Annotated in this window: 106 protein-coding genes, 1 tRNA gene and 1 riboswitch (2 of these 108 cut by a window edge); of the genes, 44 read left to right on the top strand and 63 right to left on the bottom strand. The window is 63.3% G+C overall.

The genetic code is table 11. The features are described from left to right. From LB571_RS13660 to LB571_RS13650, 3 genes are all read right to left on the bottom strand, one after another. Positions 1–378, bottom strand: partial view of an MFS transporter gene (locus tag LB571_RS13660; protein WP_224595064.1) — the start only. 798 nt of this gene lie to the left of the window's left edge; 378 of the gene's 1,176 nt are visible here — the first part of the coding sequence; it begins with the start codon at positions 376–378; its stop codon lies off the left edge, out of view. Between the two features lie 164 nt (positions 379–542). Further along, the gene (locus LB571_RS13655; RefSeq protein WP_224595060.1) at positions 543–1,319 is read right to left on the bottom strand and encodes a phospholipase D-like domain-containing protein; all 777 of its coding nucleotides are present in this window, start codon (positions 1,317–1,319) and stop codon (positions 543–545) included. Next, positions 1,274–2,449 (bottom strand): phospholipase D-like domain-containing protein, encoded by a 1,176-nt coding sequence (locus LB571_RS13650; RefSeq protein WP_224595053.1) that lies wholly within the window; start codon positions 2,447–2,449, stop codon positions 1,274–1,276. Before LB571_RS13650 ends, LB571_RS13655 begins: the two co-directional genes overlap by 46 nt. 258 nt (positions 2,450–2,707) lie before the next feature. Here LB571_RS13650 and LB571_RS13645 point away from each other — a divergent pair, with 258 nt between their 5' ends. From LB571_RS13645 to LB571_RS13630, 4 genes are all read left to right on the top strand, one after another. After that, positions 2,708–4,285, top strand: a complete 1,578-nt coding sequence (locus tag LB571_RS13645) for a trimethylamine methyltransferase family protein (RefSeq protein WP_140661062.1) — start codon at positions 2,708–2,710, stop codon at positions 4,283–4,285. A 167-nt stretch (positions 4,286–4,452) separates the two neighbouring features. Continuing rightward, a complete protein-coding gene (locus LB571_RS13640; protein WP_224595051.1) occupies positions 4,453–4,938 on the top strand; it encodes an endonuclease domain-containing protein in 486 nt (161 codons plus the stop codon). Further along, on the top strand, positions 4,935–7,505 hold the full coding sequence (locus LB571_RS13635) for an FAD-dependent oxidoreductase (protein ID WP_224595049.1): 2,571 nt from the start codon (positions 4,935–4,937) through the stop codon (positions 7,503–7,505). The genes LB571_RS13640 and LB571_RS13635 overlap by 4 nt, the downstream gene beginning before the upstream one ends. Positions 7,506–7,512: 7 nt before the next feature. Continuing rightward, positions 7,513–8,868, top strand: a complete 1,356-nt coding sequence (locus tag LB571_RS13630) for a M24 family metallopeptidase (RefSeq protein WP_224595047.1) — start codon at positions 7,513–7,515, stop codon at positions 8,866–8,868. On the opposite strand, the gene LB571_RS13625 is transcribed toward LB571_RS13630, so the two are convergent. After that, positions 8,833–9,660, bottom strand: a complete 828-nt coding sequence (locus LB571_RS13625) for a phosphate/phosphite/phosphonate ABC transporter substrate-binding protein (protein ID WP_224595046.1) — start codon at positions 9,658–9,660, stop codon at positions 8,833–8,835. The two genes, LB571_RS13630 and LB571_RS13625, sit on opposite strands and share 36 nt — an antisense overlap. Positions 9,661–9,754: 94 nt before the next feature. Then, complete coding sequence (locus tag LB571_RS13620; RefSeq protein WP_224595044.1) at positions 9,755–10,765, bottom strand: fatty acid desaturase; 1,011 nt, start codon at positions 10,763–10,765, stop codon at positions 9,755–9,757. A 228-nt stretch (positions 10,766–10,993) separates the two neighbouring features. Between LB571_RS13620 and LB571_RS13615 the strand changes: the two genes are divergently transcribed. Then, complete coding sequence (locus LB571_RS13615) at positions 10,994–11,851, top strand: helix-turn-helix domain-containing protein (protein ID WP_140661059.1); 858 nt, start codon at positions 10,994–10,996, stop codon at positions 11,849–11,851. 121 nt (positions 11,852–11,972) lie between these two features. After that, positions 11,973–12,995, top strand: coding sequence for a betaine--homocysteine S-methyltransferase (gene bmt, locus LB571_RS13610; protein WP_015317437.1), 1,023 nt, complete (start codon positions 11,973–11,975; stop codon positions 12,993–12,995). A gap of 18 nt (positions 12,996–13,013) precedes the next feature. On the opposite strand, the gene LB571_RS13605 is transcribed toward bmt, so the two are convergent. The 7 genes from LB571_RS13605 to LB571_RS13575 all read right to left on the bottom strand — a co-directional run bounded on the left by LB571_RS13605 (position 13,014) and on the right by LB571_RS13575 (position 20,968). Beyond that, positions 13,014–13,283: a hypothetical protein gene (locus tag LB571_RS13605; RefSeq protein WP_224595042.1), complete on the bottom strand. Its 270-nt coding sequence runs from the start codon at positions 13,281–13,283 to the stop codon at positions 13,014–13,016. 339 nt (positions 13,284–13,622) lie between these two features. After that, a complete protein-coding gene (locus LB571_RS13600; RefSeq protein ID WP_224595041.1) occupies positions 13,623–15,809 on the bottom strand; it encodes a vWA domain-containing protein in 2,187 nt (728 codons plus the stop codon). A gap of 2 nt (positions 15,810–15,811) precedes the next feature. Continuing rightward, positions 15,812–16,372 carry an RNA polymerase sigma factor gene (locus LB571_RS13595; protein WP_224585008.1) on the bottom strand — a complete coding sequence of 187 codons (561 nt, stop codon included), beginning with the start codon at positions 16,370–16,372 and terminating at the stop codon, positions 15,812–15,814. Positions 16,373–16,492: 120 nt separating this feature from the next. Continuing rightward, positions 16,493–17,671, bottom strand: coding sequence for an NAD(P)/FAD-dependent oxidoreductase (locus tag LB571_RS13590; protein ID WP_224595212.1), 1,179 nt, complete (start codon positions 17,669–17,671; stop codon positions 16,493–16,495). 99 nt (positions 17,672–17,770) lie between these two features. Beyond that, entirely contained in the window at positions 17,771–18,508 is a 738-nt protein-coding gene (locus LB571_RS13585) for a dienelactone hydrolase family protein (protein WP_224595040.1), read from the bottom strand. Between the two features lie 107 nt (positions 18,509–18,615). Next, on the bottom strand, positions 18,616–19,296 hold the full coding sequence (locus LB571_RS13580; protein WP_181166284.1) for a 4Fe-4S dicluster domain-containing protein: 681 nt from the start codon (positions 19,294–19,296) through the stop codon (positions 18,616–18,618). 97 nt (positions 19,297–19,393) lie between these two features. Beyond that, a complete protein-coding gene (locus LB571_RS13575) occupies positions 19,394–20,968 on the bottom strand; it encodes a trimethylamine methyltransferase family protein (protein ID WP_140615930.1) in 1,575 nt (524 codons plus the stop codon). A 288-nt stretch (positions 20,969–21,256) separates the two neighbouring features. On the opposite strand from LB571_RS13575, the gene LB571_RS13570 reads away from it, so the two are divergent. Next, positions 21,257–21,955 (top strand): corrinoid protein, encoded by a 699-nt coding sequence (locus tag LB571_RS13570; RefSeq protein WP_015317429.1) that lies wholly within the window; start codon positions 21,257–21,259, stop codon positions 21,953–21,955. A gap of 80 nt (positions 21,956–22,035) precedes the next feature. On the opposite strand, the gene LB571_RS13565 is transcribed toward LB571_RS13570, so the two are convergent. Further along, a complete protein-coding gene (locus tag LB571_RS13565; protein ID WP_015317428.1) occupies positions 22,036–22,173 on the bottom strand; it encodes an entericidin A/B family lipoprotein in 138 nt (45 codons plus the stop codon). Between the two features lie 55 nt (positions 22,174–22,228). Here LB571_RS13565 and LB571_RS13560 point away from each other — a divergent pair, with 55 nt between their 5' ends. Further along, a complete protein-coding gene (locus LB571_RS13560; RefSeq protein ID WP_224523149.1) occupies positions 22,229–22,858 on the top strand; it encodes a DUF1638 domain-containing protein in 630 nt (209 codons plus the stop codon). 5 nt (positions 22,859–22,863) lie between these two features. Here the strand turns inward: LB571_RS13560 and LB571_RS13555 are convergent, their stop codons facing one another. Next, a complete protein-coding gene (locus LB571_RS13555; RefSeq protein ID WP_224595039.1) occupies positions 22,864–23,784 on the bottom strand; it encodes an NAD-dependent epimerase/dehydratase family protein in 921 nt (306 codons plus the stop codon). A 120-nt stretch (positions 23,785–23,904) separates the two neighbouring features. Here LB571_RS13555 and LB571_RS13550 point away from each other — a divergent pair, with 120 nt between their 5' ends. The 9 genes from LB571_RS13550 (at position 23,905) to LB571_RS13510 (ending at position 32,323) form a co-directional block, all read left to right on the top strand. Then, on the top strand, positions 23,905–24,480 hold the full coding sequence (locus LB571_RS13550) for a DUF4893 domain-containing protein (RefSeq protein WP_224595038.1): 576 nt from the start codon (positions 23,905–23,907) through the stop codon (positions 24,478–24,480). Positions 24,481–24,601: 121 nt separating this feature from the next. After that, positions 24,602–25,384, top strand: coding sequence for a formyl transferase (locus LB571_RS13545; RefSeq protein ID WP_224595036.1), 783 nt, complete (start codon positions 24,602–24,604; stop codon positions 25,382–25,384). 202 nt (positions 25,385–25,586) lie between these two features. Further along, entirely contained in the window at positions 25,587–25,889 is a 303-nt protein-coding gene (locus tag LB571_RS13540) for a virulence factor (protein WP_015317423.1), read from the top strand. Further along, a complete protein-coding gene (locus tag LB571_RS13535) occupies positions 25,882–26,496 on the top strand; it encodes a methylenetetrahydrofolate reductase C-terminal domain-containing protein (protein WP_015317422.1) in 615 nt (204 codons plus the stop codon). The genes LB571_RS13540 and LB571_RS13535 overlap by 8 nt, the downstream gene beginning before the upstream one ends. Beyond that, the gene (locus tag LB571_RS13530; RefSeq protein ID WP_224595034.1) at positions 26,493–27,584 is read left to right on the top strand and encodes a methylenetetrahydrofolate reductase; all 1,092 of its coding nucleotides are present in this window, start codon (positions 26,493–26,495) and stop codon (positions 27,582–27,584) included. The genes LB571_RS13535 and LB571_RS13530 overlap by 4 nt, the downstream gene beginning before the upstream one ends. Positions 27,585–27,665: 81 nt before the next feature. After that, positions 27,666–28,640 carry a methyltetrahydrofolate cobalamin methyltransferase gene (locus LB571_RS13525; RefSeq protein ID WP_140723911.1) on the top strand — a complete coding sequence of 325 codons (975 nt, stop codon included), beginning with the start codon at positions 27,666–27,668 and terminating at the stop codon, positions 28,638–28,640. Further along, positions 28,591–30,720 (top strand): ASKHA domain-containing protein, encoded by a 2,130-nt coding sequence (locus LB571_RS13520; protein ID WP_140661049.1) that lies wholly within the window; start codon positions 28,591–28,593, stop codon positions 30,718–30,720. The genes LB571_RS13525 and LB571_RS13520 overlap by 50 nt, the downstream gene beginning before the upstream one ends. 177 nt (positions 30,721–30,897) lie before the next feature. Beyond that, the gene (locus LB571_RS13515) at positions 30,898–31,083 is read left to right on the top strand and encodes a hypothetical protein (RefSeq protein ID WP_015317418.1); all 186 of its coding nucleotides are present in this window, start codon (positions 30,898–30,900) and stop codon (positions 31,081–31,083) included. A 229-nt stretch (positions 31,084–31,312) separates the two neighbouring features. Continuing rightward, positions 31,313–32,323 carry an alpha/beta hydrolase gene (locus tag LB571_RS13510; RefSeq protein WP_224595211.1) on the top strand — a complete coding sequence of 337 codons (1,011 nt, stop codon included), beginning with the start codon at positions 31,313–31,315 and terminating at the stop codon, positions 32,321–32,323. Between the two features lie 21 nt (positions 32,324–32,344). Here the strand turns inward: LB571_RS13510 and LB571_RS13505 are convergent, their stop codons facing one another. After that, a complete protein-coding gene (locus tag LB571_RS13505) occupies positions 32,345–33,244 on the bottom strand; it encodes a LysR substrate-binding domain-containing protein (RefSeq protein ID WP_015317416.1) in 900 nt (299 codons plus the stop codon). A 219-nt stretch (positions 33,245–33,463) separates the two neighbouring features. Here LB571_RS13505 and LB571_RS13500 point away from each other — a divergent pair, with 219 nt between their 5' ends. The 3 genes from LB571_RS13500 (at position 33,464) to LB571_RS13495 (ending at position 35,576) form a co-directional block, all read left to right on the top strand. Further along, on the top strand, positions 33,464–33,649 hold the full coding sequence (locus LB571_RS13500) for a hypothetical protein (RefSeq protein WP_140723913.1): 186 nt from the start codon (positions 33,464–33,466) through the stop codon (positions 33,647–33,649). A gap of 451 nt (positions 33,650–34,100) precedes the next feature. After that, positions 34,101–34,235: a hypothetical protein gene (locus tag LB571_RS28785; protein WP_013894968.1), complete on the top strand. Its 135-nt coding sequence runs from the start codon at positions 34,101–34,103 to the stop codon at positions 34,233–34,235. Positions 34,236–34,637: 402 nt separating this feature from the next. Beyond that, positions 34,638–35,576 carry a GlxA family transcriptional regulator gene (locus LB571_RS13495; RefSeq protein WP_263485819.1) on the top strand — a complete coding sequence of 313 codons (939 nt, stop codon included), beginning with the start codon at positions 34,638–34,640 and terminating at the stop codon, positions 35,574–35,576. 6 nt (positions 35,577–35,582) lie between these two features. Here the strand turns inward: LB571_RS13495 and LB571_RS13490 are convergent, their stop codons facing one another. The 14 genes from LB571_RS13490 to LB571_RS13425 all read right to left on the bottom strand — a co-directional run bounded on the left by LB571_RS13490 (position 35,583) and on the right by LB571_RS13425 (position 53,017). Next, positions 35,583–36,380, bottom strand: coding sequence for an ABC transporter ATP-binding protein (locus tag LB571_RS13490; RefSeq protein WP_140615914.1), 798 nt, complete (start codon positions 36,378–36,380; stop codon positions 35,583–35,585). Continuing rightward, positions 36,377–37,150 (bottom strand): ABC transporter permease, encoded by a 774-nt coding sequence (locus LB571_RS13485; protein WP_015317412.1) that lies wholly within the window; start codon positions 37,148–37,150, stop codon positions 36,377–36,379. Before LB571_RS13485 ends, LB571_RS13490 begins: the two co-directional genes overlap by 4 nt. A 68-nt stretch (positions 37,151–37,218) precedes the next feature. Further along, positions 37,219–38,169 (bottom strand): ABC transporter substrate-binding protein, encoded by a 951-nt coding sequence (locus tag LB571_RS13480; protein ID WP_015317411.1) that lies wholly within the window; start codon positions 38,167–38,169, stop codon positions 37,219–37,221. Positions 38,170–38,283: 114 nt separating this feature from the next. Further along, positions 38,284–39,132: a DUF1194 domain-containing protein gene (locus LB571_RS13475; RefSeq protein WP_140615911.1), complete on the bottom strand. Its 849-nt coding sequence runs from the start codon at positions 39,130–39,132 to the stop codon at positions 38,284–38,286. Between the two features lie 94 nt (positions 39,133–39,226). Then, positions 39,227–41,788, bottom strand: a complete 2,562-nt coding sequence (locus LB571_RS13470) for an FAD-dependent oxidoreductase (RefSeq protein ID WP_224595032.1) — start codon at positions 41,786–41,788, stop codon at positions 39,227–39,229. Between the two features lie 152 nt (positions 41,789–41,940). Beyond that, entirely contained in the window at positions 41,941–42,699 is a 759-nt protein-coding gene (locus LB571_RS13465; protein WP_224595030.1) for an FkbM family methyltransferase, read from the bottom strand. Continuing rightward, the gene (locus tag LB571_RS13460; RefSeq protein WP_224595028.1) at positions 42,696–43,928 is read right to left on the bottom strand and encodes a hypothetical protein; all 1,233 of its coding nucleotides are present in this window, start codon (positions 43,926–43,928) and stop codon (positions 42,696–42,698) included. Before LB571_RS13460 ends, LB571_RS13465 begins: the two co-directional genes overlap by 4 nt. A 22-nt stretch (positions 43,929–43,950) precedes the next feature. Beyond that, a complete protein-coding gene (locus LB571_RS13455; RefSeq protein WP_224595025.1) occupies positions 43,951–45,423 on the bottom strand; it encodes an aspartate aminotransferase family protein in 1,473 nt (490 codons plus the stop codon). 60 nt (positions 45,424–45,483) lie between these two features. Continuing rightward, the gene (locus LB571_RS13450) at positions 45,484–46,491 is read right to left on the bottom strand and encodes an NAD-dependent epimerase/dehydratase family protein (protein WP_224595021.1); all 1,008 of its coding nucleotides are present in this window, start codon (positions 46,489–46,491) and stop codon (positions 45,484–45,486) included. Continuing rightward, positions 46,488–46,922: an EamA family transporter gene (locus LB571_RS13445; protein WP_015317404.1), complete on the bottom strand. Its 435-nt coding sequence runs from the start codon at positions 46,920–46,922 to the stop codon at positions 46,488–46,490. Before LB571_RS13445 ends, LB571_RS13450 begins: the two co-directional genes overlap by 4 nt. A 122-nt stretch (positions 46,923–47,044) precedes the next feature. After that, complete coding sequence (locus LB571_RS13440) at positions 47,045–48,394, bottom strand: FAD-dependent oxidoreductase (protein WP_224595018.1); 1,350 nt, start codon at positions 48,392–48,394, stop codon at positions 47,045–47,047. Positions 48,395–48,396: 2 nt separating this feature from the next. Further along, positions 48,397–49,830, bottom strand: coding sequence for a UbiA family prenyltransferase (locus tag LB571_RS13435; protein ID WP_224595015.1), 1,434 nt, complete (start codon positions 49,828–49,830; stop codon positions 48,397–48,399). A gap of 222 nt (positions 49,831–50,052) precedes the next feature. Continuing rightward, positions 50,053–50,316, bottom strand: a complete 264-nt coding sequence (locus LB571_RS13430; protein ID WP_015317401.1) for a hypothetical protein — start codon at positions 50,314–50,316, stop codon at positions 50,053–50,055. Between the two features lie 214 nt (positions 50,317–50,530). Continuing rightward, entirely contained in the window at positions 50,531–53,017 is a 2,487-nt protein-coding gene (locus LB571_RS13425; RefSeq protein WP_224595012.1) for a mechanosensitive ion channel family protein, read from the bottom strand. Positions 53,018–53,215: 198 nt separating this feature from the next. Here LB571_RS13425 and LB571_RS13420 point away from each other — a divergent pair, with 198 nt between their 5' ends. The 5 genes from LB571_RS13420 to LB571_RS13400 all read left to right on the top strand — a co-directional run bounded on the left by LB571_RS13420 (position 53,216) and on the right by LB571_RS13400 (position 59,969). Beyond that, entirely contained in the window at positions 53,216–54,475 is a 1,260-nt protein-coding gene (locus LB571_RS13420; protein ID WP_224595009.1) for a sarcosine oxidase subunit beta, read from the top strand. Positions 54,476–54,499: 24 nt separating this feature from the next. After that, positions 54,500–54,796 (top strand): sarcosine oxidase subunit delta, encoded by a 297-nt coding sequence (locus LB571_RS13415; RefSeq protein ID WP_140615891.1) that lies wholly within the window; start codon positions 54,500–54,502, stop codon positions 54,794–54,796. After that, positions 54,793–57,786 carry a sarcosine oxidase subunit alpha gene (locus tag LB571_RS13410; protein WP_224595007.1) on the top strand — a complete coding sequence of 998 codons (2,994 nt, stop codon included), beginning with the start codon at positions 54,793–54,795 and terminating at the stop codon, positions 57,784–57,786. Before LB571_RS13415 ends, LB571_RS13410 begins: the two co-directional genes overlap by 4 nt. Beyond that, entirely contained in the window at positions 57,779–58,366 is a 588-nt protein-coding gene (soxG, locus tag LB571_RS13405; RefSeq protein WP_140714808.1) for a sarcosine oxidase subunit gamma family protein, read from the top strand. Before LB571_RS13410 ends, soxG begins: the two co-directional genes overlap by 8 nt. Before the next feature lie 160 nt (positions 58,367–58,526). Continuing rightward, positions 58,527–59,969: an MFS transporter gene (locus LB571_RS13400; RefSeq protein WP_224595004.1), complete on the top strand. Its 1,443-nt coding sequence runs from the start codon at positions 58,527–58,529 to the stop codon at positions 59,967–59,969. A 22-nt stretch (positions 59,970–59,991) separates the two neighbouring features. Here the strand turns inward: LB571_RS13400 and LB571_RS13395 are convergent, their stop codons facing one another. Continuing rightward, entirely contained in the window at positions 59,992–60,696 is a 705-nt protein-coding gene (locus LB571_RS13395; protein WP_224595003.1) for a nitroreductase, read from the bottom strand. A 225-nt stretch (positions 60,697–60,921) separates the two neighbouring features. Between LB571_RS13395 and LB571_RS13390 the strand changes: the two genes are divergently transcribed. From LB571_RS13390 to LB571_RS13370, 5 genes are all read left to right on the top strand, one after another. Continuing rightward, positions 60,922–61,464 carry a helix-turn-helix domain-containing protein gene (locus LB571_RS13390; RefSeq protein ID WP_023769828.1) on the top strand — a complete coding sequence of 181 codons (543 nt, stop codon included), beginning with the start codon at positions 60,922–60,924 and terminating at the stop codon, positions 61,462–61,464. 70 nt (positions 61,465–61,534) lie between these two features. Further along, positions 61,535–63,988, top strand: coding sequence for an FAD-dependent oxidoreductase (locus tag LB571_RS13385; protein ID WP_224595002.1), 2,454 nt, complete (start codon positions 61,535–61,537; stop codon positions 63,986–63,988). Then, positions 63,985–64,890, top strand: coding sequence for a homocysteine S-methyltransferase family protein (locus LB571_RS13380; protein WP_015317391.1), 906 nt, complete (start codon positions 63,985–63,987; stop codon positions 64,888–64,890). The genes LB571_RS13385 and LB571_RS13380 overlap by 4 nt, the downstream gene beginning before the upstream one ends. Then, complete coding sequence (locus tag LB571_RS13375; protein WP_224595001.1) at positions 64,883–66,064, top strand: pyridoxal phosphate-dependent aminotransferase; 1,182 nt, start codon at positions 64,883–64,885, stop codon at positions 66,062–66,064. Before LB571_RS13380 ends, LB571_RS13375 begins: the two co-directional genes overlap by 8 nt. Next, on the top strand, positions 66,061–68,526 hold the full coding sequence (locus LB571_RS13370) for an FAD-dependent oxidoreductase (protein WP_224595000.1): 2,466 nt from the start codon (positions 66,061–66,063) through the stop codon (positions 68,524–68,526). The genes LB571_RS13375 and LB571_RS13370 overlap by 4 nt, the downstream gene beginning before the upstream one ends. A gap of 48 nt (positions 68,527–68,574) precedes the next feature. Here the strand turns inward: LB571_RS13370 and LB571_RS13365 are convergent, their stop codons facing one another. The 7 genes from LB571_RS13365 to LB571_RS13335 form a co-directional block, all read right to left on the bottom strand. Beyond that, entirely contained in the window at positions 68,575–69,162 is a 588-nt protein-coding gene (locus LB571_RS13365; RefSeq protein WP_224594999.1) for an NAD(P)H-dependent oxidoreductase, read from the bottom strand. Next, the gene (locus LB571_RS13360; protein WP_224594997.1) at positions 69,162–69,743 is read right to left on the bottom strand and encodes an NAD(P)H-dependent oxidoreductase; all 582 of its coding nucleotides are present in this window, start codon (positions 69,741–69,743) and stop codon (positions 69,162–69,164) included. The genes LB571_RS13365 and LB571_RS13360 overlap by 1 nt, the downstream gene beginning before the upstream one ends. 205 nt (positions 69,744–69,948) lie before the next feature. Next, positions 69,949–71,352, bottom strand: a complete 1,404-nt coding sequence (locus tag LB571_RS13355; protein ID WP_224595210.1) for an FAD-binding oxidoreductase — start codon at positions 71,350–71,352, stop codon at positions 69,949–69,951. After that, a complete protein-coding gene (locus LB571_RS13350; protein WP_224594995.1) occupies positions 71,352–72,653 on the bottom strand; it encodes a cytosine deaminase in 1,302 nt (433 codons plus the stop codon). The genes LB571_RS13355 and LB571_RS13350 overlap by 1 nt, the downstream gene beginning before the upstream one ends. Before the next feature lie 3 nt (positions 72,654–72,656). Further along, complete coding sequence (locus LB571_RS13345) at positions 72,657–73,505, bottom strand: ABC transporter permease (RefSeq protein ID WP_015317384.1); 849 nt, start codon at positions 73,503–73,505, stop codon at positions 72,657–72,659. Next, positions 73,492–74,316: an ABC transporter ATP-binding protein gene (locus LB571_RS13340; protein ID WP_224594993.1), complete on the bottom strand. Its 825-nt coding sequence runs from the start codon at positions 74,314–74,316 to the stop codon at positions 73,492–73,494. Before LB571_RS13340 ends, LB571_RS13345 begins: the two co-directional genes overlap by 14 nt. A gap of 11 nt (positions 74,317–74,327) precedes the next feature. After that, positions 74,328–75,332, bottom strand: a complete 1,005-nt coding sequence (locus LB571_RS13335; RefSeq protein WP_224594989.1) for an ABC transporter substrate-binding protein — start codon at positions 75,330–75,332, stop codon at positions 74,328–74,330. 267 nt (positions 75,333–75,599) lie between these two features. Here LB571_RS13335 and LB571_RS13330 point away from each other — a divergent pair, with 267 nt between their 5' ends. After that, positions 75,600–75,983 carry a RidA family protein gene (locus LB571_RS13330; RefSeq protein WP_140615865.1) on the top strand — a complete coding sequence of 128 codons (384 nt, stop codon included), beginning with the start codon at positions 75,600–75,602 and terminating at the stop codon, positions 75,981–75,983. A 56-nt stretch (positions 75,984–76,039) separates the two neighbouring features. Then, positions 76,040–76,843 (top strand): creatininase family protein, encoded by an 804-nt coding sequence (locus LB571_RS13325; protein WP_140661022.1) that lies wholly within the window; start codon positions 76,040–76,042, stop codon positions 76,841–76,843. Here the strand turns inward: LB571_RS13325 and LB571_RS13320 are convergent, their stop codons facing one another. Next, a complete protein-coding gene (locus LB571_RS13320) occupies positions 76,844–77,353 on the bottom strand; it encodes a tyrosine phosphatase family protein (protein ID WP_224594986.1) in 510 nt (169 codons plus the stop codon). Beyond that, on the bottom strand, positions 77,350–78,396 hold the full coding sequence (gene cobD, locus LB571_RS13315; RefSeq protein WP_224594983.1) for a threonine-phosphate decarboxylase CobD: 1,047 nt from the start codon (positions 78,394–78,396) through the stop codon (positions 77,350–77,352). Before cobD ends, LB571_RS13320 begins: the two co-directional genes overlap by 4 nt. On the opposite strand from cobD, the gene cbiB reads away from it, so the two are divergent. Beyond that, positions 78,395–79,369 (top strand): adenosylcobinamide-phosphate synthase CbiB, encoded by a 975-nt coding sequence (gene cbiB, locus LB571_RS13310; protein WP_224594980.1) that lies wholly within the window; start codon positions 78,395–78,397, stop codon positions 79,367–79,369. The two genes, cobD and cbiB, sit on opposite strands and share 2 nt — an antisense overlap. Here cbiB and cobO read toward each other — a convergent pair. From cobO to LB571_RS13290, 4 genes are read right to left on the bottom strand one after another with little or no spacing between them, the layout of a single operon-like run. After that, positions 79,366–79,980, bottom strand: coding sequence for a cob(I)yrinic acid a,c-diamide adenosyltransferase (cobO, locus tag LB571_RS13305; RefSeq protein WP_224594977.1), 615 nt, complete (start codon positions 79,978–79,980; stop codon positions 79,366–79,368). The two genes, cbiB and cobO, sit on opposite strands and share 4 nt — an antisense overlap. Before the next feature lies 1 nt (position 79,981). Continuing rightward, a complete protein-coding gene (gene cobU, locus LB571_RS13300) occupies positions 79,982–80,497 on the bottom strand; it encodes a bifunctional adenosylcobinamide kinase/adenosylcobinamide-phosphate guanylyltransferase (protein WP_224594974.1) in 516 nt (171 codons plus the stop codon). Continuing rightward, positions 80,490–81,293 carry a CbtA family protein gene (locus LB571_RS13295; RefSeq protein ID WP_015317374.1) on the bottom strand — a complete coding sequence of 268 codons (804 nt, stop codon included), beginning with the start codon at positions 81,291–81,293 and terminating at the stop codon, positions 80,490–80,492. The genes cobU and LB571_RS13295 overlap by 8 nt, the downstream gene beginning before the upstream one ends. A gap of 15 nt (positions 81,294–81,308) precedes the next feature. After that, the gene (locus LB571_RS13290; protein ID WP_015317373.1) at positions 81,309–81,488 is read right to left on the bottom strand and encodes a CbtB domain-containing protein; all 180 of its coding nucleotides are present in this window, start codon (positions 81,486–81,488) and stop codon (positions 81,309–81,311) included. A 35-nt stretch (positions 81,489–81,523) separates the two neighbouring features. Next, a riboswitch (cobalamin riboswitch) is annotated at positions 81,524–81,723 on the bottom strand. A gap of 143 nt (positions 81,724–81,866) precedes the next feature. On the opposite strand from LB571_RS13290, the gene LB571_RS13285 reads away from it, so the two are divergent. Continuing rightward, a complete protein-coding gene (locus LB571_RS13285) occupies positions 81,867–83,042 on the top strand; it encodes an aromatic ring-hydroxylating oxygenase subunit alpha (protein ID WP_224594972.1) in 1,176 nt (391 codons plus the stop codon). Positions 83,043–83,045: 3 nt separating this feature from the next. On the opposite strand, the gene LB571_RS13280 is transcribed toward LB571_RS13285, so the two are convergent. Then, positions 83,046–84,245, bottom strand: a complete 1,200-nt coding sequence (locus tag LB571_RS13280) for an MFS transporter (protein ID WP_140714770.1) — start codon at positions 84,243–84,245, stop codon at positions 83,046–83,048. Between the two features lie 236 nt (positions 84,246–84,481). Between LB571_RS13280 and LB571_RS13275 the strand changes: the two genes are divergently transcribed. After that, positions 84,482–85,480, top strand: a complete 999-nt coding sequence (locus LB571_RS13275) for a heparan-alpha-glucosaminide N-acetyltransferase (RefSeq protein ID WP_224594971.1) — start codon at positions 84,482–84,484, stop codon at positions 85,478–85,480. Beyond that, positions 85,477–85,983, top strand: a complete 507-nt coding sequence (locus LB571_RS13270; RefSeq protein WP_140723996.1) for a methyltransferase family protein — start codon at positions 85,477–85,479, stop codon at positions 85,981–85,983. Before LB571_RS13275 ends, LB571_RS13270 begins: the two co-directional genes overlap by 4 nt. 6 nt (positions 85,984–85,989) lie before the next feature. On the opposite strand, the gene LB571_RS13265 is transcribed toward LB571_RS13270, so the two are convergent. Both LB571_RS13265 and mgtE read right to left on the bottom strand, forming a co-directional pair. Next, positions 85,990–86,376 (bottom strand): MerR family transcriptional regulator, encoded by a 387-nt coding sequence (locus tag LB571_RS13265; protein WP_006203215.1) that lies wholly within the window; start codon positions 86,374–86,376, stop codon positions 85,990–85,992. A gap of 139 nt (positions 86,377–86,515) precedes the next feature. Further along, positions 86,516–87,934 (bottom strand): magnesium transporter, encoded by a 1,419-nt coding sequence (gene mgtE, locus LB571_RS13260; protein ID WP_015317368.1) that lies wholly within the window; start codon positions 87,932–87,934, stop codon positions 86,516–86,518. A gap of 386 nt (positions 87,935–88,320) precedes the next feature. Between mgtE and LB571_RS13255 the strand changes: the two genes are divergently transcribed. The 7 genes from LB571_RS13255 (at position 88,321) to lipB (ending at position 94,557) form a co-directional block, all read left to right on the top strand. After that, the gene (locus LB571_RS13255) at positions 88,321–88,989 is read left to right on the top strand and encodes a LuxR C-terminal-related transcriptional regulator (protein ID WP_015317367.1); all 669 of its coding nucleotides are present in this window, start codon (positions 88,321–88,323) and stop codon (positions 88,987–88,989) included. Between the two features lie 123 nt (positions 88,990–89,112). Then, the gene (locus LB571_RS13250; RefSeq protein WP_224594968.1) at positions 89,113–90,303 is read left to right on the top strand and encodes an aminotransferase class V-fold PLP-dependent enzyme; all 1,191 of its coding nucleotides are present in this window, start codon (positions 89,113–89,115) and stop codon (positions 90,301–90,303) included. Between the two features lie 11 nt (positions 90,304–90,314). After that, on the top strand, positions 90,315–91,277 hold the full coding sequence (locus LB571_RS13245; protein WP_015317365.1) for an HpcH/HpaI aldolase/citrate lyase family protein: 963 nt from the start codon (positions 90,315–90,317) through the stop codon (positions 91,275–91,277). A gap of 21 nt (positions 91,278–91,298) precedes the next feature. Further along, positions 91,299–92,483 (top strand): malate--CoA ligase subunit beta, encoded by a 1,185-nt coding sequence (locus LB571_RS13240; RefSeq protein ID WP_015317364.1) that lies wholly within the window; start codon positions 91,299–91,301, stop codon positions 92,481–92,483. Between the two features lie 14 nt (positions 92,484–92,497). Beyond that, entirely contained in the window at positions 92,498–93,397 is a 900-nt protein-coding gene (gene sucD / locus LB571_RS13235) for a succinate--CoA ligase subunit alpha (protein WP_015317363.1), read from the top strand. A 189-nt stretch (positions 93,398–93,586) separates the two neighbouring features. Continuing rightward, positions 93,587–93,671, top strand: a tRNA-Leu gene (locus LB571_RS13230). Between the two features lie 142 nt (positions 93,672–93,813). Then, complete coding sequence (lipB, locus tag LB571_RS13225; RefSeq protein WP_224594966.1) at positions 93,814–94,557, top strand: lipoyl(octanoyl) transferase LipB; 744 nt, start codon at positions 93,814–93,816, stop codon at positions 94,555–94,557. Between the two features lie 20 nt (positions 94,558–94,577). Here lipB and LB571_RS13220 read toward each other — a convergent pair whose 3' ends face one another. From LB571_RS13220 to mce, 6 genes are all read right to left on the bottom strand, one after another. After that, positions 94,578–95,828 carry a Zn-dependent protease gene (locus tag LB571_RS13220; RefSeq protein WP_015317361.1) on the bottom strand — a complete coding sequence of 417 codons (1,251 nt, stop codon included), beginning with the start codon at positions 95,826–95,828 and terminating at the stop codon, positions 94,578–94,580. A gap of 648 nt (positions 95,829–96,476) precedes the next feature. Then, positions 96,477–97,157 (bottom strand): ABC transporter ATP-binding protein, encoded by a 681-nt coding sequence (locus LB571_RS13215; RefSeq protein ID WP_140615836.1) that lies wholly within the window; start codon positions 97,155–97,157, stop codon positions 96,477–96,479. Next, the gene (locus LB571_RS13210; RefSeq protein WP_140788682.1) at positions 97,157–98,443 is read right to left on the bottom strand and encodes a lipoprotein-releasing ABC transporter permease subunit; all 1,287 of its coding nucleotides are present in this window, start codon (positions 98,441–98,443) and stop codon (positions 97,157–97,159) included. The genes LB571_RS13215 and LB571_RS13210 overlap by 1 nt, the downstream gene beginning before the upstream one ends. Then, positions 98,440–99,768 (bottom strand): proline--tRNA ligase, encoded by a 1,329-nt coding sequence (proS, locus tag LB571_RS13205; protein WP_224594963.1) that lies wholly within the window; start codon positions 99,766–99,768, stop codon positions 98,440–98,442. The genes LB571_RS13210 and proS overlap by 4 nt, the downstream gene beginning before the upstream one ends. 652 nt (positions 99,769–100,420) lie before the next feature. Further along, positions 100,421–100,705 (bottom strand): DUF1467 family protein, encoded by a 285-nt coding sequence (locus LB571_RS13200; protein ID WP_015317356.1) that lies wholly within the window; start codon positions 100,703–100,705, stop codon positions 100,421–100,423. Continuing rightward, positions 100,702–101,106, bottom strand: coding sequence for a methylmalonyl-CoA epimerase (gene mce / locus LB571_RS13195; protein ID WP_015317355.1), 405 nt, complete (start codon positions 101,104–101,106; stop codon positions 100,702–100,704). The genes LB571_RS13200 and mce overlap by 4 nt, the downstream gene beginning before the upstream one ends. A 125-nt stretch (positions 101,107–101,231) precedes the next feature. On the opposite strand from mce, the gene LB571_RS13190 reads away from it, so the two are divergent. Then, positions 101,232–102,122, top strand: a complete 891-nt coding sequence (locus LB571_RS13190; RefSeq protein WP_140822100.1) for an MBL fold metallo-hydrolase — start codon at positions 101,232–101,234, stop codon at positions 102,120–102,122. Here the strand turns inward: LB571_RS13190 and LB571_RS13185 are convergent. From LB571_RS13185 to LB571_RS13135, 11 genes are all read right to left on the bottom strand, one after another. After that, positions 102,112–103,782, bottom strand: a complete 1,671-nt coding sequence (locus tag LB571_RS13185) for a ribonuclease J (RefSeq protein ID WP_224594961.1) — start codon at positions 103,780–103,782, stop codon at positions 102,112–102,114. The genes LB571_RS13190 and LB571_RS13185 overlap by 11 nt on opposite strands. A 91-nt stretch (positions 103,783–103,873) precedes the next feature. Continuing rightward, on the bottom strand, positions 103,874–104,695 hold the full coding sequence (locus LB571_RS13180) for a biotin--[acetyl-CoA-carboxylase] ligase (protein ID WP_140615830.1): 822 nt from the start codon (positions 104,693–104,695) through the stop codon (positions 103,874–103,876). 4 nt (positions 104,696–104,699) lie between these two features. After that, a complete protein-coding gene (gene nuoN, locus LB571_RS13175; protein WP_015317351.1) occupies positions 104,700–106,136 on the bottom strand; it encodes an NADH-quinone oxidoreductase subunit NuoN in 1,437 nt (478 codons plus the stop codon). Positions 106,137–106,155: 19 nt separating this feature from the next. Next, positions 106,156–107,661, bottom strand: a complete 1,506-nt coding sequence (locus LB571_RS13170) for an NADH-quinone oxidoreductase subunit M (protein WP_224594956.1) — start codon at positions 107,659–107,661, stop codon at positions 106,156–106,158. Further along, on the bottom strand, positions 107,661–109,634 hold the full coding sequence (gene nuoL, locus LB571_RS13165; RefSeq protein ID WP_224594953.1) for an NADH-quinone oxidoreductase subunit L: 1,974 nt from the start codon (positions 109,632–109,634) through the stop codon (positions 107,661–107,663). Before nuoL ends, LB571_RS13170 begins: the two co-directional genes overlap by 1 nt. Positions 109,635–109,644: 10 nt before the next feature. After that, on the bottom strand, positions 109,645–109,953 hold the full coding sequence (gene nuoK, locus LB571_RS13160; protein ID WP_023798863.1) for an NADH-quinone oxidoreductase subunit NuoK: 309 nt from the start codon (positions 109,951–109,953) through the stop codon (positions 109,645–109,647). 1 nt (position 109,954) lies between these two features. Beyond that, on the bottom strand, positions 109,955–110,575 hold the full coding sequence (locus LB571_RS13155) for an NADH-quinone oxidoreductase subunit J (protein ID WP_015317347.1): 621 nt from the start codon (positions 110,573–110,575) through the stop codon (positions 109,955–109,957). Between the two features lie 236 nt (positions 110,576–110,811). Next, positions 110,812–111,303, bottom strand: coding sequence for an NADH-quinone oxidoreductase subunit NuoI (gene nuoI, locus LB571_RS13150; protein ID WP_015317346.1), 492 nt, complete (start codon positions 111,301–111,303; stop codon positions 110,812–110,814). Next, entirely contained in the window at positions 111,303–112,346 is a 1,044-nt protein-coding gene (nuoH, locus tag LB571_RS13145) for an NADH-quinone oxidoreductase subunit NuoH (protein WP_015317345.1), read from the bottom strand. The genes nuoI and nuoH overlap by 1 nt, the downstream gene beginning before the upstream one ends. Before the next feature lie 2 nt (positions 112,347–112,348). After that, positions 112,349–114,430 carry an NADH-quinone oxidoreductase subunit NuoG gene (nuoG, locus tag LB571_RS13140; protein WP_015317344.1) on the bottom strand — a complete coding sequence of 694 codons (2,082 nt, stop codon included), beginning with the start codon at positions 114,428–114,430 and terminating at the stop codon, positions 112,349–112,351. Between the two features lie 72 nt (positions 114,431–114,502). Beyond that, a protein-coding gene (locus tag LB571_RS13135) for an NADH-ubiquinone dehydrogenase (protein WP_224594950.1) crosses the window boundary here: on the bottom strand, positions 114,503–114,767 show its end. Its footprint extends 431 nt past the window's final position; only the last 265 of its 696 coding nucleotides appear in the window; its start codon lies beyond the right edge, outside the window; the stop codon is at positions 114,503–114,505.

Here is a 114,767-nt window from a genome sequence, read left to right as displayed (position 1 = left end):
TTCGCCCAGCACATAGAGCGGGTTAATGACGATGCCGATCGTGAAGCGGATGACGTACCAGGCCACCCAGTTCTGGAGGTAACCGATGCCCAGGAAGCACAGCGCCCCGATCAGCGAGCAGCCAACCGCCAGGTTTCGCGCCCCGACCAGCCGCACGGCAGCCGGCACGAAAGAGGCCGACAGAATCAGGCCAACCGGCATCATCGCCGCCGACAAGCCGATCAGGGCGGGCGACATGCCTTGCTTCTGCATCAGGAGCGTAAACAGCGGCGAGCTCAACCCTTGCGCCGCTCCGAACATGGCTAATGCGGCGGTGACGCCCGCGAGCGCCGCCCATTGCGTTCCCGCTTCGCCTTCGCTCGAGCCGGTCGCGACCATGCCGTCATCCATGTCAATGCGGCCATCGGCCAGCAAGCACGACTAGCTACTGGTTCGACCAGAGGAAAGGAAGAGCCGGACCGGAGATCCGCTTGCACCAAGGAAATCGACCGACCGGCCGACGCCAATCGGCCCCGAATGAACTTGGATGCAGAACGCGACGGCTACGGGAAGTAGCGCGCGATTGCGCCTTTCTTGCCGTCCGCATAGGGCTTCAGCCACTTGTCGTCGATGGCAATCCCGTCAGCATCGGAAGGGCCCTTGCCGATCGTCCTGCGCCAGGCCCGGAACTTATAGTGGTCGAAGACGTCGAGCATGTGCACGGCATAGGCCGCGGCAAAGGTCTTGTCGCCTTCCACGATGACCAGATTCTCGTCGTTTTCGTAGGACGCCTTGTAACCGAGGTTATGGCTGCCGGTAATGACGGTGGCGTTGTCCTCCATCGGATCGATGATAACAATCTTGTCGTGCACGATCGCGTGGCCGACGGTGAGCACTTCGGCCTGGAAATCCGTCGCGATGGTGGCCCCGGTCAGGTTCGCCGCCCGTACAATGGAGACATTCGGGGCTTCCCAGACCTTCTCCGGATAAACAAAGGGCGACTTGCCGTCCTTGTTCGACTTGTGGGTGACCGGATCCTTGGTCGGAGCGACATAGTTGGGCATGGCCGTTTCGTCGCTGATCGCGCCCTGCACGATGAGGTTCGGATCGGCTTTCGCCGCCGCAACCGCCTGGTCCACGATCGAATTTTCGCCGAGCAGCGAAGGGTTGAACACCAGGAACAGCACGGCCCGCTTCGCCGCTTTGATGCGGGCAAAGACGTCCTGGAGGTCGACCGGACGCACCGAAATGTCCTTCTTGTTGCGGTTCGGGTCGTTGGGCGAAAACCACACCGTCATGCCGTCCAACACCGCCGAGGCGCCGTTGAGCGGGTTTGGCATGTGGTTCTCTTGCGGAACGGCACGCCCTGCGTCTGCGCGACGTGGCCGGCAGTACTTTCCGAAGCCGGTGGCGGAAACACATCGGCTTTCATGCGTTCCCAATAGCCGTCGAACACCTCCGCCATCGCCGGATCGTCGCGGACAAAAGCGTTGTTGGACTGGCCGCATATGCCGGTCGACGTCCAGTTGGTACTGCCGGTCATAACCGCTTGCGGATTGCCCTGGGTGTCGCGGTAGACGGCGAACTTGTTGTGGCCAATATGGTTGTTGTTGAACAGGCGGTCCGTCACCACGACGCCGGCATCGTGCAAACGTTTCCTGTAGGGTGCGTTGCCGGCATCCCAGGCCTTGGTCTGGTCATCCCTGCCCGAATTGGAGAGGATGACTTCGACTACATCCCTGGCCGCGATGATGGCGTCGCACAATTCGTCGTCGCCGAGCTCATAGAGCGCAAGCCTGACCGTACCGCCTTCGGCCTTGGCCCGTTTCAACAGGCTGGTCAGCACGTCAGGCACGTCGCCATGCAGATAGGCGCGGATCTTGCTGGTCGGGTCTTGCAGCACCGCCCTGATCTTGTCGCGCTGGCCGACCTTGATGCCGGCTTCCGCCAGCGCATGCGACATCCATTGCGTCGAAAGCACGCCGTTGGTGAAGGCAACGCGTGCCTTGCCGAACATTTGGCCCAGGAAGATTGGCGGACTGACCGCGCCCTGCCCGAGATAGCCAAGGGGCCGCGCCGGTCCGGTATAGGCGGGTTTGCCGTCGACGACCTGATCGGGGCGCACCGGCACGGGATCGAGACCCGGCTTCATGTCGCCAACGGGACGCACGCGGTAGGCGATCATCTCGCCGTCCGGCCTGACGTCTATGCTGTCGCGGCGGCGCCTGACGGTCAGATCGCGCCAGAATGTCTTCTGCACCGGCCAGACACCGGTATCCTGCGGAATCCATCGGGGATTGCGCTGACCCTTGAAGGGCACCCAGGACGCAAGGCAACGCTCCTCGTCTGTAGCGGGATAGAGGCGCACGATCTCGAAACCGAGGCAGCCTGGGATCATCCCGTCAAGGTCCCAGGAAAGGAACGCGACTTCGTTGTTTGTCGCGGCACGCACTTTGACGACGTCAGGCATGGCGTCCCTCCAAAAGCAGTTCAACGCGCAAGTATGTCAGAAGTAAAAGACGGTACTGTAACGCCTCTTTAAATCTGCACCATCCGACAGCCTCACGCAGACCCTGCCGGCGCGCCGGTGTGGCCAGGGCGGAGTCGCGGCCACCTGGCTGCCGTTCCGGCATGTCGCTTCCCTCGCTCTAGTGGTCGCCGCCTCCGCAATGGCCGGAGGGGCGCCGGTCCATTATGCCGCCCGTTATCGCATCCTACGAGGACCATCATGACCGCCGTCCTACAACCCTCAGAACCGGCATTGGCGCCCGACCGTGCCCGCCGCGGCGGTCGCGCCGGCAAGCGCGCCGGTGGCTCGGCCGCGTTCGAGCAGCCGGCTTTCCGCCAACTGAAAAATCCGCTGACGCCGACCAAGCTGGTGTCCGAGGACGAGCTGGAATCGATCCACCTCGCCTCCTTGCGGGTGTTGCGCGAGATTGGCGTAGACGTCCTGCACGACGAAGCCCGCAGCATCATGAAGGCTCATGGCGCCGACGTACGCGAGGGCTCGGAGCGCGTGCGCTTCGACAGCGACATGATCCTGGAGCTGGTGTCGAACTGCCCGTCCGAATTCACCATCCATGCCCGCAACCCCGAGCACAATGTGCGCTTTGGCGGTGACAATCTGATCATCTCGATGATGGCCTCGGCGCCCAATTGCTCCGACATCGATCGTGGCCGCCGGCCCGGCAACCAGCAGGATTATCGCAATTTCCTGCGGCTGGCGCAGATGCACAACATCCTGAATTGCACGGGCGGCTATCCGGTCGAGCCGACTGACATCCACCCGTCGGTGCGCCATCTCGAATGCATCCGCGACCTCGCCACGCTGACCGACAAGGTGTTCCACATCTATTCGCTCGGCAAGGAGCGCAATGTCGACGGCATCGAGATCACCCGCATCGCGCGCGGCATCAGCCATGAGCAATTGCTCGCGGAACCGTCCGTCTTCACCATCATCAACACCAATTCGCCGCTCAAGCTCGACGTGCCGATGATGGAAGGCATCATCCAGATGTCGAGCAAGGGCCAGGTCGTCATCGTCACGCCCTTCACCCTCTCGGGCGCCATGGCGCCCGTCACCATCGCCGGCGCGCTGGTGCAGCAGAATGCCGAGGCGCTGTCCGGCATTGCCTTCGCCCAGATGGTCAGGAAGGGCGCGCCGGTCGGCTATGGCGGCTTCACCTCTAACGTCGACATGAAGTCCGGTTCGCCGGCCTTCGGCACGCCCGAATACATGAAGGCACAGCTCGTCGGGGGCCAGCTGGCCCGCCGCTACAACATCCCCTACCGCACCTCCAACACCTGCGCCGCCAACACCGTCGATGCGCAGGCAGCCTATGAAAGCGTGTTCTCGCTGTGGGGCGCCGTCCAGGGCGGCGGCAACCTGATGATGCATGCGGCCGGCTGGCTGGAAGGCGGCCTGCGCTGCTCCTACGAAAAGACCATTCTGGATATCGACCTGTTGCAGATGGTGGCCGAATTCCTGACCCCGCTTGACCTTTCCGATGAAGCGCTCGGCTTCGATGCCATCCAGTCGGTCGGCCCCGGCGGCCACTTCTTCGGCACCCAGCACACGCAGGACCGCTACAAGACCGCGTTTTATTCGCCCATCCTTTCGGACTGGCGCAATTTCGAGACCTGGGCGGAAGCCGGCTCGCCAACGGCAATGGAAAAGGCCAACAAGGTGTGGAAGGAGCGGCTGGCGTCCTATGACGAACCTTACATGGATCCCGCCATCCGTGAGGAGCTCAACGCCTTTGTTGCGAAGCGCACAGCCGAAGGCGGCGCGCCGACCGATTTTTGAGCGGCAGTGTTCGTTTTGATGAGCCGATCATTCGTATGGATTCGATGAATAGTCGACCCCCACTCCGTCGAGCTTCGCTCGACACCTCTCCCCCGATCGACGGGGGAGAGGAAAAGCGCGAGCCTAGCCCAGTTGGCTCCCTTCCTCTCCCTCCGGAGGGGGGAGAGGTGGCGCTGCGAAGCAGCGACGGAGTGGGGGAAGGCGCTCCTCAAACGCGCAGTCGCCGAAAAACAGGCACAACCCAAAGAGCCAGAAAACTCAGGCAAGGCGACAATCAAGCGGAAGCACTGCTTTGGCTCGAACTAAAAGCCCGCAAGCTTGGCGGCTACAAGTTCACGCGACAGTTCTCTATCGAACCCTACTACGCTCACTTCGCCTGCCGCGAAAAATGGCTTGTTGTCGAAGTCGACGGACACCAGCATGCGGACAGTCCCTATGACCGCCGCCGCGACGACTTCATGCGCGCTCAGGGCTATTCGATCCTGCGCCTTTGGAGCCATGACGTCGTGAAACATCGCACTTCCGTCTGTGAAACCATCCTTGCCGCGCTTGACGGCAAGCTGATCGAAAACATCGCTGTATCCGACCTCCGCTTTGTCTTCGTGTCCCATTCCTCCGATTCAATCTCTTCAAAAACGGAACTATCCTCATGAAATCCCATGCAAAAGCGGTTGTCATTGGCGGCGGTGTCGTCGGCTGCTCGGTGCTCTACCACCTGGCCAAGGCCGGCTGGACCGACATCATGCTGATCGAGCGCTCGGAGCTCACCTCCGGCTCGTCCTGGCATGCGGCCGGCGGCTTCCACACGCTGAACGGCGATCCGAACGTCGCCAAGCTGCAGGCCTATACGGTCCAGCTTTACAAGGAGATCGAGGAGATTTCGGGCCAGTCCTGCTCGCTGCACCTGACCGGCGGCGTGATGTTGGCCGATACGCCCGAGCGTATGGACTTCCTGCGCCTTGCCCACGCCAAAGGCCGCTATCTCGGCATGGACACCGAACTGATCACGCCGTCCGAGGCCAAGGCGATGTTCCCGCTGATGGACGAGACCAATTTCGTCGGCGCCATGTGGGATCCGGTCGAAGGCCATCTCGACCCCTCCGGCACCACCATTGCCTATTCCAAGGCGGCCAAAAAACTCGGCGCCGAAATCGTGCTGCGCAACCGCGTCGTCGACCTGACACAGCAGCCGGACGGCACCTGGAACGTCGTCACCGAACAAGGCACGGTTCACGCCGAACATGTCGTCAACTGCGGCGGCCTGTGGGCGCGCGAGATCGGCCGCATGGTCGGCGTCGAGCTGCCGGTGCTGGCCATGGAGCACATGTATCTCTTGACCGAGCCGATGCCGGAGGTCGAGGAGTTCAACAAGTCGACCGGCCGCGAAATGATCGGTGTGCTCGACTTCAAGGGCGAGATCTACACCCGCCAGGAGCGCAACGGCATCCTGCTCGGCACCTATGAAAAGGCCTGCAAGCCGTGGTCGCCGGTCAACACGCCGTGGGACTTCGGCCATGAACTGCTGCCGCCCGATCTCGACCGCATCGCGCCGTCGCTGGAAATCGGCTTCAAGCATTTCCCCGGCATCGAAAAGGCCGGCATCAAGCAGATCATCAACGGCCCCTTCACCTTCGCGCTCGACGGCAATCCGCTGGTCGGCCCGGTCCAGGGCCTGACCAATTTCTGGTGCGCCTGCGCCGTCATGGCCGGCTTCAGCCAGGGCGGCGGCGTCGGCCTGGCGTTGTCCAACTGGATGGTGCATGGCGATCCGGGCTTCGACGTCTGGGGCATGGATGTCGCCCGCTTCGGCGAATGGGCTGGGCTGCGCTACACCAACGCCAAGGTGCGCGAAAACTATTCGCGCCGCTTCTCGATCCGCTTCCCCAACGAGGAATTGCCGGCTGCCCGCCCGGCGCAGACGACGCCGCTCTACGACACCATGCTCGCCAACAATGCCGTGATGGGCGACTCTTGGGGTCTCGAAACCCCGCTCTGGTTCGCGCCTAAGGGCAGCGAGCCGAAAGACGTCGTCTCCTTCCACCGCTCCAACGACTTTGGACCGATCGGTGAGGAAGTGCGCGCCACGCGCGAGCGCGTCGGCGTCACCGAGATCGCCAACTTCGCCAAATACGAAGTGTCGGGGCCGGGCGCGGAAGAGTTCCTCAACCGGCTGATGACCAACCGCATGCCGAAGACCGGCCGCATCGTGCTGACACCGATGATCAACGAGTTCGGCAAGCTGATCGGCGACTTTACCATCGCCAAGGCCGGTGAAGACCGCTTCATGATCTGGGGCTCGTCGGCAGCGCAGAAATACCACATGCGCTGGTTCGAAAAGCACCTGCCCAAGGATGGTTCGGTGCGCATCCACCGTTTCGACCAGACACTTGTCGGCCTGTCGATCGCCGGACCGAGTTCGCGTGATTTGCTGCAGAAGCTGGTCGATGTCGACATCTCGACCAAGGCTTTCCGCTTCATGGATTTCCGCGAGATGGCGGTCGGCGGCGCGCCCTGCCTGGTCAACCGCATCACCTATACCGGTGACCTCGGCTACGAGATCTGGATGGCGCCAGCCTATGAGCGCCTAGTCTACAAGGCGATCAAGGACGCTGGCGAGGAATTCGGGATCGTCGATTTCGGCATGCGCGCCTTGCTGTCGATGCGCCTGGAAAAAAATTTCCCGACCTGGTTCCGCGAGTTGCGGCCGATCTACGGGCCGTTCGAAGGCTCCATGGACCGCTTCATCAAGCTCGAGAAGAACGACTTCATCGGCCGTGAAGCGGCCGCCAAGGAACAGGCGCAAGGGCCGAAACTGCGCCGCGTCTCCTTCATCGTCGACGCCGCCGATGCCGACGTAATGGGCGACGAGCCGATCTGGGCCAAGGTCGACAAGGATTATGGCACGGTTGAAAAGCCGCATGGCTACGGCGCGCCGCGCTTCGACACGTCAGGCAAGGAAATACGTGGCTCGAAGGCCGCCGAAGGTGCGTCAGCCGTGCGCGGCATCGTCGACGGCGACTGGCGCGTGGTCGGCTGGGTGACGTCGGGCGGCTATGCGCACTACGTGCAAAAGTCGATGGCGCAAGGCTATGTGCCGGCCGCCCTTGCCGAGGATGAAGGCGCGGGGCTGTTCGAGATCGAGATTCTTGGGTCTCGGCGTCCGGCCCGCATCAATGTCGAGGCACCCTTCGACCCAAGCGGCGAGAAGATGCGGACCTGAGGACGGGATGGACAGCGGGGCGCCAAAGGGAAGCTTCGGCCGACACCGCAAGATCATGCCGTTTGTATCAGGCTCGATCGAGGCGCTGCGCGACGCCTCCCGCGAGAAGGCGGCTTCGCTCAACCAGCATGTGCTGGGCTATGGCGCGCAAGCCGAAGCGGAATGGGCGGCGGCGGGTGTTAGCGCGCCCGACCTGCCGACAATGCGAAAATACCGGCTCGAGCGCATCCGCGCCGAGCTGAAGCGCCGCGGCTACGCCGGCGCCTTGCTCTATGATCCTGTCAACATCCGCTATGCGACCGACTCGACCAACATGCAGCTCTGGGTCGCGCACAATCCGACGCGGCATTGCTTCGTCGCCACCGAGGGTCCGGTGGTGCTGTTCGACTACTTTTCCTGCGAGCACCTGTCCGATCATTCCGGCATCGTCGACGAAGTTCGGCCGGCCGTGTCGTGGATGTATCTTTATGGCGGCGAGCTGACCAAGCAGAAAGTCCGCCGTTGGGCCGCCGGTATCGCCGATTTGATCAGGGAGCATGGCGGCGGCAACAACCGCATCGCCGTCGATCACATCAACCCGGAAGGCGTTGAAGAACTCCACCGCCTCGGCATTTCCATCGGCAATGGCGAGGCGGTTATGGAAAACGCGCGGCTGATCAAATCGCCGGATGAAATCCTTGCCATGCGCCGCGCCATCGTCGCTTGCGAGGCGGCGATGGGCGAGATGGAACAGGCGCTCAAGCCTGGTATCTCCGAAAACGAATTGTGGGCGCAACTCCATCGCGGCAACATCGCGCGCGGCGGCGAATGGATCGAGACGCGGCTGCTGACGTCGGGACCGCGCACCAATCCGTGGTTCCAGGAATGCTCGTCGCGGATCATGGAGGCGGGCGATCTCGTCGCCTTCGATACCGATTTGATCGGCCCCTACGGCTTCTGCGCCGATCTCTCGCGCACCTGGCTCTGTGGCGATACAAAGCCGACCAACGAACAGCGCGACCTGTTCCGCATCGCCGCCGACCAGATCGAGTACAACACCGCTTTGATGCAGCCCGGCGTCTCGTTTCACGAACTGGTCGAACGCTCGGCTGTACCGCCTGGAGACTGCTTCCCAACCCGCTACGGCGTACTCTACCACGGCGTCGGACTGGCCGACGAATATCCGACCTTGCCGCATGCCAGCGACTGGACATCCCACACACCCGACGGCGTGCTGGAACCGGGCATGGTGCTGTGTGTGGAGAGCTATATCGGCCGGCTTGGCGGGCGTGAGGGTGTCAAGATCGAGGAACAGATCCTGATCACCGACACCGGCAACGAAAAGCTTTCAACCTACCCGTTGGATTCGAGGCTGCTCGGCTAATCCGGCAAGCGCTTCGCGCATCGCGCGCACGGTCTTTTCCGGCGTTGTCCTGGCGGTGATGAACGGCAAGCCTCTGCGTCGCGCCGTCCAGCCGACGATCACGACCTTGCGCGCCGCCGGCTCGAAACGCCGTGCCAGCGCCCAGCTTTCGCAATCGATCGCGGCGACATCCGCTTTGCCTTCGGCGACCGCCACGATCGAGTCGCGATGGCCGCCGCTTTCGCTGTGCGATGAAAATATGTCCAGGTTTTCGCCGGCCGCTTTCAGGTCGCGCGTCAGCGCGATGATGCCCGACATGGAATCGAGGCTGTTGAAGGTGAAGCGCCTGCCCCGGATGAGATCGAGCGGCAGCAAGGCCTTGCCATCGGTGGGCGACCGAACCTCCGGCCCCTCGCCCGACCGCATCACCAGCGCGCTCGAATAAAGTTCGCCCTGCCCGCCTTCATAGGCGTCATAGCTTGGCTGACCGACCACCTGCACATGCCGGGACAGACCGAGTTCCATCGGCCCCCAGCAGGTCTGCGCGAACAGCAGCGCCGGATGCATCCAGAGCTTGTGGAAATCGAGGTCGTCCGGCGGCAGCGCCGCCGGATCGGGCGCGACGAGTTTACCTTCGCCATCCCGAATGCCGCCCGGCACCGGCGGCAGGTCGCCATTGCGGCGCACGATGGATTGCGGCGCATCGATACCCCTTCGCCGGAATGAATCGCGCAACGACGCCCATTGCGCGTCGACCTCGTCGCGCGCCTCCGACCAGTCATACATCGGCAACGCCGCAATCAATTCGCTCATGCCGATATCAAACCACCATGCCGGGACAAAGGATCGCAAAAACGCGGCGCCCAATCAGAATTGGCCGACACGTTATCCACTCTACACGCGGATACTATTCCTTGGGCGGTTCGGCGGGAACCGGCGCGCTGCCAAGCCCACTGATGCTGCGCGCCCTGACGCGCGGCTTGAACGCCCTGCCCGGCTCGGGCGCGCGCCGCAGAACCGGATGCACGATCGGCTCCTTGGCCTTGAAAGCATAGGATCTGAGCAGCGCGAAATAGTTCGGATAGGCATAGCCATTGTTCATCCGCAGCCATTCCTCACGCCGGTCACGAAACAGCTTCGGCAGCCGGTACCAGGCGATGGTCGGGCTCTTGTGATGGACGAAGTGCAGATTGTTGTTGAGGAACAGGAACGACAGCGGTGAGCGCTCGACAATCACCGTGCGACCTTCCGGATGCTCCGACCACTGGTGCTCGGCATAGGTGCGGATCGAGATCAGCGACTGGCCGAGCCAGACCGGCACCAGCACATAGAGCCAAACCGGCATGCCGAAGCCGAACTGCACGACCGGCAGCACCACGGCAAGGCCTATCGCATGCAGCAGCCAGGCCTTGCGGATCGCCTTGTCTCCGGCAATCACGTGCTTGGCGTCATCGATGAAGAAGCCGATGCAGGACAGCCATGGCCCCAGGACGAGGCGACCGGCCATGGTATTGTTGACCTTCAGCACGAATTTCATCAGCGGCGGCATTTCTTCGTGCATCCAGAGCGCCTGGTAATAGCTCTCGGGATCGTCGAGCGGATCGGTCAGCCGCTCGTCCGCGTGGTGGCGCAGGTGAATGGTCTTGAAACGGCGGAACGGCCAGGCAAGGCCGATCGGCAGGAAGACGAAAGCTTCATTGACGAGGCCGTTGCGGGTCGGGTGACCATGCAGCACCTCGTGCATGATAGAGGATTGCAAAGCCAGCGTGACGGCCATGACGATCAGTGCAGCTATGGGATATGACGGCCAGAGGAAGAAGCCGGCGGCCAACCATGTGCCGTAGCAGAGGAAAGCGAGAACCACGGTCGGCCATTCGATGGCCGATCTGCTGCTTCGACGGATGCTCTTGCCAGTCATGCTATCGACCACTGTCCTCAGTCGCCGGAACCCCAACCGATTCCTGACAGCATTGTGTCAGGAGATATGATTCCACTCAACGCGACAAAGTGCACAAAATGTTGCGTCTGCGCATTGTTGGCTGCATATGTTATACATTGTAAACAGTCTTAGGGATTCGTTTACGCCTGAAGCGCTTCTTCGGCCGCTTCGGCGAAAAATTTTCCTCCCGATCCAAGGAGTGAGATGATGGACAAGCGCGACCTGTCGGCAATCTTCCGGGAGCGTCTGAAGCTCCTCCTGACACGCTCCGACCTCAACCAATCGGCTTTCGCGTCAGCAGTCGGCATCGACAGGTCGGCGCTGTCGCAACTGATGTCAGGTGCCTCGACCCGCCTGCCGCGCGCCGAAACCTTGCTCAACATCGCCGCCGAATTCAAAGTGTCGCTAGACTGGCTGCTTGGTCTTAGCCAGGACGAGGGCGTGACCGGCGAAATCCGCGAGAGCCTAGAGATCGAGGAAGCGCCCGACGGTTTCGACCGCACGCTGCTCGCCAAATGGTTCGCGGAAGCGGCGGGCACCAAGATCCGCTATGTGCCGGCTGGCATTCCCGATCTCCTGCGCACCCACGCGCTCGTCGACTACGAAGCCAACATCACCAACAGGAGCCGACTGGCGCAGGCCAGCGAAACGCAATACCGCATCGAGTACAACCGGCGGCCGGAAACCGACATGGAAGTCTGCATGCCGCGCCACACGCTGGAGATCTTCGCCCGCGGCCTCGGTGTGTGGGACCGTTTCCCGGCGGCCGACCGCCAGCAGCAGCTTGCCCATATGGCGACGCTGCTCGACGATCTCTATCCGACCTTCCGCCTGTTCCTTTATGATGGCCGCATGCGCTATTCGATCCCGCTGACCATATTCGGCCCCTATCGCGCGGCGATCTATGTCGGCGACATGTATGTGGTGCTGAACGCCACCCAGCCGGTCCAGGCCCTGACCCAACATTTCGACAATCTGATCCGCGCCGCCGACATCAATCCGCACGAAGCGGCCGCCTTCGCGCGCAACCTGGCCGGCATGTCGTTCGCATCAGGCTCTGCCTGAGCGCTCAGCACCGCATTCTCATTGACTGGACATAAAGACTTCTTTATATCCTTATTCGAATTCCCAGACATGTTCGAATTCCAAGACACGGTTCGAATTCCAGGACACGAAAGCCAATCCGATGACGACGAGCAATCCGATCGATGCGCTGCTGGCTGAAAAGGGTGTGCTGCTGGCCGATGGCGCCACGGGCACCAATTTGTTCGCCATGGGTCTGGAGGCCGGCGAGGCGCCGGAACTGCTGAACGAAACCGCGCCCGACACCATCACCAGCCTGCACCAGAATTTCGTCGACGCCGGCGCCGACATCATCCTGACCAACTCGTTCGGCGGCACCCGCCACCGGCTGAAACTACACCATGCGCAGGACCGCGTGCATGCGCTGAACAAGCGCGCGGCCGAGATCGCCCGTGCTGTCGCCGACAAGGCCGGCCGCAAGGTGATCGTCGCCGGCTCGGTCGGTCCGACAGGGGAACTGCTGGTGCCGCTTGGTGCCATGACCTATGACGAAGCGGTCGACGCCTTTGCCGAGCAGATCGAAGGTCTCAAGGAAGGTGGCGCCGAAGTCGCCTGGATCGAGACGATGTCGGCGCCCGACGAGATCCGCGCGGCGGCCGAAGCCGCCATCCGCGTCGGCCTGCCCTACACCTATACCGGCTCGTTCGACACCGCCGGCCGCACCATGATGGGCCTGCTGCCGAAAGACATCCACGGCGTCGCCGACGGCCTGTCGCAAGCGCCGCTCGGGGTTGGCGCCAATTGTGGCGTCGGCGCTTCCGACATCCTGGCCTCGCTGCTCGACATGACCGAGGCCAAGCCGGAGGCGACTGTCATCGTCAAGGGCAATTGCGGCATTCCCGAATTCCGTGGCACCGAGATCCACTATTCCGGCACGCCGGAACTGATGGCCGATTATGTCCGGCTCGCCGTGGATGGCGGAGCCAAGATCATCGGTGGCTGCTGCGGCACCTCGTTCCAGCATCTGGCCGCGATGCGCAAGGCGCTCGACGCCCACACCAGGGCGGATCGCCCGACCGTCGAAAAGATCGTCGAGCGCATTGGCCCGATGCGCAACAAGGTGGCGACGGCAAACACCGCCGAGACCAGCGAAGCCCGCCGCGAGCGGCGGCGCAGCCGCGCCTGAGGCGATTTCTTTTTGCGGTTATTCGCTGTTGTCGGCGTAGCTTGACTGCGCCGACTGGAAATCGACCACGTTGTCGCCGCGCATTGTTGCCAGCGCACCGGAAGCGATCGGATCAGAAATCTGCTCCAGCATGGCGCGGAAGCGGTCATTGGTCAGCGCCGACATGGCGGTGTGGCGCGCCTGCGCGACATCGTCGCTGATGCGTCTGGATTCGGCTGACGGGGCTGATAAACTCGCCGAAGCGTCACGTGCCGGCGGAGTCGGGTTGGCGATGGTTGTGATTTTCAATTCCGGCTCCCTCAAGCCTTAGACATGACCGGTGTAGCGAGAGGAAATTGCGATCCGGTACCGGAAATGCCGAGCAATTTAACGATCCCGTGCGCTGCTCCTGGATCGGTTGAGCTTCAGGTCAGGCCGAGCCGAAAACAGTGACTTCCGAGAACCGGAGCGGAGCGTACTTAAGTACGTGAGCGCCGGAAGCCACTGTTTGCAGGCCGGTCTCACCTGAATATCGTTAGATCCGAAAAGGGCCGGCAAGGAAAAGTATCCCTCGCCGGCCTGCCTCACCCGCCCGGGCCGGTTATCAGAACGATCCCATCATCTGAAAGAAACCGGCCGTCATCGCCACTACCGGTTGCCGCCCAGCGCCGAGGCAAGGCGCACAAGCGAAAGGAACTCGGACCTGTACCCAAACGGGTCGGCTCCTCGGGCGGCAGTGGCAATCTCCATGATCTTGTCGTAGCCGAACTTCGCGGTCGCATCCTCGTCGCGCAGCTTCTGGCCGAAGGCCGCGACGGCGACGGAGAAACGCTGGTCGGTACTGGCCTGATCGAAGGACGCGACCTCGTTGGCCGAGGTCACCGGCGTGGTGATCAGCTTTGAGACGTCCTCGTTGGGCAGCTTGTAGCGGATCTTGACGAAGGCATATTCGTCCGCATTGGCGACGCCGCCATTGTTGACCGTCGCCTGGCCGTAGCGCAGCGGATCGATCTGCTCGCCGCCACCGCCTTTGGACGTGATCTCGTAGATCGCGGTGACCGAATGGCCCGAGCCGATATCGCCGGCATCGACGCGGTCATTGTTGAAATCCTCGCGGTTGAGCGCCCGGGTCTCGTAGCCGATCAGCCGGTATTCCGACACCTTGTCCGGGTTGAACTCGACCTGGATCTTGACGTCCTTGGCGATGGTGAACAGCGTCGAGGAGGCATCTTCGACCAGCACCTTCTCGGCCTCGGCCAGCGTGTCGATATAGGCGGCGGTGCCGTTGCCGTTCTGGGCAATGGTCTGCATCATTTCATCGTTCAGATTGCCGCGGCCGAAGCCGAACACCGACAGGAACACGCCGGTCTTGCGTTCGCTCTCGATCAGCCGCTTCAGGTCGTCATCATCGGTCTGGCCGACATTGAAGTCGCCGTCAGTGGCAAGCATCACTCGGTTGACGCCATCCTTGATGAAGGACTGCTGGGCAAGCTTGTAGGCTTCCTTGATGCCGGCCTCGCCTGCCGTCGAGCCACCGGGCTGCAGATTGTCGATGGCATTGAGGATCTTGTCCTTCTCGGCAACCTTTGTCGGCATCAGCACGGTGCCGGCATCGCCCGCATAGGTGACGATCGAGATGGTGTCGTCGGCCTTCAGCTTGCTGACCAGCAGCCGGAACGCCGACTTGAGCAGCGGCAGCTTGTCCGGTTCGTCCATCGAGCCCGACACGTCGATCAGGAAGACCAGATTGGCCTTCGGCTGCTCGGTCGGCTTGATGTCGAAACCCTTGATGGCGACGTGCATCAGCTTGGTGTGCGCGTTCCACGGCGTCGGCATGACGCTGACGGTCGAGTTGAACGGCGTTGAGGCCGATTCCGGCCCCTTCCAGTCATAAGGGAAGTAATTGATCATCTCCTCGACGCGGACCGCGTCGGCTTGCGGCAGGTAGCCCTGCTTCAGCGAGCCGCGCACGAAGGAATAGGACGCGGTGTCGACATCGATCGAGAAGGTCGAGACCGGGTCTTGCAGTGCCGCATGCACGGGATTGGTCTTGAAATCCTGGACGCGATCGCGGTTTTCCTCCTGCGGCGCGATCTGGTCGGCCGGGATGGCCGCCGGCTGCTGCGGGGCCATAAGCTTGGGCTCGGCAGCCTGGACGCGACTGGCCCGCGCGGCATTAGGCGCGTTTGGCATGAGGCCGGCACTCTCCCGTGACACCTCACCACTGGGTGCGGGGGCCGGCCTGGAGGTTGGCAAAGTCCCATACTCCACCTTCTTGCCGCTGTAGGTCTTTAGGTCAAACCTCGACGATACAGTGGGGCTCACCGGCGCGCTCGGTTGTGCTGCGCCACCGGCGGCACCCGATTCGGAGTTCGGTGGTGCGGCCGGCGCAAGAGCATTGCTGGCGTCGCGGCTTTCCACATCCAAGTCTGCCTTCTTGTCCTTCTCCAGCGCCGTGGGAGCCTGTTTCGGCTCGGCGACGGTTGGCTTCTGCGTCGCCGGCTTGTCGGCCAGCGTCTCGGTGATCTTCTCGTCGCCGCCGAACGGCGACGGCTGTTCCCTCAGCAAATGGAAGGTGGCGTATCCAGCGATCGGCAGGGCGACGAGCCCGGCAAGGGCCGGCGTGGCAATGAGTTTCTTTTGCATGATCTCGCTCCAGAGCTTTTGTGCTCGCTCCGTGAGACGAAGGCCGCCAACCGATCCTTGGGTGACGGCGGAAATATTTTGCTGATCATAGGTGCGCAGGGCGGCTTCGAAGGCGCGTGCCTTCGCACTCTCGCCCGGCGCCGGTACCGCTGCGTTGCGCAGCTTTCTGAGTTCGTTGTCGTCGACCATGGTCACACTTCCCCGGCTGAACGCATCAACGTCTTCAGCCGTTTCTTCGCTTCGTGGATGTGCCAGGAAACCGTCGTCTCCGAGATCGCCATCGCTTCGGCGGCGGCCGCGTGGCTCAAGCCTTCGCCATAGACAAGCATCACGGCATCGCGCTGCTTGTCGGGCAATTGCCGCACCGCCGCCCACAACGCCCCGGTCGGGTCTTCACCCTCGGCCGGGCCCTCGCTCGAAATCAGCGCATGGACGCCATAGGCCGCGGTCTTGACCGTCTCGCGCTGGGTCTTGCGCATCGTGTCGCGCGCGGCGTTCATCGTCATGGTGTAGAGCCATGTCGTGAACGCGCCGCCGCCGCGATAATCGCGGATCGCCTTGCCCAGCCTGACACAGACTTCCTGGGCGATGTCTTCGGCATCCGCCTTCCTGCCGCACCAGCGATAGGCGGCGCGATAGACGAAGTCGTAGTGACGCTCCAGCAATTTGCCAAAGGCCCCCCTGTCTCCGCCCTTCGCCCGCCCGATCAGTTCGGCGTCGGAGGCTTCGCTCTCATCCAGCATCATCGCCATCATTTGCCTGTTGGACGAAGGCTAATGGCTAATCCTTGGGGTGATGGAAAGATTTTTCTCGAATTTGGGCGTTTGCGTCCAGGGCGTACCGAGTGAGGTCAGGCCGGCCTCACCTGAATGTCAACACGCCTGGCCCGCCGCCCAGCCCGACGACCACGCCCATTGGAAATTATAGCCGCCGAGCCAGCCGGTGACGTCGACGACCTCGCCGATGAAGAACAGGCCCGGCATCAGCTTCGCCTGCATCGTCTTCTGGTCGAGGCCGTTGGTGTCTACCCCGCCGAGCGTCACTTCGGCCGTCCGGTAGCCCTCCGAACCGGCTGGCTTGATGCGCCAGTCGTTGACCGCAGCCTCGACGGTTTTGATCTGAGCCTCGGAAAGATCGGCGAGGTTGCCGTCCAGCCCGGTTTGCTCGGCTATCGCCTGAGCCAGTCGTTTCGGCAAATGATTTGCCAGCACGGTCTGCACCGCTTGCCGGCCATTGCCACGCCTGGCAGCGCGGATGAGTTCAGCCACATCCGTGCCCGGCAGCATGGCGATGCGGATCTCATCGCCCTCGCGCCAATAGGAGGATATCTGCAGGATGGATGGCCCGCTGACGCCGCGATGCGTGAACAGCATCGCCTCGGAAAACCGCGTCCTGCCGCAGGCAATCTCGGCGTCGACCGCGTTTCCGGCCAGGGGCGAAAGCCGCTCAAGCGTTTTTGCGTCGAAGGTCAACGGCACCAGGGCAGGCCGTGTTTCGACGACGGCAAGGCCATACCGTTCGGCAAGCTCGTAGCCGAAGCCCGTCGCGCCCATCTTGGGGATCGACTTGCCGCCACAGGCCACGACAAGGGACTGGCATGAAACCGAGCCGGTGGAGAGGGCGAGTTCAAACCCTTCCTCGGTTCTGCCGATAGCCTCGACGCGGGTCGACAATACCAGCTCGGCGCCCCTGCCCCGCATTTCCGAGACCAGCATGTCGATGATCTGGCGCGCGGAGCCGTCGCAAAACAGCTGCCCCAATGTCTTCTCGTGGTAGGCAATGCCGTGGCGTTCGACCAGCGCAATGAAGTCGCGCTGTGTATAGCGGCTGAGCGCCGAGATGCAGAAATGCGGATTCCTCGATATGAAATTCTTCGGGCTCGCATGGATGTTGGTGAAATTGCACCGGCCGCCGCCGGAGATGCGGATCTTTTCGCCAGGCGCCGCCGCATGATCGAGGATCAGCACCGAACGGCCGCGCTTGGCGGCTTCCACGGCGCACATCATTCCGGCGGCGCCGGCGCCGATGATCACGACATCATAGGATTGCATCAGGTTGATCGTCCCCGCGCGGCTCCCGCTCATTCAACGAGACGCCCTGATACCGCGAACGGATCGGGCAGCCAACAGGTGGGAATAGCCGCGCGAGACTCAGGTCAGTGTCTCGGCAAACAGCGCCGTCAGCCGTTTCCAGTGACGCTCGGCTCCCCCTTCGTCGTAGACACTGTGGTCGGGCACGCACCAGCCATGCGCCATGCCGACATAATTCTCCAGCAGATAGTCGACTCCCGCCGTCCTCAGCGCCTCGGCCAGCTTGGTCGACTGCTCCGGGGGAAAACTCCGGTCGACGCCCGCCATGCCGACATAGACGCGCGCCTTGATGGAGGCCGCCTTGCGGTGCGGGCTGTCGGCGGCGTCGCTGGCAAGGTTGCCGCCATGAAAACTGGCCGCGGCCTTGATCCTGTCGGGGTAGGTCGCGGCGGCGTTGAGCGCCCGCGCCCCGCCCATGCAATAGCCGACAGTGCCGATCGGTCCCGTGACGCCTTCGCCGGCGAGCGCGTCGACAAAGGCGGCGCTGTCGCTGATGGTCATTTCCTGCGTCGTGCCGGTGACCAGCGCCATCAGCGGCGCCTTGGTCCTTTCTTCGACAAAAGCGGTCTTGGCGTCGAACGGGCCATAAGGAGCATTGCGGTAGAAGAGATCGGGCACCAGCACCGCATAGCCCTCGCCCGCCAGCCGTTCCGCAATCAGGTCAAGCGCCGGGCGCGGACCGAAGGCGTCCTGGTAGAGAATGACGCCAGCCTTGGCTGAAGAAACCTTGGCCGAGCGGAACAGGCCTGCCTTCGCCACACCGTCATTGGTCTTGATGTGAAGGTCCTGCTTCGTCATTGCCTGCTCCGTCTTGCCAGATGCGCGATACATATCCGCGCAAACCGCCACGGCAAGGCGTTCCCTGAGCCCGGCGGTCAACATTTCGTGCGGGATCGCGTGATGCGCTAAGGACCAGCGAACGCAGCCATGTGGAAGGCCTGGACCTCCGGCGGATAGCGATACTGCGCGCCATAGGGGCAGGCATTGCGGTCAAGACAACCACCGGCCCGGCACGGCTCGCCATTCGCCCCCCGCACATGCGCGAGGCAGGCCTGGTAGGCGAAACCATCCGTCGAATAAGCGGCGACCGGACAGGATTTCAGACAAGGTTTGTCGACGCAGGTGTCGCAAAGATGGATCGTCTCCCGAAATTCCGGAAGCGTTATCTCGTCCTCGAACAGCAGCGCGCCGCGATAAGCATGCCAAAGCCCGTATTGCGGATGCATGAGGATGCCGAGCGGCGACGGCCTCAGCCCTTCCGCCCGAACAGCCCATTGCTGAAACGGCAGGTAAGGTTTGTCCGACGGCGAAACGACGCGGGCACCAAACTCTTGCGCCACCTCGCCGATGACCTCCCGCGACCAGGTGTCGAGCGGATCGGCGATCGCCTGTGGCTGCTGGTCCCGCCAGCGCAGGAAATGCGGCCAAGGCGCGGCGCCCGCCTGCCCTACCAGCAGGACAGACTTTGCCGGCGCGCCCGAGGCGCCATCAGGAGCACCCTCGTCATCGGGAAAAAGAAGACCGCCACGCAGGATGAGGCCGTTGGCGCCAAGCGCGGCCGTGATCTCCTCGATCATACCGCGCACGCAATCATCCCTTCTTGTCCGGATCGGAGAAGGCGCTCCGCCAGACTTCCTTGTGGATGATGTTGGCGACTTTAGCCCCGCCTGACTCGGGCTCCTTTCAGGTGAAGGCGTCGGGCATCGACCCCTTCTTCTTGGCGATGAAATCCTTCAAGGCTTCATCGATGCCTTCATCAAGGTGCGGCGCTTCATAAGCCTCCAGCCAGCGCCGCGCCAGATCGTTGGCGCGCTGCGGTGCGGTCTTCTGGCCCTCGGCCAGCCACTGCTCGTAGGAGTTGTTGTCGGCGATCGACGAGCGGTAGAAGGCGGTCTGGAAATTGGCCTGGGTATGGTCGCAGCCGAGATAGTGGCTGCCCGGGCCGACCTGGCGGATGGCGTCCATCGCCTGGCCGTTTTCCGACAGGTCGACGCCCTCGGAGAATTTCTGGGTCATGCCGAGCTGGTCGATATCCATCATGAATTTTTCGTAGCAGGAGGCCAGCCCGCCTTCGAGCCAGCCTGCCGAATGCAGGACGAAATTGGTGCCGGCGAGAATGGTCGAGTTCAGCGTGTTGGCGCTCTCATAGGCTGCCTGTGCGTCCGGAACTTTCGAAGCACAGAGCGAGCCCCCGGTACGGAACGGCAAGCCGAGCCGGCGGGCGAGTTGGGCAGCGCCATAGGAGACCAGCGACGGCTCCGGTGTGCCGAAGGTCGGCGCGCCCGACTGCATCGAGATCGACGAGGCGAAGGTGCCGAACAGCACCGGCGCGCCCGGACGGATCAGCTGCGTGAACGAGGCGCCGGCCAGCACTTCGGCCAGGACCTGCGTCAGCGTGCCGGCGACCGTCACCGGGCTCATCGCGCCGGCCAGGATGAACGGCGTGACGATGCAGGCCTGGTTATGACGCGAATAGACCTTCAGGGCGCCAAGCATGGTCTCGTCGAACACCATCGGCGAGTTGGCGTTGATCAGGCTGGTCAGCACCGTGTTGTTCTCGACGAAGTCGTCGCCGAAGACGAGCTTGGCCATCGCCACCGTGTCCTCGGCGCGCTCCGGTGCGGTCACCGAACCCATGAACGGCTTGTCGGAATATTTGATGTGCGCGTAGACCATGTCGAGATGACGCTTGTTGACCGGCACGTCGACCGGCTCGCACACCGTGCCGCCCGAATGGTGGATCGACGGCGCCATATAGGCAAGCTTCACGAAATTCTGGAAATCCTCGATCGTCGCGTAGCGCCTGACGCCGTCGAGATCGCGCACGAAGGGCGGACCATAGACCGGCGCGAACACCGTCGCATTGCCGCCGATCTGCACCGAGCGTTCTGAATTGCGGGCATGCTGGGTGTAGATGGGCGGCGCGGTCTTCAAGAGCGAACGGCAGAGCCCCTTGGGAAAATGCACGCGCTCGCCCTTGACGTCGGCGCCGGCCTCTTTCCAGAGCTGCAGTGCTTCGGCGTCATCGCGAAAAATGATGCCGATCTCTTCCAGCACCGTATCGGTGTTCTTCTCGATCAGCGCCAGGCCTTCCTCGTTCAGCACCTCGTAGACGTTGATCTTGCGCTTGATATAGGTGAGCTGGGTGCCGGGGCCGCCGCCTGAGCGCGCCGCACGCCTGGCCGCCGCTCCGCCACTGGCGCCGCGCCCACGCCGCGCGTTTGACGCTTCCTGGTCGACTGCCGCGTGTTCGCTCATGATCGCTCTTCCCTGAATATGGCCCGCCTGACTATGGCTGGTCCGTAACCGTTGCGGCCGCATGACGCGGCTTTGCCCGGATCGTAGCCATGCACCCTATTCGAAACGGCCCGTCCGCGCCAACGCCTGTCGCAAAATCGACAAGAAAACCGATAGATTTTCCAGTCGCTTTCCTTTTGCGGGAAGTCGCAAATCAGCTATGGATACCCGCCCGTTGCGGGTTAGGTATGAACACCATTATTTTGTGCCTTGCGACACAGTCGCGATGCCGTGAGGAGCTGGATAAAAATGTCCGACGACGAGATCATCCTTTCCGAGCTTTCCGACGACGAGCTGGTGCAGCAGATGCACGACGATCTCTATGACGGGCTGAAGGAAGAGATCGAGGAAGGCACCAACATCCTCCTCGAGCGCGGCTGGGCGCCCTACAAGGTGCTTACCGAAGCGCTGGTCGAAGGCATGCGTATCGTCGGCGAGGATTTTCGCGACGGCATCCTGTTCGTGCCGGAAGTGCTTTTGTCCGCCAACGCCATGAAGGCCGGCATGTTCATCCTGCGTCCGCTGCTCGCCGCCACCGGCGCGCCGAAACAGGGCAAGATGGTGATTGGCACCGTCAAGGGCGACATCCACGACATCGGCAAGAACCTCGTCGGCATGATGATGGAGGGTGCTGGCTTCGACGTCATCGATCTCGGCATCAACAACGCGGTCGAAAAGTATCTCGACGCGATTGAAAAGCACCAGCCCGACATCATCGGCATGTCGGCACTGCTCACCACCACCATGCCCTACATGAAGGTCGTCATCGACACGATGAAGGAAAAGGGCATTCGCGACGACTACGTCGTGCTGGTCGGCGGCGCGCCGCTCAACGAGGAATTCGGCAAGGCCGTCGGCGCCGACGCTTATTGCCGCGACGCGGCGGTGGCGGTCGAGACCGCCAAGGATTTCATGAAGCGCAAGCACAACGTGCGTGCTTCGGCCTGATCCAAGGCATCAGGGCGACGAAAAAAAAGCCGCGCCTTGCAGCGCGGCTTTTTTGTCCCCAGATGAGGGACGGCCGCCGATCAATTGGCGACGGTGTCTTTGACCGCCCTCGCCGTCGATTTGACATCCTTGCCGACACCCCGAACGGTGTTGGCGCAGGCCGTAAGTGCCAGAGCGCAGGCAAGGATAGCCATCGGCGCTATGCGTAGCAGTTTCATGGACGGTGTCTCCCTCGACAGATAAATTAGCCCCGCAGCGAAAAGCCGGCTCGACTTGGTCAAGACGAAAAAAACAAAACCGAATCAGACAGACAGGCTGCTCGTCATCGCCTGCGGGATGATTGCGCGCGAGGTGTTGGCCGTCAAGGAACAGCTCGGGCTGGATCACCTCGAATTGACGTGTTTGCCGGCGGAGTTTCATTTCCATCCCGACCGCATCGCGCCGGCCATGGACAAGGCGATCGAGAAGGCCAGGGCGGAAGGCTATGAACACATCTTCGTCGGCTATGCCGATTGCGGCACTGGCGGCCTGCTTGACCGCGTGTTGGAGAAGCATGGCGTCGAACGCATGGCCGGCCCGCATTGCTTCGCGTTCTATCAAGGCATGGAAGCCTATGCGAAGGTCGCCGACGACGACATGATGTCCTTCTACATGACGGACTTCCTGTGCCGCCAGTTCGATGCCTTCTTCATGAAGCCGCTCGGGCTGGACAAGCACCCGGAGCTGATCAACGACTATTTCGGCAATTACGAGAAGCTGATCTATCTGGCGCAGACCGATGATCCGGAGCTCGACAAGGTCGCGGAAAAGGCCGCCGCCCTGCTCGGCCTCGCCTATGAGCGCCGCTCCACCGGTTTTGGCGACCTGACGCCAGGCCTGGAGCGGGCGGCCGCGAACGCCTGACGGCTTCAGGCCGGGTCTTCGGCTGCCAGCGCCGCCAGCACGTCGGCAAAGCTCGTCCTGCAAGCAAAACCCAGCCTGTCCCTCGCCCGCGACGCGTCATAGATCCGGTCGATCGAGGAAAACATCGTCCAGCCCTTCCTCGCGTAGAGAGCGGGAAATTCAGGAAAATACCGCGCCACCACGGACGGTGCGTCCTTGATCAACGCCTCGCAATCTTCGGGTTGGAACGGCGTCGGCGCGCAGACGATGAAGATGTCGAAGCCGAGCTCCGGTGCCTTCTCCAAGGCCGCGACATGCGCCTGCGCGGCGTCCTCCACCGTCAGCCGCCGAAACAGCAGTTCGTTCGCCTTGGTGTTGGCGTCCGACTGCTCGATGACAGGCGCCATGTCGTCGGCCTCGGGGAAGAAACGTGCCGTGCGCAGCACCACCACCGGCAGCCCGTGCTGGAGGTGGTAGAGACGGCAGAGATGCTCGGCGGATAGCTTGGTGACGCCATAGATGTTGCGCGGCTCGGGCGACATCGCTTCCGTCAGCCACGCCGCCTTGCGCGCACCGCCCTTGAAGCCGTCGCGTATCGCCTGCGAGATCATCAGCGAGGTCGTTGACGTGAAGACGACGCGTTGCACATTGGCCGCCACCGCCGCGTCGAGCAGGTTTAGCGTGCCTTGCACGTTGGCCGCGATGAAATCGCCGTTGGCGTGGCTGTCTATGTTGGGCTTGTGCAGCGCGCCGCTGTGAATAATGGCCTCTATCCGGTTTTCTCCGACGGCACGCATGACGAGGTCACGGTCGACAATCGAACCGACGATCCGCGTTTCGGCCGATGGAACGGGATCGAGGCCGGTCACGTCATGTCCAAGCTCACGCAGGAGTGGCGCCAGCGCGCTGCCCAGCCAACCCGACGATCCCGTAAGCAAGATTCGCATGCGTCACACCATGAGTTTTGACCGAGACGCTGTTAAGCACGGATGACAGGCGCCAGCGACCCGGTAAGTTATGCGCCAGGCGGCGGCAGCGCCGTTCCAGACAAAACAGGGAATTCTTTGATGATCCTTCGCTCATTGATCGCCGCCCTTGGTCTCCTCTGCTATATTTTGCCCGCCCTTGCCGACGGACAAGTGCAAAAACTGATCACGCCTGCCGATAAGGCGCGGCTCGACAAATATGGCGACACCCGCAAGGCGGCGCTCGCCGAAGCAAAGGCGGCCAACCCCGCCGAGCTCAAGCAGCTCGACACGCTGTTGGCCAAGCCGTTGGTCGCCTTCTCCGACAAGGATCTCACCGGCAACTGGCGGTGCCGCACGATCAAGGTCGGCGGACTGAGCCCGCTCGTTGTCTATGGCTGGTTCAAATGCAGGGTCACCGATGATGGCTCCGGCTGGCGGCTAGAAAAGATCAGCGGTTCTCAACGCACCCAGGGCCGCTTCTTCGACGACGGCGACAAGCGCTCGATCTATCTTGGCTCCGGCTCCGTCAACGACGATCGGGCAAAGCCCTATGGCAGCGGCCCGCAAACCGACCAGGTCGGTTACGCCTTCCGAAACAGCGCCAAGGAATGGCGCATCGAGTTCCCCGCGCCCTACTATGAATCGAAGCTCGACATCATGGAGTTCAAGCGCTGACCAGTCTTCATGCGCTGACCGGGGTCTTCATGGGTTGGTAAGGCTTCCGGCATACCAAGGATTAACCCGCCCGCCCTAAGGTCCGGCCACATCAGCCGGTCCTTGGAGCACGGAAAGATCAATGGCAGCGTCGCAACCAAATCCGCGACTTATCGTGGTCGTCACCGGTGGCGGCGCGCATGTCTGGGCCATGATCAACGACCTCGCCGACCGCGTCGGCCCTGTCAGCGTCGTCCTCGAAATCCCTGAATCTAAAAAGCAATTGCTGCGCGGCCGCGCCCGACGCCAGGGCTGGATCTCTGCCATCGGCCAGCTCGGCACCATGGTGCTGAGCAGGCTCGGCAAACGGCTTAATGTCAAACACGCCGCCCGGTTGATTGCCGAGGAGAAGCTTGAAACGGAACCGCGGCAAGGCCAGGTCATCATCCATGTGGCATCCGCCAACGGGCCGGAATGTCTGCAGGCAATCGAGACGATCAAGCCCGGCGTCGTGCTGCTGAACGGCTGCCGGCTGATTTCCAGGGAGATGCTGGCCAAAATGCCGTGTCCGGTGCTCAACTATCATGCCGGCATCACCCCGAAATATCGCGGCATGAATGGCGGCTATTGGGCGTTGACGTCAGGCGATCCGCAGAATTTCGGCACCACCGTCCATCTGGTCGATGCGGGCGTCGACACTGGTGGCGTGCTGAAGCAGGTGCGCGGCGAGCCGAAACAAGGTGACACCATCTCAAGCTATGCGCTGCGCCAGGCGGCGTTTTCGCGCGACATCTGCGTCGAGGCGGTCAGCGACGCGCTGGCCGGAAAACTTGCAACGTTCGATCCAGGGCTGCCATCGAAGCAGTGGTACCACCCGACGATCTGGTTCTACGTCTGGACAGGGCTGAGAACCGGCATTTGGTAACGTATCCAGTGTCCGGAACAGCGCAAATTCCGCCGCCATTACCGCTGCAGTGACCCCGTCGCGGCATGGGTCGCAAACGAATAAACGCACCTTTCATTTTACGACATCCAAATGCGTCGCTTTTGAATGCGCGCGCGTCGTCCCATAACAAGCGGGCCCACTGCGCTTGCGGCAATGCTCGGGGATCGAGGAGCGAGAATTCATGGCCGATCTTATCGTCGTCTACTGGCGCGACATTCCTGCCCAGGTCATCGTCAAGAAGGGCCGGCAGAACGCCAAGCGCGAACTGCCGTTGCGCTTCACCGAGGCGATCGACATGTGCGCCATGCGCACCGGCGCCGGCGGCACGGACGACTATCTGGCCGAATGGCGCAAGGCTGATCCAGTTCCGGTCGGTGACGATCTCGAAGCCGAGGTCGAAAAGGCTTTCAACGAGATCGACGCGAAATACGACCGCGAGCGGCTGGTCGCTCTGGTCAAGGCCGGCGGCAAAGAAAATGTCTGAAACCACTCCCGTCAGCAAGGAAGGCGTGGCCATTACGCAGGCCACTCAGGTCAAGAAGGCGGCGCCGAAGTCCGACTACAAGCCGGCCGATGTCTCGCCGCAGCGGCGCGTACAGCGCTCCTTCGCGATACGGCTGTGGTCGATCAGGCATTCGCGCTTGCTCGAATGGTTTTACGCCCGCTTCGCCGACACCTTCTTGCTGCTGCACCCGTTGTGGAAGGGTATCGGCTATGGCCGCGTCGAGGCTCCAATCAAGTTCGTCGAAAAGCGCGTAAAAGGCTTCATGTTCGACTGCCGCATGTGCGGTCAGTGCATCCTGTCCTCGACCGGCATGTCTTGCCCGATGAACTGCCCCAAGCAGTTGCGCAACGGCCCTTGCGGCGGCGTGCGCGCCAACGGCAATTGCGAGGTCGAACCCGATATGCCCTGCGTCTGGGTCAAGGCCTGGGAAGGTTCGCAGAACATGGTCAACTCCGACAGGATCCTCACCGTGCAGAAGCCGGTCGACCAGTCGTTGCGCGAAACCTCTGCCTGGCTGCGGGTGACCGCGCAGGCCGCGGCAGCCCGTGAAGCCGCCGCTGCCGCGAAGACCGGAGCCTCCGCGTGACCGGCCGCCAGCTCGACGAAAATCCGGCCGGCATCCATTTGCCGCTCGATCCCCTGCCCGGCCACACCTCGCGCGGCCGGCTGGAGCGCGTGCTCAGGCGCGGCGAGTTTGCGGTGACGACCGAACTGAACCCGCCCGACAGCGCCGATCCGGAGGATGTCTACAACCGTGCGAAGATCTTCGACGGCTGGGTCGACGCCATCAACGCCGTCGATGCGTCCGGCGCCAATTGCCATATGTCGTCGGTCGGCATCTGTGCACTTCTGACCCGCATGGGCTACGCCCCGATCATGCAGATCGCCTGCCGCGACAAGAACCGCATCGCCATCCAGGGCGACGTGCTGGGCGGCGCCGCGATGGGCGTCGCCAACATGCTGTGCCTGACCGGCGACGGCGTGCAGGCCGGGGACCAGCCGGGCGCCAAGCCGGTGTTCGACCTCGATTCCATGTCGCTGTTGGAAACTTGCCGCATCATGCGAGACAACGGCAAGTTTCTGTCCGGTCGCAAGCTGACGACGCCGCCGCAGCTGTTCCTGGGCGCTGCCGTCAATCCGTTCGCGCCGCCTTTCGACTTTCGCCCAATCCATCTCGGCAAGAAGATCGCCGCCGGCGCGCAGTTCGTGCAGACGCAGTATTGCTTCGACGTGCCGATGTTCAAGACCTTCATGCAGAAGGCGCGTGATCTCGGCCACACCGAGAAAGTGTTCATCCTGTGTGGCGTCGGCCCTCTCGCTTCCGCCAAGACGGCAAAATGGATCCGCTCCAACGTGCCGGGCATCCATATCCCTGACGTTATCATCAAGCGGCTGGAAGGCGCCCAGGACCAGAAGAAGGAAGGCAAGCAGCTCTGCACCGACATCATCAACGAGGTGAAGGAAATTCCCGGTGTCTCCGGCATCCATGTGATGGCCTATCGCCAGGAGGAATATGTCGCCGAGATCGTAGATGAATCGGGCGTGCTGAAGGGCCGCCAGCCGTGGAAGCGCGAGATCCGCCGCGACGACCAGATGGTCGCCGACCGGCTGGACCGCATCCTGCACGACGACATTACCGAAACCCAGGTGGACATGGTGAAGACCGCGCATTGACTTGCGCGGAGAGCGACCATTCGCTTGATCGACAAGAGATAACGATATAAAGAACTCTTTATATCACGACGGAGAGATTTCATGACCCGGACCATCGTCGCCTCGGCGACACGAGAAATCATCATCGGCTTCGACCAGCCTTTCTGCGTGATTGGCGAACGCATCAACCCGACCGGCCGCAAGAAGCTCGCCGCCGAAATGGTGGTTGGCAATTTCGAGACCGTCATCAAGGACGCGCTGGAGCAGGCCGCCTGCGGCGCCACCATGCTCGACGTCAATGCCGGCGTCACCTCGGTCAACCCGAACGAAACCGAACCTGGCCTTCTGGTGCAGACGCTGGAGATCGTCCAGGGCCTGGTCGATCTGCCGCTGTCGATCGACAGTTCCGTCACCGCCGCGATCGAAGCCGCGCTGAAAGTCGCCAAGGGCCGCCCGTTGGTCAATTCCGTCACCGGCGAGGAGGAAAAGCTCGAGGCCATCCTGCCGCTGATCAAGAAATACAATGTGCCGGTCGTCGCCATCTCCAACGACGAGACCGGCATTTCGATGGATCCGGATGTGCGCTTTGCCGTCGCCAAGAAGATCGTGCAGCGCTGCGCCGATTTCGGCATCCCGGCGCATGACGTCGTCGTCGATCCGCTGGTGATGCCGATCGGCGCGCTGGGCGATGCCGGCCGCCAGGTGTTCGCCCTGCTGCGTCGGCTCCGCGAAGAGCTCAAGGTCAACACCACCTGCGGCCTGTCCAACATCTCCTTCGGCCTGCCGCACCGCCACGGCATCAACGCCGCCTTCATCCCGATGGTGATCGGCGCCGGCATGACCTCGGCGATCATGAACCCGGTGCGCCCGCAGGAAATGGAAGCGGTGCGCGGCGCCAACGTGCTGAACGGCACCGACGAGAACTGCACCAAATGGATCAAGACCTACAAGGATTACAAGCCGGCCGAAGGCGGCCAGGCGGTGGCGGCGCCGACAGCGGTCAATGCGCCGGGCGAAGGCGGCGGCAATGGCGGCCGCCGACGCGGTGGCCGTGAAGCCCGCATGGGCCGGGGATAAGCGCGCAATCGTGAATTCGCCTGCAAACATAACCGATCCGCTCGTGCTGTTCATGCCGTCAGGCAAGCGCGGGCGGTTCCCTGTCGGCACGCCCGTGCTCGACGCCGCGCGCCAGCTCGGCGTCTATGTCGAGAGCGTGTGCGGCGGACGCGCCACTTGCGGGCGCTGCCAGATCGAGGTGCAGGAAGGCAATTTCGCCAAGCACAAGATCACCTCCTCAAACGACCACATATCGCCCAAAGGCCCCAAGGAAGAGCGCTATGAACGTGTGCGCGGCCTGCCCGAACGGCGCCGCCTCTCCTGCTCCGCCCAGATTCTCGGCGATCTCGTCATCGACGTGCCGCAGGACACGGTCATCAACGCCCAGACCATCCGCAAGGATGCCGACACCAGGGTCATCGCCCGCGATTCCGCGATCCGCATGTGCTACGTCGAGATCGAAGAACCAGACATGCACAAGCCGCTTGGCGATCTCGACCGCCTGAAGATCGCCCTGATGAAGGACTGGAACCTCAAAAGCCTGGACTTCGATTTTTATCTGCTGCCGCAAGTGCAAGGTATTTTGCGCAAGGGCAACTGGACGGCGACCGCCGCCATCTACAAGGATACGGACACCGAGACTGCGCGCGTCATCGCGCTGTGGCCGGGCCTCAAGAACGAGGCCTATGGCCTGGCCTGCGACATCGGCTCGACCACCATCGCCATGCATCTGGTGTCGCTGCTGTCGGGCCGGGTCGCCGCCTCGTCCGGAACGTCGAACCCGCAGATCCGCTTCGGCGAGGATCTGATGAGCCGCGTCTCTTATGTGATGATGAACCCGGATGGCCGCGAAGGCATGACGGTTGCTGTCCGCGAGGCAATCTCCGGCCTCGTCGACAAGGTTTGCGCGGAAGGCAATGTCCAGCGCAACGACATCCTGGATTCCGTCTTCGTCGGCAACCCGATCATGCATCACCTGTTCCTCGGCATCGATCCGACCGAACTCGGCGGCGCGCCCTTCGCGCTTGCCGTGTCGGGCGCCGTTCGCATCAAGGCCTCCGACATCGGGCTGAAGCTCAACCAGGGCGCACGGCTCTACATGCTGCCTTGCATCGCCGGCCATGTCGGCGCCGACGCGGCGGCCGTGACCCTGTCCGAAGGTCCGCACCGCCAGGACGAAATGATGCTGATCGTGGACGTCGGCACCAATGCCGAGATCGTACTCGGAAACCGCACACGGGTCGTCGCTGCCTCCTCGCCGACCGGTCCGGCCTTCGAAGGCGCCGAAATCTCCGGTGGCCAGCGGGCCGCGCCCGGCGCCATCGAGCGCGTGCGCATCGATCCAGACACGCTGGAGCCGAAATACCGCGTCATCGGCTCGGAACTGTGGTCCGACGAGCCCGGCTTCCTCGACAGCGTGCAGGCGACCGGCGTCACCGGCATTTGCGGCTCCGGCATCATCGAGATCGTCGCCGAAATGTATCTCGCCGGCATCATCTCCGAGGATGGTGTCGTCGACGGATCGCTTGCCGCGCGCTCGCCGCGCGTCGTCGCCAACGGCCGCACCTTCTCCTACGTGCTGAAGGAAGGCGAACCCAAGATCACCATCACCCAGACAGACGTGCGTGCCATTCAGTTGGCCAAGGCGGCGCTCTATGCCGGCACCAAGCTGTTGATGGAAAAACAGAACACCGAGCATGTCGACCGCATCCACTTCGCCGGTGCCTTCGGCTCCTTCATCGATCCGAAATACGCCATGGTGCTAGGTCTCATCCCCGATTGCGACCTCGACAAGGTCTCGGCCGTGGGCAACGCCGCCGGCGCGGGTGCTCGCATGGCGCTGCTCAATCGCGGCTATCGCCGCGAGATCGAGGAGACGGTGAGCCAGATCGAAAAGATCGAGACGGCGCTCGAGCCGAAATTCCAGGAGCACTTCGTCTACGCCATGGCGCTGCCCAACAAGGTCGACCCATTCCCAAAACTGGCGGCGGCGGTGAAGCTGCCGCCGCGCAAGACGGTGAGCGAGGATGGCATCGCCGGAGATGCAGCACCGCGCCGGCGCTCCCGCGAAGGCCATGCTGCTCGGCGCAGCCGCGAATAGACGCGCCGGCCACTCCCTCGATTTATTTGTATGCAAACGTTTCCGGATCGTCCGATCCGGAAACCGAAACACTGTTTTCGCGAAATCCAGCAGATACATGCACAGCGCATTTACCCGCACATCGAACGGCGGCTGAGGACAGTCCTTGGCCATCGCCGTTCTTCAAGGGAGATGACAATGACGATGTTCGAAAATTTCGGCCGCTTGGGTGTGGCCATCAGGCAAGCCCACGCCAGGAACAAATCGATCCGCGCGCTGAACAGCTTGCCGGCGCATGTCCAGAAGGACATCGGCTGGCCGGCATCGCCGCCGAACGATCCGCAGGCCACACTCGCCTCGCTGCTGCTAGGCTCCACGCGGTGACGACGTTCGCCGACAAATACAAATTGCTCGGCGTCCACCGGGGATCCCACACATCCCCGATGGCCACCAGCAACCGATTGCGCACGGCACTTTTGCCGCGGCGCCGACGACGCGCGGATCACACCAGCGTGTGGGCACGCCGTAAATCTTGACATTCTCGGCCAAGGCACGATCTTCGTTACAAGGGGGAGTTCTCTTAGTCGGCTGCAGCCCAAGTTCGTGTATTCGCATGCCAAGTTTGAAAAGCCACGTTGTGTCCTTCGTGCTCAGGCACAGCCGCAAGCAAGCCTTTTCCAGCCCGGAAAACCTGCAGCGCTGGATCGCCGCCGCGCGCAAGACAGAGGATCACCATCCGCCGGCCGCGCTGCATCAGCGTTTCGAAATCCAGACGCGCAGCGTGGACGGTTTTCCGGTCTACGAAATCGCCCCCAAGGCCGGAGAGCACAAGCGGATACTCTACCTGCATGGCGGCGCTTATGTCTTTGAGATCACGCCCTATCACTGGTATCTGATCGCCGACATGGCCGACCGGCTGGGCTACGGCATCACCGTGCCGATCTACCCTATCGCCCCGGAACACGATTTCCACGCCATGTTCGGCATGGTCGGCGCTGTCTACCGCCAGATGCTCGATGAGACAGAGGCGGAAGATATCGTCTTCATGGGCGATTCCGCCGGCGGCAACATGGCCGTGGTGCTGACCATGATGGCGGCGGACGAGGGTTTGCCGGTGCCGTCGCGCCATGTGCTGATTTCACCCGGCCTCGACGTCTCGCTCGCGAACCCCGAAGTGTTTGAGGCGGAGCGGAATGATCCATGGTTGGGCATCGCCGGCGGGCGTGAGGCAATCCGGCTCTATAGTGCCGGGTTGGATCCGACAGACTGGCGTATCAGCCCGGTCTATGGCGATCTGTCGGTATTGCCGAAGACACTGCTCCTGACGGGCTCCCGCGATCTTCTCACGCCCGACAATCTCATCTTTGCACAAAAAGCCAGCGCCGCCGGTGTCGAGGTGGATCTGATCTACGAGGAAGGCATGTTCCACGTCTGGCCGCTGATTGACATGCCAGAAGCGCGGCGCGCGCGTCAGCACATCGTCGCGTTTCTCACGGACGACGCCTACACTCGGGCTGAAAGGGAAACGGTCAAGTCGTCGACCAAAGCTTCATCCCAGCACACCAACCATTTCGGCCAGACGATCAATCGGCTCGGCGAACGTGACGAGATCGCCGAGCACTGAAACTCGGCCTCACGACATCGATCAGAACTTGCCGGTTTCCCTGAACACTTCGAAGGTCGCGCGGATGTGGTCGGCGACGGCCTTGACCGGCGCGCTGGCGTCCGGCGCCACCACCATGGCAAGATTGTAAGTGCCGATATCGGGCATTCCGTCCTTAGGGCAGAGTTCGACCATGTCGTTGCCCAGGAACGATCTCGGCAGCGGCGCGACCGCGAGGTCGGCCATGATCGCGGCGCGCTGGCCTGCGGTATGGGCACTCATATAAGCGACGCGATAGTTGCGGCCCTCGCGGCCCAATGCCTCGAGCGCGCCGGCCCGCCAGGCACAGCCCTCTTCCCAAAGCGAAACCGGCAGCGGTTCCCGCAGATGCGCGCAGCCGCCCTTGGCGCCGGCCCACACGATCGGCTCGGTCAACAGCACCTCGGCGCCGAGCGCGCTGGTCTTGTACGAATTGGTCAACAGCGTGATGTCGAGCGCCCGGTCATCCATGCGCCGGCGCAGATTGCTGCTCTGGTCGATGGTGACGTCGACGGCGATCGAGGGATGCGACTGCGCGAAACGCTTCAACACATGCGGCAGCACGCGCTCGCCATAGTCGTCAGGTGAGCCGAGCCGCACCACCCCGACAATATCGGGGATGATGAACTTCGACACCACCTCGCGGTTGATCGACAAAAGCCGCCGGGCATAGCCGAGCAGCATTTCGCCGTCCGTGGTCAGCGTCACCGAACGCGCGTCGCGCGCGAACACCGAGCGGCCGAGAATATCCTCCAGCTTCTTGATCTGCATGGAGACGGCCGACGGCGTCCGAAACACCGCATTGGCCGCGGTGGTGAAGCTGCCGGTCTCGGCAATCGCCACGAAGGTGCGCAAAACGTCGAGGTCGAGCAGCGGCAGCGGGTGATTGAGTGGGGCGTTCATGACGATCGACCTTCAATTTTTCTGATACAAAACATCATTCCATTTCGTTTGATTGAACATCAGACCGGGAGCATAGTCAACTCCATCGAAGCAGCATGCTGCCAAAAGCGGCCACGAAACGACCACGGCGCAGACCTGCATTCGACGTGAAATGAAGCTGAAACAGACCTGACGTAACGCATTGCCGGCGCCTGCCGTGCCGTAGCAAAGGAGATCGAAATGTTTATCCTATCGTCCCTCGGCCGCATCGCGACCGAATTCAACGCGGCCCGCGCCCGCTACCAGACCGAACGCGCCATCCGTTCACTGCCGATCGAGCTGCAGAAGGATATCGGCTGGCCGGAAGCTTCCGACGCCAAGACCGGCATTCGCAGCGGCGTCGGATCCTGGGCTGGAGCAAAGTAAATCGTGTGTACCCCGTGCTGAAGGCCTGCCGCGCAGCCCGCCCGGCAGGCCTTCTCTATTTTATTTGTATTCAAACGAATTCATGAGCCATGCCGCCGCTGCATGGCGCATATGAGCAAGCCGCATAGCAGCTCGATTTTTTGATTAACTTCCTGTAAATATTCATAAATCCTAGGCATATTGCTCGTAGCTTGCCAAAATATGTCGCATCCGGTGTCGCTTTTCATATCAAGCGCTTCGCTTTTGCGATTTAGTTCCTGCTCACACAAGCCTATATCACCGTCAGCAAACGAGCTGCCCCACTCCATCAAGCGAAGGCGACCCGTTTAGAGCGACGTGCGTCCTATTGGACGCACAAAGTACGCTCTAACACTTTGAGTCTGCGCATCGTGCTTTCCGAAAATCAATTCGATTTTCGGGCCAATGCGCGAGCAACCGATTGGAGATGATCATGAAGCTTTTTGCCCGCCTCTTCGCCCGCCGCGAAATGAACCTGACCACCGCTCTCGAGCGTCAGCGTCTTGCCAACACCATGCCCGGCCAGACCGGCGCCATGGCCGCGGCACGTCTCGGCTTCGTCGCCTGAACGAGCGCGGTTCCAGGAAAACCGTATTTTCCCGGCCGGAACTGCGTAGAAATCGAAAATACAAGACACCTCCAGAGCCGCGCCCCTGCCGCGGCTTCAGGGTTGACTGCCGCCGCCTCGGTCCGCCGAGGCGGCGTTTATTTTGTTGCGCTTCCATCGCCTTTCACAACCTGACGGTGGCCTGGTTCGAGCAGCACCGCGCGGCGATTGCCCATTTGCGACCCATGTCGCAAATTTAATCTTCCCAAAGCCGTCTAGACGATTGACAGGAATGGTTTTTCCTGATGACGCTATGCTATTCGCGACATCCTGTTCGCGTCATGGCAGATGAGGTTCCCCGTGAACGCCGTCAAGCATCCGATCAAGCGATCGTTTGTGTTCTTCCTTATCCCCGATTTCACCATGATCGCTTTTGCGACAGCGCTTGACCCGCTGCGCTCGGCCAATCGGATGCTCGGCTACGAGGCCTATCGCTGGCGCCTCGCCAGCATCGACGGCAAGCCGGTGCGCGCCTCGAACGGCGTCGAGTGTGCGGTCAACACCTCGCTGGAGGAGGAACGCAAGAAGATGGCGGGGCCGGATCGCCCCAACATGGCCATCGTCTGCAGTGGCACCAATGTCGAGCGCTACCAGAACAAGTCGGCCTTTGCCTGGTTGCGCGAGGAATACAATCGCGGCGTTGCCGTCGGCGGCCTGTGCACCGGTGCGCATATCCTCGCCGCCGCCGGGCTCCTGTCCAACAAGCGCTGTGCCATCCATTGGGAAAACCTGCCCGGTTTTTCCGAAGCGTTCCCGAAGGCCAATGTCTTTGCCGACCTGTTCGAGATCGACCAGAACATCTACACCTGCGCCGGCGGCACCGCCGCGCTTGACATGATGCTGAAGCTGATCGGCGACGATTTCGACGAGAACCTCGTCAACCGCGTGTGCGAGCAGGTGCTGACCGATCGTGTGCGCAGTCCGACCGACCGCCAGCGCCTGCCGCTGCGCGCCCGCCTCGGCGTGCAGAACTCGAAAGTGCTGACCATCATCGAGCTGATGGAGGCCAATCTGTCCGAGCCGCTGTCGCTGATCGAGATCGCCGACCATGTCGACCTGTCGCGTCGCCAGATCGAGCGCCTGTTCCGCACCGAGATGGGACGGTCGCCTGCCCGTTACTACCTCGAAATCCGCCTCGACCGCGCCCGGCATCTCTTGATCCAATCGTCGCTGCCGGTGGTCGAGGTGGCGGTCGCCTGCGGCTTCGTCTCGGCCTCGCATTTCTCGAAATGTTACCGCGAGCTCTACGCCCGCTCGCCGCAGCAGGAACGCGTCGACCGCAAGCAATTGCTGGCGGCCTGATCCCGATCAGGTCTCGGCCGACCGCACTTGCGCCGTCCGCATCGCCTCGACGCGGATGTCCTCGGTCAGCCGCGCCTTCAACGCCGAGAATTCGGCACTGGTCTTCAGCGTATAGTGCCTGGGATGCGGCAGGTCGATGGAGACATCCGACTTGATGCGGCCGGGCCGCGCCGTCATCACGATCACGCGCGAGGCCATGAAGATCGCCTCCTCAATGTCGTGGGTGACGAACAGCACCGTTTTCTTGCGCCGTTCCCATATGCCGAGCAGCAATTCCTGCATCAGCCCGCGTGTCTGGTTGTCCAGCGCCCCGAACGGCTCGTCCAGCAACAGGATTTCGGGATCGTTGGCTAGCGCCCGGGCAATCGCCGTGCGCTGCTGCATGCCCCCTGAAAGCTGTTTCGGCCAATGGTTCTCGAACCCCTTCAGCCCGACGAGATCGACATAGGAAGCGACAATGTCGTCCCGCTCCTTTTCGGCCATCCCCCGTTCGCGCAGGCCGAAGCCGATGTTTTCGGCGACCGTCAGCCATGGAAACAGCGTGTAGGACTGGAAGACCATGCCGCGGTCCGGCCCGGGCCGCGTCACCGTCTTGCCGTCCAGCAGAACTCGGCCTTCGCTTGGCGCCTCCAAGCCGGCGACGATCCTCAACAGTGTCGACTTTCCGCAACCTGACGGTCCCAAAACGGTGATGAAGTCGTTGGCCGCCACCGCCAGGTCGATTGGCATCAGCGCCTTGACGGGTTCTCCACCCCGCACGCCGGCAAAGGTTCGCGAGACACCCTCGATAAGAAGCTTGCTCACGCCAGGCTCCATGGAAAGAGCCAGCGGTTGAACGCCTTGAACGCAAAATCGGACAACAGCCCGATCAGGCCGATGACGATGATGCCGAAGATGATCTGCCCGGTCGCCAGCCGCGACTGGCTGTTGATGATCATGTAACCGATGCCCGACGATGAGCCGATCAATTCGGCCACGATGACATAGGTCCATGCCCAGCCGAGCACCAGCCGTAGCGTCTCGGCGATCTCGGGCGCATTGGCCGGCATGATGACCCGCCTGACGATGCCATTGTTGGTCGAGCCCAGCGTATAAGCGGCCTCGACCAGATCGCGCCGCGTGGCCCCAACCTTGACGGCAATGATCAGGATGATCTGGAACACCGAGCCGACGAAGATGACGAGCAGTTTTTCCAGCTCGCCAATGCCGGCCCAAAGGATGAGCAGCGGAATGAAGGCCGACGCCGGCAGGTAGCGGGCGAAGGAGACGAAGGGCTCCAGAAACGCTTCCACCGGCTTCCAGGCGCCCATGGCGATGCCGAGCGGCACCGCGACGACCGAGGCCAGTACAAAGCCGCCGAAGACCCGCCAGATGGTGATCAGTATGTCGAGCCAGAAACGATCCTCGACCAGCAGCCGCCAGCCATCCCGCAGCATCGACAGCGGATCGGCGAGGAAGATGCGGTTGACGTGACCGCCAAGCGTGATCCAGGCCCAGAAGGCCACGAACAGCACGAAGAAGGAGATACCGAGCACTGTTCGCAGGCTCGGAGAGACAGGATGCAAGGGGCGCATCTTCGTCCTTTGTCAGCGGCAAGGCGGCGGCGCTCTGCGCCACCGCACGGTGCCCAAGGGTTGAACCGTCAATTCGCCACGGCGCTGGTGTCGGCCAGAGTGGCGACGTCGGGTGCCTCCTTGATCAGCCCCATCTGCAGCAGCAGATCGCCGGCGGTCTTGGAAAAGTCCTGGAATTCCTTGGTGAAGAACTGCTTGTTCTCGGCCTTGTCGGCCCATTTCAGGTACTTTGCCGAATCCTCGAATTCATTGGCCGACTGTTTCACGTCAGCGCCCATGATCTCATAGGATTTCTGCGGCTCCTTCTTGATCATGTCGAGGGCGTCGAAATAGCTGTCGGCAAGCGCCTTGGCGGCGTCGGGATTGGCCTTGAGGAATTCGGGCGTGCAGCCGACCGTGTCGAGAACCATCGGATAGTCGAGCGTGGTCGCCAGGATATGCCCCTGGTCGGCCTTGTCGCGCACGGCCGAGATGAAGGGCTCGTAGGTGACGGCCGCATCGTTCTGGCCGGCGAGGAAGGCTTGCGCCGCCGCGTCGGGTTCGAGATTGACGACCGTGACATCCTTGGTCGACATGCCGTTCTTGTTCAGCACCCAGGCCAGCAGGAAGTAGGGCGACGTTCCAGGCGCCGAGGAAGCGACGGTCTTGCCCTTGAGATCGGCGACCGTCTTGATGTCGTTGCGCACCACAATGCCGTCGGCGCCATAGGATTTGTCGAGCTGGAAAATCTGCTTGGTGGTCACCCCGCTGGCGTTCCAGACCAGCCACGTCTCGACCGTGGTGGCGGCGCATTGCAGGTCGCCGCTGGCGATGGCGAGCGGACGGCTGGCCTGCGGCACCTTCTTCAAGGTCACATCGAGCCCATGCTTCTCGAACAGCCCTGCCTGCTTGGCGAGTGTCAGCGGCGCGAATCCGGTCCATCCGCTGATGCCGATGGTGAGCGATGTGGCGGCCATCGCCGGCGCGGACAAGCCTGTGGCAAGTGTCAATGTCGCGGCAAGGACGGTTATTCTGTTCATTTCGGTTCCCCTTTTGTTTTTCTGCGGGAAATTGTTCACAGAGGCCGATGGGCTTGTCAATCAACAGGACCGTGTTTGCGCGCAAAGCAGCCGGCAATCCGGTTTGGGATAGCGCTATCTGGCGTCGGGCATCCAGTTGCGGTTGCGCCACATTTTCTCGCCGACCTGGCAGTCGGCGGCGGGTTTGTCCTGGGCCAGCACCACTGGCGGGTGATCCGCCTCCTCCGCCGCCCATTGCCGTGACGCCGGGCCGGCGAGCTCCAGCACCAGCTTGCGGCGGATGGCTTCGGGAAATTGCGTCCAGTCGTTGACCGGGATCATGAAGGCGCCGGGACCGCCGATGACGCAGTCGCTGTAGTAGCGATCGAGATCGTTGACGTCATAGACGCCGGAAAAGCCGCCTCGGGTCATCAGCGGCAGGCCGTTGATGACTATGCCTTGCCTGACCACCCCGTCGCGGGCGAGATTGACCGGCGCGCCCTGGTTGTTTGGCCCGTCGCCCGAAATGTCGATGACGCGCTTGGTTCCCTGGTAGCCGCTTTCGGCGAAAAGGTCGCTGCCGAACTCCAGCGCGCCGGAGATCGAGGTGCGCCGCGCGCTGTTGGGCGGCTGAGCCGACAATTGCGCCACCACCCGCTCCGCATCGGCCCGGGTCGCGATCGCTGTCCACGGCACGATGACGCGTTGCCAGTTGGTGCCGGCCCATTCGACATAGGTGACGGCGATCTTGCCATAGGCGCCATCGGTAATCGCCTGCAGCACATTGTCGTGCGTCAGCGCCGCCCCGTAGCCATGACGCTGGATCTCGAGCTCGTCGGCCGACATCGACAGCGACACGTCCACCGCCAGCACCAGTTCGACATCCACCGGCTCGTCTGCGCGAGACATTGTCGTCGGCCAGAGCGTCAGCGCCAGCGCGACGACGCTCGAAAGCAGATGTCTTGCAGTGCCAAAACCAGACATGCCGCGAGGGTAAGCCAGAATCGACAGCTGAAAAAGAGAAAAGCCCGACCTGGGCCGGGCTCATCCGAACACGCGCGAAATTCTTGGCGAAGGCTCAGCTCCGCGGCTTGAGATTCTCCGCGTCGTAAAGCGGCTTGTAGCCGACGCTGGCGACCTCGACCGGATAGGTCTCGCCGAAATACTCGACCTTGAGCCTGCGACCCTCCTGGGCATAGGCCCAGGGCAGATAGGCGAGCGCGATGTTCTTGCCGATGGTCGGACCATAGGCCACCGAGGTGGTGAACGACCGGCGGCCGAGTTCGTCGACCAGCGTCTCGCCGGTTGCCGGGTCCATGACCGGCATGGTGCCGACCGGATAACGGGCGACACCTCTGGAATCCTTGTTCTCGGTCATCACCAGCGTGCATAGCATCGCCGGCTGGTGCGCGCGCTCACGATACTCCAAGTGCTTGGCCTTGCCGCAGAAATCGTTCTCCTTGACCTTCGGGCGGGCGAGATCGGCTTCCAGCAGATTGTACTCGGTCAAGAGGTCGGCGTTCTGCAGCCGCAGGCTCTTCTCCATGCGGCGCGTATTGGCGTAGGTCTCGACGCCGAATGGCATGACACCGGTCGAGCGCAGCGCGTCCCAGACGGCGAGACCATCCTCGTAGCGCATATGCAGTTCCCAGCCCTGCTCGCCGACATAGGAAATACGGAACGCCGTAACGTCCTTGCCGCCGATCCGGACCGGCTTGATCGCCGCGAACGGAAAATTCTCCGGCGAAAGCCCATCCGGGTTCTCGACCACCTTTTGCAACGTCGTGCGGGCATTCGGCCCCCAGATGCCGATGGTGACATACTTCTCGGTCACGTCGGTGATGGTGACGTCGAACCCTTTGTCCTGGGCCGTGCGGCGCATGTACTGGTAGTCGCGCGGCCCAGCGTCGGCGCCGTCGATCAGCCGGCATCGGTCGGCCATGCGGATCACCGTGAAGTCGGCGCGCACCATGCCTTGCTCATCGAGGAAGTGGGTGTAGATGCCCTTGCCGATGTTGTTGTCGCCGCCGATCTTGGCCGCGCACAGCCATTCCAGCAGCGCGACATGGTCGGGCCCTTCGATGTCATACATCGAGAAATGCGAGAGGTTGACGATGCCGCAATCCTCGCTCATCGCCAGATGCTCGGCGTTGGAGACGCGCCAGAAATGGCGGTTGTCCCATTCGTTCTCGCGCACCGGCACGCGGTTTCCATACTTCTCAAGCAGATGCTCGTTGGCGGCATAGCCATGCGCACGCTCCCAGCCGCCCAGCTCCATGAAATAACCGCCGAGTTCCTTTTCACGCTCCCAGAACGGCGAGCGCCTGATGTTGCGGGCCTTGGAGAAGGGTTCGCGCGGATGCACCGCCGGATTGTAGACCTTCATCGCCGTCTCGGTGCAGCGATCCCAGATGAATTGTTCCTTGGTCTGGTGCGGATAGAAGCGCGCATAGTCGATGGCGTGGTGGTCGATCGCGGTGCGGCCATCCGTCATCCAGTCGGCGATCAGCTTGCCCATGCCAGGGCCGTCCTTGACCCAGATGGCGACGGCGTACCACAGGCCCCTCACCTTCTGGCTCTCGCCCATGGACGGGCCGCCATCGGCCGTCACCTGCAGCAGCCCGTTGAAGGAATGGCTCTCGTTATAGCCGAGTTCGCCCAGGATCGGCGTCAGTTCCATGGCGCGCTCGAGCGGCGCCAGGATCTGCTCCATGTCGAGATCGCGCTGCGACGGCGACAGTCGTGCCTGGTCCTTCTCCAGCAGGTCGCGCGGATGGCAGAGGCGCGGATTGGTCTCTTCGTAGTAACCCCATTCGATCTGCCCGCCTTCGGCGGTCTTGGGGTCGCCGGTGTCGCGCATATAGGCCGAGTTGCCCTGGTCGCGCAGCAGTGGCCAACCGATCTCCTTGCCGGTGCCGGCAAACTCGGTATACGGGCCGAAGAAGGTCAGCGGATGGTCGATCGGCATGACCGGCAGGTCCTCGCCGACCATCTCGGCGATCAGCCGGCCCCAGATGCCGGCGCAGACGATGACATAGTCGGCCTCGATCGTGCCGCGGTCGGTCACCACGGCACTGATGCGGCCGTCCTTGACGACGAGCGACTTCGCCGGCGTGTTGGCGAAGGATTTGAGCTTGCCTGACGCTTCCGCCTGGTCGACCAGCTTGCCGGCAACGGTCTGCGAGCGCGGAATAACGAGGCCGGCATCCGGATCCCATAGGCCGCCCTGCACCAGATCCTGTTCGATGAGCGGGAATTTTTCCTTGATCTCAGCGGGATCGATCAAACGGGCGCGTGTGCCGAACGCCTTGGCCGAGGCGATCTTGCGTTTGATCTCGTCCATGCGGCCGTCGTCGCCGACACGGGCGACTTCGAGGCCGCCGACGCGCGCGTAATGGCCCATCTTCTCGTAGAAATCGATGGAATAGAGCGTCGTCCAGCACGACAGGAAATCGTGGCTGGTGGTGTAGCAAAAGTCGGAAGCGTGCGCGGTCGAGCCGATATCGGTCGGGATGCCCGACTTGTCGATGCCGACAATGTCGTCCCAGCCGCGCTCGATCAGATGATGGGCGATCGATGCGCCGACAATGCCGCCGAGGCCAATGATGACGACCTTCGCCTTTTTCGGAAACTCTGCCATTGCCCGCGACTCCAGAATGCTGTTGCGGGCGGCATCGGCGCCCGTCTGATCGTCGCACAATATGCAGGCGACGGGGACGGCGCTACCGCCTGTTTGCGACACGCCACAGATGCCTCGCGACCCCTCCCCAAATCAGGAAAAACATCTACCCGTCAGGCGAAAGCCCAGACGTCCTCGGCCTGGAAGCCGACCTGATAGCCCGCCGTCTTCAGCTTGACCACGACCTGTCCGATCTCCGGCGCGGGCAGCGCACCAACCTCGACCTTGATCATGCCGGGACGATAGCGCTTGAGGTCGAGCTGCTCGAACACCATCCAGTCGGCGCCTTCACAATCGACGAGGAAGGCGTCGATATGGGTGATGCCGTTGCGGTCGAGCAATGTCTGCAAGGTCTCCGACGGCACCTCGATGTCTTTCAGATGCGGCGCGAACTTGTTGAAATTGGCGTCGGCCTCGCCCCAGGCATTCTTGCCCGACATCAGGTTGGTGTCGGTCACCGACGAGCAGCCGATGAACTCGATCGGCAGGGTGCCGGCTTCGAGTGCGGCAGCGTCAAAGGTGTGGACCGTGATCGTGCCTTTAGTTCTCGTCACCGCGACGGGTTCGATGACGAAGCGGTCCGTGTCAGGGTAATTGGCGCGCAGCCGTTTCTGGTTGTACGGGATCGGCTCGACCAGCATGGCGCGGGCCTTTGGAATGCGGTGCAGCCAAGGCGTCACGTCATCGAACAGCGCGCCATCGCAGGCGCCGACATTGACCATCTGGAATGGCCGGCCGCTATCACCGAAGCGTGCCTTCAGCGCCGCCTTGGCGAGGAACTTGGTGCCGCGCAGCGACGGCCCGCGATCGAGCAGGCCGGCGGGAAGGCCGAGCGACAGGGCAATGCGCGCCAGGTTGGAAACTGAACTCATGATTTGTCTCCTGGTATGACGTGCAGGGCGGCGCGGTGCTGGCCGCCGGTGACCGCCGCCCACAACGCCATGAAGGGGGGTGCCAGCAGCAGGAATGGCGGGATCAGATGCGGGAAATAAATGCGCGTGTCGTGGATCGGGAAGACGCTGAATTTGGCGAGCGCACCGAGCACCAGCGCAGCAAACAGAATGCCCGCGCGGCGGCCGAGCCTGAAGCCGGCGCGGTCGGCCGCAAACCACCCGGCCAGCGCCAGAACCGAGACCCCGACCCAGCTGTTCAGGTTGATGGCGCGCAGCAGCGAGGCGGCAAACGCCCGGAGATAGGCGATGACGGAAAAAGCCGGCTCGAACCGGTCCATATTGTAGTGCTGCCCGATGCTGGAAAACCACAGATGCGGCCACCAGCCGGGATGATGGGCCCAGTGCGAAATGGCGAAATACGCGGCGAGCGAAGCGGCAAAGCCGACCAGCACGCCCCAGGCCTTCTGCCGGAACAGGACCAGCAGCACTGCGAAAACGGCAAGGAAAACTATGTTGTCCGGCCGCACCATGAAGGCGAGGAAGAGCAGGATCGCCGTCGCCACCTCGCGGCCTCGGACATAAGCGAAGAGACCGCCTAGCAACAGCGCCGAGGTAAGCAGGTCCGGTGTCGAAGCGCGCGCGGCGTCGCCGAAATCGGCCATGATCAGCACCGCGCCGACCACCGGTGCCAACGCCAGTGCCTTTTCCCCGCGCAGCCAGAGCAGCGTGATCGCGCCGAACAGCAGGACCGAAAACACCTGCACCAGCCGCATCGCCTCGACCGGCGACATGACGGAACTCAGCGTCGACAGGATTTCGGCATAGAGGAACTTGATCCGGTACATGCCGAGCAACGAATGGAAGTCGGCGGCGTTCTGCGTCATGTGGCTGCGGAAGCCACCGCCATCGTCGGTCAGCGCCTTGTAGTCGGCCGCCGAGACACTCGATTTGACGGTGCTGTAGGCATAGTCATGCAGTGCCTGCGCATCGGGGTAGGTGCTCTCCTCCGACATGGCGAGATAGGGCAGCATGTCCCAGTTGGCGTCGGGCATCACCCAGGCCGTGAACGCCGTCAAAAGCATATAGAGGGCGAAGGCAGCCGCACCGATCGGAGCCGCCAGCCGCGCATAGGTCCCCTCGCCCCACGCCAGACCGGCCTCGGCGAGCCGGTCGAGTGGACTTTGCGGAGCGGGCGACTTGGTCAGCATGTCTTCTCGGCGAACGTTCGTTTCAACGGACTTGGCTTTTGACGAAATCCTTCACGATCGCCACGATGCCGCGCGATAAGAGACTGTCGAAGGCATCGACGAAGAGGTCGACATGCTCGCGCTGGCAGATCAGCGGCGGCTCGAGCCGGATGACGTTGCGGTTGTATTCGGTGAAGGCGACGAGCACGTCGTAGTCGCGCAGCAGCAGCGCGCCGACGAAACCGGACAGCGAACCCTTCAGCTTGTCGTCGAGCACGCTGACGATAGGGCGCAGCACCATCGGCAAGGTCTGCGAGAAGTCGTGAAACTCCAGCCCGACCATAAAACCCTTGCCGCGCACGTCCTTGATGATCTTCGGGTATTTTTCCCTGAGTGCCTGCAGCCGCTGCAGCAGGTACTCGCCGGTGACGGCGGCGTTGTCGATCAGCCCCTCGTCGTAAAGCACGTTGATGCCCTCGATCGCCGTGGCACACGCCTCGCCCATGCCGCCGAAAGTGGCCATTGCATGGATCATCGCCGTCTTCGGCGTGCCGTAGGCCTTCATGTAGATTTCGCGGCGCGCAATCATCGCGCCGACAGCGGCCTTGCCGGCACCCAGCGATTTGGCCAGTGCCGTCACATCGGGCACGACGCCATGATGCTCGAAGGCATAGAAGCGGCCCGAGCGGCCATAGCCGCACTGCACCTCGTCGGCGACCCACAGCACGCCATACTGGTCGCACAGCGCCCGCAGCTTCTGCCAGTATTCAGTCGGCGCCTGGATGATGCCACCGCCGCCCTGGATGGTTTCCAGCACGATGACGCCGATCTCCGGATCGGAGCGGAACAGGCGCTCGACGGCCTCGATATCGGCAAAGGGAATGCGGACGGTATTGTCGGCCAGCCTGAAGTCGGCGCGGTAGAGCTGGCCGTCGGTGATGCCCAGCACACCCTTGGTCTTGCCGTGGAATGAATTCTCGGCATAGACTATTTTCGGCCGCTTCGGGCCGGCGGCACGCTCGGCAAGCTTCACCGCCGCTTCCATCGCTTCCGAGCCGGACGAGCCCAAAAACACCATGTCGAGATCGCCAGGCGAACATTTGGCGATGTTGTGCGCCAACGCGGCGGCATATTGCGACATGAAGGCGATGGCGATTTCCTGCCGCTTCTCCTCCTGGAATTTCTTGCGCACTTCCAGAATGCGCGGATGATTGTGGCCAAAGGCCAGCGACCCGAAGCCGCCGAAGAAATCGAGGATCTTGCGGCCGTTCTGGTCGATGTAGAACATGCCCTCTGCACGTTCGATCTTGATCTTGTGGAAGCCGAGCAGCTTCATGAAATGCAGCTGGCCGGGGTTGAGATGCGCCTTGAACAGGTCGGTCATCCCCGCGACATCCATCGCCTTGGCCTGCTCGACGCTGATCAGGTCGGGCTTGGCGGTGGTGGCGGGCGACAGTGTCGGCGCGCTGACCAGGGTGCGCGTATTCGTCTGTTCCGGCTTGGCCATGACGGTCATTTCAATCTCCTGTTCGCGCCCGCGGCTGGCGTCGAGCGCAATAAACTGTTCGGCGCGCCCCTATTCGGCGGGGACATGTTTGGTGGCGACGGCGGGCCCGGCCTTCTTGGCGCGGTATTCGCTGTAGGCGGCGATCAGCATGTCCTCGTCGCGGTATTGCGGCACCCAGCCGAGCTGCCGCTCGGCCTTGGACACGTCGAGCACACAGTCCTCGTCGGCGATCAGATATTGCTCCGGATCCATGATCGGCATGTTGAAGAGGTCGAGCAGGTCGAGCGTCCGCTTGACCGCCCAGCCCGGGGTAGGCAGCAGGATCGACTTCGAGCCGGCATGCCGGATCAGGTCGCCAAGCAATTTCTTCACCGGCGGCGGATTGAGCGACCCGAGATTATAGGCCTCGTTGGGCACACCGGCCTTCCACGCGGCGCGCGCCGCCTCCGCGCAGTCGAACACCGAGATGAACTGATAAGGGTTGCGGCCCGACCCGATCATCGGCACGGGAAAGTTCCAGTCGATCAGCTTGAACAGCTTTTCGAGGATGCCGAGCCGACCGGGGCCGATGATCAGGCGCGGGCGAAACAGCGAAATCGACATGCCGCGCTTGCGCCATTCGCCGGCCAGTTCCTCGGTCTTCTGCTTCGACCAGCCATATTCGCCGAGCGGCGCGACCGGGTGCTCCTCGGTCATCGGCTGGGTGACGGTGTGACCATAGATCATGTCGGTCGTATAGTGGACGAGCCTGCGGACACCAGCCTTGTCCATGGCCTGCAGGATGTGCTCGGTGCCGTGGAAATTGACCGGAAAGAAGAAGTCGTGCCGCTTCGCCCGCACCTGGATCGGTGACAGCATCTTGGCCGACAAATTGTAGACCATGTCGTCGGCCTTCAGCCCGACCGCGGCAACCGAGCCTTGGTCGGTGACGTCGCACTTGATGAAGCGGACGGTGCGGTAATGCGCAAGGTCGCTCCTGACGATGTCGGCGACGACAACCTCTTCACCGTCGGCCACAAGCTTCGGCGCCAGGTGACGGCCAACAAAGCCGTCACCCCCGAAAATCACATGTCTCATCGAACGATCTCGTTTGCTTGTATCTTGTCGGGCGTGATGGAAGCGCTCTGGTCTTCATGCCCTCGCCCACTTTGCGCGATCAGCACCGTACCGACGCAGATGCAGGCAATGCCGGCGATGCGCCAGCCATTCAGGTCTTCTCGGAAGACGAAATAGGCGAAGATCGCGACCGCGACATAAGCCAGGCTCAGAAACGGATAGGCGAAGGAAAGCTCGACCTTGGAAAGCACGTAAAGGTGCGAGGCCATCGAAATGACGAAGGTGCACAGGCCAAGGAAGACCCAGGGGCTGAAGACGATCTGCAACAGCTTGATCAGCGGATTGGTGCCCTCGAATGAAATCGGTCCGAGCGACATCATGCCTTGCTTAAGCATCAGCTGCGCAGCAGCATTTGTCATGACCGTAAACAAGATGAAGACGATATATTTCATGTAGCCCCGCAACCCTGTGATATTAGGTAATACAAATCTGAAAGATTTCGTGAACCCACAAGACATTTTTGGGTAAATCTGGATGTTAAACGTTCGTAAACCACGATTCATTCAAAGTTTACCTATTCGGCTGCCTCTGCATCGCGCCGCCGCGGGTCGACAATCCCGGCCGTGCGCGCCCAGAAGTCGGACATGAAGGCGGGATCGCGCAGCGCCTCCAGCCTCGGCCACTCCGGAAACGAAGCGACGAAGGTTGCCGCACTCATGCGCGCATCCTTGTAAGGATTGACCGCCCCCCCGGCCGCGATCGTCATGCGGTCGAGTTCGCCGAGCAGGGCAAGCGTCGCCGCTCCCCTGTTGGGGAAGTCCAGCGTCAGCGTGTAACCCGTACGAGGGAACGACAGCAGCGCCGGCGAGCGGATCGAACCGAAGCGCTTCAAGACGGTGAGGAACGACCCCTGCCCTGCCTGCCTGGCCGCCGTGAGCAGTGCCGGCACGATTGTGCGCGCGGCCTCTTCCGGGACCACGCTCTGATGCTGGAACAGCCCCTTCGGTCCATAGAGCCTGTTCCAGTCGCGCACACCGTCGAGCGGGAAGAAGAAGCCCTGGTATTCGACCTTGCGCGGCGCCTTGGCCTGCCCCTTTTTCCACCTGTAGGCGGCGTTGAAAGCGGTCAGGAACGGCCGGCTGAGCACGTTGAAAGGCGGCTGGAGCGGAACGGAGAATTTCGCGCTCGCAGGCGCGGCCGCGTGCGAACCGTGCTCGGCGTGGTTGCCGGTAAACAGCAGCCCCCGTCCGCTGTTGCGGCCACCGGCGAGCTGGTCGATCCAGGCGACGGCATATTCATTGGCCTGGTCCGCCGCTTCGGCAAGGTCGAAATATTCGCGGACGTCGCGAAACCGCGTCGTCTCTTCCACGATATCGAGCGACGGAATCCGCATCAGCCGGATCGAAGCCGACAGGATCAGGCCGGTGAGCCCCATGCCACCGATGGTCGCCCGAAACAGGCGCGGATTGTCGGTCGCAGAGCAGCGATAGCTGTGTCCATCCGACCGAAGGAGCGTGAAACTTTCCACATGGCAACCGAACGTACCGCGCCGGTGATGGTTCTTGCCATGGACATCGTTGGCAATGGCGCCGCCGAGCGTGACGAATTGTGTGCCGGGCACCACCGCCGGGAAGAAGCCATGAGGCGCGGCATGTGCAATGACATCCGCGAGCAGCACCCCGGCATCCGCTTCGAGCAGACCGCTCTCGGCGTTGAAGCCGCGAATGCGGTTCAGGGGCCGCATGTCGATGACGGTGCCGAGCTGGTTCTGGCAGGAATCGCCGTAGGATCGGCCGTTGCCATAGGCAAGCAGCGACGCTTGCCTGGCCTGGCCGCCCTTCAGCAGCGCAATGGCGTCATCGGCGTGGATCGCCCTTGCCGCTGGCGGCGTGGCAAGGCCAAAGCTCTGGAAGCGTTCCGCCATGCCTACCAGCCTCCGATGACCAGCAGCACCGCGCCGATCGCCACCACGATCTGGCTGCGCCAGTCGCGAATGATGAAGACGACCGGGTCGTCGTGCATTTCGTCGCGGCGCGCCAGGATCCAGACACGCATGGTGAGATAAAGCACGATCGGCGCCAGCGGCCAGATCAGCCAGGGATGCGGATAGAGTTCGCGCACCGCGACGCTGTCCATGTAGAGCGCCAGCACCAGCGCCGAGGAGAACGCCGAAGCCATGCCGGCCTGGGCGACAATCTCCTGGTCTTCGGTGCGATAGCCGCGGCCGGCAATGCGTTCGCCGGGCGGAATGGCCGTGGTGCGCAATTCGACAAAGCGCTTCACCAGTGCCAGCGACAGGAAGAAGAAGATCGAGAAGGCGAGCAGCCAGAACGAGACGTCGACGCCCGTGGCGGCCGCGCCGGCCAGCACACGAATGGTGTAGAGGCCGGCAAGCGTCAGCACGTCGACCAGAAGCATGCGCTTGAACGACAGCGAATAGGCCGTGGTAACGACCATGTAGCCGCCGAGCACAGCCAGGAATTCAGGCGACAGGAACAGCCCGGTGCCGACGCCGATCGCCAGCAGCACCGCGATTGCGCCAAGGCCGAACGGAATAGACAGCGCACCGCTGGCGAACGGCCTGTTGCGCTTGGTCAGATGCTTGCGATCGAGCGCAAGGTCGAAGAAGTCATTGAGGATGTAGATCGCCGACGCCACCGCGCTGAACGAGATGAACGCCAGCAGGCATTCCCAGATCATGTTGGAATTGAAATATTCGTGCGACAGCATCATCGGCACGGCGATCAGCGAATTCTTCAGCCACTGGTGGACGCGCAGCATCTTGACGATGGTCCGCAACGTCGGCTTGGGCGCCGGCATCGTTTCGGCGCCATGCGCCGCCTGCCAGCGCGCGGCATGACGGTCCGGCGCCACCACGATCGCGCTGCGTGCCGCGTCGAAGACCTGGAGGTCGTGGCGGCTGTTGCCGGCATAGTCGAAACCGGCATCGCCATAGGCCGCAAGGAGCGAGGCTCGCTTCTTTCCCGAAGTGAGATTGTCGAGACCCTCGGTGGCCAGTACCCGGTCGAAAATGCCGAGATGGACAGCAATGGCGTCGGCGAACTTGCGCGGCGTGCCGGTGGCCAGCACGAGTTTGCGGCCTTCGGCGTGCTCGGTGCGGAGCCGGTCGAGCAGGGGCGCCCGATAGGGCAGCGTGGCGGGGTCGATGTCGATGCGTTGGGCGATCGCCTGCTTCAGCCGCGCCGGTCCGCCGGCCGCCCAGAAAGGCACCAGGAAGAAATAGAGCGGGTTCTTCTTGAGGAGGATGAACAATCCTTCCCACAAAAGGTCCGTCGCGATCAGCGTGCCGTCGAGATCGACCGCAAGCGGTATTGCGTTCCTGTCCGACCGCGCGTCCATGCCCGTCCTGCCCTGCCAGCGTCTGATCCGGAAACCGGAACCCGTTGAGCGCCGTATTTCGGCGTCTTGATGCTGGTATAGCGGGGATCGTCTAGCGAACATTAAAACGTACGGTTGCAAAGGGCTGCCGCCGCGGTATTTCCATCGTCATTGTTAAACAACAGCTACCGGAAACAATAAAAGGCCGAGCAACGCCCGGCCTTTCCAAACGTGCCACCGAGATTACTTGATGCGGGCGACGCCGCCAGAAATCTCGACGGTTTCCGAACCGGTCAGGGCTTCAAGGTCGCCATTGGGCAAGGTGACAAAACAGCCACTCTGGCAGAACTCGACGGTTTCACCGCCAGCCAGCGCAAGCTCGGTCTTGCTGCCGCCCTCGGTCACGACCAGCGTGCGCGTCTCGGCGTCCTTGTTGACCGCGCTGGCGGCATGGGCCGAGCCGCTCACGGCGAGCAAGGCCACGGCAGCGACGAGAGACTTCCACATTTGCAATATCGGTGTTCCCACCGCCTCTGTTGCATTTCCACAAGGCATTCTCGCCTTTGCATGGGAGCTTATATGAGATGGAAGCTGAACCGCAACTGAATGCCGCATTCATGCCGCAATTGGCTTTGGCTTTCGCACATACCCACCCTGTCAATCTGGCCGCGCGGCAATGCGGTGCTCTCGGCAATGGCAGCCCGGCAGGAGGATCCAGAGCCTAGTCCGGATCGGGTTTCTTCGACTTGCGCTGCTTCGGCAGCTTTTTCGCTTCGGCCTCGGCTTGCGCCTTGGCCTCTTCCCGTTCGGCGAAATCGGCCTCGATCTTGTCGTCGTCGGTCGGCCATGCCACGTTCTTCTTGGCCTCGACGACCGCGCGCGGCGTGGACGGGATTTCGATGTGCTGGTCGTCGAATCTTTCCAGCACGGTGAAGCGGACGTCGTTCTGCACGATGTTGCCGTTCATCACATCGGCCAGGAACACGCGGATCTCGAATTCGAGCGCGGCGGGTCCAAAATTGGAAAACAAGACGAAAGGCTCGGGGTTCTTCAGCACCAATGGATGGCTGCGCGCGATATCCAGCAGCACCGCGTGGACCTGCTTGACGTCGCTGCCATAGGCGACGCCCACCTTGATGTCGATGCGGCCGAGCTTGTTGCGGTGCGTCCAGTTGCCGACGGCGTTGTTGATCAGGTTCGAATTGGGCAGGATCACCGACTGCCGCTGGAAAGTCTCGATCTCCGTGGCACGCACGCTGATCTTCTTGACCGTGCCGCTGATCTCGCCGGCCACGATCCAGTCGCCGACCTTGAACGGCCGTTCGGCCAGAAGGATCAGGCCGGAGACGAAATTCGACACCACATTCTGCAGGCCAAAGCCGATACCGAGGGAAAGAGCACCGGCGACCAGCGCCAGGCTGGAAAGATCGATGCCGGCCGCAGAGATGCCGACCAGCGCGGCGAGCGCAACGCCGGCATAGCCGACCGCCAGCCGGATCGAGTTGCGCACTCCGGTGTCGACCTTGCCGCGCGCCATGACCGAGCCGTCGAGCCAGCCCTGGAACCAGCGCGTCAGGAAATAGCCGATGACGAAGACGACGATGCCCGACAGGATGCCAGTGACCGAAATGGTCACCGAACCGATATTGATTCCGGTTGCGAGCTTGTACGCCCACGCCTCGATATCGCCGGGCTGGAAGCCCCACATCAAAAGGATCAACGGCAGAAACACCAGCACGATCATCACGTTGATGGCGATGCTGACGACAAGACCGAGCTGGTCGAGTGCGGTATCTTCATAGCTGGAATTGGCCGACAGCCAACGCCCGACCGAGGTGTTGGCGAAAGCGCCCTCCTCGCCGATCGCCTGCGCCGACAGGAAGCCGATATAGGCCGTTATCAGCGCGGTGCCGGTGACCACGACTTGCAGCGAGACGAACAGGGCAAGGCCGATATACCCGAGCAGCGCCGCGATGATGGTGAAAAGCCCCAGCCCGAGCGAGGTGTAGCGCAGCCAGGCCGGCCACGGGCGCCAGCTTCCGTCACGCGCCCTGAACGGCCTCAGCATCGCCATCAGGATCAGGATGACGCCGACGATGATGGTGGCCACGAAACTGCGCGCGATGGTCAGCGACAGCGGCGACCCCATCTTGTCGTTCACGACCGACAGGAAGGTGTTGAAGCTGATGACCACGGCCATGGCGGTGGTCAGCCGGACCAGCCAGCGCGCCGGCCCGGTTTCGACGGGGATGAGCCGCCAGTTGGGCAAACGCGGCTCGAGTGCAGCGTTGGTCAGCCGATTGACACAGAACACCACGCCGATGACCGTGGCCAACGCATTGAGGAAGAGGCCAATATCGCCGCGCAGCACGTTGTAATAATTGAAAAAGAAGATCGTCGAGCCGAGAAAGGCGGCGACAGCCAGCGTCGGCAGCAAGGTCGACCAGAAGGCCACGGACAGGCGGCTGAGATAGGATGGGTCCTCATTGGCCGGATCGGCCTCGAACACCCGCCCGAACAGGCGCCTCCCGCCGACCAGCAGCACCAGCGCCAGGCCGAGCGCCACGAAGGTGGCGGCCAGGATAGCCTGGAACTTGAACTTGATGGCGAAGCTCAGCCAGGACGACACCGCCTTGTAGAAATTGCCGAACTCGTCGCGCGCGTCGGAAAACACCTGCGGGCTCAGCGCGTCCGAGAGCACGTAGCGCTTGGTCAAAAGATTGCGGAACAGCGCGCTGCGCATGTTGCCGATCTTGTCGATCAGCCCGCTGATGCGGATCGACAAGGATTGAGCTTGCGCGATGACCGCGTTGATCTCGGCCTTTTCGGACGTCAGCCCCTCGCGTTCGGCGCTGACGATGTCGGGCTCAGCCGGTTGGCCGGCGGCGGGTGGCGGCCCGAGCTGTTCGAGCCTGCTGTTGATTTCGCCCAGGCGTGTGCGGAACGCCAGCGCGCTGGTCAGCGATTGCCGTGACAATTCCTCGAGTTGCAGGCGGATGTCGACAAGGTTGCTGTCGTCCTCGCCATCCTGCTGTATCTGCTTCTCGAAATTATCGGTCTTGATCGTCAGGCCTTGAATGATCTTTTGCTGATCGGCGACCAGTCCGGCGGGCGCCTGGCCAACGCCTTGCGCCGCCGCCTCGAACGACAGCGGCGCCGAAACGACAAGCGCCAGGACCAGGATGAGGCGAAGCAATCGAAAAAACATGATGGATTGGCGACTCGCGGGCGGCAAAGGCATTCAAAAAGCCTGTCCTTGATAAAGACGGCCATATCATGGGGCAAGTCACCGCGACGATCGCGCTCATCGAGCGTCGGCCAGTCGAAAGGCGATGGCGCAATATTGGCTTTGTATCAGCCCCCTGCTCTATAGTCTGTCGCATCGCCCGCAACGGACATCATACACATGGCAGAGTACTCGGCCCTTTCGCTGCTCGCGAACGCGCTCAAGGGAAACAAGGACTGGAAGCCGGCCTGGCGCAAGCCGGATCCGAAGGCATCCTACGACGTCATCATCATCGGCGGCGGCGGGCATGGGCTGGCGACCGCCTACTATCTAGCCAAGGAACACGGCATCACCAATGTCGCGGTGCTGGAGAAAGGCTGGCTGGGCTCCGGCAATGTCGGCCGCAACACCACGGCCGTTCGCTCAAATTACCTGCTGCCCGCCAACACCCGCTTCTACGAACATTCGATGAAGCTGTGGGAAAACCTGTCGCACGAGCTCAATTACAACGTCATGTTCTCGCAGCGCGGCTGCCTGAACCTGGCGCATACGCCGGCTCAGTTCGACGACTACGCAAGACGCGGCAATGCGATGCGCCATCTCGGCGTCGATGCGGAATTGATGACACCAGCCGAGATCAAGCGCCTGATCCCGGCGCTCGACATCTCCGACGGTGCACGCTTTCCCGTGGTCGGCGGCCTGATGCAGCGGCGGGCCGGCACCGCCCGGCACGACGCCGTCGCCTGGGGCTATGCGCGCGGCGCCGACCGGCGCGGCGTCGACATCGTCGAGAATTGCGAGGTCACCGGCTTCCTGCGCGACGGCGACCGGGTTACCGGCGTTGCCACCTCGCGCGGCGATATCAGGGCCAAGAAGGTCGCGGTCGCGGTGGCTGGCAGCACCGGACGGGTCATGCAACTGGCCGGCGTCGAGACGATGCCGATCGAAAGCCATGTGCTGCAGGCCTTCGTCACCGAATCGCTGAAACCCTTCATCGACACGGTCGTGACCTTCGGCATGGGCCATTTCTACATGTCGCAGTCCGACAAGGGCGGCCTTGTCTATGGCGGCGACATCGACGGTTACAACAGCTACGCCCAGCGCGGAAATCTGCCCATCGTCGACGAGGTGATGAGCGAGATGCTGGCCCTTTTCCCGGGCCTTGCGCGTGTGCGCATGCTGCGCTCCTGGGGCGGCGTCTGCGACATGTCGATGGACGGCTCGCCGATCATCACCATGGGCCCCCTGCCCGGCATGTATCTCAATTGCGGCTGGTGCTATGGCGGCTTCAAGGCAACGCCCGCTTCCGGCTGGTGCTTTGCCTGGACCATCGCCAAGGATCAGCCTCACGATTTCAATGCCCCGTTCACGCTGGACCGCTTTCATCGCGGGCTGGTGATCGACGACAAGGGCCAGGGTGCAAACCCGAGGCTTCACTAGACAAGGCTTCATTAGGAACATTCCGTGCTGATCACTTGCCCCTATTGCGGCCCGCGCGATGTCATCGAGTTCACCTATCAGGGTGACGGCAACCGCGAACGTCCCGACCCCGCCTCGCAGAATTTCGAGGCCTGGAATGCCTATGTCTACGACCGGCTGAACCCGGCCGGCGACCACAACGAGATCTGGCAGCATTCCGGCGGCTGCCGGGCTCACCTGAGGGTGGTGCGCAACACGCTGACGCATGAGATTTCCAGTGTCGCCTTCGCGCGTGGCGATCACAGCTCGGCCGCGCACCGCAAGGCGGAGGACAAGCCGTGAGCCCGCGCCGCACCGATACGGGCGGCCGCATAGACCGGCTGAAGACGATCCGCTTCACCTTCGACGGCGTTGCCTATACCGGGCATGGCGGCGACACGCTGGCGTCCGCGCTGCTGGCCAATGGCGTCACCCTTTTCGGGCGTTCTTTCAAATACCATCGGCCGCGCGGCCTGCTGAGCGCCGGCGTCGAGGAGCCCAACGCTCTGGTCACGGTGCTGAAGGGCGAGGTGCGCGAACCCAACATCCCGGCGACCATGGTCGAGATCCATGACGGGCTGGTCGCCGTCAGCCAGAACCGTTTCCCCTCGCTTGCCTTCGACATCCATGCCGTCAACCAGCTCGGCGGCAAACTGCTGTCGGCTGGGTTTTACTACAAGACCTTCATGGGACCGGTTGTCGGCCCGCTGAAAGGCACGCGCTTCTGGATGTTCTGCGAGCATTTCATCCGCCGCGCCGCCGGCCTCGGCAGCGCCGGATCGGCAAAGGACCCGGCCCGCTACGAGCGCATGAACGCTTTTTGCGACGTGCTTGTGGTCGGCTCCGGACCGGCCGGCCTGATGGCCGCCAAGGCAGCCGCCGACCAGGGCGCCCGCGTCATCCTGGCCGATCTCGAGCCGCGTTTCGGCGGATCGGCCAACTGGTCCGGTGAAACCATCGATGGCGCACCCGCCGCTGATTGGGTGCGGCGCACCGTGGCCCAGCTTGAGGCGCGAGACAATGTCCGGCTTCTGCCGCGCACCACTGTCTGGGGCTACTACGACAACAATACGCTTGCCGCGCTCGAGCGGGTCAGCGACCACAAGGCGCAGCCCGCCAAGGGGGAGCCGCGCCATCGCTACTGGGCGATCCGCGCCGGATCCGTCGTGCTGGCCACCGGCGCCTTCGAAAGGCCGCTGGTGTTTCCCGGCAATGACCGGCCCGGCGTGATGCTGGCGCATGCGGCGGAGCGCTACGCCAACGAATTCGGCGTGCTGCCGGGGCAGCGGATCGTGCTGTTCACCAACAATGACAGCGCCTACCGCTCGGCGCTGGCGCTGAAGCAGGCCGGTGCGGCGGTCGTTGCCATCATCGACGTGCGCCCGCAACCATCCGCCGAGGTGAGCGCCCTGGCCGGCGAAGCCGAGGCGGAACTGCTTTCCGGCCATGCGGTGGTCGCCACGGAAGGCGGCAAAGCCTTGTCCGGCCTCAAGGTTCAGCGCTTCGACATGGTCGCGGGTACGCTGAGCGGTGATGCGCGCAGCATCCATGCCGATTGCCTGCTGATGTCCGGCGGCTGGTCGCCGACCATCCATCTGGCCAGCCAGGCCGGCGCCAAGGCTGAATGGAACGCGGCCCGGCAGGCCTTCCTGCCGCCCAAGCCGACGCAAGGCTGGATCGGCGCCGGCGCGTTCACCGGCAGCTTTTCGACGGGAGAGGCAATCGCCGAGGGGCGCGCCGCAGGCCTTGCCGCGAGTGGCGGCACCGCCACGCCGGCGGCGCTGCCCACTGTCGAGGCAGCTCCCGGAGATCCAGATCCCGCGCCTGTGTTCGAAATCAAGGGCAGCGGCAAGAGCTTCGTCGACTTCCAGCACGACGTCACGGCGGAGGATGTCCGCCTGGCGCATCGCGAAGGCTTCGTCTCTGTCGAGCACCTGAAGCGCTACACCACACTCGGCATGGCCACCGACCAGGGCAAGAGCTCCAACGTCCCCGGCCTCGCCATCATGGCGGAAGCGCTGGGCAAACCGATCCCGGAAGTCGGCACCACCCGTTTCCGGCCACCTTTCGCGCCGGTGTCGATCGGCTCGCTGGCAGCGGAGCGCTTCGGCGATCTCAAGCCCGAGCGGCTGACCCCGATGCATGACTGGCATGTCGACAATGGCGCGACCATGTACTCCGCCGGCCTCTGGTACCGGCCGATGATCTACGGGCTTTCGGGCGAAACCGTCGAACAGGCCTATGTGCGCGAAGCCAAGGCGACGCGCGAAAGCGCGGGCATCGTCGATGTCTCGACGCTGGGCAAGATCGCGGTACAGGGTCCCGACGCCGCGGCATTCCTCGACCGTGTCTACACCAACATGTTTTCGACGCTCGCCGTCGGCAAGGCGCGCTACGGGCTGATGCTGCGCGAGGACGGCTTTGCCTTCGACGACGGCACCACATGGCGCCTGGGCGAACAGGATTTCCTGATGACCACCACCACGGCCAATGCCGGCAAGGTGATGCAGCATCTGGAATATTTTCTCGACGTGATCTGGCCGGAACTCAAGGTCCACGTCACCTCGGTGACCGACGAATGGGCGGGAGCCGCCATCGGCGGCCCGAAAGCGCGGCAGATTTTGGCAGCCTGCGTCACCGGCACTGCCGTGGACAACGCCACCTTGCCCTTCATGGGCATCGTGCACGGAGAGATCGCAGGCGTTCCGGTGATGATTTGCCGGCTTTCCTTCTCCGGCGAAATGGCCTTCGAAGTCTATTCCGGCGCCGGCCATGGCACCCATGTCTGGGAAGCACTGGTCGAGGCCGGTAAGCCGTTCGGGCTGGTTACCTACGGCCTCGAGGCGCTGGGCACGATGCGCATCGAGAAAGGCCATGTCACCGGCGCCGAGATTGATGGCCGCACCACGGCGCGCGACCTGCATCTCGACTGGATGCTGTCGAAGAAGAAGCCGTTCATCGGCTCCGCGATGATGGATCGGGAAGGTCTCGTCGCGTCCGAGCGGCTGGAACTGGTCGGCCTGATCGCGCTCGACAACCGGCCGCTCAATGGCGGCGCGCACATTGTCGAGGACGTCGACGAAGCCAATCCGCACGGCTCGATCGGGCACATCACCGCCTGCTGCTATTCGCCGGCGCTCGGCAAGCATATCGCGCTGGCGCTGGTCAAGGGCGGCAAGGCCAGGCACGGCACGCGTGCGCATGTCTCCGATCCCTTGCGCAACCGCTTCGGGCCCGTGGAGATCGTCTCCAACCACTTCTACGATCCGGAAGGGACCCGCATGCATGGCTGAGCGTCAATCGCCCCTCGAGCCGGAGTTCCATGTCGGCTCGCACGGCAATTTCGAACATGGCGTCGAGATCCTGCTCACCGAAACCAGGCCGGGCTCGATCGTGCAACTCGCGGCATGGCCAGGCGAGGAGAAGAAACTGATGGAGGCCATCCGCACCGTCACCGGGCTTGCTCTGCCCGATGGCGCCGGCGGCGGCTCGAGCGACGGCGTGAAAGCGGTATTCGGCTTCGCGCCGGGAAAATTCACGGTGACCGATGAAGCCGAAGGACTGGCCCTAGCATTGACCAAGGCGGTAACGCCGGCGATCGGCACGGTGACGGACCTGTCGCATGGCCGCACCGCGATCCGCATTGCCGGGCCGAAAGCCGAATGGGTGCTGTCGAAATTCTTCGCCATCGACTTCGCCCTGCCTGCCTTTCCGGTCGGCGCCGGCCGCTCGACAACGCATCACGATGTCTTCGCCCAGATCCAGCGCACCGGCACCGACCAGTTCGACATCTATGTCTTTCGCTCCTTCGCGCGCTCGTTCTGGAAGGCGCTCTGCCACGCCAGCGAGGAAGTCGGTTACGAGGTGCAGTAGGCATGCGGTCTTAGAGCCGCGGCCTCTGGCCTCAATGCCGGCTGGTTCTGCCGCTAGAGAATCCTGCCGAAGGCGCCCAAGGTGGAAAACGTGGTCGTCCAACCGGCCCGAGGGGTGAAAATCCCGGTTTAGAGTCGGCATATTTGGTTCGAACATCCCCATGACCGCTGAACTATCCACCGGCGCTACCGATCGCGCCGATGTGCCGGCCAGAGCCGTGCTCCTGCTGCCGCTGACGGTCGCCTGCGGCGTGTTCATGACCAGCCTCGACCAGAATGTCGTGGTGACGGCGCTGCCGGGCATCAGCGAAAGCCTTGGCCGTCCGCCAAGCCAGCTCGGCCTGCTGATCACCGTCTACGTCGCCAGCCTGATCATCTCGATGCCGCTCGGCGGCTGGGCGGCCGACCGTTTCGGCCTGCGCAACGTCTATTGCCTTGCCTTGCTGGTGTTTGCCGCTTCTTCGGCCATGTGCGGGCTCTCGAACGACCTCTGGATGCTGGTTAGCGCCCGCGCGCTGCAGGGCTTCGGCGGCGCGCTGATGGGAACGCTCGGCCAGGTCGTCATCCTGTCGACCTTCCCGCGCAGCCGGACCTTGAAGATCAACATGTACATCTCGCTGGCCGGCCAGTCCGGACCGCTGGTCGGTCCGCTCGTCGGCGGCGCGCTGACCACCTACATCTCCTGGCGCTGGATCTTCTTCATCAACGTGCCGTTCGCGCTCGCGGCCGCAATTCTTGCCGCCTCGCTGTTCCCGACAATGACCAAGCCGGTGCGCACGCGGTTCGATTTTCCAGGCTTTTTGCTGGTCGGCAGCGGCATGGTGCTGCTGGTCTTTGGCATGGACTCGCTGGCGGCGAAAGACGCCGCCGGCGGCATGATCGCGGCTGAGCTTGCGCTGGCGCTCATCATCCTGACGGCCGCCTCCCTCTACTGCCTGCGCGTGCGCAATCCGCTGCTCGATCTCAAGCTCCTGCGCATCCGCACCTTCCGCATCTCGTTTCTTACCGGCGGCGGCCTGGACACGATCGGCCTCAGCTCCGTCGTCTTCCTGCTGCCGCTGATGTTCCAGCTCGGCTTCGGCATGAGCGCGGTGCAGGCGGGATCGCTGACCTTCGTGGCGGCGGTCGGTTCGGTGGGTATGCGCATCTTCATGCCACGCCTCCTCAACCGTTTCGGTTTTCGCCGGGTGCTGGTCTTCAACACGCCCGTGGTTGCCGCCATGGTCGCGGGCTTCGCCTTGGTGCAGGCAACGACCCCGGTGTGGATCACGCTCACCTATATCTTCGTCTTCGGCGTCGTCCGCTCGGTGCAATGGGCCTCAACCGGCAACCTCGCCTATTCCGACATCGCGCCCGAACAGCTCGCCCGCTTCAGCGCGCTCTACTATATCCTGTGGCAACTGGCGGTCGCCATCAGCGTCGGCCTGGCGGCTGCGATGCTGTCGTTTCTCGCCGGCGGCGGGCCGGCCGTCGCCAGCGACTTCCGGATCCTGTTCGTGATCGAAGGCGTCATCACGCTCTGCGCGCTATCAGCCTATCTCAAGCTGACGCCGCAGGACGGCGCCCATGTCAGTGGCCACGGCGCGCACATGAATACGGAATAGCGGGCTTGCGCCGGACGGGAGCCTATTCGCTGAACGTCACCCATTCCTCGAGCGGCTCACGTTCTGTGCGGAAGGCGTTCTCGGGCTTGGAAGTGTCTTCATAGCCGAGCGCCATGCCGCAGACGACGATCTCCTCGTCAGGAATGCCGAGCACCGGCCGGATCTGCCGGTGATAGGGCGCGAAGGCCGCTTGCGGACAGGTATGCAGACCCCTGCCCCGCGCCGCGACCATGATGTTTTGCAGGAACATGCCGTAATCGATCCACGAACCCTGGTTGAGCCGGCGGTCGATGGTGAAGATCATGCCGACCGGAGCGTCGAAAAAAACGAAGTTGCGGTCGTGCTGGGCGCGCATCTTGTCGACTTCCCTACGGCCTATGCCGAGCGCGCCATAGAGGCCGAACCCGTTGGCACGGCGGCGGGTGAGATAAGGCTCGAAGAACTGGGTGGGATAATAGCGATATTCGTCCCAGTCGGCTTTTTCCGCGCGGATGCCGGAATTCATGATGGCATCCGTGATCCGCTGCTTGGTCCCGCCCTTGGTAACGTAGACGCGCCACGGCTGCATGTTGGTGCCGGAAGGAGCGCGCGCCGCAACAGTCAGTATGTCACGGATCGTCTCGTCGTCGATCATGTCGGGCAGAAATGCGCGCACCGAACGGCGCGACATGATCGCATCGTCGACGATTTCGGCGTCAACCGCGATTCGAGCCTTCTTTTCCAGCATGGGCCGTCCCTTAGCCATGTTCTCGATCGGACGTCCCCACTCGCCGCTCGCGGCGGAGGCTTTGCATGAACCGTCAAAATCCTGCAAGCAAATCTTGAGCATTGGTGAAAATCTACTTGATTTTTTCATGAGCTTCATTTCTCATGAAATTCGCCTGAAAATTTTCATGAAGTGAGCGATTTGGCCTCCCCTACCGCACGAACATTGCAGGGACCTGGCGAACGAGTGCTGGCCGGCGACATCAGGGCGCTGCGCCGGGTGCGCGGGCTTACGCTGGCCGAGATCGCGCTGAAACTCGGCCGTTCGGTCGGCTGGGTAAGCCAGGTCGAGCGCGGCCTGTCGACGCCGTCGCTCAGCGATCTGAGGGCCTTCGCCGAGTTGTTCGGCGTGCCGATCAGCCTCTTCTTCAGCCATGACGTGCCCGTGGAAAGCGAGCGCGGCGTCGTGGTACGCGCCGGCAAGCGCCGCACGCTTGGCACCAGCGAATCCGGCCTCGTGGAGGAGCTTCTGTCACCGGACCTCGGTGGTACTTTCGAGATGGTGCGGTCTGTCTTCGCGCCGGGCGCGGAGTTGAAGAACGAGGCCCGCCGGCCGACCGAGGAGGCCGGATACATCGCGTCCGGGCAGTTCGACATCGAGATTGCGGGCGTCTGGCACCGGCTTGGCGAAGGCGACTCCTTCCGCTTCGAAGGCAAGCCTTACCGCTGGCGCAATCCAGGCAGCGAACCGGCGGTTGTCATCTGGGTGGTATCGCCACCGGTCTATTGATGCATGTCGCCGACGACATGCATCCATAAAGCAAAAGAAGCGCGGCGCGCTTGAAGATTGGGAGAAGAACATGGCGGGTTTGCCGAGCACGGCGCGCGTGGTGATCATCGGAGGTGGCGTTGTCGGCACCTCGTCGCTCTATCACCTGGCCAAGGCCGGCTGGACCGACTGCGTGCTCCTGGAAAAGAACGAGCTGACCTCCGGCTCGACCTGGCATGCGGCCGGCAATGTGCCGACCTTCTCCTCCTCCTGGTCGCTGATGAACATGCAGCGCTATTCGACCGAGCTCTATCGCGGCCTGGCCGACGCCGTCGACTATCCCATGAATTACCATGTCACCGGCTCGCTCAGGCTCGCCCACACAAAGGAGCGCATCCAGGAATTCCAGCGCGCCAAGGGCATGGGCCGTTACCAAGGCATGGACATAGACGTGATCGGGCTCGACGAGATCAAGCGCCGCTACCCCTTCCTCGAAACGCATGAGTTGAAGGGCGCGCTGTACGATCCGAGCGACGGCGACATCGACCCGGCACAGCTGACGCAGGCGCTGGCAAAGGGCGCGCGCGACATGGGTGCGAAAATCATCCGGTTCTGCCCCGTGACAGGCGTGCGCCGCGAAAAGGACGAGTGGGTGGTCGAGACACCGCAAGGCGAGATCCGCTGCGAGATCGTCGTCAATGCAGCCGGCTACCGTGCCGCCGAAGTCGGCAGGATGTTCGGCCGCGAAGTGCCGATGATGGTGATGAGCCACCAGTACATTTTGTTCGAGGAAATCCCCGAACTCGCCGCCTGGTCGAAGGAACAGGGCAAGAAGCTGCCGCTGCTGCGCGACGTCGATACCTCCTATTATCTGCGCCAGGAAAAGGCGGGCATGAATCTCGGCCCCTATGAGCGCAATTGCCGCGCGCACTGGGCCACCCACAACGATCCCATGCCGGACGATTTTTCCTTCCAGCTCTTCCCCGACGACCTCGACCGGCTGGAACATTATCTGGCCGATGCCGTCGCCCGTGTGCCGATCCTCGGCACCGCCGGCCTCTCCAAGGTCATCAACGGCCCGATCCCTTATGCGCCGGATGGCAATCCGCTGATCGGGCCGATGCCCGGCGTTCCCAACGCCTTCGAGGCTTGCGTCTTCACTTTCGGCATCGCCCAGGGCGGCGGTGCCGGCAAGGTGCTGGCCGAATGGGTTACGCAAGGCCAGACCGAATGGGACATGTGGTCGTGCGATCCGCGCCGCTTCACCTCCTTTGCTTCCGCGCCGGACTATTGCGTGGCCAAGGGCATGGAGATCTACGGCAACGAATACGCCATCCAGTTCCCGCGCCATGCCTGGCCGGAAGGACGTGACAGGAAACTGTCGCCGATCCACGATCGCATCAAGGCGCTGGGTGCCCGTTTCGACGCCTATAATGGCTGGGAACGCGCCGCCTGGTACGCGCAGGACGGCGACGACGTCTCCGAGGAAGCCACGCTGACCTTCCGCCGCGACGGGCCTTGGCAGCAGCGCGTGCGCGAAGAGTGCCTGGCTGTCCGCGACGCTGCCGGCATCCTCGACCTGCCCGGCTTCTCGCGCTTCAATCTCGAAGGCCCTGGTGCCGCCGAATGGCTGAGCCGACAGGTGACCGGCCTGGTGCCGAAACCCGGCCGCATCGGCCTGGTCTATTTCTCCGATGACAAGGGCCGCATCGTCACCGAAATGTCGGTGGTGCGCCATGGCGAGGAGTCCATGACGCTGATCACCGCGGCGGTGGCACAGTGGCATGACTTCGAATGGCTGAAATCGCACATGCCCGGGGATGCGGCGTTCAAGCTGATCGACCGGACGGAAGAATTCTCCACGCAGATCCTGGCCGGTCCCAACTCGCGAAAAATCCTTGCCGACGTCTGTGACGCCGACCTGACCTTGCCTTGGCTGACGCATCAGGAAACCAGGATTGCCGGGCGCTGGGCCAGGCTGGTCCGCGTCTCCTTCGCCGGCGAGCTCGGCTGGGAGATCCACACCAGGGTCGACGACACTGCCGCGATCTTCGATACGATCTGCGCTGCCGGGCAGAATCATGGGCTGAAGCCGTTTGGCATGTACGCACTGGATTCGCTGCGGCTCGAAAAAGGCTACCGCACCTGGAAGGGCGACCTGTCGACCGACTATTCGATCCTGCAGGGCGGTCTGGAGCGCTTCGTCAAATGGGAAAAGCCCGATTTCCGCGGCAAGGCGGCCCTCCAGAACGAAAAACAGCAAGGCGTGAAGAAGCGCTTCGTCACGCTGGTGGTCGAAGATCCCGGCGACTGCGACGCACCTTACATGTCGACGCTCTGGCACGACGGCCAGATCGTCGGCGAGACGACGTCGGGGGGCTGGGGCCATCGCGTCGACAAGTCGATCGCGCTCGGCATGCTGCGCGCCGACCTGACCGAACCCGGCACATCGGTTGAGGTCGAGATCTTCGGCGACCGCTTCAAGGCGATCGTGCAACAGGACGAGCCCTTGTGGGATCCCAGGAACGAAAGACTGCGCGCATGAAGAACGTTATCCTCACCGATGGCGGCATGGGCCAGGAGCTGGTGCGGCGCAGCCAGTCCGAGCCGACGCCGCTGTGGTCGGCCAGGGTGCTGATCGACGAACCGGACCTTGTGCGCGGCCTGCATGCCGAATTCATCAACGCCGGCGCCCGCGTCATCACCATTAACACCTATTCGGCGACGCCCGAACGCCTGGCGCGCGAAGGTGCGGAAGACCTGTTCAAGCCATTGCAGAAGCGTGGCATCGAGCTCGCCAGGCAAGCGCGCGACGAGGCCGGCGATGCGGCGATCGCCGGCTGTCTGTCGCCGCTCTTCGGCAGCTACGCGCCGGCGCTGACGATCTCCTACCAGGAGACGCTCGACATCTACCGCCGCATCGTCGCCGAGCAGGTGGACGGTGTCGACCTGTTCCTTTGCGAGACCATGGCGTCGTCGGAGGAAGCGCGCGCGGCGGTCACCGCCGCATCGGAAAGCGGCAAGCCTGTCTGGGTGTCATGGACGCTGGCCGATCACGGCACGCCGCGCTTGCGCAGCGGCGAGACTATTGCGTCGGCGGCCGATGCGCTCGGAAATCTGCCGGTGGCGGCGCGGCTGCTCAACTGCTGCCGCCCCGAGGCGATTGCGGCGGCCTTGCCTGAACTGATCGAGCTTGGCGGCCTGGTCGGTGCCTATGCCAATGGCTTCACTTCCACCGAAGCGCTCAAGCATGGCGGCACGGTGGATGTACTGCATGCCCGCCACGACCTCGGTCCGGATGCCTACGCCGACCAGGCTGTCGGCTGGGTGGAAGCGGGTGCGGACATCGTCGGCGGTTGCTGCGAGGTCGGTCCTGCCCATATCGCCGCCTTGCGCGACCGGCTGCAACAGGACGGCTACGCGATCACGGGAGTCTCACATGCCTAAACCATCATCGCGCATCACCGGCATTGTTCCATCGGGCAAGGACGGCTGGGAAGTTCATTTCGCCGCCTGGGCCCGCAAGGAAGCCGGCGAGGACATCATCATGCTGTCGGTCGGCGACCATGATTTCGACACGCCGTCGGAGACGATCGAAGCCTGCGTTGCGGCGGTTCGCGGGAGCAACCATCACTATACGCCGCTGCCCGGCCTGCCGCGCCTGCGCAAGGCGATGGCGGCGGCCTCCAGCGCCTGCACCGGTGTCGAGATGACGCCGGAAGAGGTCATTGCCACGCCCGGCGGCCAAGCCGCACTTTACGCGGCCGTGCAGGCCGTTCTCGACCCAGGCGACCACGCCATCGTGATTGCCCCCTACTATGCCACCTATCCCAACACCTTCAGCGCCGCCGGTGCCAGTTTCACCGTCGTCGAGACACCGGCCGAGGATGGGTTCCAACCGCGCGCGGACATGATCCGTGCCGCACTCAAGCCCAACACGCGCGCCATACTGATCAACACGCCGAACAACCCGACGGGTGCCGTCTATTCGCGCGAGCGGCTGGAACAGCTGGCCGAAATCTGCCGCGAGCACGATCTCTGGCTGCTGTCCGATGAGGTCTACTGGACGCTGGGCGGCGGCGAGCATGTCTCGCCGCGCTCGCTGCCCGGCATGGCCGAGCGCACGCTGGTGATCAATTCGATGTCCAAGAGCCACGGCATGACCGGCTGGCGCATGGGCTGGCTGACCGGGCCGGAAAAAATGATCACGCTGCTGATCAATCTCAATTTGGTGACGACCTACGGCCTGCCGGCCTTCATCTCCATCGCTTGCGCCGAGGCGCTGGAGCAGCACTATGGCGTCAAGGACATCGCCGAACGCTACGCGGCGCGCCGCACCGTCCTGCTCGATGCGGTGCGCGGCATGAACGATGTCACCGTGCGCGGTTCCGAAGGCGGCATGTATGTCATGCTCGACATATCTGATGTCGAACCCGACGACGAGAAATTCGCCTTCGCCTTCCTCGACAAGGAGAAGGTCGGCGTCATGCCGGGCTCGAGTTTCGGCGAAGCCGCGGCCGGCCATATCAGAATCAGCCTGTGCCAGCCCGAACCCGTGCTCAGGGAAGCAGCCGCCCGGCTGCGCCGTTTCGTTTCCAGCTACCGTCGTGAGGCCGCATGACCGCCAGGAGCCTTCCCACGAAAGCCATCCCCACCAAGGCAAGGGCCGTCATCATCGGCGGCGGCGTCTCCGGCTGCTCGGTCGCCTACCACCTGGCCAAGCTTGGCTGGACCGACATCGTGCTTCTGGAGCGCAAGCAACTGACCTCGGGCACGACATGGCACGCCGCCGGGCTGATCGGACAGTTGCGCGGCTCGCAGAACATGACCCGGCTGGCGAAATATTCGGCCGATCTCTACGTCAAGCTGGAAGCAGAGACCGAGGTCGGCACCGGCATGCGCCAGGTCGGCTCGATCACCGTGGCGCTGACCGAAGAGCGCAAGCACGAGATCTACCGGCAGGCGTCGCTCGCCCGCGCCTTCGACGTCGACGTGCGCGAGATTTCTCCCAATGAGGTCAAGGAGATGTACCCGCATCTCAATGTCTCGGACGTGGTCGGCGCCGTGCATCTGCCGCTCGACGGCCAGTGCGACCCGGCCAACATCGCCATGGCGCTGGCCAAGGGTGCGCGCCAACGCGGCGCCACAATCGCGGAGAATGTGAAGGTCACCAAGGTCCATACGAAAAATGGCCGCGTCTCCGGCGTGTCCTGGGCGCAAGGCGAAGGCCAGGGCACGATCGAGACCGACATCGTCATCAACTGCGCCGGCATGTGGGCGCGCGACCTCGGCGCCCAGAACGGCGTGAACATCCCGTTGCACGCCTGCGAGCACTTTTATCTGGTCACCGAGCCGATCCCCGGCCTTGGCCGCCTGCCAGTGCTGCGCGTGCCGGACGAGTGCGCCTACTACAAGGAAGACGCCGGCAAGATGATGCTCGGTGCCTTCGAGCCGGTGGCCAAGCCATGGGGCATGGACGGCATCCGCGAGGATTTCTGCTTCGACCAGTTGCCGGAGGACATGGACCATTTCGAACCGATCCTCGAAATGGGCGTTAGCCGCATGCCGATGCTGGCGACCGCCGGCATCCACACTTTCTTCAACGGGCCTGAAAGTTTCACCCCTGACGACCGCTATTATCTCGGCGAGGCGCCGGAGTTGCGCGGCTACTGGATGGCGACCGGCTACAATTCGATCGGCATCGTCTCGTCGGGCGGCGCCGGCATGGCGCTGGCGCAGTGGATCAACGATGGCGAAGCCCCGTTCGACCTGTGGGAAGTCGACATCCGCCGCACTCAACCCTTCCAGAAGAACCGCCGCTATCTGAAGGAACGCGTCTCCGAAACGCTCGGCCTGCTTTATGCCGACCATTTCCCCTATCGCCAGATGGCAACCTCGCGTGGTGTGCGCCGCTCGCCCCTGCACGAGCACCTGAAGGCGCGCGGCGCCGTGTTCGGCGAAGTCGCCGGCTGGGAGCGCGCCAACTGGTTCGCGCGTGAAGGCCAAGAACGCGAATATCGCTATTCCTGGAAGCGGCAGAACTGGTTCGACAACCAGCGCGAGGAGCATCTGGCGGTCCGCAACAAGGTCGGTCTGTTCGACATGACGTCGTTCGGCAAGATCCGCGTCGAGGGCCGCGACGCCTGCACCTTCCTGCAAAGACTCTGCGCCAACGACATGGATGTGGCGCCGGGCAAGATCGTCTACACGCAAATGCTCAACCAGCGCGGCGGCATAGAGAGCGACCTCACCGTGTCGCGGCTTTCGGATACGGCCTATTTCCTCGTCGTGCCGGGCGCCACGCTGCAGCGCGACCTCGCCTGGCTGCACCGGCATGTCGGCGACCAGTTCGTCATCATCACGGACGTAACCGCCGCTGAAAGCGTGCTCTGCGTGATGGGCCCGGATGCGCGAAAACTGATCCAGAAGGTCAGCCCCAACGACTTCTCCAACGAGAACAATCCGTTCGGCACGTTCCAGGAGATCGAAATCGGCATGGGCCTCGCCCGGGCGCACCGCGTCACCTATGTCGGAGAGCTCGGCTGGGAGCTTTACATCTCGACCGAACAGGCCGCCCATGTCTTCGAGGCCATCGATGAGGCCGGTGCCGATGTCGGGCTAAAGCTCTGTGGACTGCACACGCTCGATTCCTGCCGCATAGAAAAGGCTTTCCGCCATTTCGGACACGACATCACCGATGAGGACAATGTGCTGGAGGCGGGCCTCGGCTTCGCGGTGAAGACGGCCAAGGGCGATTTCATCGGCCGCGATGCCGTGCTGAGGAAGAAGGAGGCCGGATTGGACCGCCGCCTGGTCCAGTTCCGCCTCAAGGACCCGCAGCCTCTGCTCTTCCACAACGAAGCGATCCTGCGCGATGGCAAGATCATCGGTCCGATCACTTCGGGCAATTACGGCCACCATCTCGGCGGAGCGATCGGGCTGGGCTATGTGCCGTGCCAAGGGCAGAGCGAGGCGGATGTGCTCGCCTCGACTTATGAAATCGAGATCGCCGGCGAACGGTTTGCGGCTGAGGCATCGCTGAAACCGATGTACGATCCGAAATCGGAACGGACGAAGATGTAGCGGCGCTTTTTCCTTCTCCCTCGTTCACGGGGAGAAGGTGCTAATCTTTCAAAACCGCTCCAACTTCGCCCGCACCTTGACCAGAAACGCCGCTCGCGTCTTCGGCGTCGAGGCGTCCATCAAATAATGCGCCAGGAAGAACGTCTTGCAGCGCCTGGCGCACAGCGCCCGCATGCCGCGCAGCAAGGTCTTGCGCCCGGGCTGGCCGACGACGACGCTCCACCAGGTCGGCGCGCCGCAAGTGGTGATGACGCCGACCTTGGTGACATGCGTCATCAGCGACTTGATCCCTCCCCTGCCCGCCGGCAGCTTGAAGGCGACATCGGTCGCCCACACCCGGTCGAGCCAGCCCTTCAGCATCGCCGGCAGCCCGTACCACCAGGTCGGGTAGACGAACAGGATCGCCTCGGCCCAGTTGAGCAGTTCGAAATGCAGTTTCAGCGCCGGATCCTGCGGCGCCTGACTATTGTAGGTACGCCGCTCCTCGCAACTCATCACCGGATCGAACTTTTCGGCGTAGAGGTCGAGCAGCCGCACGTCCCAGCCTCGCCGCGTCAGCACATCCACGGCGGTGTCGCGAATGGCGGCGCAGAAGCTCTCCGGCACCGGATGGCAATAGACGACAAGCGCCCGCATCAGAATGCATCCATGCTGGCCGCGACCTTCGCCGTGAAGGACTTTCGGGTTTCATCGGTCGACAGGTTCATCGAATAATGCGCGAGGTAGGTCACCGGAGCACCCGGCTTTACCGTGGCGCGCAGCATGCGCTTGATCAGTTTTCGCGGCGGGTCGCCCATCAGAAAGGCGCGGAACCGGCTGCCGCCATAGGTGGTGACCGCCGCGACCTTTCTTATGTTGTGCAGCGACGGCTCCACCTTGCCGTCGACCAGCTTGAACGACACGCCCGGCAGGAAGACGCGATCGAAAAACCCTTTCAGGATCGCCGGGAAACCGTAATTCCAGACCGGATAGGAAAGCACCAGCGCATCGGCCCGCAACAGGCGCTCGACGTATGGCGCCGCAGGATCCCCGGGACCGCGCTGATTGTGATAGTCCAGCCTTTCCCTGCGCGTCAGCCGCGGATCGAATTCTTCGGCATAGAGATCGCAATCGTCGACCACGTGACCCGCCGCCGTCAGCCGCTCGACGATCGTCCCATGCAGCCCGGCATTGAAGCTGGTCTCGACCGGATGAGCGTAGAGGACGAGGATTTTCACGGGAGGATATTCCGCAGGTCGGCGCGAGGCACCCCCCTCTGGCCTGCCAGCCATCTCCCCCGCAAGGGGGGAGATTGGCAGCTTAAACGCTGCCGCCAACCTGCCACGCTGACAATTGGCGAAAGCAATGAGGCAGTCCGATCTCCCCCCTTGCGGGGGAGATGGCCGGCAGGCCAGAGGGGGGTGTTCAAGCGCGAACTTCTCCTCATCCCGTCCTCTGCAGCCCCTTGAACAGGAACGTCCGGCCCGAGCGGTAGTCATAGTCCGGGTTTTCCCAGGCGATCATCTTGCCGGGATTGAGCAGGCCTTGCGGGTCGGTCTCGCGCTTGAAGGCGAGTTGCACCGCGTCGGTCTGCTTCATGCCGCCCTCTTCCAGCGTGTAGCGGTGCGGGTTGAAGATCGGGCAGCCATTTTCCTCATGCAGGCGGATGATCTCGTTAAGCCGCGCCTCGGTGGTGAACTTGACCAGCGGCAGGCCGAAGCAGGTGATGTTGCCATCCAGCCGCACGAATTCGAGATGCGAGAACACTTCGCCCGGAAACATCGCATCCATTTTCTCTACCAGCGCCAGCTGGTTGGGAAAGGGATAGAGCGACTGCAGGTAGGTGACGGCGGGGTCGACGCGCAGCGCCCGGAGCGTCGTGTGGTTCCAGGCCAGCTCATAGGCCGGCGGCAGGCCCTTTTTCTCCTCAGGGGTCGCAGTGGTGGCGTTGTAGGTCACCTCACCCCCGGCGCGGCGCGTAAAGGCCAGAAAAGCATCCAGCCCATGTTGCGCCACCATGACGACGCAGATGCTTTGACCTTCCCTGAAGAATTTCTGGTGCCGCTTGAAATAAAGCTGCGGCACGGGTGCCGCGATCGGCGTGATCAGCTTGGTCAGGATGCCGTCCTGGCAGGCCAGCGCATTGCCATAGCGCGCCGCATCCATGAATTGGTCGAAGCCGACGATGACGTCGATCCAGTCATAGGCCGCCGTCAGCGGCATCTCGACTCCCGAGATGATGCCATTGGTGCCATAGGCGTGGGTCACCTTGTGCAGGTCTTCGCCGGTGAGTTCGAGCACCCTCGGCTCGGCCTCCATCGTCACCACGCGCAGGCGCAGCACATTGCCGAAATCACGCAATCCGCCGAAATTGATCGAGCCGACGCCGCCGGAGCCGCCGGCGATGAACCCGCCGATCGAGGCGGTGTTGTAGGTGGAGGGCGACAGCCGCAGCTCCTGCCCGGAATGCGCGCGCGTCGCCTTGTCGATGTCGGACAGGACCGCGCCCGGTCCGGTCACCACGCGCCCCGGCGCGATCGACTTGATCTCGTTCATCTCGGCGAGATTAAGCACCACACCGCCCGAAAGCGGCATTGCCTGGCCATAATTGCCGGTGCCGCTGCCGCGCGGCGTCACCGGCACGCCATGGCGATGACAGGCGGCAAGCACGCGGATCAGTTCGGCTTCGTTCCTGGGCGTCACGATGAGGTCGCCGGTGACATGGTCGAGCTGTTGTTTCAGGACCGGACTGTACCAGTAGAAGTCCCGGCTCTTCTGCTGGACGATGGCCGGATTGTCGTCGAGTTTTATCCCGTCGAGATCGCGTTTGAGCGCCGAAACATCCATCATTCCACCATCAGCTCGTCGAGTTCGGCATAGTCGGGCAATTGCCGGTCTATCGCTCGCCCCGCACGCACGACGATGCGATCCGATTCGGGGCGCGACAGCAATTCCGTCCAGCTTCGACCTTTGAACAGCACGAAGTCGGCATCGCCTCCGGCGGCGAGCGTGCCGAAGCCATCGAGCCGCATCACATGGGCCGGCGTCGCGGTGACCGCCTGCGGCCAGTCGCCGACCGGGTGATCGAAATGCAGGATGCGCGTCGCCATGCGGTAGACCTCCAGCATGTCGAGATCGCCATAGGCATGGAAGGGATCGCGCGTGTTGTCCGAAGCGACGGTCACCGCAATGCCCCTCGCCTTCATCTCGTGCAGCAGCGTCACGCCACGCCAGCGCGGTGTGGTTTGGTCAGCGCGACGGTCCTGCAAATAGAGATTGCACATCGGCAGCGACACGATTGCCAGCCCGGCCTTCGCCACCTTGTCCAGCGTGTCCAACACCTCGAGATCGGGCTGGCGCGCCAGCGAGCAGCAATGGCCGACGAGGATGTTGCCCTCGAAGCCGTTCCACAGCGCTGCCTCGGCGATCTTCTTCAGCGAGATCGCGGCGATGTCGTCGGTCTCGTCGGCGTGGAAATCAAGGTCGATCCCGTGCTTGATTGCCTGCGCGAAAACGTGGTCGAGCAGCTCTTCCAGGTCCGGCACCATATAGGTGACGACGCCCAGCACGCCCTTGGCGGCGGCCACGCGTTTGGCCAGCCTGTCGAACCATTTCTTGTCGCGCACGCCCTCGATGCCGAGCAGGCAGGCACCTTGCAATTCGATGCGGCCACGCCATGCCTCGCGCATCGTCTCGAACACGGGCCAGGAGATTTCCTCCTGCGGCGCGACGCTGTCGATATGAGTTCTAAGCGCCCTGGTGCCATGCGCGTAGGCCGAGCGCAGCGAGAAATCCATGCGGCGCGCCACATCCTCGGCGGTCCAGCGCGCCACGCGGTCGGCGCCCGTGGCGTTCAGAGCGCCCGTGAAGCTGCCGTCTGGATTGGGCTTTCGTGGCCAGATATGGCCCTTATCGATATGCGTGTGGCAGTCGACGAAACACGGCAGCACGATACGGCCGGCAAGGTCGATGGCGCCCGCCGGTAGCTTCGATGCGGCCTGCACGGCGATGCTGGAAATCTTGCCGTCCGCGACGGTAATGTCGGCAAGGGCGAAACCGTCGCTGTCGAAGGTCGCAGCCAGACCAAGCGTGACAGATTGATGAACACGCGCGTTGGCAAGGCGGTAGGAGCCAGAGGCTGGTATCAAGGTCTACCGCTCCTGCTTCAGCGCGCTTTCGTGCCAGCGCCGCAAAATGAGATGCGAAATCAGCGACAGCACGAGAAAGATCAGGATGCCTGTCAGCGATATCAGGAACAGCGCCGCGAACAGCCTTGGCGCGTTGAGCCGGTAACCCGCTTCGATGATGCGCGAGGCAAGTCCGGACGACTGGCCGGTGGCGCCGGCGACGAACTCGGCCACCACGGCGCCGATCAGCGACAGGCCGCCGGCGATCTTCAGCCCGCCAAGGAAATACGGCATCGCCGCCGGCAGCCTGAGATAGCGCAGCTGCTGCCAGCGCGTCGCGCCGTTGAGCTTGAACAGGTCGCGCAGGTTGCGGTCGACCGAGTTGAGGCCGAGCGTGGTGTTCGACAGGATCGGGAAGAAGGCGACGATCCAGGCGCAGAGCAGGAGCTTGGTCGTCTGATTGTCGACATAGATGTTGATCAGCGGAAAGATCGCCACGATCGGTGTCACCTGCAGCACGATGGCGAAGGGGAAGAACGACATCTCCACCCATTTCGACTGCGCGAACAAGACCGCCAGGCCGACGCCACCGACAACCGCCAGCAGCAGGCTGAGGAAGGTGATGCGCAAGGTGACCAGCAGTGCGGAAAACAGCAGGCCGGCATCGTTGTAGAGCGTTGTCAGCACGACGCCGGGGCGCGGCAGGATGTATTGCGGGATCTCGTTCCACACGCAGATGCGGTCCCACAGCCAGATCGCCAGGATCATGATCGCCAGCGGCAGAACCCAGCGGCCGATCCGCTCAAACCGCTCCTGGCGCACGCGGCGCGCTTCCTCGGGGTCGAGTTTCAACGTGCCGTCAATGGCTGTCATGATGCGAGCCCGCTGTTGAATTGATGGCATTGACCAGCACATCCGAGGCTTGCCGGCAAAGGGCCGCATAGTCAGGCGAGGTGCGAAACGCCTCATCGCGCGGATAGGACGCCTCGATCGCGAGTTCGTCGAACACCCGCCCCGGCCGAGCCGCCATGACGACGACGCGGTTGGAGAGAAACACGCTTTCGAACACACTGTGGGTAACGAAGACGACGGTGAAGCGCTCGTCTTGCCACAGTTCCAGCAGGTCGTTGTTGAGCTTGAAGCGGGTGATCTCGTCGAGTGCCGCGAACGGCTCGTCCATCAACAGCACGCGTGGCTTGGTCACCATGGCGCGCGCGATCGAGACGCGCATCTTCATGCCGCCGGAGAGTTCGCGCGGCACGGCGTCCTCGAAGCCGGTGAGGTGCACCCGCGCCAGCATCTCCGATATCGCCGGGGCGGCCTTGGCGCGGGAAATGCCTTTCAGCCTGAGCGGCAGCCAGACATTGTCGAAGACGCTGGCCCAGGGCAGCAGCGTCGGCTCCTGGAAGACGAAGCCGATATTGGCACGGTCGAGCGAGCCGCCGCCGCGCCAGTCGAGCACGCCGGATGTCGGCGTGGACAGGCCGGCAATCAGCCGCAGCGCCGTCGACTTGCCGCAGCCCGACGGTCCGAGCAGGCTGAGGAAATCGCCTTCCCGGATCGTCAGGTCGACATCGCTGAGCGCCGTCACGCCGTTGGAAAAGACCTTGCCGACGCCACGCAGCGCCAGCAAGGTCGGAGCCATGTGCGAGGCGGGCGTTTGCGCCACCTGTTCCCGCATCATGCCGGGCCGGCCTATTTCTTCAGCTCGAGCCCGACCCCCTTGTTGATGAAGGCCAGCGTGTAGGCTTTCGTGATGTCGATGCCTTCAGGCGTGACCTTGGCCTTGACCATCTTGTCGTAGAAGCTCTTGATCCGTTCTTCCTTCATGGCGCCGATGCCGAGCTTCTCGGTGTCGCCGGAATCGGCGAGGCCGAACTTCTTCATCTGCTCGATCGAGAAGGCGATCTGGTCGTCGCTCATGTCAGGATTGTCTTTCTTGATCATGTCGTTGGCGGCCTTGTTGTCGCCGTAGAGGTACTTGTACCAGCCCTTGGCCGAGCCATCGACGAAGCACTGGACCACCTCAGGCTTCTTGTCGATCGTCTCCTGCATCACCTCGATCGTGGTCGAATAGGTGTCCCAGCCGTAGTCGGCGAGCAGGAACTGGTTCGGCACGAAGCCGCCTTCCTTCTTGACCGCGAACGGCTCCGAGGTGACGTAGCCCTGCTGGATCGACTTCTTGTTGGCGAGGAAAGGGGCGGTGTTGTAGGTGTAGGGGACGCGCTTTGAAGCGTCGAAACCGAGCTCGATGACCATCCACTGGAAGAAGGTCTGCACGCCTTCGTCACCCAGAATGTACTGCTCGGCGTTCTTCAGGTCTTCCCATTTGTCGAGCCCCTCGCCGGGGTGGGACATGATGACCTGCGGGTCCTTCTGGAAGTCGGCTGCCACCACACGCATCGGAATGCCTTGCTGGACGGCGTCGAAGGCCGACAGCAGATTGCCGCCCATGTAGAAATCGATCTTGCCGGCGAGCAGCATCGGCCGGCCGCTGACCTGCGGGCCGCCCTGCATGATGGTGACGTCGAGACCGCAGGCGGCGTAGGTCCCATCGGCCACGGCCTGGTAGTAGCCGCCATGTTCCGGCTCGGCGAGCCAGTTGGTGCCGAAAGTGACTTTTTCATTCGCCGCCGCGCCCAGCGTGCTGGCCGCAAGCAGGGCCACCACCGTGGCCGAAATCTTCTGTTTCACGTACATTGACACCGCCCTTTATTTGCACCGGCGCGTTGCGCGCCGTGCTTGACACCAAAGATTCAAGAAGCAAGACACATGCCACCGGCGTCGCGCGCCGGGACCCGCCCGCCTGCACCACAGCCATCTGCGAAAGCCGGAAAGGTCGTGCTGCACCGAAGGGCATCGTGCCTATTTTTTGAACGCCTGTCCACAATCGCACCGGCGACATGCACCACCATCTTGATGGTGCAATGCATCCGGCCTTAGGCTGGCGATATCCAGGAGATTGCCATGTTCAAGTTCCTTACCCCGAAGTCGATCAAGCCACCCTTTGCCCGCTACAGCCACGGCGTCGAGGTGCCGGCCGGCAAGCGGCTGGTGCTGTGCTCGGGCCAGGTCGCCATCACGGCGGACGACCAGATACCGGAAGATGCCGGCGCACAGGCCGAACTCTGCTTCAGGAACATCGCGGCGGTTCTGGGCGAAGCCGGGCTGGGACTTGGCGACATCGTTCGCATCAACGCCTATGTCACCGACCGCGCGCATCTGCGGCCCTATATGGAGGTTCGCGACCGGCTGTTTTCGAGCCCGGCGCCAGCCTCGACGCTGATGATCGTTTCCGGCTTTGCCCGGCCCGAATTCAAGGTCGAGGTCGAGGCCATCGCGGCCGGGTGATCGACAGGCCGGCCGCACCGCGCTAGGTCTGACCTGATCATTTGAAGAGGCGTGACATGACTGCTGGCAAGAAACGCGTATGGTGGGGCGACTACCGGACCACCGAATACGCCTCGATCGATCCCGAGGCGACAATCGCGGTGCTGCCGCTGGCAGCTATCGAGCAGCATGGACCGCATCTGCCTGTGTCGACCGACACTTCGATCATGAACGGCATGCTCGACACGGTGATTTCACGCTTGCCCGACGATCTCGACATCCGCATCCTGCCGGTCCAGGCGGTTGGCAAGTCGAACGAGCATCTGCACGCGCCGGGCACTCTCACCTTGCCGGCAACGACGCTGGTCGACGCCTGGACCGAGCTTGGCCTGTCGATCGCGCGCGCCGGCGTGCGCAAGCTTATCGTCGTCAATTCGCATGGCGGCAATGAGGAGATCATGGGCATCGTCACGCGCGAATTGCGCGTGCGCGAAAAGATGCTGGCGGTGAAGACCAGTTGGCAGCGCTTTGGCCGCCCGGCCGGCATGTACACCGAACTCGAGGATCGTCACGGCATTCATGGCGGCGATGTCGAGACGTCGCTGATGCTGCATTTCCGGCCAGATCTCGTCGACATGGGCAAGGCCGACAATTTCGTTTCCAACGTCGCCAAGGCCGAGAAGGAATTCTCGCTGTTGCGCCACACAGGCACCCACGCCTTCGCCTGGATTGCCGGGGATCTCAACCCGAACGGCGTGGTCGGCGACGCCAGCATCGCGACAGCCGAGAAAGGCCGGCTGACCGCGGAATATCAGGCTGACGGGTTCATCAACCTGGTGCGGGATGTGCGCAAGGCCAAGCTCGCGGAGTGGCTGAAATAGCTAACCGTTGATCTGGAGGGCGAACGGCGTGCCTTCAAAGGCGTCGGCGCCGCGCCCGATCGACTCGATCGCCTCGATCATGCGGCCGTTGCGCTCGAGCAGCGCGTCGGCCACCGCGATCAGCCGCGGATTGGGCGTCGCCGAAGGCGACAGCGCTCGCAGCGTCCGCGCCAGTTCCACCTCGTTGCGTTTCGGCGCCAAAGCCGCGGCGATGACATAGGCCGAGGCGGTCGAACGGCTGATGCCGGCATAGCAGTGCACCAGCATTGGTTTCGCCCGGTCCCAGCGGCGTGCGAAATCGAGCAGGTTACGGACATGCTCCTCGCCCGGCATGGTCATGCCGTCCTGCGCCACGGCGATGTCGTGCATGACGAGGTGCAGATGGTTTTCCCTTGGGATCGAGGCCGGTCGGACTACGTCCGTTCCGGCGGCGAGCAGCGACAGCATGCGGTCGGCGCCGGTCCTGGCCACCACTTCCTCGATTTTCGCCAGTGAGCAGACATGGATCATTGTTTGAAACCTTTCGACCGATCCTCGCGCCGCGACGCCCAATCGGCAAGGGCGGATTCGATCCTGCGCCACTCCTCCTCGCTCCCCGGCAGTCCGGCGCGCAAGGCATGCGGCCGTTCGGAGAAATGCCGCAGCAGGATACCGCTCTGGCCAAGCCCGGAAAACAGGCCGCCGGCATCGGGCAGGCTGAGATAGCGGAACAGCGTGGTGCCGCCCGCGACGGGAACGCCGAAACGGCTAAACAGCGCGTCGAGCCGCACCGTCGCTTCCGCCAGCGAGGCCCGCATCGCATCCTGCCAGTCGAGATCGGCGAGCGCGCGGATGCCGTATTCCAGGGCCGGTCCTGCGACAGCCCACGGCCCGAACTGCATGTCCAGCCGTTCAGCCGTCGGCGCGTCGGCAAGCGCGAACCCGAGCCGCAGGCCGGCCAAACCAAAGAACTTGCCGAACGAACGCAGCACGACGATGCCGCCCTGGCCGACATCGCCGGCGAGGCTGTGCTCGCGTGGACCCACATCCATGAACGCCTCGTCGACGACCAGCAGCCCGCCCTTGGCGCGAAGTCCAGCGGCCAGCACCAGCAACCGGTCGCGCTCGACGACGCGCCCATCGGGATTGTTCGGATTGACTATGATGGCGAGGTCGGCTTCCGCCAGCGCCGCGAAATCGCTGACCTCGACCACCTCGTGCCCGGCAATCGCCGCCGCCCGGGCGTGTTCGGCATAGGTCGGCCCCAGCACCATTGCCTTGCCGGGCCTCACCAGCGAGGCGACGCGCGGCAACAGGATCTGTGTGCCAGGGGCCGCCACCACGCTTGCTGGGGAAGGCGCGCCATAGGTGTTGGCCGCGATCTCTACCAGTTCGCGCCCACGCGCGGCCTCTGGCAATCGCCACAGCGAGGTGGCGGGCAGGTCGAAAAGCGGGTAGGAGTGCGGATTGATACCGGTCGAGAGGTCGACGAAAGGCAGCACGGCATTGGGGAAAAGCGCCCTTGCCCGGCCAAGACTTCCACCATGGTCCACCGCTCCTTCAAGAAGCTTCATGTCAGTCCTGATCGCTTTCCTGTCATTAATTGTCGAATTCGCCCTTGGTTATCCCGACTGGCTGTTTCGCGCCATCGGCCATCCGGTGACATGGTTCGGCAGGCTGATATCCTTTCTCGACTTGCGGCTCAACCGCGCCACTGATCCCGACGCGCTGCGTCGTCAACGTGGTGTCCAGGCGCTTCTGTTCATCGTGCTGGTGCCGGCGATAGCAGGCCTTTGCGTGCAGCTTGTTCTGCTCTGGTTTGTCCCCCTGGGGTGGATCATTGCCGTCTTTCTGGCGACATCGCTTCTGTCGCAGAAAAGCCTTTACGAACATGTCGAAGCCGTCGCCGACGCGCTCGACAGCGGAGGCCTCGACATGGGCCGAGCCGCCGTTTCGCGGATCGTCGGCCGTGATCCCGAGACGCTCGACCGTGCCGGCGTCTGCCGCGCGGCGATCGAGAGCCTGGCGGAAAATTTTTCCGACGGCATCGTCGCCCCCGCCTTCTGGACCGGGGTCGGAGGGCTCGCCGGCGGCGCGGCCTACAAGGCGGCCAACACCGCCGATTCGATGGTCGGCCACCGGACTCCGCGCCATGAGGCCTTCGGCTGGGCGGCGGCGCGCTTCGACGACTGGATCAACCTGCCTGCATCGCGGCTGACGGCGCTGCTGATCGTGCTCGCTTCCCTCCTGGTCGAGGGCGCCGACCCCCGCGGCGCCTGGAAGGCGGTACGGCGCGACGCGAAAAAACACCGCTCGCCCAATGCCGGCTGGCCGGAAGCGGCCATGGCCGGCGCGCTCGGGCTGGCGCTCGCCGGACCACGCAGCTATGGCGGTGTCATGGTCGACGACATCTTCATGGGCGAAGGCGGCCGCCGCGATGTCGACAGCGGCGATATCAGGCGGGCGCTCAAGCTTTACCGGGTCGCGGACTACCTGCTGATCGGCTTGTTCGGCCTGGTCGCGCTGATCGCCGTTCTGGTTTTCTAGAACTCGATGCCTTGCTGCGCTTTCACGCCCGCCGAGAAATGGTGCTTTGTCACCCCCATCTCGGTGACCAGGTCCGCCGCCTCGATCAGTGCCGGCTTGGCGTTGCGGCCGGTGACGACGACATGCAGGCCTTCGCGGCGAGCCTTGAGCGCCGCAACCACCTTGTCGAGAGCGAGATAGTCGTAGCGCAAGGCAATGTTGAGCTCGTCGAGCACGACAAGGCTGATCGAGGGGTCGGCGATCAATTCCAGCGCCTTGGCCCAGGCGGCCTCGGCGGCCGCGATGTCGCGCTTCAGGTCCTGCGTCTCCCAGGTGAAACCCTCGCCCATTGCGTGCCAGACGACACGGTCGCCAAAGACGGCAAAGGCGTCCTTCTCGCCGGTGTGCCACTTGCCCTTGATGAACTGGACGACGCCGACGCGCTTGCCGTAGCCGAGCACGCGCAGCGCGAGACCGAAGGCGGCCGTGGTCTTGCCCTTGCCGGGACCGGTGTTGACGATCAGCAACCCTTTCTCGATCGTCTTGCCCGCAACCTCGGCGTCCTGCACCGCCTTGCGCTTGGCCATCTTGGCGCGATGGCGTTCTTCATCCTTGTCGTCGATATCGGTCATTTCACTTCACCTTGAGCGGTAGCCCCGCCACCATGAGCAGCACCGTGTCGGCAATCGCGGCGACCCGCTGGTTGAGCCGGCCGGCATCGTCACGAAACCGACGCGCCAGCGCGTTGTCGGGCACGATGCCTTGCCCGACCTCGTTCGTCACCACGAACCACGGTCCGCGCGGCCGAGACAGCACGTCCGCCAGCCGCCGGCACGCGGCCTCGACGTCGTGATCGGCCAGCATGTGATTGGTCAGCCACAGCGTCAGGCAGTCGGCAAGCACCGGCTGCCCGTCTGGCAACGCCTCCAGCGCTTCGGCGAGGTCGAGTGGCGCATCGATGGTCGACCAGCCCTCACCGCGCCGCGAGCGGTGCAGCGCGATGCGCTCGCGCATCTCGTCGTCATAGGCTTGCGCCGTGGCGATATAGGCCCATGGCGAGGGCAATGCCGTCATCAGGGTTTCGGCGTGGGGGGGGGGGGGGGCGCGCGCACCACCGATGATGAAGGTCAGCCTGCCGCGATCAGGCAAAGCTGTCGCGCAGGCTGGTCGCCATGCCGGTGAAGCGCCTGCGCACCACGCCCACGATCGCGCCGAGCACCAGCCAGAACACCAGATTGGTCACCGTCACCGCCACCACGAACTGATGGTGCAGGCCTTCCGGGATCGGTGTTTCGAAACTGTCGGGCTGCGGCGCGCCGACGACATGCGGCGCGACGATCAGCAAGACGGCGAGGATGGTCAATGGCAGCGATCTGCGAAACACGATCAGGCCTAGGCCGATCGCGGTCGCGGCCGCCGTCGCCGTCCACCAGATCTGGCGCGGCAGAAGATCGGCCGCCGGCATTGCCGGTAGTTCCGGCTGCAGTCCGAGACCCGGTGCCAGTGTGAACACGGCAAAGCCGGCCAGGCCCCAGAACACACCCTGGCGCCAGTTGCCGACGCCGCCGAAGAACTCGGAAACCGCGACCAGGACCAGTGCGAAGCCGATGCCGGTGACGATATTGGCAACCACGCTAAAGGCGAAACGCTCGAAACCGTCGGCCGGCGCCCAGCCTTCGTCTTCCTCCGCCGGTGTCACGGCATCGGTGCCCGCGGGCGCGGCAGAGCTCATGGCATTCCCAGCGGGCGCCACCGTGCTCATGGCATCATTGGTCGCCGCTGGTGCGGCCGCGTGATCATGGTGGTGGCCGCCGCCGGCCTTTTCGTAGACTTCCGCCTTGAGGATCAGCGGCACGGTGGCATAGGCCTGCATGCAGGCGAGAACGACACCGGCCACGAGCCCCGCGATCGCCGCGACGAACACGACGTTGCGAAACAGATTCATGATGTCGGATCCTCGTTAGTGGCAGGGAAACGCCATCGAGTGGCGATAGTCGTGGGCAGCATTGTGGACCGCATCGATATGCGAGAAGCCGACAAAGCCGACGACGAAGATGCCGAGCAGCGCCGCGAGCGCGAGCTGCATGAAGCGCGACTGCGAGGAGACGGAGGCGCCGAGGGAGACGGAAGCGGTAGTCATGTCTTGTCCTTTCGCCCTCCACCCGAGGGCATCGAAGTCAGTTTCCTGTCGCCGGCAGGTCTCCTGGCTCGCGGATAAGCGCCCTTCCCCACCTTCCCGAAGAAAAATCTTCAGTGGCATATGGAGAGGACTACCGCACACAGTTGCGGGGGCAGCCACGGCATTGGGCAGGAATTCCTGCCCGCACCGCATTCCCTCTTGGCTCCAAAAAGGAACCGACGACATCGGGGACTATAGGGAAATTCGCCGCGCCCGGCAAACCAAATTCCGACAGCCGCCAGCGCAGGAGCGCCGTATCGGCGAAGCTGCCCTCATCCCGTCCCGATTGACAAACTTCATGGCCGGGTGTCGGCTGGCACCCCTCACGGGAAGCCAGCCATGCAGCCCAATGCCAGCGAGCGCGAGCCCTACAACGGCCTGACTCGAACGGAGCCGACGCTGCCCTCGTCGGCCTATTGGGACCAGGACAACTATCAGCGCGATCTCGACGCCATCTGGTACAGGAACTGGCTGCTCGTCTGCCGCGAGGCCGACCTTGCCCAGCCTTTGGCGTTCCGCACCTTCCGCGTCGGTACGCAGGAAATCCTCCTGCTGCGCGACGACACCGGCGAGTTGCATGCCTTCCACAACACCTGCCGGCATCGCGGCTCGCAGCTTTGCCAGGAAAGCCAGGGCCGGCTGAAGGCGCGGCTGATCACCTGCCCGTATCACGCCTGGTCCTATTCGCTGCGTGGCGATCTGGTGCGCGTGCCGTCGAAATCGCTGCCTGACGGCTTCGACAAGGCCGATCACCCGCTTTATCGCGTCGCGCTCTCGGTGTGGCGGGGCTTCGTCTTCGTCAATCTTGCGGAAGATGCCGCCAGCTCGGCGCAATCCTCCTTCGACCCGGCCTCCGGCGACTTCGACAACTGGCCGCTGGAAACGCTGGTATCAGGGCACGTGCTGCGCAAGGTGATGAACTGCAACTGGAAGATTTTTTGGGAAAATTTCAACGAGTGCCTGCACTGCCCGGGCGTCCACAAGGACCTGTCGCGGCTGGTGCCGATCTATGGCCGCGGCCTGATGAGCCGGCATGACGATCCCGAATGGCTCCGTCACGCCGACAATGACGCGCCGGAATTTTCCGGCGGCCTGCGCACCGGGGCTGAGACATGGTCGCGTGATGGGCAGGCGCACGGGCCGGTCTTCCCGGGCTTGACGCCGGCGGAACGAACCGCCGGTCAGACTTACGCCACCAACCTGCCGTCGATGTTCATTGTCGGCCATGTCGACTATGTCAGGACCGTGCGGCTTACGCCGCTCGGTCCCGAACAGACCGAATTGACCGCGGAATGGCTGTTCGCGCCCGAGGCGCTCGCCGAGACCGACATCGACAACATCGTTGCCTTCGGCACACAGGTGCTGGAGGAGGACGCGGCAATCTGCGAGGTCAACCAGAAGGGCCTCCGCTCGATGCGTCATACAGCTGGCGTGCTGATGCCCGAGGAGTACGACCTGCACCGTTTTCACAACTGGGTGCGCGAACGGCACGCTGCGCGCTCACCCGAGGCCTGAAGATTACAGCGACTTCGGCAGATATCGCCAGGTCATGAAGCCGCAAAAGGCTGCCAGTAGCCCAAGCGTGACGAACACCGAGCCCAGGCCGAAGAAGGCCAGCACCACCGAATAGACCAGCGGCGGCGTCAGTTCGGAAAAATCGAGATAGGTGCGGTAGACCGCCGCCATCTGCGCGCGCTCATAAGAGCGCACCGAGCGCATGAAGGCGGTCGAACCCAGCGCGTCGAGCGCGATGGTGAAGAAGGCGCCGCACAGCAGGAAGGCACCGGTGAGCAACGGCACGGTTTCGCCCACGGCACCGGCCGCCAGCAGCGTCGCCGACATGGCGAAATAGGCAAAAGTCATGGTCCTGCGGCCGCCGAAGCGTTTCCCCGCCTTGCCCCAGAAGATCGCCATGAACAGCAGCGCGTTGCCGGCCGAGACCAGCAGGCCGCCGGCCAATTCACCCTCGCCGGTGATGACCATGAACAGCGGTCCATAGACGAAGAAGGTCGTCCAGAAGCAGGAACGGCCGAAGGCTATCAGCCAGGCCAATCTCAGCCTCGGCTGGGCGACGAAGCGGCCGATATTGGCGAGCGGATTGGCCGGTCGTGTCTTGCCCGGGCGGATCGACTGGTTGTCGCTCAGCCGATAGGTCCAGAACAGCGCCAGCAAGGCCATGGCGAACACCGCCACCGCGCCATGCGCGGCACAAATGCCGAAGCGCGTATAGAGAAAAATGCCGAGCGTCGGCCCGCAGGTCCAGGCAACCATCGACCACGCCATGCGCAGCGATTCGGCCTGCATGAAATCGGTCTTGCGGATGTGATCCATGATGTAGAGGTTGAGCGTGATCGACAGCGCGCTGGCACCCATCACCCGGCACAGCATCCCGGCCAGTTGCCCGGCGAGCGTATGGGTGACGAAGAACAGCGAGCCGATAGCGAGCAGGCAGGCGCCCGCCGTGTAGACCCAGCGCCGCGCGAAGCGGCGGATCAGCATCGGCATGAATAAGGTCACCGACAGGCCGAGCAGGGACACGGCGGTGTAAAGGATGGAGACGATCTGCTCGTTGTGGAGAATCTCGTAGGCCTGGATCGGTATGACGCTCGACACCATGGCGCGGGCGAAGGATTCGACCGCGTAAAGCGAGGCGAAGGTGCGCGCATCCGCGGCCTTGAGGGCCGGAAGCCAGATCGGATGACGAACATGGGTGGACATTGCTTCCCCAAAGCAGAATCGCGGCGTCAAATCTGCCGTGGACATTTCAGGCCCATTAAGAGGAAACCGACGCACATCCGGCAAAAAGCGAAGCCGGTCAAAGGCTTTTCCGCGCTGGCCCAACCCGGCGGCTGGCGCGGACCCCGCCGCGCGGTGCAGGCCAAGGCGCCCGGTCTTCTTCTATCCGGTGCAACCGTGATAGTCGTCGTGGAGGGGCTGAATCAGATCGCGAGACCATGAGCATCCACACGCCGACCGTACCCGTCCCGCAGCCATCGAAGCGCATCGTCGCCATCGATATTTTGCGTGGCATCGCGCTGATCGCGATGGCGAGCTACCACTTCACCTGGGACCTGGAATTCTTCGGTTACACCGATCCCGGCCTCACCGCCTTCGGCTGGTGGAAGTTCTACGCCCGCTGCATTGCATCGACCTTCCTGTTCCTGGTTGGCGTCAGCCTCTATCTCGCCCATGGCCGGCAGATCCGCTGGAACGGCTTCTGGAGGCGGTTCGCCATGGTCGCCGGCTCGGCGGTCGCCATTTCGGTCGTCACCCGCGTCGCCACGCCCGACGGGTTCATCTTCTTCGGCATCCTGCACGAGATCGCGCTCGCCAGCCTGCTCGGCCTCGCCTTCCTGCGCTTGCCGGCATTGCTGACGCTTGCCGTCGCCGCGCTCGTCATCGCGGCACCAGTCTACCTGCGCTTCGAGGCTCTCGATCATCCCTGGCTCTGGTGGATCGGCCTGTCGGCGATCAATCCGCGCTCCAACGACTACGTTCCGCTGTTCCCCTGGTTCGGCGCCGTGCTTACGGGCATTGCGGTGGCGAAATTCGCCTCCACCTCCGGCATAAGGGCACGCCTGGCGAACCTGGCGCCCGGACGCTGGTCCAACCCGCTGGTCTTCATCGGCCGCCACAGCCTGGCTTTCTACCTGATCCACCAGCCGCTGCTGATCGGCTGCGTCTGGCTGTTCTCGCAAGTGATGCCGGCGCAGGTCGAAACCCCGCAGGTCAATTTCCTGAAAACCTGCCAGCGATCGTGCGAGCAGATGCGCAACGCAACCTTCTGTTCGAGCTATTGCGGCTGCATGCTCGAAACGCTCGAAGGTGAAGCCTCTCTTGATCGGCTCTTCAACAACGACCAGACTGCGGACTTCAGGGCGCATCTGTCCGATCTTGCCGCAACGTGCACCGCCAAGACCGACGACAAGATGACGGAGGGAGGGACACAATGATCGGGCCAAAACCTGGGATCGAACCGAAGCCTGGGACCGGGCCGAAGCCTGGGCTGGTACCGTGGCCGCCGGTGATCTACGCCGCCGCCATCCTCATCAGTGTCGTGCTCGGCCTCTACATCCCGCTGCCCTGGATCGGCGATCTCCTTGGCGACATCCTGTTCGCCGCCGGCTGGGTGGCATTGTTCGCCGTGGCCGTACTCTGGTTCACAGCGATCCGCACCATGATACGGGCCAGGACCACGCTCAATCCCAACGCCGTGCCCGATCATCTCGTCACGACCGGCCCCTTCGGCGTCAGCCGCAATCCGATGTACCTGGCCAACACGCTGCTGTTGATCGGCGTCGCCTTCGTCTCGGGCATCGCCTGGTTCTTCCTGCTTGCCTTCGTCGCCGCCTTCGTCACCCAGAAGGTCGCGATCGAGGGCGAGGAAAAGATATTGGCGGCGAAATTCGGCAAGAAATACCGCGACTATGCAAAAAGAGTCCGGCGCTGGATTTGAGCAGGGCTACGTGTTGACGCCGAGCTCGACCAGCCGCTCGACGCAAGACTCCTCGGCCTGGTCGAGTTCGGCCAGTGTCTCCTCGAGGTCGCGACGTTTCTGCCTGAGGTCTTCGCGCTTTTCCTCGATGCGTTTGATCATCAGCTTGAGCTGCCCGACCTCGCCCGGCGGCTCCTTGTACATCTGGATGATCTCGCGGATCTCGTTGATCGAGAAGCCGAGGCGTTTTCCGCGCATGATCTGCCGGATGAGGTGGCGGTCGGAAGGGCGAAACAGGCGTGTGCGGCCGCGCCGCACCGGCTGCACCAATCCCTCGTCTTCATAGAAACGCAGTGTCCGCGTCGACACGTCGAATTCGCGGGTCAGCTCGGTGATCGAATAATATTCCCGCATTGTCACTCCCTGCCGGAATTCCAGGCGCTCGCCATGCGGCGTCGCCCTTCTGTCCCGAACCAAACCCTTGTCCGCCGGAATCGACGCGACACCCCGCACAAGCCTCGCACGGCATTTACGTAAAAGTCAATTGAGACCGTTACCGGACGCCGAACCACCAGCTCGCGAGGCCGAGGAAGGCAAAGAATCCAACGACGTCGGTGACCGTGGTGACGAAAACCGCCGAAGCGACCGCGGGATCCACCTTGAACCTGTCGAGCAGCAGCGGGATCAGGATGCCGGCAAGGGCCGCCACGAACATGTTGATGATCATAGCCGCCGCGATGATGCCGCCGAGATTAGGGTCGTGGAACCAACTTGCGGCGACGATGCCGATCAGCACGGCGAAGACGATGCCGTTGATGAAGCCGACGCCCATCTCGCGGCGGATGATGCGGCCGGCGTTGTAGATGTCGAGATCCCTGGTCGCCAGCGCCCGCACGGTGACGGTCATGGTCTGCGAACCGGCATTGCCGCCCATGCCGGCCACGATCGGCATCAGCACGGCGAGTGCCACGATCCGCTCGATCGTGTGGTCGAACAGGCCGATCACCGATGCCGCCAGGAATGCCGTCAGCAGATTGACGAGCAGCCAGGGAACGCGCGAGCGCGAGGTCGCCAGAATGCTGTCGGAGAGCTCTTCGTCACCGACGCCGCCCATGCGCAGCAGGTCTTCCTCCGCCTCCTGCTGGATGACGTCGACGACATCGTCGATGGTCAGCACGCCGACCAGCCGTTCGTTTTCGTCGACGACCGCGGCCGACAGAAGGTCGTATTGTTCGAATTCCCGCGCCGCCTCTTCCTGGTCCATGGTGGCGGGAATGGCGTGCCGCGTCTCATGCATGACCTCCCCCACCTTGACCGCGCGCTTGGCGCGCAGGATCTGGTCGAGATCGATGGCCCCCAACAACTTGAAGGTCGGATCGATGACGAAGATCTGGCTGAAGCGGTCCGGAAGGTTCTTGTCCTCGCGCATGTAGTCGATGGTCTGGCCGATGGTCCAGAAAGGCGGCACAGCGACGAACTCAGTCTGCATGCGCCGCCCGGCGGTCTCTTCCGGGTAGTCGAGCGAGCGCCGCAGCCTGATCCGCTCGGTGAACGGCAGCTGCGACAGGATCTCGTCCTGGTCTTCCGGCTCGAGGTCTTCGAGAATGTAGACCGCGTCGTCGGAATCGAGTGCCTGCACGGCCTGCGCGATCTGCGCATTGGGCAGATTGTCGACGATATCCATGCGGATCGCCTCGTCGACTTCGGTCAGCGCGGAAAAATCGAAGTCGGCGCCCAGCAGTTCGACCAACGCGCGCCGCTGCTCGGGATGCAGCGCCTCGATGAGGTCGCCAAGTTCCGACTGATGCAGGTCGTCGACTTCGCGCTTGAGTGTCAGCGTATCGCGGTCGGCGATCGCCGCACCGATCTGGGCAAGGAAGGACGAAAGAACCGCGCCGTCCTCGCCATAGATGTCGGCGTGGGCGTCGTCAGCCGCCTTGGCGGAGGTCGTCTGCTTGTCCTGGCCTTCCACCAGCGTCTCCAGCCATCAGAATCCCGGAAAGGTTGCCAGTCAGGTCTAGACCATGATTCCGAAAAGTGGAAATCGGTTTTGGGTCCGACCACAAACAAGAAATTTGGAGCGGCGGCATGATTCGATTTCGCAGCCCGTCGCTCCAACGCACGGGAATTCAGCCGAAAATCCCGCTTGCGCAAAGGCGTCGTTTTCCACCGACGCGACATTGTCCGGCGTGCGCAACCTGATCGATTCCGTCAAAAGCGGGTGTGCTTGTGGCCCGGCCACGCGACAGCGCATGTCGCTGGGGAAAGAGCACCCGTGCGCGATTGGGGCAGAATTGTCATGATGCAGGTCCAGGCATCGGCTGGACCCCCAAGCCGCAACAAAAAAGCCGGAAGCCCTTGAAGATCAGGTCGCGGACAGAAAACAAGGCAATCGACGAGCGGCGCGTTCGCGTGGTCGTGGCCGAACGCAATCCGCTCGTCATATCGGCTCTGCGCGAAATGCTGGACTGCGACGGGCGCTTCGAGCTTTTGGCCTCCGTACAAAGCGGCAGGCATTTCCTGGAGCTGGCAGCGGTCCAGGAGTTCGATGTCGCCGTGATCGGCTGGAAGCTCTCCGACATGGACGGCGCTGATGTCCTGGCCGAGGTCCAGGCCCGCAAGCTCGACGTTCGCATCGCGGTCTTTTCAAACGACCATGACATCGGCATCCTGAAACAGTGCGTGCGCCTGGGGGCCCAGGGCTACTGCTTCCAGTTCGACGATCCCGCCATCATCTTCGACACGATCCTGGCTGTCGCGCACGGCCGCATCTGCATCCCCTATATCGACATCAACAAGGTCAACGATACGCCTCTATCCCGGCTTACGGTGCGCGAGCGTGAACTGCTGGCGGTATTGTCCGACGGCTGGACCAATTTGCAGATCGCCACCCGGACCGGCATCTCCGAAAACACCGTGAAGTACCATCTCAAGAATCTGTACGACAAGCTGGACGTCCGCAACCGCGCCATGGCGGTCGCGCTCTATTCACGAGAGAGGCGTAGCCAAAGGCAGCCTTTCGGGTAGGGCGACCGGGTAGGCCATACCCACCCGCATGCGGTGAGATCTTACCCGCCAAGGTGTTGTCGGCATCGGCCGTCGAAACGAAACTCCCACCACCGCTTTGCTGGATCAGGAGGAGTTCGCATCATGGCCGGTTTCACCCATCTTTTCATTCCCGGGCCGACCAACATCCCCGAGCAGGTACGCCAAGCGATGAACCTGCCGATGGAGGACATGCGCGCGGCCACCTTCCCCGACCTCACCCTGCCGCTGTTCGAGGACATCAAACGGGTCTTCAAGAACGAGACCGGCCGCGTCTTCATCTACCCGTCCTCGGGCACCGGAGCCTGGGAAGCGGCGATGACCAATGTGCTCAGCCCAGGCGACCGCGTTTTGATGTCGCGTTTCGGCCAGTTCTCGCATCTGTGGGTCGACATGGCCGAACGGCTCGGTTTCGAGGTCGACGTCATCGACTGCGAATGGGGAACCGGCGTTCCGCTGGAACTCTATGCGGAGCGGCTGAAGGCGGACAAGACGCACCGCATCAAGGCGATTTTCTGCACACAGAACGAGACGGCGACAGGCGTCACCAGCGACGTCGCCGGCTGCCGCGCCGCGCTCGACGATGCGAACCACCCTGCCCTTCTTTTCGTCGACGGCGTCTCGTCGATCGGCTCGGTCGACTTTCGCCAGGAAGAATGGGGCGTCGACTGCGCCGTCAGCGGCTCGCAGAAAGGCTTCATGCTGCCGGCCGGCCTCGGCTTCCTGTCGGTGAGCAGGAAGGCGCTCGTCGCTTCGAGAACCGCCACCCACCGGCGCTGTTTCTTCTCCTTCGAGGACATGATCCGCGCCAACGATGCCGGCTATTTCCCTTACACCCCGGCGACACAATTGCTGCGCGGCCTGCGCGCCTCGCTCGACCTGATCGCCGAGGAAGGGCTGGAGACCATCTTCTCCCGGCACCATCGCCTCGCCGAAGGTGTGCGCAAGGCGGTCGACGCGTGGGGGCTGAAGCTCTGCGCCAAGGCGCCAAAATGGCATTCGGACACGGTCAGCGCCATTCTCGTGCCGGATGGCATCGACAGCGGCGACGTCGTCAAGCGCGCCTACCAGGCCTACCAGACGTCGCTGGGCGGCGGCCTCAACAAGGTGTTCGGCAAGGTTTTCCGCATCGGCCATCTCGGCTGGCTGAACGAGGTGATGGTGCTGGCCTCGCTTTCGGCGGCGGAAATGGCGCTGCTCGATTGTGGCGTCCGGCTGGCGCCGGGCTCCGGCGTCGGCGCCGCCATCCAGCATTTCCGCGCCTCGGCCGCGCTGCCGGTCGCCGAAGCCGCCTGAGGGAGTCGACGATGAGCCACACCATTAACCACCTCAAGAAACTCAGGCTGCAGCGCAGCGAACTGGCGGTTCCAGGCTCCAGCCCGGAGATGATCGACAAGGCGGCCAACAGCGCCGCCGACTTCGTCTTCCTCGACATTGAGGACGCCGTCGCGCCGCCCGACAAGGAACGCGCACGCAAGAACATCATCCAGGCGCTCAACGACATCGACTGGCGCGCCAAGGGCAAGACCGTCTCGGTGCGCATCAACGGGCTGGACACGCACTACATGTACCGCGACGTTGTCGACGTCATGGAGCAGGCCGGCGACCGGCTGGACACCATACTGGTGCCCAAGGTCGGCGTTCCGGCCGACCTCTACATGGTCGAGGCCATGGTCAACCAGATCGAGATGGCCAAGGGCTTTAAGACCCGTGTCGGCCTGGAAGCCCTGATCGAGACCGCGCTCGGCATGGCCAATGTCGAGGCTATCGCCGCCACCCCTGGACGGCTGGAAGCCATGCATTTCGGCGTTGCCGACTATGCGGCAAGCTGCAAGGCGCGGACCGTCAATATTGGCGGCCTCAACCCCGACTATCCCGGCGACCAGTGGCATTTCGCCCTGTCGCGGATGACCGTCGCCTGCCGCGCCTACGGCCTGCGCGCCATCGACGGACCGTTCGGCGATTTCTCAGATCCTGAAGGCTACAAGGCGGCCGCCAGGCGCGCCGCCGCGCTCGGCATCGAAGGCAAATGGGCGATCCATCCGTCGCAGATTGCCTTGGCCAACGACGTCTTCTCGCCGCCGGAGAAGGAAGTCACGCGCGCCCGCCGCATCCTCGAAGTGCTGAAGGAGGCGGAGGCGCAGGGCAAGGGTGCCGCCGCGCTCGACGGCAAGATGATCGACGCCGCGTCGGAACGCATGGCGCGCAACGTTCTGGTGGTCAACGACGCCATCGAACGCGCCGGCCAGCAGCACGTCGCGGCACTTTGACGATTTGGGGAGGAGAAAAGAATGGACATACACGAATACCAAGCCAAGGAGCTGCTCGCCCGGCATGGGATCCACGTGCCGCGTGGCGGCCTGGCCTACAGCCCCGAACAGGCGACCTACCGGGCGCGCGAGATCGGCGGCGGCAAATGGGTGCTGAAGGCGCAGGTTCATTCCGGCGCGCGCGGCAAGGCCGGCGGCATCAAGCTCTGCGCCAATGACGAGGAAATTTCCAGCGCCGCCGAAGCCATGCTCGGGCGCAAGCTGGTGACCCACCAGACCGGCCCGCGCGGCAAGCTGATCTCGCGCCTCTATCTGGAGGAAGCCGTCGACATCGCGCAGGAGCTCTATCTCGGCTTCGTGCTCGACCGCAAGGAAGAGCGCGTCATGATCGTGGCCTCGGCCGCCGGCGGCATGGAGATCGAGGAGATAGCCGAGAAGGCACCCGATTCGATCATCCGCGCCACCGTCGATCCTGGCGTCGGCATGCAGCGCTTCCAGGCGCGCGAGATCGCCTTCGGGCTCGGGCTGGAGGACAGTCTGATCGGCAAGGCGACCGAGACCATCTTCAGCTGCTACCAGGTGTTCCGCGACTACGACGCCTCGATGCTGGAGATCAATCCGCTGGTGGTGACCCGTGACGGCAGCCTGGTGGCGCTCGACGCCAAGATGTCGTTCGATGAGAACGCGCTGTTCCGGCGGCCCGAAATCTCCGAATTGCGCGACAAGAGCCAGGAAGACCCGCGCGAAACCTTCGCCAGCGATCGCGGCCTCTCCTATGTCGGCCTCGACGGCAATATTGGCTGCATCATCAATGGCGCCGGGCTCGCCATGGCGACGATGGACATGATCAAGATCGCTGGCGGCGAGCCGGCCAACTTCCTCGATATCGGCGGCGGCGCTTCGCCCGAGCGGGTCGCGAAATCCTTCCGCGCCGTGCTCGGCGACAAGAATGTCGAGACCATCCTGGTCAACATCTTTGCCGGCATCAACCGTTGCGACTGGGTCGCCGAGGGCGTCATCAAGGCGATCCGCGAGGTCGGCGTCAACGTGCCGCTGGTGGTGCGGCTGTCCGGCACCAGGGCCGAGGAAGGGCGCAAGATCCTGGCCGATTCCGGCGAGGCGGTGATCGTCGCCGACACGCTCGCCGAAGCCGCCGAAAAAGCCGTCGCCGCCTGGCGCGTGGCCACCAACAAAAAAGCAGCCTGAGGGAGGACGGAAAAATGGCAATCCTGCTCAACCGCAGCACACGCGTCATCGTGCAAGGTTTCACCGGCAAGATCGGCAGCTTCCATGCCGAGGACATGAAGCGCTACGGCACCAAGCTCGTCGGCGGCGTCACGCCCGGCAAGGGCGGCCAGACGCATCTCGGCCTGCCCGTCTTCAACACGGTCAAGGGCGCGGTGCGCGAGACCCGTGCCGAAGCCAGCATCGTCTTCGTGCCGCCGCCCTTTGCAGCCGATTCGATCATGGAAGCGGCGGATGCGGGGATAAAGCTCTGCGTCTGCATCACCGACGGCATCCCGTCGCAGGACATGATGCAGGTCAAGCGCTACATGCGCCGCTACCGCTTCGAGGACCGCATGCGGCTGGTCGGGCCGAATTGCGCCGGCATCATCACGCCGGGACAGGCGCTGATGGGCATCATGCCCGGCTCGATCTACCTGCCCGGCCGCATCGGCATCGTCGGCCGCTCGGGAACGCTGGGCTATGAAGCCGCCTCGCAGATGAAGGCGCTCGGCATCGGCGTGTCGACCAGCGTCGGCATTGGCGGCGATCCGATCAACGGCTCCTCCTTCAAGGACGTTCTGAAGCTGTTCGAGCAGGACGACGAGACCGACGCCGTGGTCATGATCGGCGAGATCGGCGGACCGCAGGAAGCCGAAGCCGCGATCTGGGCGCGCGACAATATGAGGAAGCCGCTGATCGCCTACATCGCCGGCCTGTCCGCCCCCAAAGGCCGCCGCATGGGTCATGCCGGCGCCATCATCTCGGCCTTCGGCGAGTCCGCGCAGGAAAAGGTCGAGATCCTGAAAGAGGCCGGCGTCATCATCGTGCCGACGCCGTCATCGTTTGGCGAGGTTGTGGCAGATACGCTGGCGCGGAGGAAGCAGGCGGCGTAGCCGCAGGTTCGGGCGAAAGACGGACGCGGCGACGCAGTCTCCAAGACGCGCCGCCGCCTTCGTTTCCGGGCGCGCAAAGCGATTGATCCGTTATAGCCATTCCCAGCGATTAAATACTCGTGGCGCACTTGTTTCGCTGGAAACGATTTGCTACACGCCGCGAGCCGGTCGGTTCCGGCTCTACCACGTGCGGTCGTGGCGGAATTGGTAGACGCGCAGCGTTGAGGTCGCTGTGGGGCAACCCGTGGAAGTTCGAGTCTTCTCGACCGCACCAAATCATCCTGACGACACAGCTGCGAATTGAACCAGCAAGCACTCATTGTCTTGCCGGCGCGTCGGATGCCCGGCGCCACGTGCACGGCGAACTGGACGTTTCTGCTTGATATCGCCATATGGAAGGCGACAAGAGAGACCCCATGACAGAACGCAGCCAGATCGCCACGTCGTTCCTGCCCTTGCCCGGTTCGGCACCGGTGGAATGGCTGGTCGAGCCCGGCCTTGTCGCCTATCCCGATGCGCTGGCGTTCATGGAGGCGCGCGCCGAGGCGATCCGCGGCGGGGCTGCCGGCGAAATGGTCTGGCTGGTCGAACATCCGCCGCTCTACACCGCCGGCACCAGCGCCCGCATCGAAGACCTGATCGAGCCCGATCGCTTTCCGGTCTTTGCGGCCGGACGCGGCGGCGAATACACTTATCATGGGCCAGGCCAGCGGGTCGCCTATGTCATGCTCGACCTGAAGCGCCGGCGCGAGGACGTGCGCGCCTTCGTCGCGGCGCTCGAACAGTGGATCATCGGCACGCTCGCCGCCTTCAACGTGCGCGGCGAACGCCGCGAGGACCGGGTTGGTGTCTGGGTGGTACGGCCAGATCGCCCTGCTTTGCCCGACGGCTCACCTGCCGAGGACAAGATCGCGGCAATCGGCATAAGGCTGCGGCGCTGGGTGAGCTTCCATGGCATCGCCATCAATGTCGAACCGGAGCTCGAGCATTTCGGCGGCATCGTGCCGTGCGGGGTCCAGGACCACGGCGTCACTAGCCTCGTCGACCTCGGCCTGCCCGTCGGCATGGCCGATCTGGATCTGGCGCTGAAATCAGCCTTCGAGGATGTTTTTGGTCCCGTGGCGGCTTTGCCGGTCGAGGCTGCCCGCAAGACGGGTTGATCCTTTCGGACCCAACCAGCTCAGAGCAACTGCCCTGACGCCCACAACACGCCGCAGCCGTGGATGGCGAACACCGCCAGCAAGGCCCCGGCGATGACCAAACGATCGACAGTGCCGATCGGCTCCAGTTCGTGGCGTGGCTTCACCCCGCTGCCGACGGTGAGCAGGCTGAGAATCGAAAATACCGCACCGGCCGCGAGCAGGAAGCCCAGGGAAAAACCGGCCCGCCAGCCAAGCGCCAGAAAGGCCGAGAGCAGCGAGAAGGACGCCAGCGCCAGGACGACCGGCCCCGGGCAGATCTGTCGCAGCACCTGGCCGCCGTCGAATTTCCACACCGGCACCAGATTGGCGATGTTGAACAGGGCAGCGCAGCCTGCGAGTGCGGCGAGCAGCGCGGCAGCCGCCTTGTGACCCTCGCCGCCGGCAAGCACGCTGGCGGCGATGACGATCGGCACCAGGAAGGCGGAAAACCCCGCCCCCATCAACGCCACGAAGGCCACTTCGAAACGGCTGTTATAGGGCCGGCCGCCAATGGCGATGCCGCCAAGCAGCGGGATGAAGATCATCCGCGCCCTGCGATGGCCCGTCAGCCGGAACGCCGCCATGTGGCCGAGTTCGTGCAGCGCCACCACCGACGTCAGGATCGCGGCCAGCGCCAGCCCGCCGAGGTGAAGGCCGAAGAACGGCCACAGCATCAATGCCGACAACACGGCAAAGCCGACCTGGCTCAGCGGATGCTCGAACCAGCCACCCTTGCGATACTGCCCGGTCCTTGCCCAACGCTGCAGCTTGGAGAGCTCGCGGCGCATGGCGAAATAGCGAAACACCAGGAAAGCCACGCCGCGGTACCGGTCGGTCCGGCTGAGCGTCACGCGCGTGCCGCTTCCCTCCGAAACCAGTTCGGCGGTCTCGCCATAGTCCTTCCAGAACGAGCTATCGAGCGCGGTGTCCTCGATCACCCGCATCGAGAAGCGGCTGCCCTCGACGACATCTTCAAACTGCGCCCTGCGCTCTATCGGCTTGCCATCGCGGCCTTCCCAAGAGAGCGTGACGCGGGCGACGCCCTCTTCGTCCAGCGGCTGCGCCGACAGGATCTCGCCGGACCAGCCGGCATCGCTGCCGAGCGGCCACAGCGCCTGCCACAGGCGCTGCCGGTCCATCGCCACGATGCGGCTCGACCTGACCGTGCGCAAACCAAGCGGCACGGTCATCAGGAGAAAGATCAGCCCGAGATTGCTGGCCACGAGAATGGCCGTGACGATGGGCGACACCTGGACGTTGCTCCCTGCCTTGGAGACGCACCCTAACTTTGCTGCGGCAAGAAAAGCTTAACGGCGGGGCGGCATTGGCCTTCGAGAAACAGCGACGGCCGACGCCGCCAAATCACATGGCTCCGATCCAGATCGCCATGGAGACAAGAAACGCGCTCATGCAAACCAGCGAGACGACATCCTGAACCAAATCGGTCATAACTCTCTCCTGTTGTGGATATGTTTCTAATTTGTTCTAATTTTGTTCCATTGTCAACCGCTGGGAGGTATGGCCATGGGCGGGGAACTGTGCACGGTTAGCGAAACGTTAATTGGTCGCTAAGAGAGGGAGTTGGAAGCTTGCCAGGGTAGGCTTCAGCCCGGGAAGAACAAATTAGCGAGCGCTTGTATTAAATTTTGGCTGAGCCGAAAATGCCTGGGCCTGAGGCATTGCTGAGCGATCGACATGGGGAAATACGGAGGCGCAAATCAAGGTGAACGCTGGCGAAAGCGTATGCGACAAGGTCGCCGGCGGCGCCTCTCTCGCAATCTCGTAATTTGGTTGGCCATCCTGGCGACGAGCGCGATATCGTCCACTCTGATCGCAATGAGCGCTCACTGGCGGTTCTAAGCTACCCCCGCGCGGTACACGTCGGGTGAGAATCGTCCTTAGAGCGGCACCACCTTGCCGTCGGCCAACGTGACGCGCCGGTCCATGCGCGATGCAAGCTCGTGATTGTGGGTGGCGATCAGCGCCGCGAGGCCCGATTGCCGCACCAGTGCCTCCAGCGCCTCGAACACGTAGGAGGCTGTGACCGGGTCGAGGTTGCCGGTGGGCTCGTCGGCGAGCAGCACCAGCGGCGCATTGGCGACCGCACGCGCGATGGCGACGCGCTGCTGCTCGCCGCCGGAAAGCTCCGACGGCCGGTGCGACGCCCGTTTGCCGATCTGCATGTAGTCGAGCAGTTGCGCCGCTCGCTCGGACGCTTCCTTACGCGGCAGGCCCTTGATGAGCTGCGGCATCATGATGTTTTCCAGCGCGGAAAACTCCGGCAGCAAATGATGGAACTGATAGACGAAGCCGACATCGTTGCGGCGGATCGAGGTGCGCTCGTCGTCGGACAGCCGGCCACAGGCGCGTCCGGACAGGATCACGTCGCCGGCATCCGGCCGCTCCAACAGCCCGGCCGTATGCAGCAGCGTCGATTTGCCGGTGCCCGACGGGGCCACCAGCGCCACCATTTCACCGCGCCGCAGCGCGAAATCGGCGCCGTTCAGGATGGTGAGCTTGCGCGGCCCCTGGACGTAGTGCCGTTCGACGCTCTTCAGCTCGATAAGGACCTCGGCCACTACTCGTACCTCAAGGCTTCGACCGGATCGAGGCGGGCCGCCCGCCATGCCGGAAACACGGTTGCCAGGAAGGACAGCGCAAGCGCCATGATGATGACATAGGTCGTCTCGCGCGGATCCATCTTGGCCGGCAACTGGCTGAGGAAATAGAGCTCCGGGTTGAACAGCACCTTGCCGGTCATCCAGGAGAAGAACTGGCGGATCGATTCGATATTGGTGCAGATCACGACGCCGAGCAGCACGCCGGCGAGCGTGCCCGTCACGCCGATCGCCGCCCCAGTCATCAGGAAGATGCGCAGGATGGCGCCGCGCGAGGCGCCCATGGTGCGCAGGATGGCGATGTCATGCCCCTTGTCCTTCACCAGCATGATCAGTCCTGAAATGATGTTGAGCGCCGCCACCAGCACGATCAGCGTCAGGATCATGAACATGACGTTGCGTTCGACCTGCAGAGCCGAAAAGAAAGTCTCGTTGCGCTGGCGCCAGTCGACCATGTCGATCGGCCGCTGCGCCGCCGCTTCCACCTTGGGTTTCAGCGCGTCGACATCGTCGGGATTGTCGACATAGATCTCGATCGTCTGCGCCCGGCCGTCCATGTTGAAATAGAGCTGCGCTTCGGAGAACGGCATGTAGACGATCGAGGTGTCATATTCGGACATGCCGACCTCGAAGATCGCCGCGATCTTGTAGCCCTTCATGCGCGGCGTGGTGCCGAGCGGCGTCACATCCCCGTCAGGCGAGATCAAGGTAATGGTATCGCCGAGCGTCAGGCCGAGATTCTCGGCCATGCGCTTGCCGATGGCGACGCCCTCGCCGGTATCGAAATCGGCGAGCGTGCCTTGCTTGATGTTGCTGGCCACGATGGCGATCTTGCCGAGATCTTCACCCCGGATGCCGCGCACCAGCGCGCCGGTGCCGCCGCCGACATTGCCTTGCGCGAGCACCTGGCCGTCGATCAGCGGGATGGCGTATTTGACCCCGGGTACGCCGTTGATGCGCCTGGCGACCTGGGCATAGTCCTCAAGCGGCGAATCGAGCGGCTGCACGATCAGATGGCCGTTGACGCCGAGGATGCGCGTCAAAAGCTCGGCGCGGAACCCGTTCATCACCGCCATGACCACGATCAGCGTCGCGACGCCCAGCATGATGCCGAGAAAAGAGATCGAGGCGATCACCGAGATCACCGTCTCCTTGCGCCGCGAACGCAAATAGCGCCAGGCGACCGTGCGCTCGAAGATGGAAAAAGGGCCGGCGCCCGCCGATCGCGCTGCCGCCGCCTCGCTCATGCGGCGGCACCGAAGTGTTTGGCCGCGTCGGCGATCGGCAGCGTCACGCGCTCGCCGGTCTTGCGATTCTTGATCTCGACCTCGCCGGCGGCGACACCGCGCGGCCCGACGATCACTTGCCAGGGCAGGCCGATCAGGTCGGCGGTGGCGAATTTGCCGCCCGGCCGCTGGTCGGTATCGTCGTAGAGGACGTCCTTGCCGGCGGCGGTGAAGGCGGCGTTGAGCTCGTCGCAGACGCGATCGCAGTCGGCATCGCCCGCCTTCATGTTGATCAGGCCGATATCGAACGGCGCCACCGCTTCCGGCCAGATGATGCCGTTCTCGTCATGGCTGGCCTCGATGATCGCCGCGACCAGCCGCGACGGGCCGATGCCGTAGGAGCCGCCCGAGGCGAAATGATCCTTGCCGTCGGGCCCCGTCACCTTGGCCCCCATCGGCTTGGAATATTTCTCGCCGAAGTGGAAGATATGGCCGACCTCGATGCCGCGCGCCGAGACCCGGTCGCCAGTCGGAACCTTCTCCCACGCCGCCTCGTCATGCATCTCGTCGGTGGCGGCGTAAGGCGTCGTCCACGTCTTGACGATATCTGCTATCTCGCCGTTATTGGCGAAGTCGGTGTTCGCGCCGGGCACGGCAAGCGACAGGTAATCGCGATGGCAGAAGACCTGGCTTTCACCAGTGTCGGCCAGGATGATGAACTCGTGGCTGAGATCGCCGCCGATCGGACCGGTGTCGGCCCGCATCGGAATGGCCTGCAGGCCCATGCGCGTGAAAGTCCTGAGATAGGACACGAACATCCGGTTGTAGGCGGCTCTCGCGCCTTCGAAGTCGAGATCGAAGGAATAGGCGTCCTTCATCAGGAATTCGCGCGAACGCATCACGCCGAAGCGCGGCCGCACCTCGTCACGGAACTTCCACTGTATGTGGTAGAGGTTGAGCGGCAGGTCCTTGTAGGATTTGACGTAAGCGCGGAAAATCTCGGTGACCATTTCCTCGTTGGTCGGACCGTAGAGCATGTCGCGGTCCTGCCGGTCCTTGATGCGCAGCATCTCCTTGCCGTAGTCGTTGTAACGGCCGCTCTCGCGCCACAGATCGGCCGACTGGATGGTCGGCATCAGGATCTCCAGCGCACCGGCGCGGTTCTGCTCCTCGCGGATGATCTTGCAGACCTTGTCCAGCACCCGTTTGCCCAGCGGCAGCCAGGAAAAACTGCCTTGCCCCTGCTGGCGGATCATGCCGGCGCGCAGCATCAGCCGATGCGAGACGATTTCGGCCTCGCGCGGGTTTTCTTTGAGGATAGGCAGGAAATAGCGCGACAAACGCATGGACAGGTCCGTGAATGAGAATGGCCACGCCAGAATCGGCGCGGCGCAGGCTTGCTTGCCCCGGCTTCATAGCGATTTCATGACCGAATGGAAACCCGGCCATCCCACCACGTCAGCCCCTTCCGAGCCCGAATCCCTCGCTTCCGGATCGACCCGCGCCGACAATGGAACGCACCGAACCTCTTCGGGTTTGGCCGTCAATTCTTTGCGCGCGTCAATTGCGAACATGCCGCAAAGGCTCTGTCGACCCTGACTGGACGTTTCAAAAGCAAAGCCTGCCGCACTATTGTGCAGTGCAGCACGAGATTGCCCGTTTCAAGGCAAAATTCTTCGTGACATTTTCATTTCCGTTGGGCTAATGTGCCCCGATAACCGAGAGGGCAGAAAAAAATCTGCTCTCCTACGCGGTCAAAGTCTTGGGAGGATGCGATCTAGGCGCGGTTACTCGCTGCCGCCGGATACCGGAAACAGATCGGACGCGTTTAATTGCAAGGCCTTGTGCCTTGCATTTTTTTTGTGCAATCATCTGGTTAGCGCCGCGAATTGGCAGGCTACATGATCTTGCGTCAGCAGCCAGTAGCCGCCGTACAGGGCGGCATCTCAATCCCATCCGCAGCGCTCCGACCTTATCGGAGCACCCTTGCCGCCACGTCTATTTCCCTGGGGTCGGACTGAGTTCCGGCACGATGTGCGGGATGTCGTTGAGGCTGTATCCCAGCCCGTGCGTCAGGCCGTAGAAAATGCCCATCAGGACCGCCGTTGCGATGGTGGTGCGGATCACCGCACGCAGCATATGCGGCCCGCGCGGCGCGCTCGGTACCGTGCCCAGCGTCACGTCGTGATCGTCGTCCTGCGTTCTGACGCTGAACGGCAGGACGGCAAACAGCACCACCCACCAGGTCGCGAAAAACAGCGCGGTGAACGAGACCCAGCTCATGATTGCTCCAGTTCGATCAGCGTGCCGAAGAAATCCTTCGGATGCAGGAACAGCACCGGCTTGCCGTGCGCGCCTGGTTTGGGATTGCCGTCGCCAAGCACCCTGGCACCGGCGGCCTTGAGCTGGTCGCGCGCGGCCAGGATGTCGTCGACCTCGTAGCAGAGATGATGCATGCCGCCCGACGGGTTCTTCTCGAGGAATGCCGCGATTGGGGAGCCCTCGCCAAGCGGCTCCAGCAACTCGACCTTGGTGTTGCCGACATCGACGAACACCACGGTGACGCCATGCTCCGGCAACGCCTGCGGCTCGGTCACTTCGGCGCCGAGCGTGTTGCGGTAAGCTGCAACGGCGGCGGTCAAATCCGGCACCGCAAGCGCGACGTGGTTCAGCCGTCCGAGCATGTCCGAGCTTTTCTCCCAGGTCCAACGACTGGCGTCATACGTCAAATCAGCCGAGATCAACAGCCTTTCGCGAGGAGCGCACTGTCGCACCTGTTGCAACCGGCAGCCACAAAGTACAAAGGCCAATGTCCGGAATCAGCCCTGCCCGCCCCCGCGTTTTCACCTTCGATCTCGGGTCGTTCAAAATTGCCGCTCTGCTCGATGCCGTCGATGTCAGAGACGGGCTTGCATCGGCCTTCGCGGCCGGACAGCCGCCGGCGGCCGTGCTCGAACTCGCGGTTTCGAACTTCATCGACCAGGATCGCTACGAGCATTGCTTCATCCCGACGCTGGTCGATACCGGTTCCGAAAAGATCCTGTTCGACACCGGCTGCGGAGATGAAGACAGTTCACTCCTGGAGTGCTTGCAAGCCCTTGGGCTCGGCCCTGATGACATCGATGTGGTGGTCATCACGCACGGGCACCCGGACCACATTGGCGGGCTTGTCCGGAATGGCGCATCCGTTTTCAGCCGCGCACGCCTGGTATTCGGCGCAGCGGAATTCGCCTTCTGGACCGAAGGAAATGCGGTGCGTCCGGCCAGGTTGGCCAATCGTGATCTCTTTAGGCGCATTTGCACCGGCCTGGCCGACCGCGCGACGTTCATAGCGCCTGGAGACGAAGTGGTGCCGGGCATCACTGCCATCGACGCGGCCGGTCACTCCGCCGGGCTTTTGGCCTTCCTTGTCGAAAGCGACGGACAGCAATTGCTGATCTGGTCGGACGCTTTCCTGCATTATGTCGTGTCGATCCAGCGTCCGCAGTGGCATGCCGATTTCGACGACGACAAGGAAAAGGCAATCGAGACCCGCAAGCGGCTGCTCGGCATGGCCGCCGAGCGGCGCCTGCTCGTCGCCGGCCACCACATGCCGTTTCCGGGCTTGGGCTATGTCGGGCGGATAGACCATTCCTTTCGCTGGATTCCGGTCAGCTATCAGCTGAACATCCGAGCACCCGACGCCTCCGTCACCGGGTGACGAAAACCGTCACCAGCGGTTTCTTGCCCCAGGCTTCGTTGGCCGCGCCGCGCACCGCGCGCCGCACCGCCTCCTGCACCAGGTCGAGGTCCTTGCGGCGTTGGCGGGGGATCGAATCGACCGCACCGACGGCCGCATCGATCATCAGGTCCTCTAGCGTCTCGCCACGGGCATCGGTTTCGGCGACGCCAATGGCGACCAGGTCGGGATCGCCGGCCAGCTCGTACTTGTCATCAAGCACGACATTGACCGCGACATGACCGGCAAAGGACAGCTTGCGCCTGTCGCGAATACCCATCGCCTGATCGGTGCCGATCAGATTGCCGTCCTTGTAGACGCGCCCGAACGGCACCTGGTCGATGATCGTGGCGGGACCAGGAGCGAGCCGCAGCATGTCGCCGTCGCGCACCTGCGCCACCTGGCCAATGCCGGAGGTGGACATCAGCGAGCCCTGCGCCACCAGATGCGCCGCCTCGCCATGCACGGGAACGCCGACTTGCGGACGCACCCATTCATACATCTTGCGCAGTTCGCTGCGGCGGGGGTGGCCGGAGACATGCACCAGCGCATCGCCGTCTTCGATGATCTTGATGCCGAGATCGATGAGGCGGTTCTTGATCTCGAGGATCGCCTTCTCGTTGCCGGGAATGGTGCGCGAGGAAAACACCACCGTGTCGCCCGCTGTCAGCGACACCGATTTCATCTCGTCGCGCGACAGCTTGGCAAGTGCCGCCAACGGCTCGCCCTGGCTGCCGGTGCAGATGATGACCAGGTTCTCGCGCGGGATGAAGCCGAAATCCTCCTCGGCGATGAACTCCGGCAGGCCGTCCATGTAGCCAAGCTCGCCGGCCACATCGATGACGCGCTTCAACGAGCGGCCGAGCACAAGGCACTGGCGGCCGGCATCGCGCGCTGCCCTGGCGATGGAAACGATGCGTCCGACATTGGAGGAGAAGGTGGTGACGGCGACGCGGCCCTTGGCCGCCTGGATGACGCCTTTCAGGCCCTCGCCCACGGCCACTTCCGAAGGCGACTCGCCTTCGCGCAGCGCATTGGTCGAATCGCAGATCAGCGCCAGCACGCCCTTGTCGCCATAGGCGCGGAACCGCGCCTCGTCGGTCTTGGGACCGATCGTCGGCTCCGGATCGATCTTCCAGTCGCCGGTGTGGATGACGGTGCCGGCCGGCGAGGTGATCGCCAGCGACATGGGTTCGGGAATGGAGTGTGCCACCGGAATGGCTTCGATCTCGAAGGGGCCCACCGTGAACTTTTCGCCCGCCCGGTAGATTGTCAGCGGGATCTTCGGCGCGCCCTGCTCGCCCTGACGCTTGGCTTCCAGCAGCCCGGCGCTGAACGGCGTCATCCAGACCGGCGCCTTCAGCTTCGGCCAGATGTCGAGCAGCGCGCCGTAGTGGTCCTCATGCGCGTGGGTGATGATGATGCCGCGCAGATTGGCGAGGTTCTCCTCGATGAAGCGCGTGTCGGGCAGGATCAGGTCGACGCCTGGATGCGCCGCGTCGGGAAAGGTGACGCCGACATCGATGATGATCCATTCGCGCGCGCTCGGCGGGCCGTAGCCGTAGAGGGCGAAGTTCATGCCGATCTCGCCGACGCCGCCGAGCGGCACGAAGACGAGTTCGGCGTTGTCCGCTTTCGCCATGATTTTTTCCTTCCTGACCCTCAGGCCAAGCCGTTAAAGCAATTCCAGCAAGTGCCTACCGGTTTTCCGTCCGGAATTGCTCAAAAACAAATTATATCCGCGCGGACGCCACCGCGCCGAAATGCACATCGCCGGCGGCGACCGTCAGAACAGACCCGTCATCGTCGCGGATCACGAAACGGCAGTCCTCGTCAATGGTCTCGAACACGCCACGCACCACATTACCGTCAATTCTGACAGCAACCTCGCCGCCAAGGCCCGCCGCGCGGGCCAGCCAACGCTTCCTGATGGCGGCAAGGCCACGTCCTTCGTCCCACAGGCGGGCATTCTCGCTCCAGGCATCCGACAGCGCCAGAAACAGCGTTTCGGCATCGCAAGCCGCGCCCAACGCGTGAAGCGATGTCGCGGGATAAGGCAAATCCCGCGGGTGCGCCACCACATTGACGCCGATGCCCACCGCCACCGCGAAGCGGCTACCGTCAAGCATCGCCGACTCCAGCAGGATGCCGGCCAGCTTGGCGCCGGAGGCGAGCACATCGTTTGGCCATTTCAGCTCGAAACGGTTCTGTCCCTGGCTCGCTCCGTCGAGGCCTATCGCGATGCGGCCCTTCGGCACCACCGCGTCGAGCGCGTCGGCCAGCGCCAGCCCCGCGACGAAGCCGAGCGTCGCGGCAAGGCGCAATTCGCCGCCGGTGATGAGGAGCAGCGTCGCCGCCAGATTGCCTTCCGGCGTTGCCCAGGCACGGCCACGCCGGCCGCGTCCGCTTTCCTGCTTCTTGGAAACGACCCAGAGCTTGCCCGGATCGCCCGCCCGGGCATGGTCTAGCGCCAGCGCGTTGGTGGAGCCGACACTGTCATGCGCTTCGAGCCGGAACCCTTCCGACGCCGAGGTTGGAGCCAGCCGAAATGCCATCCCGTCAGAAAAATGTCTTGGCGGCGGCTTCGGCATAGGTCCCGATCGGCCCGCCGATCAGCACGTAGAACAGCACGAAGGCGCCACTGACGCCGAGCACGACACGCAACTCGCTGGCCATCGGCACAAAGCCGCCGACCGGCTCATCGAACCACATGATCTTGATGATGCGCAGGTAGTAGTAAGCGCCCACCACGGAAGCGAGCACGCCGATGATTGCCAGCGCATAAAGGTTGGCGTTGATGGCGGCGAGGAAGACGTACCACTTCCCCCAGAAGCCGGCGAGCGGCGGAATGCCGGCCAGCGAGAACATCAGGATGGTCAGGATCGTCGCCATGATGGGGTTGGTCGACGAGAGGCCGGCGAGATCGCTGATCTGCTCGACATTGCCTTCCTTGCGCCGCATGGCAAGGATGAAGGCGAAGGTGCCGAGCGTCATCACCAGGTAGATCAGCATGTAGATGGCGACGCCGCGCACGCCGGCCTGGCTGTTCGCGGCAAGGCCGACCAGCGCGTAGCCCATATGGCCGATCGAGGAATAGGCCATCAGCCGCTTGATGTTGGTCTGGCCGATCGCGGCGAAGGAGCCAAGCGCCATCGAGGCGATCGAGATGAAGACGATGATCTGCTGCCAGTCGGAGGCGATCGGCTTGAACGCACCCATGGTGACGCGCACGATCAGCGCCATCGCCGCCATTTTCGGCGCTGCCGCCAGGAAGGCCGTCACCGGTGTCGGTGCGCCCTCATAGACGTCTGGCGTCCACATGTGGAACGGCACCGCCGAGATCTTGAAGGCAAGCCCGGCCAGCACGAAGACGAGGCCGACGACAAGGCCAAGCTGGCGCTCGCCGCCGCCCAGCGCCGTGGCGATCTCCTGGAAGCCGGTGTTCCCGGTATAGCCGTAGACCAGGCTGATGCCGTAGAGCAGCATGCCCGACGACAGCGCGCCGAGGACGAAATATTTCAGGCCGGCTTCTGTCGAACGCAAATTGTCGCGATTGATCGCCGCCAGCACATAGATCGCAAGCGACTGCAGTTCGAGGCCGAGATAGAGCCCGATCATGCCGTTGGCCGAGATCATCAGCATCATGCCGAGCGTGCAAAGCAGGATCAGCACCGGATATTCGAACTTGTCGAAACGTTCCGCCTTGGCAAAGCGCATCGACATGATCAGCGTCACCGCCGAGCCGATCAGCGCCAGCACCTTCATGAAGCGGGCGAAGGAATCCTGAATGAAGGCATTGCCATAGGCGCTGCCCTGCCCTGCGTGGAAGATCAGCCAGGCGCCTGCGATCACCAGCACGGCGACGGCAAGGCCGGTCACGGTATTGGCGGTGTTGGAACGCGAATAGGCCCCGACCATCAGCAGCGCGAGCGCGCCGATGGCAAGGATCAGCTCGGGCGTCGAGAGCGACAGGCTGGAGAGAAGGTCCGGCGTCATGGTTCGCAAAACCCCTGGGTCAGTTCGCCGCCGCGGTCTGCGCGGCGCCGATGGATGCGGTGACATTGGTGACGAGCGACTTGACCGACTGGGCCGTCGCGTCGAAGACGGGTGCGGGGTAGACGCCGAAGAAGATGACCAGCACGACCAGCGGATAGATGATCGCCTTCTCGCGAGTCGACAGGTCGAGCAGCCCCTTCAGGCTGTCCTTGGTCAGCGCGCCGAAGATCACCCTTCGGTAGAGCCAAAGCGCGTAAGCCGCCGACAGGATGACGCCGGTGGCTGCGAAGAACGCCACCCAGGTGTTGACCCGGAACACACCGAGCATGGTCAGGAACTCGCCGACGAAGCCTGACGTACCCGGCAGGCCGACATTGGCCATGGTGAAGATCAGGAACACGGTCGCGTATTTCGGCATGTTGTTGACGAGACCGCCATAGGCAGCGATCTCACGCGTGTGCATGCGGTCATAGATGACGCCGACGCACAGGAACAGCGCGCCCGACACCAGGCCGTGGCTGAGCATCTGGAAGATGGCGCCCTGCACGCCTTCCTGGTTCATGGCAAAGATGCCCATGGTGACGAAGCCCATATGGGCGACCGACGAATAGGCGATCAGCTTCTTCATGTCCTCCTGCATCAGCGCCACCAGCGAGGTGTAGATGATGGCGACCACCGACAGCGTGAACACCAGCGGCGCGAACATTTCGGAGGCCAGCGGGAACATCGGCAAGGAGAAGCGCAGGAAGCCGTATCCGCCCATTTTCAGCAGGATGCCGGCCAGGATGACCGAGCCCGCCGTCGGCGCCTCGACGTGGGCGTCGGGCAGCCAGGTGTGCACCGGCCACATCGGCATCTTCACCGCGAAGGAGGCGAAGAAGGCAAGCCACAGCCAGGTCTGCATGTTGGCCGGGAAGCTGTGCGTCAGAAGCGTCGGGATGTCGGTGGTGCCGGACTGGAAGAACATCGCCATGATGGCGAGCAGCATCAGCACCGAGCCGGCCAGCGTATAGAGGAAGAACTTGAACGAGGCGTAGACGCGCCGCTTGCCGCCCCATACGCCGATGATGATGAACATCGGGATCAGGCCGGCTTCGAAGAAGACGTAGAACAGCACGATGTCCAGCGCGCAGAACACGCCGATCATCAGCGTTTCCAGAAGCAGGAAGGCGATCATGTAGGCCTTGACGCGCTTCTCGATCGCTTCCCACGACGCCAGGATGCAAAGCGGCATCAGGAAGGTCGTCAGGATGACGAACAGCATGGAAATGCCGTCGACGCCCATATGGTAGGAAATGCCGGAATCGAGCCAGGCGACCTTTTCGACAAACTGGAACCCGGCCTGCGAATTGTCGAAGCCGGTCCAGATGAACAGCGACACCAGGAAGGTGAACGCCGTGGTGATGAACGCGATCGCCCGGATGTTGCGCCGCGCGTTTTCGCTCTCATCGTTGATGAACAGGATCAGCAGCACACCAACCAGAGGCAGGAAGGTGACCAGCGAGAGGATTGGCCAGGCGGTCATCAGAGCATCATCCAGGTGACGAGTGCGGCAACGCCGATCAGCATGGCGAAGGCGTAGTGGTAGAGATAGCCGGTCTGCAGCTTGACGACGCGGTTGGTGACGTCGACGACGCGCGCCGAAATGCCGTCAGGCCCGAGCCCATCGATGATGGTCCCATCACCGGTCTTCCACAGAAAGTGACCGAGACGCTTGGCCGGGCGAACGAACAGGAAGTCGTAAAGCTCGTCGAAATACCACTTGTTGAGCAGGAAGGCGTAAAGCCCGCGATGCTGGGCGGCCAGATTGACCGGCATCTCCGGCGAGCGGATGTAGAACTTCCAGGCCAGAGCGAAACCGATCAGCATGGCGATGAAGGGCGAGAGCTCTACCCACAGCGGCAATTCGTGGATCTCGTGCAGGATATGGTTGTCCGGCAGCGTGAACAGCGACGCCTTCCAGAACTCGGCATAGCCTTCGCCGATAAAGGAATTGTGGAAGATGATACCGGCAAACAGCGCGCCGGCCGCCAGCACGAACAGCGGCACCAGCATCACCGGCGGCGATTCATGGACGTGATGCATCACCTCATGGCTCGCCCGCGGCTTGCCATGGAAAGTCATGAAGATCAGCCGCCAGGAATAGAAGGAGGTGAAGCCGGCGGCGATGACCAGCAGGATGAAGGCCAGGCCGGCGACCGAATTGTGGCCTGCGAAGGAGGCCTCGATGATGGCGTCCTTGGAGAAGAAGCCGGCGGTGCCGATGACGGTCACCGGAATGCCGACGCCGGTCAGCGCCAGCGTGCCGATCACCATCATCCAGTAGGTGGTCGGGATCAGCGTCCTCAGGCCACCCATCTTGCGCATGTCCTGCTCGTCGGAGACGGCGTGGATGACCGAGCCGGAACCGAGGAACAGCAGCGCCTTGAAGAAGGCGTGCGTGAACAAATGGAAGATCGCCGCGCCATAGGCGCCGACGCCAAGCGCCACGAACATGTAGCCGAGCTGCGAGCAGGTCGAATAGGCGATGACGCGCTTGATGTCGTTCTGGACCAGGCCGACGGTCGCCGCGAAGAAGGCGGTGAAGGCGCCGATGAAGGTGACCACCGTCAGCGCCGAGTGCGACAACTCGAACAGCGGCGAAAGCCGCGCCAGCATGAACACGCCGGCCGTCACCATGGTGGCGGCATGGATCAGCGCCGACACCGGGGTCGGGCCCTCCATGGCGTCCGGCAGCCAGGTGTGCAGGGGCACCTGCGCCGACTTGCCCATGGCACCCATGAACAGCAGCAGGCAGACGACGGTCATTGCCGCCTGCTTGTCGAGCGCATGGCCGAGGAAGGTGAGTACGGCGGCACCCTGCGGCGCGCCTTCGGCCGGGATGAACGTCGCCGCATTGGCAAAGATCGTGCCGAGATTGACCGAGCCGAACAGCACGAAGACGCCGAAAATGCCGAGCGCGAAGCCGAAATCGCCGACGCGGTTGACGACGAAGGCCTTTATTGCCGCGGCATTGGCCGACGGCTTCTTGTACCAGAAGCCGATCAGCAGGTAGGACGCGAGGCCCACCCCTTCCCAGCCGAAGAACATCTGCACGAGGTTGTCGGCCGTGACCAGCATCAGCATGGCGAAGGTGAACAGCGACAGATAGGCGAAGAAGCGCGGCCGGTTCGGATCGTGGTGCATGTAGCCGATCGAATAGATGTGAACCAGCGCCGACACTGTGTTGACCACCACCAGCATCACCACCGTCAGCGTGTCGATCCTGAGCGCCCAGGAGACGTCCAGCCCGCCGGACTGGATCCAGTGCAGCACCGGCACGGTGAACACCTCGCCATGGCCGAAGCCGACGGAAAAGAAGGCGACCCATGACAGCACGGCCGCGATCACCAGGAAGCCGGAGGTGATGTATTCGGATGCCTTGGCACCGAGCGCATTGCCGAACAGGCCTACGATCAGGAAGCCGAGCAGCGGAAGGAAGACGATCGCTTGATACATAGTCGCCCCGTCAACCCTTCATCATGTTCACGTCTTCGACCGCGATCGAGCCGCGGTTGCGGAAGAAGACGACGAGAATGGCAAGCCCGATGGCGGCTTCAGCCGCCGCGACCGTCAGCACGAACAGCGCGAACACCTGGCCGACCAGATCGCCGAGCGCCGCCGAAAAGGCGACGAAATTGATGTTGACCGCCAGCAGGATCAGCTCGATCGACATTAGGATGACGATGATGTTGCGGCGGTTGAGGAAGATGCCGAACACGCCGAGCGTGAACAGGATCGCCGATACGGTCAGATAATGTGCGATGCCGACGACCATCTCAGACTCCTTCGCCCGACTTGACCTTGCGGATTTCCATGCCGGTCGCCGCGGTGCGGCCGACCTGGGCTGCGATCGACTGCCGCTTGACCCCTTCCTTGTGGCGCAGCGTCAAGACGATGGCGCCGATCATGGCGACCAGCAGGATGAGGCCCGAAATCTGGAAGTAGTAGAGGTAGTCGGTATAGAGGATGTCGCCGAGCGCCGCCGTGTTCGATCGCGCGGCGAGATCCGGGATGGGCTTTGCGACTGTCGAGGCGAGCTTCGGCGCGAAGGTGTAGCCGCCCAGCACCACGATCAGCTCCGCCGCCAGGATCAGCCCGACCAGCGCGCCGATCGGCGCGTATTGCAGGGCGCCGCTCTTCAATTCGGCGAAATCGACGTCGAGCATCATGACGACGAACAGGAACAGCACCAGGACCGCGCCGACATAGACGACGAGCAGGATCATCGCCAGGAACTCGGCGCCGGTCAGCATGAACAGGCCGGCGGCGTTGAAGAAGGTCAGGATCAGGAACAGCACCGAATGCACGGGGTTGCGCGACGAAATGACCATGAACGCCGACGCCACGGCGACAAAGGCGAAGAGGTAGAAGAAGGCCGCCTCTAGTCCACTCAGCATTGGGGATCCCCCGGGTTCCTGTCCAAACAGGACGCTCGTCCTGTTTGATGTTTGCGACCGCCTCCGGTCGGCAAGTTTCGTTGTGTCCTATCGCATGTTCCGATCGGGTTGAAATACCCGATCAAAAGAAACATGCGACACTTTTGTCTTCCGGAGGATGATCTTGTCCGAAAAGTCCGCAACTTTTCGGGATCATCCTCCGGACGAGGCCCCTCGCCCCGTCCATGCGTCAGATCTCAGCGATAGGGCGAGTCCAGTGAGATGTTGCGCGCCAGTTCGCGCTCCCACCGGTCGCCATTCGCCAGCAGCCGGTCCTTGTCGTAGTAGAGTTCCTCGCGCGTTTCCGTCGCGAATTCGAAATTCGGCCCCTCGACAATGGCGTCGACCGGGCAGGCTTCCTGGCAGAAGCCGCAATAGATGCACTTCACCATGTCGATATCGTAACGCACCGTGCGGCGCGTGCCGTCATTGCGGCGCGGGCCGGCCTCGATGGTGATCGCCTGCGCCGGGCAGATCGCCTCGCACAGTTTGCAGGCGATGCAGCGTTCCTCGCCGTTGGGATAGCGGCGCAACGCATGCTCGCCGCGAAAGCGCGGGCTGATCGGTCCCTTCTCGTGCGGATAGTTGATCGTCTCCTTCGGCGCGAAGAACTGGCGCATCGACAGGAAGAAGGCGCTGACGAAATCCTGCAGCAGCAGCGATTTCGCGGCCTGGGACAAAGCGGACATCACGCAAACCCCGTGATCTTGAGGAAGGCCGCGGTGGCGACGACCATGAACAGCGAGATCGGCAGGAACACTTTCCAGCCCAGCCGCATCAGCTGGTCGTAGCGGTAGCGCGGCACGAAGGCCTTCACCATCGAGATGCCGAAGAACACGAAACAGACCTTCAGCACGAACCAGATGACGCCGGGCACCCAGGTGAAGGGCGCGAAGTCGAAGGGAGGCAGCCAGCCGCCGAGGAACAGGATGGTGGCCAGCGCGCACATCAGCACGATCGCGACATACTCGCCGAGGAAGAACAAAAGGAACGGCGTCGACGAATATTCGACCATGTGGCCGGCGACCAGCTCCGATTCGGCTTCGACCAGATCGAAGGGCGGACGGTTCGTCTCCGCCAACGCCGAGATGAAGAAGATGACGAACATCGGGAACAGCGCCAGCCAGTTCCAGTCGAGGAACGTGTTGGGCAGGCCGAGCCGCGTACCAAGCCCACCCTGCTGCGACAGCACGATATCGCTGAGGTTGAGCGAGCCGGCGGTGAGCAGCACGGTGACGATGACGAAGCCGATCGAAACTTCGTATGACACCATCTGCGCCGCCGAACGCAACGCGCCGAGGAACGGATATTTCGAGTTGGACGCCCAGCCGCCCATGATCACGCCATAGACCTCGAGCGAGGAGATGGCGAAGACATAGAGGATGCCGACATTGACGTTGGCGATCGCCCAACCCTGGCTGACCGGTATGACCGCCCAAGCCGAGATCGCCAGCACGGCGGAGACAAGGGGCGCCAGCAGGAAGACGCCCTTGTTGGCGCCCGACGGGATGACCGGTTCCTTGAAGACGAATTTCAGCAGGTCGGCGAAGGCCTGCAGCGTGCCCCAGGGGCCGACGACATTCGGGCCACGGCGAAGCTGCACCGCCGCCCAGATCTTGCGGTCGGCATAAAGGATGTAGGCGACGAAGATCAGCAGCACCACGATCAGCACGACCGACTTCAAGAGGATCAGCAGCGCCGGCAGCACGTAGAAGGAGAAGAAGGTGTCCATGCTTATTCCGCCGCCTGCTTGAAGCCGCTCTTGGCCAGTGCCGAGCATTCAGCCATCACGGCCGATGCGCGCGCGATCGGGTTGGTCAGGTAGAAATCCTTGACCGGCGAGGTGAAGGTTCCCTTGTTCAACCGCCCGCCGAGCTTCGCCACGCCGGCGATATCCTCGGCGTTGCCGGCCGCGACCTGGTCGATGCGGGCCAGATGCGGGTATTCGCCATAGAGCTTTGCGCGCAGCTGCGGCAGCGAATCGAACGGCAGTTTCTTGCCCAGTACGTCGGACAGCGCCCGCAAGATCGCCCAATCCTCGCGCGCGTCGCCCGGCGCGAAGCCAGCGCGGTTGGTCTGCTGCACGCGCCCTTCGGTGTTGACGTAGGTGCCGGACTTTTCGGTATAGGCAGCCGCCGGCAGGATGACATTGGCGCGATGCGCGCCGGCGTCGCCGTGCGTGCCAACATAGACGACGAAGGCGCCGCCGGTCTTGCTCATATCGATCTCGTCGGCGCCGAGCAGGAACAGGACATCCGTCTCGCCCAGCATGCCGGCGACGTTCTTGCCGCCCTCGCCCGGCACGAAGCCGAGGTCCAGGCCGCCGACGCGCGCCGCTGCGGTGTGCAGCACGGCAAAGCCATTCCAGTCGGCGCGTGCGGCATTCACGGCGGCGGCGAGCCTGGCCGCTTGGCCGAGCACGGCCGCGCCATCGGCGCGCGCCAGAGCGCCCTGACCGACGATAATAAGGGGATGCGTCGCCTTCTTCAGCGTCTGGAAGAACTTGCCGTTGCCGTCCGCCAGATCCTTCAGCGAATCCGGCCCGGCGCCCAATTGTTCGTAGTCATAGCGCGTGTCGCCGACATCGCCGATGACACCGACCGGCAGATTGCCGAGGCGCCAGCGCTTGCGGATGCGGGCGTTGAGCACCGAGGCCTCGAAGCGCGGATTGGCCCCGATGATCAGCACCGCGTCGGCCTGCTCGATGCCTTCGATGGTCGGGTTGAAGATATAGCTGGCGCGTCCGAGTGCCGGATCGAGCGTCGCGCCATCCTGGCGGCAGTCGGTGTTCTTCGAACCGAGCGAGGCCATCAGGAGCTTCAGCGCGTAGATTTCCTCAACCGCCGCGAGATCGCCCGCGATGGCGCCGATCTTGTCGGGGGCCGCCGCCGAAACCGCGCCCTTGATCGCCGCGAACGCTTCGGCCCAGCTCGCCGGAACCAGCCTGCCGTCCTTGCGCACATAGGGGCGATCGAGGCGCTGCGTGCGCAGGCCGTCCCAGATGAAGCGGGTCTTGTCGGAAATCCATTCCTCGTTCACGGCTTCGTTGACGCGCGGCAGGATGCGCATCACTTCGCGCCCACGGCTATCGACGCGGATCGCCGAGCCGACGGCATCCATCACGTCGATGGATTCGGTCTTGGTCAGCTCCCACGGCCGGGCCTGGAAGGCGAAGGGCTTGGAGGTCAGCGCGCCGACCGGGCAGAGATCGATCACGTTGCCCTGCAACTCCGAGGTCATTGCCTGTTCGAGATAAGTGGTGATCTCGGCATCCTCGCCGCGGCCGATCAGGCCGAGTTCGGAAATGCCGGCAACTTCGGTGGTGAAGCGGACGCAGCGCGTGCAGTGGATGCAGCGGTTCATCACTGTCTTGACCAGCGGGCCGATATACTTGTCTTCCACCGCGCGCTTGTTCTCGTGGTAGCGCGAGGAATCGACGCCGAAGGCCATCGCCTGGTCCTGCAGGTCGCACTCGCCGCCCTGATCGCAGATCGGGCAGTCCAGCGGATGGTTGATCAGCAGGAATTCCATCACGCCTTCCCGGGCCTTCTTGACCATCGGCGTGTTGGTGAAGATTTCCGGCGGCTCGCCGTTCGGGCCGGGGCGCAGGTCGCGCACGCCCATGGCGCAGGAGGCCTGCGGCTTGGGCGGTCCGCCCTTCACCTCGATCAGGCACATGCGGCAATTGCCGGCGATCGACAGCCGCTCATGGAAGCAGAAGCGCGGCACTTCCGCGCCCGCGTCCTCGGCCGCCTGCAGCAGCGTGTAATGGTCGGGTACAGTGATTTCTTTCCCGTCGACCTTGAGCTTTGCCATTCGCCTCAAACCCCTGCGGATTCCCGCAATCTCATTTTCCGGGCGCGACAGACGCAGCGCCCGAGATTTCATTCACTTCTTCGCGGCCAGCGCCGCCGCCTGGGCAGTCCAGTCGTCACGGCCGATGCGGCCCTTGAACGACAGATAATCGTCGACCCAGGCAATCTCTTGCGGCGACCATGCGGCGATCTGGGCAAACGTCCAGATACCGAGGCCGTTCAGCACTCTTTCCAGCTTCGGGCCGATGCCCGATATCGCCTTGAGGTCGGACGGCCTCGTCGGCTTCTCCATGGCCTTGGGCTGCCTGAAATCTTCCGGCAGCAGCACATCCGCTGCC

Origin of the sequence: Mesorhizobium sp. BR1-1-4, assembly GCF_020165375.1 — a bacterium.
In the GTDB taxonomy this organism is placed as follows: Bacteria; Pseudomonadota; Alphaproteobacteria; order Rhizobiales; family Rhizobiaceae; genus Mesorhizobium; species Mesorhizobium australicum.
Note: the sequence above shows the minus strand (reverse complement) of the source record. Positions and strands in the feature narration are given on the sequence as shown.

What these genes read in the sequence shown, in the direction of transcription:
- LB571_RS13655 (WP_224595060.1), bottom strand. Translation starts at nt 1,319, where the DNA reads ATGCCAAACCCGCTCAACGGCGCCTCGGCGGTGTTGGACGGCATGACG.
- LB571_RS13650 (WP_224595053.1), bottom strand. Translation starts at nt 2,449, where the DNA reads ATGCCTGACGTCGTCAAAGTGCGTGCCGCGACAAACAACGAAGTCGCG.
- LB571_RS13645 (WP_140661062.1), top strand. Translation starts at nt 2,708, where the DNA reads ATGACCGCCGTCCTACAACCCTCAGAACCGGCATTGGCGCCCGACCGT.
- LB571_RS13635 (WP_224595049.1), top strand. Translation starts at nt 4,935, where the DNA reads ATGAAATCCCATGCAAAAGCGGTTGTCATTGGCGGCGGTGTCGTCGGC.
- LB571_RS13630 (WP_224595047.1), top strand. Translation starts at nt 7,513, where the DNA reads ATGGACAGCGGGGCGCCAAAGGGAAGCTTCGGCCGACACCGCAAGATC.
- LB571_RS13625 (WP_224595046.1), bottom strand. Translation starts at nt 9,660, where the DNA reads ATGAGCGAATTGATTGCGGCGTTGCCGATGTATGACTGGTCGGAGGCG.
- LB571_RS13620 (WP_224595044.1), bottom strand. Translation starts at nt 10,765, where the DNA reads ATGACTGGCAAGAGCATCCGTCGAAGCAGCAGATCGGCCATCGAATGG.
- LB571_RS13615 (WP_140661059.1), top strand. Translation starts at nt 10,994, where the DNA reads ATGGACAAGCGCGACCTGTCGGCAATCTTCCGGGAGCGTCTGAAGCTC.
- bmt (WP_015317437.1), top strand. Translation starts at nt 11,973, where the DNA reads ATGACGACGAGCAATCCGATCGATGCGCTGCTGGCTGAAAAGGGTGTG.
- LB571_RS13600 (WP_224595041.1), bottom strand. Translation starts at nt 15,809, where the DNA reads ATGGTCGACGACAACGAACTCAGAAAGCTGCGCAACGCAGCGGTACCG.
- LB571_RS13595 (WP_224585008.1), bottom strand. Translation starts at nt 16,372, where the DNA reads ATGGCGATGATGCTGGATGAGAGCGAAGCCTCCGACGCCGAACTGATC.
- LB571_RS13590 (WP_224595212.1), bottom strand. Translation starts at nt 17,671, where the DNA reads ATGCAATCCTATGATGTCGTGATCATCGGCGCCGGCGCCGCCGGAATG.
- LB571_RS13585 (WP_224595040.1), bottom strand. Translation starts at nt 18,508, where the DNA reads ATGACGAAGCAGGACCTTCACATCAAGACCAATGACGGTGTGGCGAAG.
- LB571_RS13575 (WP_140615930.1), bottom strand. Translation starts at nt 20,968, where the DNA reads ATGAGCGAACACGCGGCAGTCGACCAGGAAGCGTCAAACGCGCGGCGT.
- LB571_RS13570 (WP_015317429.1), top strand. Translation starts at nt 21,257, where the DNA reads ATGTCCGACGACGAGATCATCCTTTCCGAGCTTTCCGACGACGAGCTG.
- LB571_RS13565 (WP_015317428.1), bottom strand. Translation starts at nt 22,173, where the DNA reads ATGAAACTGCTACGCATAGCGCCGATGGCTATCCTTGCCTGCGCTCTG.
- LB571_RS13555 (WP_224595039.1), bottom strand. Translation starts at nt 23,784, where the DNA reads ATGCGAATCTTGCTTACGGGATCGTCGGGTTGGCTGGGCAGCGCGCTG.
- LB571_RS13550 (WP_224595038.1), top strand. Translation starts at nt 23,905, where the DNA reads ATGATCCTTCGCTCATTGATCGCCGCCCTTGGTCTCCTCTGCTATATT.
- LB571_RS13545 (WP_224595036.1), top strand. Translation starts at nt 24,602, where the DNA reads ATGGCAGCGTCGCAACCAAATCCGCGACTTATCGTGGTCGTCACCGGT.
- LB571_RS13540 (WP_015317423.1), top strand. Translation starts at nt 25,587, where the DNA reads ATGGCCGATCTTATCGTCGTCTACTGGCGCGACATTCCTGCCCAGGTC.
- LB571_RS13535 (WP_015317422.1), top strand. Translation starts at nt 25,882, where the DNA reads ATGTCTGAAACCACTCCCGTCAGCAAGGAAGGCGTGGCCATTACGCAG.
- LB571_RS13525 (WP_140723911.1), top strand. Translation starts at nt 27,666, where the DNA reads ATGACCCGGACCATCGTCGCCTCGGCGACACGAGAAATCATCATCGGC.
- LB571_RS13520 (WP_140661049.1), top strand. Translation starts at nt 28,591, where the DNA reads ATGGCGGCCGCCGACGCGGTGGCCGTGAAGCCCGCATGGGCCGGGGAT.
- LB571_RS13515 (WP_015317418.1), top strand. Translation starts at nt 30,898, where the DNA reads ATGACGATGTTCGAAAATTTCGGCCGCTTGGGTGTGGCCATCAGGCAA.
- LB571_RS13510 (WP_224595211.1), top strand. Translation starts at nt 31,313, where the DNA reads ATGCCAAGTTTGAAAAGCCACGTTGTGTCCTTCGTGCTCAGGCACAGC.
- LB571_RS13505 (WP_015317416.1), bottom strand. Translation starts at nt 33,244, where the DNA reads ATGAACGCCCCACTCAATCACCCGCTGCCGCTGCTCGACCTCGACGTT.
- LB571_RS13500 (WP_140723913.1), top strand. Translation starts at nt 33,464, where the DNA reads ATGTTTATCCTATCGTCCCTCGGCCGCATCGCGACCGAATTCAACGCG.
- LB571_RS28785 (WP_013894968.1), top strand. Translation starts at nt 34,101, where the DNA reads ATGAAGCTTTTTGCCCGCCTCTTCGCCCGCCGCGAAATGAACCTGACC.
- LB571_RS13495 (WP_263485819.1), top strand. Translation starts at nt 34,638, where the DNA reads ATGATCGCTTTTGCGACAGCGCTTGACCCGCTGCGCTCGGCCAATCGG.
- LB571_RS13485 (WP_015317412.1), bottom strand. Translation starts at nt 37,150, where the DNA reads ATGCGCCCCTTGCATCCTGTCTCTCCGAGCCTGCGAACAGTGCTCGGT.
- LB571_RS13480 (WP_015317411.1), bottom strand. Translation starts at nt 38,169, where the DNA reads ATGAACAGAATAACCGTCCTTGCCGCGACATTGACACTTGCCACAGGC.
- LB571_RS13475 (WP_140615911.1), bottom strand. Translation starts at nt 39,132, where the DNA reads ATGTCTGGTTTTGGCACTGCAAGACATCTGCTTTCGAGCGTCGTCGCG.
- LB571_RS13470 (WP_224595032.1), bottom strand. Translation starts at nt 41,788, where the DNA reads ATGGCAGAGTTTCCGAAAAAGGCGAAGGTCGTCATCATTGGCCTCGGC.
- LB571_RS13465 (WP_224595030.1), bottom strand. Translation starts at nt 42,699, where the DNA reads ATGAGTTCAGTTTCCAACCTGGCGCGCATTGCCCTGTCGCTCGGCCTT.
- LB571_RS13460 (WP_224595028.1), bottom strand. Translation starts at nt 43,928, where the DNA reads ATGCTGACCAAGTCGCCCGCTCCGCAAAGTCCACTCGACCGGCTCGCC.
- LB571_RS13455 (WP_224595025.1), bottom strand. Translation starts at nt 45,423, where the DNA reads ATGACCGTCATGGCCAAGCCGGAACAGACGAATACGCGCACCCTGGTC.
- LB571_RS13450 (WP_224595021.1), bottom strand. Translation starts at nt 46,491, where the DNA reads ATGAGACATGTGATTTTCGGGGGTGACGGCTTTGTTGGCCGTCACCTG.
- LB571_RS13445 (WP_015317404.1), bottom strand. Translation starts at nt 46,922, where the DNA reads ATGAAATATATCGTCTTCATCTTGTTTACGGTCATGACAAATGCTGCT.
- LB571_RS13440 (WP_224595018.1), bottom strand. Translation starts at nt 48,394, where the DNA reads ATGGCGGAACGCTTCCAGAGCTTTGGCCTTGCCACGCCGCCAGCGGCA.
- LB571_RS13435 (WP_224595015.1), bottom strand. Translation starts at nt 49,830, where the DNA reads ATGGACGCGCGGTCGGACAGGAACGCAATACCGCTTGCGGTCGATCTC.
- LB571_RS13430 (WP_015317401.1), bottom strand. Translation starts at nt 50,316, where the DNA reads ATGTGGAAGTCTCTCGTCGCTGCCGTGGCCTTGCTCGCCGTGAGCGGC.
- LB571_RS13425 (WP_224595012.1), bottom strand. Translation starts at nt 53,017, where the DNA reads ATGTTTTTTCGATTGCTTCGCCTCATCCTGGTCCTGGCGCTTGTCGTT.
- LB571_RS13420 (WP_224595009.1), top strand. Translation starts at nt 53,216, where the DNA reads ATGGCAGAGTACTCGGCCCTTTCGCTGCTCGCGAACGCGCTCAAGGGA.
- soxG (WP_140714808.1), top strand. Translation starts at nt 57,779, where the DNA reads ATGGCTGAGCGTCAATCGCCCCTCGAGCCGGAGTTCCATGTCGGCTCG.
- LB571_RS13400 (WP_224595004.1), top strand. Translation starts at nt 58,527, where the DNA reads ATGACCGCTGAACTATCCACCGGCGCTACCGATCGCGCCGATGTGCCG.
- LB571_RS13395 (WP_224595003.1), bottom strand. Translation starts at nt 60,696, where the DNA reads ATGCTGGAAAAGAAGGCTCGAATCGCGGTTGACGCCGAAATCGTCGAC.
- LB571_RS13385 (WP_224595002.1), top strand. Translation starts at nt 61,535, where the DNA reads ATGGCGGGTTTGCCGAGCACGGCGCGCGTGGTGATCATCGGAGGTGGC.
- LB571_RS13380 (WP_015317391.1), top strand. Translation starts at nt 63,985, where the DNA reads ATGAAGAACGTTATCCTCACCGATGGCGGCATGGGCCAGGAGCTGGTG.
- LB571_RS13375 (WP_224595001.1), top strand. Translation starts at nt 64,883, where the DNA reads ATGCCTAAACCATCATCGCGCATCACCGGCATTGTTCCATCGGGCAAG.
- LB571_RS13370 (WP_224595000.1), top strand. Translation starts at nt 66,061, where the DNA reads ATGACCGCCAGGAGCCTTCCCACGAAAGCCATCCCCACCAAGGCAAGG.
- LB571_RS13365 (WP_224594999.1), bottom strand. Translation starts at nt 69,162, where the DNA reads ATGCGGGCGCTTGTCGTCTATTGCCATCCGGTGCCGGAGAGCTTCTGC.
- LB571_RS13355 (WP_224595210.1), bottom strand. Translation starts at nt 71,352, where the DNA reads ATGGATGTTTCGGCGCTCAAACGCGATCTCGACGGGATAAAACTCGAC.
- LB571_RS13345 (WP_015317384.1), bottom strand. Translation starts at nt 73,505, where the DNA reads ATGACAGCCATTGACGGCACGTTGAAACTCGACCCCGAGGAAGCGCGC.
- LB571_RS13340 (WP_224594993.1), bottom strand. Translation starts at nt 74,316, where the DNA reads ATGATGCGGGAACAGGTGGCGCAAACGCCCGCCTCGCACATGGCTCCG.
- LB571_RS13335 (WP_224594989.1), bottom strand. Translation starts at nt 75,332, where the DNA reads ATGTACGTGAAACAGAAGATTTCGGCCACGGTGGTGGCCCTGCTTGCG.
- LB571_RS13330 (WP_140615865.1), top strand. Translation starts at nt 75,600, where the DNA reads ATGTTCAAGTTCCTTACCCCGAAGTCGATCAAGCCACCCTTTGCCCGC.
- LB571_RS13325 (WP_140661022.1), top strand. Translation starts at nt 76,040, where the DNA reads ATGACTGCTGGCAAGAAACGCGTATGGTGGGGCGACTACCGGACCACC.
- LB571_RS13320 (WP_224594986.1), bottom strand. Translation starts at nt 77,353, where the DNA reads ATGATCCATGTCTGCTCACTGGCGAAAATCGAGGAAGTGGTGGCCAGG.
- cbiB (WP_224594980.1), top strand. Translation starts at nt 78,395, where the DNA reads ATGTCAGTCCTGATCGCTTTCCTGTCATTAATTGTCGAATTCGCCCTT.
- cobD (WP_224594983.1), bottom strand. Translation starts at nt 78,396, where the DNA reads ATGAAGCTTCTTGAAGGAGCGGTGGACCATGGTGGAAGTCTTGGCCGG.
- cobO (WP_224594977.1), bottom strand. Translation starts at nt 79,980, where the DNA reads ATGACCGATATCGACGACAAGGATGAAGAACGCCATCGCGCCAAGATG.
- LB571_RS13295 (WP_015317374.1), bottom strand. Translation starts at nt 81,293, where the DNA reads ATGAATCTGTTTCGCAACGTCGTGTTCGTCGCGGCGATCGCGGGGCTC.
- LB571_RS13290 (WP_015317373.1), bottom strand. Translation starts at nt 81,488, where the DNA reads ATGACTACCGCTTCCGTCTCCCTCGGCGCCTCCGTCTCCTCGCAGTCG.
- LB571_RS13285 (WP_224594972.1), top strand. Translation starts at nt 81,867, where the DNA reads ATGCAGCCCAATGCCAGCGAGCGCGAGCCCTACAACGGCCTGACTCGA.
- LB571_RS13280 (WP_140714770.1), bottom strand. Translation starts at nt 84,245, where the DNA reads ATGTCCACCCATGTTCGTCATCCGATCTGGCTTCCGGCCCTCAAGGCC.
- LB571_RS13275 (WP_224594971.1), top strand. Translation starts at nt 84,482, where the DNA reads ATGAGCATCCACACGCCGACCGTACCCGTCCCGCAGCCATCGAAGCGC.
- LB571_RS13270 (WP_140723996.1), top strand. Translation starts at nt 85,477, where the DNA reads ATGATCGGGCCAAAACCTGGGATCGAACCGAAGCCTGGGACCGGGCCG.
- LB571_RS13265 (WP_006203215.1), bottom strand. Translation starts at nt 86,376, where the DNA reads ATGCGGGAATATTATTCGATCACCGAGCTGACCCGCGAATTCGACGTG.
- LB571_RS13250 (WP_224594968.1), top strand. Translation starts at nt 89,113, where the DNA reads ATGGCCGGTTTCACCCATCTTTTCATTCCCGGGCCGACCAACATCCCC.
- LB571_RS13245 (WP_015317365.1), top strand. Translation starts at nt 90,315, where the DNA reads ATGAGCCACACCATTAACCACCTCAAGAAACTCAGGCTGCAGCGCAGC.
- LB571_RS13240 (WP_015317364.1), top strand. Translation starts at nt 91,299, where the DNA reads ATGGACATACACGAATACCAAGCCAAGGAGCTGCTCGCCCGGCATGGG.
- sucD (WP_015317363.1), top strand. Translation starts at nt 92,498, where the DNA reads ATGGCAATCCTGCTCAACCGCAGCACACGCGTCATCGTGCAAGGTTTC.
- lipB (WP_224594966.1), top strand. Translation starts at nt 93,814, where the DNA reads ATGACAGAACGCAGCCAGATCGCCACGTCGTTCCTGCCCTTGCCCGGT.
- LB571_RS13210 (WP_140788682.1), bottom strand. Translation starts at nt 98,443, where the DNA reads ATGAGCGAGGCGGCGGCAGCGCGATCGGCGGGCGCCGGCCCTTTTTCC.
- proS (WP_224594963.1), bottom strand. Translation starts at nt 99,768, where the DNA reads ATGCGTTTGTCGCGCTATTTCCTGCCTATCCTCAAAGAAAACCCGCGC.
- LB571_RS13200 (WP_015317356.1), bottom strand. Translation starts at nt 100,705, where the DNA reads ATGAGCTGGGTCTCGTTCACCGCGCTGTTTTTCGCGACCTGGTGGGTG.
- mce (WP_015317355.1), bottom strand. Translation starts at nt 101,106, where the DNA reads ATGCTCGGACGGCTGAACCACGTCGCGCTTGCGGTGCCGGATTTGACC.
- LB571_RS13190 (WP_140822100.1), top strand. Translation starts at nt 101,232, where the DNA reads ATGTCCGGAATCAGCCCTGCCCGCCCCCGCGTTTTCACCTTCGATCTC.
- LB571_RS13185 (WP_224594961.1), bottom strand. Translation starts at nt 103,782, where the DNA reads ATGGCGAAAGCGGACAACGCCGAACTCGTCTTCGTGCCGCTCGGCGGC.
- LB571_RS13180 (WP_140615830.1), bottom strand. Translation starts at nt 104,695, where the DNA reads ATGGCATTTCGGCTGGCTCCAACCTCGGCGTCGGAAGGGTTCCGGCTC.
- nuoN (WP_015317351.1), bottom strand. Translation starts at nt 106,136, where the DNA reads ATGACGCCGGACCTTCTCTCCAGCCTGTCGCTCTCGACGCCCGAGCTG.
- LB571_RS13170 (WP_224594956.1), bottom strand. Translation starts at nt 107,661, where the DNA reads ATGACCGCCTGGCCAATCCTCTCGCTGGTCACCTTCCTGCCTCTGGTT.
- nuoL (WP_224594953.1), bottom strand. Translation starts at nt 109,634, where the DNA reads ATGTATCAAGCGATCGTCTTCCTTCCGCTGCTCGGCTTCCTGATCGTA.
- nuoK (WP_023798863.1), bottom strand. Translation starts at nt 109,953, where the DNA reads ATGGTCGTCGGCATCGCACATTATCTGACCGTATCGGCGATCCTGTTC.
- LB571_RS13155 (WP_015317347.1), bottom strand. Translation starts at nt 110,575, where the DNA reads ATGCTGAGTGGACTAGAGGCGGCCTTCTTCTACCTCTTCGCCTTTGTC.
- nuoI (WP_015317346.1), bottom strand. Translation starts at nt 111,303, where the DNA reads ATGTCCGCTTTGTCCCAGGCCGCGAAATCGCTGCTGCTGCAGGATTTC.
- nuoH (WP_015317345.1), bottom strand. Translation starts at nt 112,346, where the DNA reads ATGGACACCTTCTTCTCCTTCTACGTGCTGCCGGCGCTGCTGATCCTC.
- nuoG (WP_015317344.1), bottom strand. Translation starts at nt 114,430, where the DNA reads ATGGCAAAGCTCAAGGTCGACGGGAAAGAAATCACTGTACCCGACCAT.